Origin of the sequence: Flavobacterium sp. PL11, assembly GCF_035985025.1 — a bacterium.
Taxonomy (GTDB): Bacteria; Bacteroidota; Bacteroidia; order Flavobacteriales; family Flavobacteriaceae; genus Flavobacterium.
Genome location: NZ_JAXCIA010000013.1, coordinates 1 through 104,108, shown reverse-complemented (window position 1 = coordinate 104,108; position 104,108 = coordinate 1). Strand labels below are relative to the sequence as shown.

Here is a 104,108-nt window from a genome sequence, read left to right as displayed (position 1 = left end):
GGAGATTTAACTCCTAGCAAAACTCCTAATCCATCTAATTCCATACCCCAAAATTAGCTAAGTTTTTAATAATCCACTAATTTAAGCGAAGAACCGAAATTAAGCTAAATAATGGGATTCAATTGGAGTTTGAAATTAATGGTAATTTTATTAGAATAGATAACGATTAATGTACTATCACCTATAGCAAATGAATAGCGTGTAGGTTCGGTAATTGAGAAACTTAGAAAAGGGAATTCTTTTTCGAAAGATTTAATTGAAGACTAAAATGAGATACGTATTCGTGGATGAGTCATTGGAAGATTACCTAAAATATGTTGTACATAACAAAACAATCGGTAAAAAAGTGGTTTCCTCAATTAAAAACAATCTGCACAAGTGGAATTTAGTCAATAATTACAAGCCAAATAGAGACGAGAGTTATTGAGCTTACGTTTATAACATTCTCTTTTAATTAAAAACTCATTTTAATCAATGAGTTTTTTTTATTTTAGTTTACAATATTATATTTGCTATACTTGCAATTAAAATAAAAGCAAAAAGTAAATGCTAAACTGATAAAACCTAAATTCTACTATTTAAGCAAAGCTATTTGTCCTATACTTTTGCAATTTAATAAATAGAAATTCTATAAAATTAAAATAATAGATTTTAATTTTATTTAGTGAAAAAGCAGATAGTAAAATTATATAATATAAAAATAACACATTCGTAATCCATTAATTATAAATGTGTTGATAAATAAAGTAATTAATAACATGATTAAAAAAAAGCAGCCATTTTATAAGTCTGCAAATTTACTTCGCGTTTTAAGAAAGCTCCATCGACAAATCGCCATTTTTTTATTTTTATTTTTTTTAATTATTTCAATTACAGGCTTACTTCTAGGATGGAAAAAGAATTCATTTGGAATTATTCTTCCCCCAACGTCAAAAGGTATTTCGACTGATTTGAGAAATTGGCTTCCTTTTGATACACTTCAAACAATAGCAGTGAGCGCGCTGCACGACTCTGTTTCCAAGACTTTATCAACTGAAATAGAGCGAATCGATGCCAGACCTTCAAAAGGCATTGTGAAGTTTTTATTTATAGATGATTATTGGGAAGTTCAATTAGATGGTACAACGGGAAAAGTGCTACAGATAAATAGAAGAAATTCAGATATCTTAGAAAATATTCACGACGGAACTATTTTAGATGTATTGTTCAACACTAAAAATGATCAATATAAATTGTCATACACAACAATAATGGGATTTGCGTTACTCGCTTTAACAGGAACAGGTTTCTGGCTTTGGTATGGTCCTAAAAGACTACGAAAACAAAAGCAAAATCGTAGCAATTAATAAATAGAGTAACTATAATTTGTAAGTTCTTGGACTTTTGTCTTTAAATAAATATTAAATCCGCTATAGTAAAACTACAGTTGTATGAGCGGAAAATTCAATTGTTAAAATAAGTGAAGTTAAAATACAAATTTAAATAGTAGGATTTGAAAAGTTGCTCTAGCTTAATATTTTAGTACTGAATTTCGTTTTGTAAATATTAATTGTAGAAATATCGATGGAACTATAACCTTGTTAGACTTAAAAAAATAGAATTAATAATGTTAGTATGAATACTGATAGACTTATAAAAAATTAGTTTAAAGCGTTTTATTGCTAATATTTTTAAAAATAAGTTTTGTTGGGAAATTTGATGATAACCACGCAAAATTGTAATATTGTACTTGTATTTCTACAAATAATTTTTATTTTGGTAGGAACAACTATTTAAGATTTCAGAAAAGATATTAAATCTTATTTTGATAAAGTATCAAAAAACTTTGAAACTTTAATAATCAATCGTGGTAAATATTCAGGTATTGTTGTTATGTCTCTTCAAGAATACAACTCATTGATGGCAACAAATTATGAATTATCAACTAGAGCAAATGAATAACGTTTAGATTCAGCAATTGAAAAACTTAGAAAAGGGAATTCTTTTTAGAAAGAATTAATTGAAGACTAAAATGAAATATGTATTTGTTGCTGAATCATGGGAAGATTACTTGTACTGGCAGAAAATTGATAAGAAAAAAGTAAAAAAATCAATGATTTCCTAAAAGATATTTCACGAACACCTTTTGAAGGAATTGGAAAGCCTGAGCCATTAAAACACAATTACGCTGGATATTGGTCTCCAAGAATTGACGATGAGCATGATTAATTTACAAAATCCTTGATAAAGAAATTCATATTGTAAAATTTAGGCATCATTACGATTGATTTAATTATAACCCATCACCCATTTATCAAAAGAATAAACTTCAATATCTCATCAGTTGTCAAAATATAATCAGGCGTCATATTTTGTATCGCGTTACTGGGCATAAAAGGCATATCGGCGGAAGTTGGATTATGAACAACAGTGGTTCCACCTGCTTTTTGGATCGCTTGTAGCCCAGCAGTTCCATCAGTATTTGAGCCCGAAAGCAAAATGCCGATGACATTACTGCGATAAATTTCTGCAGCAGCTTCAAAAGAAACATCTATACTCGGCCTGCTATAATTTACTTTTTCAGAACTGTCTAGTGCTATTGTACCGTTTTTCTCAAATAGCAAATGATAATTGGATGGAACAACATATAAAAATCCAGCTTCAATAGACATTTTATCTTCTATTATTTTTAATGATGTTTTGGACTTTACTTTTAACAATTCTTCTAAAGTAACATTATCAGAATTTTTTCTATGCAAGACAATAACAATTGCAAAAGAGTGAATTGCGGGTAAATGGGGTAATATTTCCATAAGTGCACTCAGGCTTCCTGCAGAACCTCCAATGATAAGCACTTTGCAATATGCAGTTACCTTGTTTTTCTCCATAATTTTTCTTTATGAACTTGTGTGTAATACTCTTGAGCAATAGAATATTTGATGGTTTCTTTTGTTCCCAATGCTAAAAAACCGAGAGTAGAAAGACTTTGATCAAATAAATTAATCGCTCTAGTTTGTAAATCATTATCAAAATAGATCAATACATTTCGACAAAATATCATATCAAACTCATTAAATGATGTATCAGAAACGAGATTGTGTTGAGAGAATACCATTCGCTTACTTAGTTCATCACTAAATTTTGCATTACCATAATTTGCAATATAATAATTAGAAAAATCTTCTTGCCCACCAGAAATTCGATAGTTTCCAGAATATTCTTTCATCATTCTTAATGGAAAAATTCCTTTTTTTGCAGTTTCTAAAACCTTGGAATTGATGTCTGTTGCATACAGTATGGACTTATTTAATAATCCTGCTTCTTTTAATAAAATGGCCATCGAATACACTTCTTCACCGCTAGAACAGCCTGCATGCCAAATTCGGATAAAAGGTTTGGTTGCTAATAATGGTAAAACGTGTGTTCGAACAACCTTATAAAAAGAGGGATCTCTAAACATCTCGGTGACATTGACAGTAATTTCGTCAATTGCTCTTTTATAATAATCATTATCGTATTTAATTTTTGACAGAAAATCATAAAAATTAGAAAAACCGTCTAAATTCATTATTCTATTAACCCTACGTTTCAACGAAGCTTTAGAATAGCCTCCTAAATCAAATCCATAATATTCATAAACATCATTAATAAACGTATCTAATTCAATATCTTCTATCATAGTACACTTAAATTTTCAACAAAGCTAGCAGCAATTTATCTACATTAATAGGTTTAGAAATATAGTCATCAGCACCAGCTAAAATGCATTTTTCCTTATCCCCTGTCATTGCTTGAGCTGTCACCGCAATAATTGCCATAATTTCTCGAGAAGGAATATTTTTTATGATTGGAATAGCATCATAGCCATCCATATCTGGCATCATCATATCTATTAAAACAGCATCAACAATTTCATCAGTCTTTAGTAATTTTATAGCTTCTTCAGCACTCAAGCAAGAGAGACAATCAAAAGATTTTGCACGTAGTGTGTGTACAAGTGCAAAAATATTTCTAGGATCATCATCAACAATTAAGAGTCTTTTATTATTCATAATTAGACATTAATTATACATTAAACTTTATCATACAACCAAACTCTTAATAAAGACAGCAGCTGATCAATATCCACTGGTTTAGTAATATAATCAGAGGCGCCTGCTTTAATACACTTTTCTCTATCGCCTGTCATTGCTTTAGCCGTAACTGCAATTACAGGTAATGCTATGAACTTTCGATTATCTCTAATTTTTTCAGCTGTTTCATATCCATTCATATTTGGCATCATCATATCTAATAATACAATATCAGTTTCAGGATGCTCATCTAACATTTTTATGGCTTCATTGCCATCAAATGCGGTGATTACATTCATTTTAAATGCTTCTAAAGCTTTTGTCAGCGAATAAATATTTCTAACATCGTCATCAACAATAAGTACTTTTTTATTTAGTAAAATATTATTTAGTTGATTTAACTTTTTATAATTTTCTCTCTTATCGTCGATTCCTTTTCTTTCTTCCATTAAATGCAGAAAAAGAGAGACCTCATCTAACATTCTTTGATAAGAATGGGCTGTTTTGACAATAATTGAGTCTGCATATTTTTTAATTTTTACTTCTTCTTTGAGTGATAAACTTTTTCCTGTAAATACAATTACAGGAAGATTTTCCAATCCAGGACTTTTCTTTACGCCTTCCAGAATTTCATAAGATTGTTTGTCTGGAATTCCCATATCAAGAATGACGCAGTCAATATCCTTTTTATTTAAGGCTTTTAAACCATCTGAAACGTCGCTTTTGATTTCTGAATTGATATTATGGCTCTCTAAAAAGAAAGAAAGTGCCTTCGCATGTTTAGGATTGTCTTCTATAATTAGCACTTTTTGAAATTCTTTGTTGATAATATGCTCAATGCGAACAAAAACATCAGGGATTTTCTCAAAGGCAACTGGTTTATCAAGGAAATCAACTGCTCCTTTTAACAAACTTTCTTGTTTAAACTTATGCGATGACATAATATGCACTGGTATGTGCTTAGTTTGCGGATGATTTTTTATTTCTTCTAAAACTTCCCATCCGCTTTTAACGGGTAATTCAATATCTAATAAAATCCCAACAGGCTTATATAATATTGCAAATTTTAAAGCATAATCTCCCCGGACAGCTACAATAGTTTTATAGCCATTTTGACGGCTGAAAGCTAAAAGTGATTTTGCAAAATTCATATCATCTTCGACAATCAAAATCACTTTGTCCCCTAGCAAAATACTGTCTCTATCATCCTCAATTTCATCGGGAATTATTGTAGAAATATACTTTTTATTCGACTCGTTTTCAGTTGGGAAATCTGTATTTGCAGTTTCTTTGATTGGTAAATCAGTAATAGATTCATCATTGCTTTTAGATAAAACTTTTGGGAGACATAGCATAAAAGTACTTCCTCGACCTTCTACACTTGTTAATCGTATTTCACCCTGCAATAATTTTGCTAACTCTCTACTTATCGAAAGTCCTAATCCTGTACCACCATATTTTCGTTTAGTAGAACCATCTGCTTGTTGAAAAGCTTCAAAAACAAGTGGCTGTTTCTCAAATGGTATTCCAATTCCTGTATCTTTTACAATAAAGCAAATAATTTTATTATCAATATCACTTGTTTTTATTTCTAAAGTAACTGTACCTTGGTTCGTGAATTTAAGAGCATTGGACAGCAAATTTTTTAAAATCTGCTCTAGTCTCATTTTATCCGTTTTAATAACAATGGGCGCTTTGTCATCAATAATTTCGAATCTAATATTTTTCTCTTTTGCAATGTGATTAAACAAACCAGATAGACCCTCTGTTATTTCTTTAGTAGTAATATCTAAATATTCTAGTTCCATCTTACCTGCTTCAATTTTAGATAAATCCAAAATTTCATCAATAAGAGCTAATAAACTATTGCCTGAACTTTGAATTACCTGAGCAAATTCAATTTCTTCTTTGTTCATGTTTTTATTAGTATTCTCTGATAACAATCTACTTAAAAGCAAAATCGAATTTAATGGCGTTCGTAACTCATGTGACATATTCGCCAGAAATTCTGATTTATATCTAGTTGATAATTCTAAAGCCTCCGATTTTTTTAAAATTTCAGTATTTTTTTCTTCTAACAATATACTGCGTTCGGATAACTCTTCATTTGTTTGCTCTAATTCCTCTTGTTGTACTCGTAATTCCTCTTCTGAAGCTTGTAATTTTTCAGTTTGTATTTCTAGCTCTGCATTTATTGACTCCAGCTCACTATGCTGAATTCTTAATTCCTCTGACTGTGTTTCTGTTTCTTCTAATAATTCAAATACTCTTTCTCGATTATTAGTAGATTTAATTGCAATACCAATATTATTACTGACAAGCCTTAAAAATTCTAAATGAAGTTCTGAAAAACCATGAATACTAACTAATTCAATAGCTCCTTGTGCGGAATTATCTAGTAATGGAACAGCCACAATATGAGTTGGTTTTACTTCTCCTAACGCATAATTAACCTGAATATATTCAGAAGGTACGGCTTTGAGTTCTAAAATTTTTCCAGAAACAACAGCTTGACCTAATAGTCCATCCCCTTTCTCAATGCGTTCTCTATTTTTAGTTGGAATATAACTATAACCCGCTTTTATACACAGCATATCACCATCCAAAACATAAAATGCCGCAGCACTACTATTCGTATATATACTTAAATACTCAATAATATCTTTTGATAGATGCTGCATTGATTTATCACCTAACATAACATTATTTAAACCTGCAATACCTGATTGCAACCAATCCTTTTCAGATAATAATATAAATGAGCTCTTGAGTGCTGAGCTCATATTGTTTAAAGAATCTCCCACACTACCCAAGGCATCTGCTATACTATCATCTACTTTACTATCATAATTGCCTTTTGCAATATTTCCTGCAATACTACTTATTACTTCAATTCTAGTAGCTGTTTCCAAGTCTTTGCGCTGTAATTCACTTTGTAATTTGGCACGAACCATAAAATCTCTTAAAATTCTATTTAAAAAAATTACAGAAATTAAAAATGAAATAATAAAAGCAATAACAATCAGTATCAAGCTGTATGTTCCAAAGTTTTCTGAAGTTTGATTTCGCTTTTTTAATAGTACCTGCTCATGATCTTCTATAAGTTTGAAATAAGTTCGAAGCTCATCCATCAACATTTTCCCTTCATTTAAATCAAAGCTAACCGTTTGTTGACCAAGTCTTTTTTTAGCTATTTGCTTATTTAAATATTTAAAAAAATTAATTCGGATAATTTTTAATTCTTGAAGTATCCTTTGTTGCGAAGGAGTATCTGTGGTTAACTCTTCTAACTTATTAAAATAATCATTTGACTCTATTTCGGCCGCTTTATATGAAGATAAAAATTGCTCATTTCCAGTAATTAGATAACCGCGTACATTAGTTTGTCCATCAGTAAGAGTAGCAGCTCCTTGATTTAAATTATAGATAACTTCTTGTGTGTGATTCACCCAAAACACACTATCTAATAATTTTTTTATACTGATATAGGAAGCACTTGAGCTTAAAACTAATATTAATATGGAAATTGTAGAACTTACTAATAAGTTTCTTCTAAAATTACTTTTCATAGAATGGGTTCTAATTATTTTGAGGATTGTGTTGTAATGGCAATATCAATATGAAACTAGCTCCTTTGCCTAATTCACTTTTAGCGGTTATCAAGCCATTATGCTTTTCCATAATTTTTTTTGAAATTGCTAAGCCAATTCCAGTGCCTTCATAAATTTTACGATCATTTAAACTTTGGAAAATAACAAAAATACGATCTAGATAAATTTCGTCAAAACCAATTCCATTATCAGAAATAATGATTCTACAGAAGTTTCCATTACTCGAAGCCTCGCTATCAAATTCCTTAGTGGCCACCAATTCTGAGCTAATTTCAATTTGCGGTATCGGGACATTTCCACAAAACTTAAGAGCATTTCCTATCAAATTTTGAAAAACCTGTCGCAATTGACTTGGAATACTATCTATAATTGGTAACTCTGAGATCTTTATAATAGCATTTTTACTTTCTATTTGATAATCAAAATCGGAAAGAACATCTTGCAATACAATATTTAAATCTGTTTTTTCTAATAAAACTTCAGACGACAATCGAGAATAAGCCAGCAAATCCTTAATTAATGTCTGCATTCGCTCTGCTGATTTGGTAATTCGATTCACATAATCAAAAGCTTTTGGATTATCCTTTAAATATAAATCTTTGATGATCCCAGTAAAAATTTGGATCTTTCTTATCGGTTCATTTAAGTCATGAGAAACTACCCAAGAAAACTGCTGTAATTCGTGATTTTTAAATTCTAGTTCTTCATTTTTAGTCACTAATTCTTTCGTTCTTTCAGCAATCTTGATTTCTAAATTATCTTGTGCTTCCTTTCGAATTTTTATTTCATTAGATAACAAATCTTTTGTAAATTTTAATTCGTTTTGCTGATCATAAATTTTGATAAAAGTTTTTACTTTTAAAATCAGTAAATCCGTGTCTACAGGTTTTGTAATATAGTCAACTGCACCAGTCTGATAACCTTTAAAAATATATTTCTTCTCAATATTAATAGCTGATAAAAAAATGACTGGAATATCTTTAGCTTTATTATTACCAGATAAAATATTAACCACCTCAAAACCGTCCATTTTTGGCATCTGAACGTCCATTATAATTAAACTATAATTAATTTTGAGAATTTTTTTAAGCGCTTCCTCACCAGATTCTGCAGTATCTACTGAGATATCATGCAATTCTAATGTCTTTTTTAAAGCAATTATATTTGCCTTAATATCATCTACTATTAACACCATTTATTGAAGAGGTAAATTAGAAGAATAAAAATTGTTCAAATTTAAATCCATCCATTTCATTATTAATTAAAAAAAATTAGGCTCACAAAATCACAAATATTTCAAATATATTAAAAATTACTTAGACCTATTTTTATTCCATTGCTTGATATTTACATAATTCCCATGTATGGACAACATTGTTATGTAATAATTAATGTGTTCAATAGTTAAAATTTTAAAGTGATTTCCAAATATAGCAAAAAGTCTATCTAAGGAAATTTTAATAATAAATCATTAACCTGTTTGTAATCAGATAACTACCCATATCGCAATTAGGAAAATAATTATTTTGATCTTTTGTCTCTTTAATATATTAGAGGTTAGCGTTGAATTAAATTTATTTTTATACTACAACTTAATAATATTTAGCAATATTTGATTAGTCTATTCACGGTCAGATAACGGCTAGTACATAGCTAATAGTTTTTAAAATTACTGAGAAAAGTAGTATTTGGATAATTATAGTCTGAAATTAGCCTATTCGTCTTTTAATTTTAAAATTATGAAAATTATTTTTTAGTGGTGGTAATTCTTTAAATCAACATAACAAGTAACTTAAATCAATTGGTCAATATTTTTTTTTAAATCAATTATCAATTTAAAAAATTCTTTTAGATGTGATAAATAAATAATAGGGCAGTGACATATTACTAATAAAACAGGTACTTTTCATTATTTAAAAAGCGTTTATAAAAATAACTAATCAAAATTATAATGCTTAATCAGATGGATTTTTTTAAAGTGAACTAAATTTATTTTTATATTCAGTTAAGTTATAAACGAACGTATATTAAATCGTATACTGTTTGAAATGCTACTATTTTATTTAATTTTAAAAAAGTAAACGTTATTCTTAATTTTTAATTAATTTGCAACAAAATTTAATATTTATATTATGATTGCAGTTACTAGACTTTTTGATTTTCCATATTATCAGCAGGAGAAATACTCCAACATTCCTGATTCACTGGTAACTAAGCAAAACGGTATTTGGGAAAAAACTTCTACTGAGGAATATTTAGCTAAAGCCAATACTATTTCGCGTGCATTAATACGTTTAGGAATCAATAAAAATGATAAAATTGCTATAATTTCTACTAATAATAGGACGGAATGGCATATTATGGACATTGGAATATTGCAAACCGCTGCTCAAACCGTGCCTATCTATCCTACAATTTCTGAAGATGATTACGAGTATATTCTAAATCATTCTGAATCTATGTATTGTTTTGTTTCTGATACGGAAGTGCTTCGTAAAATAAATTTAATAAAACACAAAGTTACTCACCTTAAAGAAGTTTATTCATTCAACGAAATTGAAGGTTGTAAAAACTGGAAGGAATTGCTGACTCTTGGTGAAGATTCAAGTAATCAAAAGGAAGTTGAAGACCGAAAAAACAATGTAAGTACTTATGATTTAGCCACTATCATTTATACTTCTGGCACAACAGGAAAACCAAAGGGAGTTATGCTTTCGCACAACAATATTGTTTCAAATGTCATTAATAGCGCTCCAAGAATTCCGTTTGCAGCAGGTGCAAGTCGGGCTTTAAGCTTCCTACCTATATGTCACATATTTGAAAGAATGATTTTGTATTTATACCAATATTATGGTGTATCTGTTTATTTTGGTGAGGCAATAGATAAAATTAGTGATAATTTAAAAGAAGTCAAACCTACGGTTATGACAGCAGTTCCAAGATTATTAGAAAAAGTTTATGATAAAATTTATGCAAAAGGTACAGAACTAACTGGTCTTAAGAAAAATCTGTTTTTTTGGGCAATTGATTTAGGATTAAAATATAGACCTTATGGAGCTAACGGTTCTTGGTACGAATTACAACTCAAAATTGCTCGTAAATTAATTTTTAGTAAATGGAAAGAAGGTTTGGGTGGTAATCTTGATTTGATGGTATCAGGGAGCGCTGCTTTGCAACCACGATTAGCTAGAATATTTGCTGCAGCCGAAATCCCTGTAATGGAAGGATATGGTCTAACTGAAACTTCACCTGTAATATCAGTAAATGATATGAGAAATAAAGGGTTTAGAGTAGGAACTGTGGGTAAAGTAATTGATAGTGTAGAAGTAAAAATTGCTAGTGATGGTGAAATTCTTTGCAAAGGACCGAATGTAATGATGGGTTATTATAAAGATGAAAAATTAACTAATGAAGCTATCGTTGATGGTTTTTTCCATACAGGTGACATAGGCGAATTTGACAATGACGGTTTTTTAAAAATCACTGATCGTAAAAAAGAAATGTTTAAAACCTCAGGAGGAAAATATATTGCGCCACAAATTATTGAAAATACAATGAAACAATCTCGTTTTATTGATCAAATAATGGTTATTGGTGATGGACAGAAAATGCCTGCTGCATTTGTACAAATCAATTTTGACTTCATTAAAGAATGGGCTCAAATACATAAACTGGATATTGGAAAAAGTAATGAAGACATTATTACCAATGAAAAAGTAAATGAAAGAATTCAAGAAGAAATTAATTTGTACAACGAAAAATTTGGTCATTGGGAACAAATTAAGCGCTTTGAATTAACTGCTCAGATTTGGTCAATTGAAGGCGGAGAGATGACACCAACTCTTAAATTAAGGAGAAAACCTATTATGGATAAGTATAAAAATTTATTTGATAAAATTTATAGTTAACTTTTTACATTTGAATCAAAAATTTATAAATAATTTTTCGAAAGCTTAACTGCTTCTACTTTTTAACAAGACTCCTCAAATTTAGAGGAGTTTTTTTATACTTATTATTTATTAAAAAAAATAATTCAATTTATTATGCGTGCATAGTATTTTTTATTATATTTGAAATCGTTATAGTTCCTTATGAAAGATAAAACAATAGATTATATTTTACGTGCAACTTGGCAAGCGGTTTCCCGAATGTATAACGAGGAAGCATCAAAGTATGGTGCTACAATGGCAACTGGATTTGCACTTTTAAGTATTGATAAAGAGAAAGGTACTCCTTCAACTTCATTAGGTCCAAAAATGGGAATGGAGGCAACAAGTTTGACTCGAACTTTAAAATCTATGGAAGAAAAGGGTTTAATTATTCGTAAAAAAAATCCTGTAGATGGGCGAGGTGTTTTAATTTATCTTACTGAATTTGGAAAAGAAAAAAGAGAATTATCAAAAAATACTGTACTGCGATTTAACGAAAGTATAAAGCAAAATATCTCTGAGGAAAAATTGCAACATTTTATTGAAGTAGCTGAGATTATCAACGAATTAATAGTAGATAAAAACATCTTTAGTCCAGCTCATAATGATAAGATTTTGGATCAAAGAAAACCTGGAAATGAAATCAATAGCTATTAAATGATATTTAATTAGCGAATTCAAATAAAAATAAATAGGAATTAGATATGAAACGAACTATTAAGAAAGTTGCAGTAATTGGATCCGGAATTATGGGTTCAGGAATTGCTTGTCATTTTGCAAATATTGGTGTAGAGGTGCTGCTTCTAGATATAGTTCCAAGAGAACTGATCGAGATTGAAGTTAAAAAAGGGCTAACTTTAGAAAGTAAAATTGTAAGAAATCGTTTAGTGAATGAACACTTATCCAATTCTCTAAAATCAAAGCCCTCTCCTATTTACAGTCAACAGTTTGCTTCTAGAATTACTACTGGAAATACAACTGACGATATGGTAAAAATCGCTGATGTAGATTGGATTATTGAAGTTGTTGTAGAGCGTTTAGACATCAAAAAAACGGTGTTTGAGCAAATCGAAAAATATAGAAAGCAAGGAACTTTAGTAACTTCTAATACTTCGGGAATTCCTATTCACTTTATGAGCGAAGGACGAAGTGAAGATTTTCAAAAACATTTTTGTGGAACGCACTTTTTTAATCCGGCACGTTATTTAAAATTATTTGAAATTATACCTGGTCCACAGACTTCAACTGAAGTATTGGACTTCCTTACTATATATGGAGAGAAATTCTTAGGAAAAACTTCGGTAGTGGCTAAAGACACTCCAGCCTTTATTGGCAATAGAATTGGAATTTACGGAATTCAAAGCTTGTTTCATTTAGTGCAACAAATGGGATTAACCATTGAAGAGGTTGATAAATTAACGGGTCCAGTTATTGGTCGTCCAAAATCAGCTACGTTCCGCACCGTTGACGTAGTTGGTTTAGATACATTGGTACATGTTGCTAATGGTATTTATGAAAACTGTCCAAATGATGAACAACACGAATTGTTCAAACTTCCTGCTTTTGTAAATAAAATGATGGAGAATAAATGGTTAGGAAGTAAAACGGGACAAGGTTTTTACAAAAAAGAAGGAAAAGAAATCTTGACTTTAGATTTGAATACTCTAGAATATCGCTCCGCTAAAAAAGCTTCGTTTGCAACTTTAGAGTTAACAAAAACTATTGATAAGCCAATCAATCGTTTTAAAGTTTTAGTAAAAGGAAAAGACAAAGCAGGAGAATTCTACAGAAAAAGTTTTTCTGGAATGTTTGCTTATGTTTCAAACAGAATTCCTGAAATCTCTGATGAATTATACAAAATCGACGATGCGATGAAAGCTGGTTTCGGTTGGGAAAACGGACCATTTGAAATTTGGGACGCGATTGGTGTTGAAAAAGGAATTGAGATCATGAAGTTGGAAGGTCTAGAACCTGCTGCTTGGGTAACTGAGATGTTAGCCTCTGGAACCAAAAGTTTTTATACTATTAAAGAAGGGGCAACTTATTTCTATAATATTCCAACAAAAGCGCAGACGAAAGTGCCAGGACAAGATTCATTTATTATCCTAAACAACATTCGCGAAAGCAAAAAAGTGTGGAGTAATAGCGGTGCAATCATACAAGACTTAGGAGATGGAATTTTGAATTTAGAATTTCAATCTAAAATGAATACAATAGGTGGCGATGTTTTAGCAGCTATCAATAAAGCGATTGATTTATCTGAAAAAGAATATCAAGGATTAGTTATTGGAAATCAAGCAGCGAATTTCTCTGTGGGTGCTAATATTGGAATGATATTCATGATGGCAGTAGAGCAAGAATACGATGAATTGAACATGGCCATCAAAATGTTCCAAGACACAATGATGCGCGTACGGTATTCCGGAATTCCAGTGGTTGTTGCGCCACACGGGATGACTTTTGGTGGAGGATGCGAAATGAGTTTGCATGCTGACAAAGTGGTTGCTGCGGCTGAAACCTACATGGGATTAGTAGAGTTTGGTGTTGGAGTAATTCCTGGTGGTGGTGGATCTAAAGAATTAGCTTTAAGAGCTTCTGATTTATTCCATAAAAATGATGTTGAGCTAAATGTATTACAAGAATATTTTTTAACCATAGCTATGGCTAAAGTTTCAACTTCTGGGTACGAAGCTTTTGACACTGGACTTTTACAACATGGAAAAGATATTATTGTTGTAAACAAAGACCGCCAGATTGCTGAAGCTAAAAAACACGCTTTGATTATGGCAGAAGCAGGATACACTCAACCCATTAGAAGAAGTGATGTGAAAGTTCTTGGAAAACAGGCTTTAGGAATGTTCCTAGTAGGAACAGACCAAATGGAAGCTGGAAATTACATTTCTGAACACGATAAAAAAATAGCTAACAAACTTGCTTATGTTATGGCTGGTGGAGATTTATCTGAACCAACATTAGTAACGGAGCAATATTTATTAGATCTAGAAAGAGAAGCATTTTTGAGTTTGTGTACTGAAAGAAAAACTTTGGAAAGAATTCAGTTTATGTTGACAAAAGGAAAACCGTTGAGAAATTAAGAACCAAGAAAAAAGAAGCAAGAAGCAAGATTTTTATCCATAAAATCTTTTCTCTTTCTTCTTTCATCTATTATCTAAAAAAAAATGAAAACAGCCTATATAGTAAAAGCATACAGAACCGCCGTTGGTAAAGCACCAAAAGGAGTTTTTAGATTTAAAAGACCTGATGAATTGGCGGCAGAAACTATTCAGTATATGATGAATGAGTTACCGGACTTTGATAAAACCAGAATTGATGACGTTATGGTAGGAAACGCCATGCCAGAAGCAGAACAAGGACTAAACGTAGCAAGATTAATTTCCTTAATGGGATTAAAAGTTGAGGATGTTCCTGGTGTAACTGTTAATAGATATTGTGCCTCTGGATTAGAAACTATTGGGATGGCTACAGCCAAAATCCAATCGGGAATGGCACATTGCATCATTGCTGGTGGTGCTGAAAGCATGAGTTTTATTCCAATGGGCGGTTACAAACCAACTCCTGATTATGCTGTTGCAAAAGCAGGAAACGAAGATTATTACTGGGGAATGGGACTAACAGCAGAAGCAGTTGCAAAACAGTTCAACGTATCTAGAGAAGATCAAGATGAGTTTGCGTTTCACTCGCACATGAAAGCATTGAAAGCACAAGCGGAAGGAAAATTTGATAAACAAATTATACCAATTACGATTGAGCAAACTTTTATAAATGAAAATGGTAAGAAGGAAACTAAATCTTATGTGGTCAGTAAAGATGAAGGTCCAAGAGCGGGAACTTCTAAAGAAGCATTAGCAAATTTAAAACCTGTTTTTGCAGCTGATGGAAGCGTAACCGCTGGTAACTCTTCACAAATGAGCGATGGAGCAGCTTTCGTTTTAGTGATGAGTGAAGAAATGGTAAAAGAATTAAATTTAGAACCAATTGCGCGATTAGTAAACTTTGCTTCAGCTGGAGTAGAACCAAGAATTATGGGAATGGGACCTGTAAAAGCAATTCCTAAGGTTTTAAAACAAGCTGGAATGAATTTAAAAGACATCGATTTAATAGAACTTAATGAAGCATTTGCTTCTCAAGCTATAGCAGTGTCTCGTGAACTAGAACTAAATCCCGAAATTGTAAATGTAAATGGTGGTGCCATTGCTTTAGGACATCCTTTAGGTTGTACAGGCGCAAAATTATCTGTACAATTATTTGACGAAATGAAACGTAGAGGAAGTAAATACGGAATTGTATCCATGTGTGTGGGAACAGGACAAGGTAGCGCAGGGATATATGAGTTGATGTAAATTAGAGCAAAGAGCAAAGAGCAAAGAGCAAAGAGCAAAGAGCAAAGAGCAAAGAGCAAAGAGCAAAGAGCAAAGAGCAAAAAGCAAAGAGCAAAAAGCAAAGAGCAAAGAGCAAAGAGCAAAGAGCAAAGAGTAAAGAGTAAAGAGTAAAGAGTAAAGAGTAAAGAGTAAAGAGTAAAGAGTAAAGAGTAAAGAGCAAAGAATAAAGAGCAAAGAGCAAAGAGTAGACAATCAAGAATCAAGGAAGTAGAGATAAAAAAATGAAACATAATTTTAAGAATTTGAAAATTTGGATTATAGCAATGGATATAGCCAATGATATTTATGGGTTAACTTCTACTTTTCCAAAATCAGAAATCTATAGCTTAAGTAGCCAAATGAATCGATGTTCTGTTTCTATGCCTTCGAATATTGCCGAAGGATCAAATAGAGAAAACAAGCATTTTCAACATTATTTAAATATTAGTTTAGGATCTTCGTTCGAGTTACAAACACAAGTATTGATAGCCAATCAGAACAATTACCTATCAACAGAACAAACAGAAAAAATAGAGAATAAAATAATTGAATTTCAAAAGATGACATCAGGTTTCATTAACAAGTTAGATACTAATCTTTCTTCTTGATTCTTTCATCTTTATTCATCTTAAAAATCAAAATTATGAGCGACAAAACAAGAGGAGGACAATTCCTGGTAAAAGAAACAAAGTGTGAAGACGTTTTCACACCCGAGGATTTCAATGAAGAGCAATTAATGATGCGCGACTCTGTCAAAGAGTTTGTAGATAAAGAATTATGGCCATTTAAAGATCGTTTCGAGAAAAAAGATTACGCTTACACGGAGGAAACGATGAAAAAAGCGGGCGACTTAGGTTTTTTAAGTGTTGCTGTTCCAGAAGCTTATGGTGGAATGGGAATGGGATTTGTAAATACCGTTTTAGTTTGTGATTATATTTCGGGAGCGACAGGATCTTTTTCTACTGCTTTTGGAGCGCATACTGGAATTGGCACAATGCCCATCACTTTATATGGAACAGAAGAGCAAAAACAAAAATATGTACCTAAATTAGCTACAGGCGAATGGTTTGGTGCGTATTGTTTAACTGAGCCAGGTGCAGGATCCGATGCTAATTCAGGAAAAACAAAAGCCGTTTTATCTGACGATGGAAAAAGCTACTCGATCACTGGACAGAAAATGTGGATTTCAAACGCAGGTTTCTGCTCCCTATTTATCGTTTTCGCACGTATAGGTGATGACAAAAATATTACTGGATTTATCGTTGAAAACACAGATGATAATGGTATTTCAATGGGTGAAGAGGAACATAAATTAGGTATTCGCGCCTCCTCTACGCGTCAAGTGTTTTTTAATGAGACAAAAATCCCTGTTGAAAACATGCTTTCTGAAAGAGGGAATGGTTTTAAAATTGCCATGAACTCCTTGAATGTGGGACGTATAAAACTTGCTGCCGCTTGTTTAGATGCACAAAGAAGAGTCATCTCTAGTTCAGTAAAATACGCGAACGAAAGAGTACAATTCAATACACCAATCGCACAATTTGGTGCTATTCGCGCCAAGTTAGCTGAAATGGCAACTAGTTGTTATGCTGGTGAAAGTGCGACTTATCGCGCAGCAAAAGATATTGAAGACCGTATTGCTATTCGTGAGCAAGAAGGCGCAACTCATCAAGATGCTGAATTAAAAGGAGTTGAAGAATATGCAATTGAATGTTCTATTTTGAAAGTAGCTGTTTCTGAAGATATTCAAAACTGCGCTGATGAAGGGATCCAAATCTTTGGTGGAATGGGATTCTCTGAGGACACGCCGATGGAAAGCGCATGGAGAGATGCTCGTATCGCACGTATTTATGAAGGTACAAATGAAATTAACAGAATGCTATCAGTTGGTATGTTAATTAAAAAAGCAATGAAAGGACATATCGATTTGCTGGGACCGGCTTCAAAAGTGCAAGAAGAATTAATGGGAATACCATCATTTGAAACTCCTGATTATTCTGAATTGTTTGCTGAGGAAAAGGAAATGGTTGGCAAATTGAAGCAAGCTTTCTTAATGGTTGCTGGTGGAGCAGTACAAAAATACGGTCCAGATTTAGATTCGCACCAACAGTTACTTATGGCTGCTGCTGATATCCTAATTGAAATCTATATGGCAGAAAGCACTATTCTAAGAACAGAAAAATTAGCTAAAAAAGAAGGTGAAGATAAAGTGCAGGAGCAAGTTGCAATGGCAAAACTTTATTTATACAAAGCTGTAGATATTGTGACTCAAAAAGGCAAGGAAAGTGTTATCTCATTTGCCGAAGGTGATGAACAGCGTATGATGTTAATGGGATTAAGACGATTTACAAAATATACTAATATGCCAAATATAGTTGCACTTAAAGAAACGATAACTACAAAAATAGTTGCTGAGAATGATTATTGTTTTTAATGATAAGAAGTATTAAGTGTTATATCTTAAAAACCGTCTAGTTATAAAAATAAGACGGTTTTTTTTATTTTGAATTAGTTAATAATCTTTTTTGTTTTCAATTTTAGAAATCGTACCAAAATATGAGATTGAGCTTCTATTATTTGAATATATGGTTAATGTCGCGCTTCCGTTTAACAAAATTGATAGATAAATCTTGAAAACATCCCGGTCACCACGCACATTCGCATTAAGTTCGTTTTTTTTATTCCCTTTTTTAATAATATAAGTAATTGGTTTTCCTTTAAAACTTAATCCTTGATCGCCACCATAAGCAATACCGCTATACCCTCTACCAAAAAATGGCATTTCACTTTTAATTAAGTTTGGTGAAAATTCTATAAAATTATAATTTGTAGTTAAATCAATTGCATTATATCCTTGCGGAAAAGCCTTTTGCGCTACAAATTTAAATTCTTGTGACTCAACTAGAAGGGCAATTTCTTTAGATTTTTCTAAATTTATTTTAGATTGTAATTTATTGCTTGTTGTACATTGAATAAAACCTGCTGTAATAAATAATAAAATAAGTTGCAATTTAAAAGTTCTCATGAGATTCATTTTTGAATTTTTTATTAGTTATTGAATTAGTCAAGTAAAAAATTTGGAATTATAGCAGACTTTACTTATTTTTTTAAAAAACTCATTAACACTGCGCCATCTAACAGAAAATTTAAAGTTTTACCATCAGGCGATATTAAATACGAATTGGTTTTCTGAAGAGCTGACAAATAAGTTTTTTCGCCATCACCAGGGCAGTATCTTTTAGTTAATGCAATATCCTTTTTAAAATTGATTTTATTTTCCTTTCTATCTAATTCTCCAGAATAGCGATTACAACTAGTTCCTCCCGATAACATATTTTTCTTTAAATCAAAAATTATCGTTGGTTTTTCATCACGAAATAAATCGTTAAAAGCAATTTCAGAATTTGTTATGTGATTTAATTCCCAAGAACCTTCGATATCTTTAGACTGCTTATCAGAAATTTTCATTGTTGTACATGAACAATAAGTTAGGATAATACTGAACATTATAAATAAGTTGATCTTTTTCATTTTAATTAATTTTAAATATTGTGATACTCTAAAAATTTAAGCCTTGAGATAAATAATAAATCTCATTATAATATAAAACTTCAAGCATTGTTTCAATACGCCTAAATTGCTTTAACCTCTTTTACTTCAGTTTTAATTTCCACTGCATACGAATTTGGTATGATTTTATTACCTTTTTCAGACGTATAAACTTTAGTAAATTCAGCTCCAAAATATAATATAATTGCTGAGTAATACACCCAAATCATTATAATAATAACGGATCCAGCAGCCCCATAAACAGATGCCACAGTAGAACTACCTAAATAAAAACCAATAGCAAATTTCCCGAACATAAAGAAAAAGGAAGTAAAACTAGACCCTATTAAGGCATCTTTCCATCCAATTTCGCCATCCGGAAGCGTTTTGAAAATTGTAGCAAATAACATAGTTGTCGTTAAAAATAAAATAACAATGTTAAGTACGTAAAAAATGTAAACAGTAATATCAGGAAAATAAACCATTAGCCTTTCGTTTATTACATCCATTACAGTATTGACCATCAAACTGACCAATAATAAAAAACCAACAGATGCAATCATTGAAAAGGACATTAATCTGTTTTTCACAAATTTTATAATTCCTTTATTAGGCTTTGCTTTAAGACCCCAAATGCTATTTATCGAACTCTGTATCTCAGCAAATACACCCGAAGCACCTATTAATAACATTATACCACCAAAAATGGCTGCAATAGTATTGCTATCCGACAACTCGATATTTTTAATAGTCTCCTGAATCTGAACTGCAGCTTTATCGCCTACCATCCCGTTAATTTGGGAAAAAAACCGACCAGTAACAGCATCTTGACCAAAGAAAAAACTGAAGATTGACAAAATTATAATTAGTAATGGCGGTAAAGAAAATATAGTATAATAAGATAAAGAAGCACTTAATTTAATTGCATTATCTTTATCAAATTCAGTATAAGTTTGCTTTAGTAATTTCCAACTAGTGCTTGCTAATTTTTTAATTTGCATGGTTTGAATATTTGTGCTTAATACTTCAAAATTACAAAAATAGAAGAACTGAAAAAAAATTAAGTTTTATATAATTACTTACAAAATTATGTTAAAGACCTATTAAAAATATAAAATGAACTGAAATTTTTACCTAAATTTATGGCTCAAAAAAACTTTTTACTCTAACATAAATAATATGGAAAATCAAAATACACGTCGGAATTTTTTAAAACACTCAGCAATCTTATCTACAGGGACTTTAATCGGCAGTAGCTTATTTAGCACTGCTTTTGCAAATGAGACGTTATTAAAAGATGCAAGAAACACTTTAGAAATTAATACCGTAACAGAAGATGGTATTTACACCTTACCTAAATTAGGATACGCTTACGATGCATTGGAACCTCATATCGATAAAATGACGATGGAAATCCATCATAGTAAACATCATCAAGGTTATGTCACAAATTTGAACAAAGCAATTGAAACACTGGACGCAAATTTAGTCAGTCATTCAAAATCATTGGTAAACATTTTTGAAAAAATGTCCAAATTCCCAGAAGCTATTAGAAATAATGCTGGTGGACATTACAACCATAGTCTGTTTTGGACATTAATGAAACCAAATGGAGGTGGTAATCCAAAAGGAAAATTAGCGGATGCAATAATGAGTTCTTTTGGATCCTTTGAAGAATTCAAAAAACAATTTGCTGATGCTTCAATGAAAAGATTTGGATCAGGTTGGTCTTGGTTAGTTGAACATGATGGTAAATTAGTTATTGGTTCAACTCCTAATCAAGATAATCCGTTAATGCGACTTCGAGGAAAAGGTTTAAAAGGAAAACCAATTCTTGCATTAGATGTTTGGGAACACGCTTATTATCTTAAAAATCAAAATAGAAGAGCTGATTATGTGGCTTCTTTTTGGAATGTTATAAATTGGGACAAAGCAGAGGAATTGTTTAATTCATAAAAGTGCACTATTATATTAGCCCTGATTTGCTTTTGCGATTTTAGGGCTTTTTTTTATAAGCTACTCAATACTTATATAAAATTGACGTTTTTAAAATAAATTTAAAAGAATTATCTAGTCATCATACCTTACTATTATCAATTTGGTAGATTAAAAAATATCATACAATTTAGCTTAAAAAAGTATAGCTTTGCAGCATTAAAATAATACAATGATTAACCCTTCGGCATCTGGTTGGATTGATAAATTTTTTTCAGTACAAAAATTTACTAAAGATTCTGTCTTCACAGATTCTGCCGCATTTTACCATAAAACGAGAAGTACGGGTTTTATTTACGGTCATATTATATCATTTGGCACAGCAAACATAATTGATACTAAAGGCTGGTTTGAAGATGAGATATCAAAAGTGGCTTTGCTTAATACGCTATATGGAGTTTATTGTTTAAATAATGAAGATTTATCCGAGGCTAATTTTATTAAAGAAGCCGTTCTATTTTATGATAAGATGAATCCTCAAGGTTTTAATTTATTTAAAAAAATACTTCCAAAAAACTCCTATTCTTTAACTCTGGAAAAGATTATTGATGAGCGAGTTCAAACTAATAATAGTATTATTTCAAAAAACTTTTCTCATTTAGTTACAAATGCCTTATTGTTTATAGATGTTTTAGCTTTTCATCAATTCTTAGTTCATGGAGAAATTCCAGAAAAATATTTAAAAAAAATTGAAGAAACTATTGTAAACGTTGTCACTCTTGCGCTAAAAGTAAAAGCAGAAAAATCGCAATATGATAATTTACTTATAAAACTATTTGAAGCATCAATACGATATAGTAAATTTTCTAAAGTTTCAGTACAAAATTTGGAAACCATACAATTAGATTATTTTACTAATGAATTAGAAAAGAATTATCTACTAGACATGGCGGGAATGGCTTTATGGAGCGATGCAAAAGTTGAAAATGAAGAGTTGTATTTTTTACATTCTTTAGCTTCTACCTTATCAATTTCAGATGATTTTGTAAATGAAACTATAAAAAACATTAATGATTTTATATTCAAGTATAAAAAAGACATACCTTATTTTAACTATTCCAATCCCGTAAAACATTTTTATGATCAGACAACACAAAATGTGATTACGATAATTAGTAGAAATAAAAATAGACTTGTTAAGGAATTAATGCAAAGTAAGGAGCTGATGGTTCTTCTATCCTATTCTACGATTAGAGATTTGAATGAAAAAGAAAAGAAAAAAGTAAAAAAACAGTTATTAGAAATATGTAAAACAGTGCCATCATTAGCAATATTTTTACTTCCTGGCGGTAGCTTACTATTACCTATATTGATCAAGTTTATACCTCAATTACTTCCATCGGCTTTTAATGAAAATAAAGACGACTAATAATTTTTTATCCAAGCGAAGTGACTTTGTTTTATTTCGATTTTGTTATTTTTTATATACTCTAAAAAAGCGCTGGCAACAGGACTCATTTTTTTTCCTTTTAACCAAATTAAGCGCCATGAAGTCACAATTGGCAAACCAATTGCTGGCAATAAAAATAAACTACCGTTGTCTAATTCATTCTTGAGACCAATAATAGGCATTATAGAAACACCAATTCCCGCTATAACTGCTTGCTTGACTGCTTCATTAGACGTAAGCGTTATTCTTGTTTTTGGTTGAATGTTTTGTTGCGAAATATACTCTTCCATTGCCGTACGCGTTGCTGATCCTAATTCTCTAGAAATTAGCGGGGACAAAGATAAAAGCGTAAGAAAGTTGTTTTCTATCTTATTATAAACAGAAGGATCTCCTACTAAATACAAACTGTTTTCTATTAAAATCTCTGATTCAATATCTAATTCTTGTGGCAATACCGAAACAAATGCAAAATCTACCTCATTATTTTTTAAAGCATTTACAACATTTTTTTTATTATTTACATCCATATCTAATTCTATTTCATCGTACTTTTTTAAAAAATTACTCAAATAGTATGGAATAACATACTTGCCTGTTGATACAACTGAAAGTTTCAATCTACCCGATAATTTACCCTTAAATGCTAATGTTTTATAATTTATAGCATATACTTCATTCAGAATATTTTCGGCGGCAACAGCAATTTCTTTACCGAAATCTGTTACATACAAGCGTTTTTTAATCACTTCTGTTAACGGAATTTCGAACTGATTTTGAAAGTTTTTTAACTGTATGGAAACAGCGGGCTGAGTTAAAAAAAGCTCTTCGGCAGCACGAGTAATACTAAGGGTCTTAGTCACTATTAAGAACACTTGAAGTTGGTGCAAAGTATAGTTCATAAAAATTGTTTATGTATTTCATTACAAATATAAATAAAAATATATGAAATAAAAATTAGACTTTTGTCCTATCAAATAATAAAACACAAATAACATGACACGAATTACAGTAGCAAAAGGAGACGGAATTGGTCCAGAAATCATGAATGCCACTTTAGAAATTATCAAAGCAGCAGGAGCAGAAATTGAGATTGACGAAATTGAGGTAGGTGAAAAAGTATATTTGTCAGGTAACAGCTCAGGAATTGCAGCTGAATCATGGGATATTATTCGTAGAAATAAAATATTTCTAAAAGCCCCTATCACGACTCCTCAAGGGGGTGGTTATAAAAGCTTAAACGTAACAACGAGAAAATTTTTAGGACTTTATTCTAATGTTCGACCTTGTGTGAGTTTGCATCCTTTTGTAGAGACCAAACATCCTAAAATGGATATTGTCATTATACGTGAAAATGAAGAGGATTTATATGCTGGAATTGAGCATCAACAAACGGATGAAGTGATCCAATGTTTAAAATTGATCAGTCGTCCTGGATGTGAAAAAATTGTACGTTATGCATTTGAATACGCTAAAGTATACGGTAGAAAAAAAGTGACTTGTTTTACTAAAGACAATATCATGAAGCAAACAGACGGATTGTTTCACCAAGTTTTTGATGAAATAGCTGCAGAATATCCGGAAATTGAAAATGAACACTGGATTATTGATATAGGAGCTGCAAAAATGGCTGACACTCCAGAAATTTTTGATGTGATTGTTACGCTAAATCTTTACGGCGATGTTTTATCTGATATTGCTGCACAAATTGCAGGTTCAGTAGGACTTGCCGGATCAGCTAATATTGGTGAGGAATGTGCTATGTTTGAAGCAATTCATGGTTCAGCACCTAGACGTGCGGGACAAAATTTAGCCAATCCATCTGGTTTATTAGAAGGAGCAGTAATGATGCTTAATCATATTGGACAAACTGAAGTTGCAGAAAAAGTTCAAAACGCATGGTTAAAAACTATTGAGGACGGAATTCATACTTATGACATTTACAAAGAAGGTGTTAGTAAAGAAAAAGTAGGGACTAAAGAATTTGCTGAAGCAGTGATAAAAAATTTAGGAAATAAGCCTGCCATTTTAAAAGAGGTTTCATTTGCAAAAGATGCAGTTTTAAATCTTCCGAAATATGTTAAAAAACCTGCTGCTAAAAAAGAATTAGTAGGTGTAGACTTATTTGTGCACTGGAATGGAACCGATCCAAATGAAATAGCTGAAAAATTAAAAGCAGTGACTTTGCAGAACACTGATTTGACAATGATTACCAATAGAGGTATCAAAGTATGGCCAGAAGGTTTTGAAGAGACTTTTTGTACGGATCACTGGCGTTGTCGATTTAAACCCAATGATGGCAAAACAATTACTAAAAATCAAATTATAGCACTGTTATCAAATGCGGTTGATGCTAATGTAGATGTTATTAAAACAGAAAACTTATACGAATTTGATGGAAAATTAGGATTTTCTTTAGGACAAGGACAATAATTTAAAATCTCAAAACATGGACATACAACTTCTTGAAGGCGAATTTAATTCTAATGAAGCTTTAGAATTAATTGTAAAAATGATTGATATCAAAATAAAATTTCATGAGAGTAAAATATGCAACTCCCATCAAGAAGAAGATATCAAAAGTCGCGAGAATAAAATAAAAAAACTTCAAAAATCGCTTTATGAAATAAGAGTGTTTTTGAATACTAAAACTAATAACGTGACGCTGGAATCCTCCATTCACATCCAATAAAGATTAATCTTTATATTTTAAATTGTAGTGAATCTTTTTTATTTCTTTTGCCACAAAGTCAAAAAGACTTCGTGGCAAATTGAAATAAATCTGGAGTTTTATAATAAGACTTTCTAAAAACAAAGATATCGTTACAACAGATTTTTTTAATCAAATTTTAAATGGAAAATATGGAATTAGAGAAGGAATATAAATTAATTGATGGCATATTTTCTAATGAAGAAGCGGGAAATATTTTGACTGCATTATTCAATTATAAAATTGATTATCACAATAGAGAAGATTTTAGCAACCATATTCGATTTAATAAAGACATTTCGAATTCAAAACAACGAATTCAAGAGCTCATAGATGCAAAAAATGCCATTAAAGTAATGCTAGAAAAATCAAAAATGGATCCTTCAAACTTGGTCATAAAAAGCACAATTACCATAAGTTTTGAAAAATAATATCTTTTTAAATAGAACAATTTTAATCGCCACTAAACATCAGAAAGAAACAGTGATTGCCCCAATTTTAGAAAATGGAATTGGAGTGCATTGTTTTACTTCTGATTTTTTTGATACAGATAGTTTGGGTACTTTTTCAGGAGAAATTCTGCGAAAGGATAACGCTTTGCTTACTTTACGAAAAAAATGTGAATTAGGCTTTAAAACAACTAATTGCGATTTGGTTATAGCCAGCGAAGGATCTTTTGGTGCACATCCTACTCTATTTTTCGCTTCTGCAAATGAAGAATTAGTGATGCTAAAAGACTTTAAAAATGACTTAGAAATTGTAGCTAGAGAAATTAGTTTGGATACGAATTTTAATGGAAAGATTATTTTTTCAGAAGATGAGCTTTTAGAATTTGCAACTTTAGTGCACTTTCCTGCGCATGGAATTATTTTAAAATCAACAGAAATAAATCCGCTAATTATTGAAAAAGGAATTGTTTCTAAGAAAATTTTATTAGAAAAATATAGAGAATTGCGTGAAAATTTTTCATCTGTGTTTGTAGAAACTGATATGCGTGCTCAATTCAATCCAACTCGTATGAAGGTAATCGAAAAAGCAACACTGGCTCTTTTAAAAAAAATAAAAAACTGTTGTCCTCGTTGTGAAACACCAGGCTTTGATATAATAAATACAATTTCTGGCTTACCTTGCAGGAGTTGTGGCTCGCCCACGAGATCAACTTTAAGTCATATTTATCAATGTAAAAAATGTGAATTCAAAGAAGAAAAAATGTTTCCACGAGGTCTTCAATATGAAGAACCTACCTATTGTGACTATTGTAATCCCTAATAAAAATGATGATTGAAATTTCTACTGATATCAATAAAGCAAAAAAAATTCTTGAAAACAATGAATTAGTTGCCATTCCTACCGAAACCGTTTATGGATTAGCTGGCAATATTTATAATGAACAAGCGATAAAAAAGATATTTGAGACTAAAAATAGGCCTTTTTTTAATCCTTTGATTGTACATATATATTCCAAAGATTTATTACATACCATAGCTGCTGAAATCCCTGAAAAAGCTCAAAAACTCGCCACAGCTTTCTGGCCAGGATCGCTAACGTTAGTTTTAAAAAAGAAAAACAACATTCCTGATTTGATCACTGCCGGAAAAGATTCAGTTGCAGTTCGGGTGCCAAACCACCCTATGACTTTAGCATTATTACAATCAATAGATTTTCCATTAGCAGCGCCAAGTGCAAATCCTTTTGGATCAATTAGTCCAACCACTGCGCAACACGTAGCTGATTATTTTCCTAATGATGTATCACTAGTTTTAGATGGTGGAAGTTGTAAAAACGGAATTGAATCTACAATCGTTGGCTTTAAAGGTGAAAACACTATTTTATACCGTCTGGGTTCAATTTCTATTGAGGAAATAGAGAGTGTCATTGGCAAAATAAAAATCAAAAATAACGAAGAAAAGTCACCTAATGCTCCTGGAATGTTATCGAGACATTACGCGCCAAAAACGAAAACCATACTAGTTGAAAATGTTGAAAAAGAATTAGATTTGCATCCCGATAAAAAAATAGGTATTTTAATTTTCCAAAATTCGGTAAATAATTCAACTGTTATTTCACAAGAGATTTTATCACAAAAAGGTGATTTAAAAGAAGCAATGTCAAATCTATATGCTGCAATGCATCGCTTAGACAAACAAAATTTAGATATTATAATTGCCGAAAAATTTCCAGAAAACAATTTAGGAAAATCAATAAATGATCGTTTAAAACGCGCGACAAAAAATTAATAAAATATGAACTTAGATTTACTATTTGAAAACCTCACCAATCCTGCATTACTATTTTTTATACTAGGCGTTGTAGCAGTAAAATTAAAAAGTGATTTAGAAATTCCTGAAGGCTCTTCAAAATTCATCTCGCTTTATTTACTATTTTCTATTGGTTTTAAAGGTGGTCAAGAATTAGCGCATAGCGATTTTACTATGGAAATTGTGTGGTCAGTATTATTTGGAGTTTTTATTGCACTAATCATTCCTGTTTATTGCTATTTTATTCTACGAAGAAAATTTAATATTTATGATTCTGGAGCAATTGCTGCAGCTTATGGCTCTGTTAGTGCAGTAACTTTTGTCACGGCAGCCAGTTTTCTTGAATTACAAAATATGACTTTTAGTGGTCACATGGTAGCGGTAATGGCATTGATGGAAGCACCAGCAATTATAGTAGGGGTTATTTTAATAAGAATGTTCGATAATAAAAATGAATCCAGTACATCCATATTATCCTTAGTAAAACATTCCTTTACCAATGGAAGTGTTCTACTAATTTTAGGAAGTTTGGTAATTGGCATGCTAGCTAGTGAAGAGCAAGCACTAGGCATTAAACCATTTACCACTGATTTGTTTAAAGGGTTTTTAGCAATATTTCTATTGGATATGGGAATTGTAAGCGGGAGAAAATTAAATGATTTTATAAAAAGTGGTTGGTTTGCAGTGATTTTTGCAATAGCAATTCCATTAGTAAATGGCTGTATTGTTGCAGTTACAAGTCAATTTGTTACCCAGGACATTGGTAACCGATTTATATTAGCCGTTCTTGCAGCGAGTGCTTCTTATATTGCAGTTCCAGCGGCGATGAAAATTGCAGTGCCAAAAGCAAATCCCGGATTATTTTTACCAATGGCACTTGCGGTAACATTTCCTTTTAATATTACGTTTGGAATGCCAATTTATCTATCCATTATAATGGCTTATTAAATGCTAAACTTCAGTTTATAAGTATCATCTAGATCATCATTGCTGCTCATATTAACATCTAAATCTGTAACATAACCTGAATTTAAACCGTAAACCCAGCCATGTAGAGTAAGAACTTGACCGTTACGCCAAGCGTTTTGAACAATTGATGTTTTAGCAAGATCAATTACTTGCTCTTGAACATTGATCTCAACAAACTTATTAAATCGGCTAGTTTCGTCATGGATCGAATCCAAATATTTACTGTGTAACCTATAAACATTTTTTATATGCCGAATCCAGTTGTCAATAATTCCGATAGACTCATTGCCCATTGCAGCTTTTATGCCTCCACATCCATAATGCCCGCAAACGAGTACATGTTTCACTTTTAAAACATTCACCGCATAATCTAGAACGCTCAACATATTCATATCGGTATGTACAACCATATTAGCAATATTTCTATGTACAAAAACTTCGCCTGGTTTAGCTCCTATAATTTCATTTGCAGGAACACGACTATCGGAACAACCTATCCATAATAAAGGTGGTGTTTGTCCTTTAGCTAAATCCTGAAAATAATTTGGATCACTTTCCAAAGTGGTTTCAACCCATTTTTTATTATTTTCCAAGATTTGATTATAAAAATCTGTCATAAATTAAATAATTATAGCTGTATAACGTATTCAATATTCGATAAACTAGTTATTGAATAGCATTTAAATTTTTGCTAAAGTAATTATTTTTATCTTGAATAAATTTATGTTTTACTAAATCATCGAGCTTGACAAGTAAATAAATTGCACAACTGGTATTATTATATTTCTCTCAATTGAATATTTTTATTAAAAGAAGATTTTTTGCTTATTTCTATCTTTTGTTTAAGCAATAATTGACTAATCAAAACGACAAAAAAAAGCAAAATAAAACAGTTATATCTTATTTTGCTTTTATAAAAATGTTCAGAAACTTACAAACTTTCTTCTAACCAAGCTTGCATCATCCAGATTGTTTTTTCTTGTTCAGCAATAAAATCACTCATCAGTGCATTAGTACCCTCATCATTGATTTCTGCCGATTTATTTAAAATCTCCCGTTCTAACTTTAATAAATGGGATAATGATGTAACAATTAATTGTACTGCTTTTTCATCTATAGAAATGTTTTTACCCACCACAAGTTGGTTGTGTTTTACATAATCTTCAAATGTATGTAGCGGCGTACCGCCAACTGTTAATACTCTTTCTGCAATTAAATCAATTTTTATTTGCGAGTCGGTATACAATTCTTCAAACTTCACATGAAGATCAAAAAATCTTTTACCTCTGATATTCCAATGTATTCCTCTTAAATTTTGGTAATACACTTGAAAATTTGATAATAAGATATTTAACTCATTTACTATTGCTTCTGATTCTTTCACAGGTAATCCTAGGATATTTGTTTTCATTTTATAGTATTTTTATTATTTATTTATGTAAATTTAGTCAAATAATAAGAGAAACAGCATAACAAAAAGTTATTGTTTCACTAAATTTGCATTAGAAAAGATTATAATATGACAATTACTCAATTAAAATATGTTTTGGCGGTAGCAGAACATAAAAATTTCACTCTAGCAGCTGAAAAGTGCTTTGTTACTCAGCCTACTTTAAGTATGCAAATACAAAAAATAGAGGAAGAATTAAGTATTCAAATTTTTGACCGTACAAAAAAACCAATTCAGCTGACTGATATAGGACAGAAAATTGTTAATCAAGCTAAAAATATTGTTAATGAAGCAGATCGAATTCAAGATATTGTAGAACAGCAAAAAGGATTTATAGGTGGCGAATTTAGATTAGGAATTATTCCCACGATAATGCCCACGCTACTTCCTATGTTTTTGAATAATTTTATTAAAAAATATCCAAAAGTTAAGCTGATTATTGAAGAACTTAATACAGATGAAATAATAGTAAAGCTTAACAATGGTCATCTAGATGCTGCAATTGCTGCTACCCCTTTAATGGAGGAAAAAATAAAAGAAATTGTCCTATATTTTGAGCCATTTGTGGCTTATATTCCAGAAAGTCATCATCACTATCAAAAAGAAGAAATTGAAATTTCAGATTTAAATTTAGACGAAATATTATTATTGCAAGACGGACACTGCTTTAGAGATGGGATTTTAAATCTTTGTAAACATAGCTCTAAAAGTGATACTGGACATTTTCAGATAGAAAGTGGAAGTTTTGAAACATTAATCAAACTTGCTGATGAAGGTCTTGGCACAACTTTACTTCCATATTTGCATACTTTAGATCTAAAGGAAAATGACAAACTGAAGTTACGACATTTTAAAGAGCCTAAGCCAGCACGAGAAGTAAGTTTGATCTATCCTAAAAATGAGTTGAAAATTCAAATAATTGAGGCATTACGAAGTACAATTGCAGGGGTAATAAAAGGAGCAATTGTTTTTCAAAATGTGCAAATCATTAGTTCAGTGTATAAGAAATAAAAAAAAGGAACCGAAAAACGGTTCCTTTTTTTTATGAATTAACTAGTATTAAACATTGCCTTAATTCTGGCTTTTCCATGGTGAAACTAATCAACCATTCTCTTAATTGTTCCATTTCATAAGGCAACAACATTTTTATCGCTTTTTCTAATTCTTTACAAAAAAGCATCGGATCAAAACTTACTCTTTCTAAAACTGATTTTGTATAATCATACATAATTTTTGTCATAATAAAAGATATAATTGGTTATTCTTAAACTCTAATTAATTGTAAAAATAGGCTCTTTACAAACTACTTGATAGACATTTAACGTAGTTTTTAGTTTTATATTTTATAGTTTATAACATATTGATTTTTAGCTAAATAATAAATTATTTAAATATACTAATTTATATTTTTTTGGCTCTAAACATTTCTCTTTTTCCAGGAGGTCCAGCTAATTTTTCAACTGTAAATCCCACTTCAATCATACTTCGTTTCACAACGCCTCTTGCGGCATAAGTTACTAGTGTCCCATTAATTTTTAAGGCATTGTACATTTTTTGAAATATTTCAGTACTCCACAATTCTGGTTGCACTCTATACCCAAAAGCATCAAAATATATTAGGTCAAATTTATTTTCATCCACTATTTCATTAAAAAATTGTTTTCTTTTTATTAAGCTAAAATTGTTTTCTAAAACAATTTCCTCCTCCCAATTGCTTTTATGCATTTTTTCAAAAAGATCACTGTCAGGATTAGCATTTAATTCAGCGACATAATTCATGTTTAATACCTCAACAGCAGAAACTGGATAAGCCTCGACTCCCACATATTCAATAATTTGATTTAATTTTCTAGCCTCTAACAGTGTTATAAAAGCATTTAATCCTGTTCCAAAACCGACTTCTAAAATCGATACTTTTTGATTTTCAAATAAGGCAAGTCCATTTTTAATAAAAACATGTTGTGCTTCTTGAATTGCTCCATGTTTAGAATGATAACATTCGTCCCATTCTGGTAAATGAATTGTTGTAGATCCATCTGCTGTTTGTATTACTTCTCTTTTCAAAATATAATTCTATGTTTAAATGGTTTGAAAAATTTTTCAAACATCGTAAAATTAATGAAAAGTAACTATTTTACGTTGCACATCAGACTATTTATTATAAATCATCAAAAATATCTCCTGAATAATTAAAATTCTTTAAAACTGTAATGATTATCAACAATATCACTTTAATAATGTTTATTTGACAAACAAATTGTCGATTTTTATTTAATTTTGCAAGCAGTTATTTTTTATAACTAGAAAGACTATTACTTTACCATTATATTGAAATTTAAAAAAACATAAACTGTTATGAGTGTAACTCAAAATAATCAATTAGAAATAATAAAATCTCCCTCCACCAAAATTAATGAAGTAGATTTTGAAAACTTAAGTTTTGGTGCCGTTTTCACTGATCATTTATTTGAATGTGATTATACAAATGGAGAGTGGCAAAAACCAATAATTAAGCCCTATGCTCCTTTTTTATTAGATCCATCTAGTAGAGTTTTTCATTATGGACAAGCTATTTTTGAGGGTATGAAAGCATATAAAGATAGTGAAGATGCTATTTGGCTTTTTAGACCTGACGAAAATTTTAAGCGTTTCAATAAATCAGCTGTTCGAATGGCAATGCCTGAAGTTCCTGAAGAAATATTTATGAGTGGTTTAAATCAACTCTTACAATTAGATGAGGCTTGGATCAAAAAAGGTGGTGGAAATTCAATGTATATAAGACCTTTTATGATCGCTACAGGTCATGGTGTTATTGCAAATCCATCTAATAATTATAAATTTATGATCATCTTATCTCCTGTAACTTCGTATTACTCTGGTGAAGTAAAAGTACTCATCGCCGAGCATTTTAGTCGCGCTGCTAATGGAGGAATTGGAGCTGCTAAAGCTGCAGGAAATTATGCTGCGCAATTTTATCCTACTAATTTAGCTAATGCAGCTGGTTTCCAACAAGTGATATGGACTGACGATGCAACGCACACCAAACTTGAAGAGGCAGGAACGATGAATGTTTTCTTTAGAATTAACAATATTTTATTGACTGCCCCTGTAAGCGAAAGAATTTTGGACGGTGTTACTAGAAAAACTTTACTTGAATTAGCAACAAGTGAAAATATAACTGTTGAAGTTAGACCAGTTTTAGTTTCTGAACTCGTTGAAGCTGCTAAAAATGGAACTTTACAAGAAATTTTTGGTGCTGGAACAGCAGCTGTGGTAAGCCAAATTTCTGGATTTTCATATCAAGATGTTTATTATGATTTACCAAAAATTGAGAATTCAATTGCTATACATCTAAAAAACAAACTAACAAATATCCAAAATAAATTGGAAGAGGATAAATTTGGATGGACTGTAAAAGTTTAATACCATAATAGAGAGGCGATTTTTACTATTAAATCGCCTTTTTTTTAAAAAGATCATTCTTTGCAAACAAATACATTACTGGAGAAATCCAGTTATAAAATTTTTGATAAATTAGGTTTAGAATAAGCAGACCCTTTTAAAACTTTACCATCTTCACGATAAATGGGCTTTCCATCTTGATCTAATTTGCTCATGTTGCTCCGGTGTATTTCATCAAAAACAGCTTCGATCTTATCTTGTAATCCATGCTCTATAATTGTTCCACATAATATATAAAGCATATCTCCAAGAGCATCGGCTATTTCAATTATATCTTTGTTATTTACAGCTTCTAAATATTCATTATTTTCCTCCTTCATTAGTTCGTAACGAAGCTCATATTTATCTTTTGTTAATTCTGCAATAGGTTTTTTATGATATTCAATTCCGAAGACAGTGTGAAATTCTTTAACAGCATTAAGTTGGTTTTGCATTTTGAAAAGTTTTATTAAATGAAATACAAATTAGCAAAGTATTATTAAACAAATAGCTAAATTTGCTGGAAAAATATAAAATTATGTTTAGTCAGGGACAATTAGTATTTGCAGGTCTATTTTTTGTTGCGTTTGTCATTGCTGTTTACTACGCCTATCGTAAAGATTTAGCGTTACATAAAATATTTTACAAGGACAATTATAAAATATTATTAACTTTTATTGGATTTATAGCTATACTGTTTTTAATTAAAATATTTTTTAAACGCTAAACCAGCAATAAGAAATAAATTGAATTTTTAAATTTAACGCATTTAAGAATCACAATTTTGTATAGTTTAGCTTTGAAGAAAATATCAGTCTTAAATTAAATTGATATTTATGAAACTTTTAGAAGTAAAGTATTTGAACTTTACTTTTTTTGAAGGCAATTTTTCTTAGATAGTTTTACTAAAAATGCGCATAAAATGAATATAAAATTTTATTTCCTATTTAATTTCTCTATTGTCATTTAAATTTCACGCAAAACTTTACAAATTAATTAATTGAAAAATTATGAGGATTTTAAAATATTTATTTCTTTTAGTACTGCTTAGTTTTGTTGCAGCAACTATTTTTATTGCTACTCAAAAAGGTGAATATACAGTTGAAAAAAGTAAAATTATAAATTCTCCAAAAAGCAATGTTTATAATTTTGTAAATGATTATCGAAATTGGGGCGACTTCAGTGCTTGGATTACTGATGATCCCACTACACAAATCAATTATTCAAATAAAACAAGTGGTTCAGGAGCTTCATTTTCATGGGATGGTAATAAGGGATCTGGTACAATAAAAACCCTTTTTGTCAAAGAAAATGATAGCATTGCCCAACAAATGAATTTTGACAACTTATTATCATCCGTTTATTGGACTTTTAAAGATACAGTTGGTGGCACAAAAATTACTTGGAAAACAACAGGCAGAATGAATTTTTCTATGAAAGTTTACAATGCATTCAACGGTGGAATAAGTAGTATTATAGGATCTGTGTACGAAAAGAGTCTAGCTAATCTTGATAAAACATTAGATTTTGAAATAAACACCTTTAATATAAAAATTGATGGAATAGTAAAAAAAGACAGCACCTTTTATCTCCGACAATCATTTACAAGTAAAATTGCTAATGTTACTAAAAATTCACGAATTGTATTTAAAAAGATTATAAATTTTTGTGACCAAAATAATATTGAAAGAAATGGAAAACCGTTCTTACTTTATCACACTTATGACATAACCAATGGATTAACACGATTATCGTTTTGTGTCCCTATCAAAAACCGAATGCTAACTAGTTCAGGAAGCGATATTTTAGTTGGAGAACTACCAACATTTGATGCGGTTAAAACAACTTTGACTGGCGATTATTCACATCGTAAAAAAGCAATCGATAAATCAATAGCTTTTGTCAACGCTAATAGAATTGATTTAGATGTTTCTTTTGCGTTTATGGAAATATATACGGTAAGTAAATTAGAAAATAAAAGTCCCTCTAAATGGATTACCGAAATATATTTCCCTATAAAACCTAAAGTAATTCCATTAAGAACTTATACGCCCATGAAGAAACTAGAAGAAATACAAGTACCCGACCCCAAAGTTATTAAACAGGAAGAGTCTTCAGAGTTTTAGAATATATTTTCATGAATTAAACCTTTCTTCTAAATGTTACTCTAAACAATAAAACAACTTTGCAAGACGAGCAGGAATTTATACAGGAACTATTAAACTCAAAAACGCAGAATCAAGCGTTCAAAAGGTTAATAAAAGAGTATCAAAAACCGCTATATAATCAAATTAGAAATATTGTTTTAAATCATGATGATGCTGATGATGTTTTGCAAAATACATTTATTAAAATTTATCAAAATTTAAAAAATTTTAAGGGTGAAAGCAAATTATTTTCATGGATGTACAGAATAGCTACTAATGAAGCTTTGACTTTTTTGAAGCATAAAGCTAAAAAAAGCGGAATCTCCTCAGAAGCACTTCAAAATAAAATAATAGACAATTTAGAAGCTGATGTCTTTTTTGACGGTGACGAAATCCAAATAAAATTGCAAAAAGCAATTATTCTACTTCCCCAAAAACAACAGCTTATTTTCAAAATGAAATATTTTGAAGAACTTAAATACGAGGCGATATCTGAAATATTAGGAACCTCTGTAGGAGCGTTGAAAGCTTCCTATCATATAGCAGTGAAAAAAATTGAAGTCTTTCTTAAAACAAATTAAACCTTTTTGAATTATAACTGTCTTAAGTACATGAAAACATTTAAGTTAAAAGATGAGTCTAAAATTGAATCGGGGTTTGTAACACCAGATCATTATTTTGAAAATTTTTCAGAAAAAATGATGGAACAATGGGATTTAAATGATTCAAAAGTTATTCCTATTGCTCATTCAAGGAAGAAATATTTCCTTATCGTCGCCGCAATTTTAGTTTTTGCATTAATGATCCCATTAGTAAATAATGATTCAACAAATTCCACAGAAATAGATGCTGTTGCATTAGAAAATTATATCACCTATCAATCTAATGTAAATCAATATGATTTAATAAATGCACTTGAAGAGGCAGAAATTGATAAAATGAATATAAGTTTAGCGATTGAGGATAAAACAATAGAAGATGTTTTAATATACAATCCTCACGTTGAAAATTTAATTATTGAATAAAGAGTTACGACTCCAAAATCAAAAAAAATGAATAATAGAAAATTAATTACACTTTTATTACTTCTCATCTCTTGTACGTTTTACGCTCAAGGCGAAAGCATGAAGGAAAAAAAAGAGCAAATAAGAAGTTTGAAAGTAGCGTTTTTCACAACAGAATTAAACTTTACTAGTAACGAAGCTGAAAAGTTTTGGCCACTATACAATACATTTGATGATAATCAATTTGAATTGAGGCATAATAAAATGAGAGCTTTTAGTAAAAGAATGAATGATGGCTCACTGGATAAAATTACAGAAAAAGAGGCAACTTCTTTTCTTTCTCAAATTGAAGACACAGAGGAGGAGTTATTTTTGCTTCGGAAAAAATTTATGCAGAATGTCAAAACAATTTTACCTGCAGTAAAAATAGTTAAATTGAAAAAAGCAGAAGAAGACTTTAATAGAAAACTATTGCAACAATATCGCAGTAAAGGGTCAAAAAAATAAGTTATTATTAATTCTAAAATGCCTAAACACAAATGAAAATGTATGTTTAGGCTTTTTTATTCCTTAAAATTAAATCGAACCACCTTATCTTTTCCTGCTGCTATTGCTGTATTTTTATTTACAAAACGCACGGTGTAAAATTTAGGATCTGTTGACAATTGCTTCCATGTTGTTCCAGCATCTGCTGAATAATGCACACCCGAAGTTCCAACAACTACAAGTCCTTTCCCCTTACTTTCTGGCACGTATTGAACACAGGAAGCATAACCAAAACCTTTGTTTTCAGCTATTAGTTTCCATGTTTTTCCTCCATTCTTAGAAATTGCTTTATTTGCAAAATTCTGCGATTGGGCTTCATAATTTCCTCCAGCGATAAATCCATTTCTTTTATCGTAAAAATCAGCAGTAAAAATACCAGTCATGGCATTACCCTGCACTATTGGTGTTTCATATACTTTCCAGCTTTCTCCTCGATTAGAAGAATGAAATACTCTTGATCTTTTTCCACCAGAAACAATCCATGCTTTATTCCCTTTTACAGTTATATTGGTATTGCTTGCCGCAAACGCTGCTTCGCCCTGCTCTATTTCTGGTAATTTTTCGCATGGAATTTTATTCCATGTCTCGCCACCATCCTTTGTAAGAATTATATTTAAACAATTAGAAACTGGATCTCCCATCGCAATTCCATCATTTTCATCCCAGAACTGCATACTGTCAAAAAAAACTTTTTCATTACTTTCTTGGTAAACTAATTTCAACTGTAAATCCTTTTTTGCAATTTTATAAAGTAGAGCAGGATTTCCAACATTGAGTATAAAAACATTAGCGGTTGTATGTGCAATACTTCTAAATTCCAGATTGAGGGAATCCTGAGCTATTTCAATTTCCTTCTTTAGGTTTGTATCGGTATTAAAATAACCAAATCTTCCTTTATCAGCAGCATACCAAATTTTGTTTTTATCTATTTGGATAGCTCTAATACTTATTTTATCCTGAAATAAGGTATCGATTGTTATCGCTTTAAAAACCACATTTTCGAATTCTTTAATTTTATACACTAATATATTACAAGATGTAATAAAAAATACGAGTAGTGGAAGTAATAAAATCTTTTTCATAGAAATTTGATTAAGTTGCTAATGTACACTATTTAACAAAACTAGATTAATTTGCAATCATGGAATTGGCATAGTAATTGAAAGTTCAAAAAAATAACCTGTAAAGTCACAAATTATGAAAACGAAACTACTACTATTAAGTTTATTTATTATTGTTTTCGCAACGCAAATACAAGCGCAAAATAGAGCTTCAGTAAATGCGATGAATGCTGAAATTAGCGACAATCTTGATTTGCGCGCTGTTGCTTCAATTTTTGGCGATTCCAGAGATTTACAAGATTTTGAAAGAAGATTAAATGATCCTAAATTACAAATTTCTAATTTAGACTTAAATGATGATGATCAGGTTGATTATTTAAGAGTTATTGAAACTGTTGAAAAAAGAACGCACGTAATCATTATCCAGTCCGTTCTTGATCGTGATGTATATCAAGATGTTGCAACAATTGATGTAGAAAAAGATAGAAACAATAAAATTAGTGTACAGGTTGTGGGTAATGTATTTATGTATGGACAGAATTATATTTATGAGCCTGTTTATTATACTACACCAGTAATTTATAGATCGTTTTGGACTAATAATTATCGCCCGTATTATTCAACTTGGAGCTGGAATTACTACCCGTCTTATTATACCACTTGGAATCCCTTTCCAGTATTTAGATATAGAAATAACATTACTGTATGTTTAACTAATAATAATTATTATAATTATGTAAATTATAGAAGAAGCAATCGGGCAGTAGTTCTTTATAACACCCGAAGTTCAAATGGTTATGAAAAATTATATCCTAATTATTCGTTTTCAAGTAGAAATGCTCAAGTGGCTAACCGTTATGAATTAGTACAAAGGAGAAATTTATCAAATGAAAGCAATTACGTTAATCGCAGAGGATCATCTATTAGAGATAATTCTCAAAATCGATCTCTTTCTTCACGAGAAGCTATTGCTCAAAGAAGCAGTTCAGATAGAAATTATACTCAAAATAGATCAGGACGTTCAATAGAATCTTCTCGACAAAAAATAGAAGCATCACCAAATTATTCGCAAAATAGAGCTAATCGTTCGGTAGAATCTACTCCGCAAAGAACTGAATCTAGCAGAAATGATTCGCAAGCAAGAATAAATCGTCCTGTAGAATCTGCTACGCAAAGAACTGAATCTAGCAGAAATGATTCGCAAGCAAGAATAAATCGTCCTGTAGAATCTGCTACGCAAAGAACTGAAACTTCACGAGATTATTCGCAAAATAGAGCAAGTCGTTCTGTTGAATCTACTCCACAAAGAGCTGAATCTTCACGAGACTATTCGCAAAATAGAGCAAGTCGTTCTGTCGAATCTGTTCCACAAAGAGCTGAATCTTCACGAGATTATTCGCAAAATAGAGCAAGTCGTTCTGTTGAATCTGCTCCACAAAGAGCTGAATCTTCACGAGATTATTCGCAAAATAGAGCAAGTCGTCCTGTAGAATCTACTTGGCAAAGAGCTGAATCTTCACGTGATTATTCGCAAAATAGAGCAAGTCATCCTGTAGAATCTACTGCACAAGGACCTGAATCTACAAGAGATTATTCGCAAAATAGAGCAAATCGTTCAATAGAATCTGCGCCACAAAGAACACAAACACAAAATAGAGGAAATTCTGAGCGAGCAGCAGCTCCGCCAAGGGTAGAGTCACAAAGAGAATCATCATCTGGACGAACTGAGAATAGACGATTTTAAGTCTGTAGCAATCAAGATATAAACACTGTTCTTTGGGCCGTGTTTTTTTATTCTATAAAAAGCGTCAATTTATATTAAAAGTGTACTTTTGAAAAGTTTTTTAAAATAATTACATGAGCGCTGCGCACAAAGACTTACACAGTAAATTGACATTAGGAGGTTTATTAATTTCTTTAGGAATAATATACGGTGACATTGGAACTTCACCTTTGTATGTAATGAAAGCCATTCTAGGCACGCATATTATTGATGCAGATGTAGTTTTAGGAGGGGTATCTGCTGTTTTTTGGACACTTACTTTACAAACTACTATTAAATATGTTTTAATTACATTAAGTGCGGATAATCATGGAGAAGGTGGGATATTTGCCTTGTACGCATTAGTCAAAAAAACAAAGATAAAATGGTTAATTGTTCCAGCGATTATTGGTGGAAGCGCTCTACTTGCTGACGGAATCATTACACCTCCCATTTCGGTCTCCTCGGCAGTGGAAGGGATTAGAACTTTTTATCCTGAAATTAATACGATACCTATAGTAATAGGAATTTTATTTGTGCTTTTTGCAATACAGCAATTTGGGTCAAAATTAGTTGGTAAATTTTTTGCTCCAATGATGATGATCTGGTTTGGGATGTTAGCTGTTCTTGGCTTAAGTCAAATTGTTCAAAATGTAGAAGTTTTAAAGGCAGTGAATCCCTACTATGCGTACCACTTATTAAGTGTTCACCCTGAAGGCTTTTTTGTTTTAGGATTTGTATTTCTTTGTACAACAGGTGCCGAGGCGTTATACTCGGATATGGGACACTGTGGTCGAAAAAACATAAGAATCAGCTGGATTTTTGTGAAGACAGCATTAGTTCTTAATTATTTTGGTCAAGCCGCTTATTTAATTCATAAGGAAGGACAAACGCTGCAAAGTCTAGGTGGAAAAAATGGTAATCCATTCTACTTAATTATGCCAGATTGGTTTCAACCTGTAGGAATTGTAATTGCTACATTGGCTGCTGTGATTGCATCACAAGCTTTAATAAGCGGTTCATTTACACTTATTAATGAAGCTATGAGATTAAACTTTTGGCCAAAAGTCAAAATAAAATACCCTACAGAATTAAAAGGACAACTTTATATTCCTTCTATCAATTGGTTATTGTTTCTTGGGTGTGTAGGAATCGTTTTGCACTTTGAAGAATCCAGTAATATGGAACACGCTTATGGACTAGCTATTATTTTATGTATGATCATGACCACTATTTTACTTAATTTTTATTTAATTATGAAAAGAGTAAAACTGTATTTTATCATACCCTTGATAACTATATATTTAATGATTGAATTTAGTTTTTTAGCAGCTAATGTCACTAAGTTTACTGAGGGCGGTTATGTTACTTTATTTATTGCAATTGCTTTAATTAGCATAATGACAACTTGGTATCTTGCAAAACAAATAAACAAAAGCTATACAAAAATTGTTAAAATTGAAGATTATAAAAAAGTATTAATAGAGTTAAGTGCTGATCTTTCTATTCCAAAATATGCCACACATTTAGTTTATATGACTAATGCCGGAAGAGCTGATGAAATAGAAGAAAAGGTAATGTATTCTATTTTACAAAAGAGGCCTAAAAGAGCAGATATTTACTGGTTTGTTCACGTTAATATTTTGACAGAACCTTATAAAGCAGAATATAAAGTTAGTGAAATCGTAAAGGACGACTTGTATCGCGTGGATTTTAATCTTGGTTTTAGAGAACCCACTAAAATAAACTTAATGTTTAGAGAGGTTATTAAAGACATGGTTAAAAAAGGAGAAGTTGATATTACCAGTAGATATGAATCGCTTAATAAAAATAATATTATTGGTGATTTTAAATTTGTACTATCTGAAAAATTCCTTTCAAATGACAGCCGTTTATTATGGCACGAAAAAATAATAATGAATTCTTATTTTTTATTAAAAAAGTTAAGTTTGTCGGAAGAAAGAGCATTTGGTTTAGACAGTAGTTCCGTTAAAATTGAGAAATTTCCTTTGGTACTTCATGCTCCTGAAAAAGTAGATTTGAAGAGAATTAAATAAATAGAACTCATTCCAAGAATATTAAAAGCACTGTCATCTCAACAGTGTTTTTTTTATATTGCATTTAGAATTAACATTCATTAGTAATGACAAAACATTTAACCAATTAATAGTACCTTTGCACCTCAATAATTTAAAATGAGATTACACAGAAATTTAGTTTACACAACAATAGATGCCTTAAATGCCATCTTTAATGAAGGCGAATATGCTGATAAAGTGGTAGCAAGATCCTTAAAAAAAGACAAACGCTGGGGAAGTTCAGATAGAAAGTTTGTTGCAGAAACCATTTACGAAATTGTACGTTGGAAACGATTATATGCCGAAATTGGTGAAGTAAAAGAGCCTTTTGATCGCGATAATCTTTGGAGAATGTTTTCGGTTTGGGCAGTATTAAGGGGCTATCCTATTCCAGATTGGCGTCAACTTGAGGGAACACCTGAACGTAAAATTAAAGGCCGTTTTGACGAACTTTCTAAAGTGAGAGCCTTAAAAGAATCTATTCCAGACTGGATGGATGATTTAGGCGTAAAAGAATTAGGAGAAAAAATTTGGGCTACGGAAATTACAGCTCAAAACCAACCAGCGAAAGTTATTCTTCGCGTAAACACACTTAAAACTACAAGAGAAGCGCTTCGGGCAATTCTAATGGATTTAAATATCGAAACAGAAACGTTGAAAAATCAACCTGACGCTTTAGTGTTGAAGGAACGAGCAAATGTATTTTTGACTGATGCGTTTAAACAAGGTTTCTTTGAAGTTCAGGATGCTAATTCACAGTTAGTCGCAGCTTTTCTTGATGTTAAACCAGGAATGAGAGTCGTTGATACTTGTGCTGGTGCTGGTGGAAAAACATTGCACCTTGCTGCCTTAATGGAAAATAAAGGTCAATTAATTGCAATGGATCTATATGAAAGCAAGTTGAAGCAATTAAAAATACGTGCTAAAAGAGATGGTGCTTTCAATATTGAATATAAGATAATAGACTCTACCAAAATTATAAAAAAACTTCATGAAAAGGCAGATCGTGTCCTTATTGATGCACCCTGCAGTGGTTTAGGAGTTCTAAAAAGAAATCCAGATGCAAAATGGAAATTACAACCCGAATTTATAGATAACATTCGTAAAGTACAATCAGAAGTTTTAGAGAGTTATTCTAAAATTGTAAAACCAGGTGGAAAATTAGTTTATGCAACTTGTTCAATATTACCATCTGAAAATCAAGATCAAGTAGCTCGTTTCTTAACAACTGATATTGGAAAACAATTTAATTTTATAAAAGACCAAAAAATATTAGCTTCAGAATCTGGTTTTGATGGATTTTATATGGCTTTATTAGAAAGAAAAGAACAAAAAGATTAAATTCTATATTCCAAAAAGAGGAAATCCCAATACCTAAATTATAAATTCCAATAGTGGGATTTTAAATTTTAAATTCCAATACTTAAATTATAAATTCCAATAGTGGAATCTAAAAAAAACTCCGATTTTCAAATTGAAAATCGGAGTTTTTTATTTTTAACATTTTTGGAATTTGGAGTTTCTCTTAAAATTAGGAGTTTCTCTTGGAATTTTAATTTCTAATCATTCATAGAAATCAAAAACTCTTCATTATTTCTCGTTTTCTTAAAACGATCGTTGATAAAATCCATCGCTTCCACAGGATTCATGTCAGAAAGATATTTTCTCATAATCCACATGCGTTGCAAAGTTTTTGGATCTAAAAGCATATCATCGCGTCTTGTGCTTGAAGATGTCAAATCAATTGCTGGGAATATACGTTTATTAGCAATTTTTCTATCTAATTGTAATTCCATATTACCAGTACCTTTAAATTCTTCAAAGATAACTTCATCCATTTTAGAACCGGTTTCTGTCAACGCAGTTGCAATGATACTCAATGAGCCACCATTTTCTACATTACGTGCCGCACCAAAAAATCGTTTTGGTTTTTGTAATGCATTAGCATCCACACCACCACTTAAAACCTTACCTGATGCAGGTTGTACTGTATTATATGCTCTTGCTAAACGAGTTATTGAATCTAATAAAATCACTACATCGTGACCACATTCAACTAAACGCTTTGCTTTTTCTAATACAATATTTGCAATTTTAACGTGCTCTTGTGGCTCTCGATCAAATGTGGAAGCAATTACTTCACCACGCACAGAGCGTTGCATATCTGTTACTTCCTCAGGTCGTTCATCAATCAACAAAACAATCAAATATACTTCGGGATGATTTGCTGCAATGGCATTTGCAATATCTTTAAGTAACATTGTTTTACCCGTTTTTGGTTGTGCTACTATCATACCACGTTGACCCTTCCCTATTGGTGAAAACAAATCGATAATACGAGTAGAAATAGTACTTTGTTTTTCGGCTAATTTGAATTTTTCTGAGGGAAAGACAGGAGTTAAATGTTCAAATGAAACTCTATCTCGAACTACTTGAGGATCGTGCCCATTTATTTTTAAAACTCGTACTAAAGGAAAAAATTTTTCCCCTTCTTTTGGAGGTCGAACCACTCCTTTTACAGTGTCTCCCGTTTTAAGACCAAATAGCCTAATTTGAGAGGTTGATAAATAAATATCATCCGGTGAAGCTAAATAATTATAATCCGATGAACGTAAGAAACCATATCCATCAGGCATCATTTCTAAAACTCCTTCACTTTCAATGATTCCATCAAATTCAAAATCAGAAGCAGCAAAATTGCTTTTCTTATTTTTAAAATTGGGGTTTTGATTTGTGTTTTGATTTCCATTTGCATTTTGTTTATGCAATTGGTTAGGATTTATTTTTTTTATCGGTGCAACAACTTCTGCTTTTTCTTCAATTACAGGTTCTGCTATAGTATGCTCCTCTTTAGGAATATCTTTTACTTCTTCTTTTGTTTTTTTTAAAGCTATTTTTTTTTCGTATGCTGATTTATTAAACTTAATGGCTTTATTAACTTTTTTATCTTCAGTATTGTCGTCAATTTTTAAGGCTTCAGTTACTTCTACTGGCTCAGCGGTAGTAGGTTCACTCGCAACTTCATTTATAATAACAACATTATCTATTTTGTTTTCTTGATCTTCAAAAATAGATTTTGTTTTATTTTTTTGAATAGCTACCTTTTTAACAGCTGCAATTCGATCGCGTTTTGGTTTAAGATCTTCGCCCTTACTTTCTGCGGAAGTATCAGATTTCGTGTCTGCATTATTAGCTTGGTGTTCTAAAATATGACCTACTAAAGTCTCTTTTTTTACACCATTAAATTTTATTTTTTTTGTCGCCTTAGCAATTTCTTGAAGCTCAGAAAGCTTCATTTCTTTTAATGCAGAAATATCAAACATGAATGTTCTATGAATTTAATTAAATTTTTGGAAAATGTAAAAAATAGGTGGTAACTTTAAGTTGAACGAACCGCAGTATGAAGTGCTTACGGTATTATGGTGCAATAATACGAATAAATTTTAACCAGACAATAGTATTTTTAAAAAAGAAAATATATTTTTGTATCACATATTTATCAAATGATACAAAGAATTCAGACCGTTTATTTATTTTTAGCTTTTATAGTTACAGGTGTTTTATTATTTTTTATTCCACTTTGGACAATGGCGAATAATAAAGATTTTTATTTTATGCAAAGCGAGGTTTATACTATATTGCTGGGTTTGAGCACTACTTTATCTGTCATAAGTATTGTATCCTATAAAAAAAGACAAAACCAGTTTGTGATTGGCAGACTGAATATAGTATTAAATTTGATTTTATTAGGATTGTTTGTATATCGTTCACTAAATTTATCTGGAGAAACACCTGCTGTTTCTGAGAAAGGTATTGGGATGTTTCTACCTGTATTGGTAATTGTTTTGTTAGTATTAGCTAATAAGGCCATCAAAAAGGATGAAGATCTTGTAAAATCTGTGGATAGATTGAGATAAACCTATAAACTTTAGTTTATTAGTGCGAAGAAAACCCGAATGTAACAGTTCGGGTTTTTTTGTGTCAAAAATTGATAATTTTTAATAAATTTTAGCAAAATGCTACATATATAGTAAATTTTTATAAATTTGACTACATAAATTACAGTATGAAAAATAAAACGCGAATCCATCTAGCTGACGATCATCAAATTCTTATTGACGGCATAAAAACTTTGCTACATACTAATACTTCTTTTGAAGTGGTGGGCTCTTCCATCAACGGAAATCAATTATATGAAGAGGTCACTTCTAATAAAGTCGACATTTTAATACTTGATATTAATATGCCTGGTAAAGATGGAATTGAAATCCTAAAAGAATTTGCTCACAAGGGATTTCCATGTAAAATAATAGTGCTTTCTAGTCATGACGACCTTCGAATTATAAAAGAAGTGATGAAATTAGGTAGCAGTGCCTATTTAACAAAAAAATGCGCTGGTGAAAATATTATAAATGCAATATTAGCGGTTAATAATGGTGAAGAATATTTCTGTAAAGATGTTAGACAAAAAATTTTTACCACAATAACTAAAGGAAATCCAAAACTCAATAGACCAATACTTGCAGCAAACTTTATACTCACTGAAAGAGAAGTAGAAATTATCATTTTGATTTCTCTCGAATACAGCACTAAAGAAATTAGCGATCAGCTATTTATTAGTTCCAATACAGTAGAAACGCATCGTAAAAATATAATGAAAAAATTAGCCGCAAAAAATTCCATCAGCTTGGTAAAGTATGCTATCAAACATAAATTAGTAAAACCTTAAATCTATATATAGTTTATTTTTTTTAATTCTTTAATCCAACCGTATCCAATTGATTTTCTATTAATTAAAGATTTTCTGCCAATTTAAGTTTTCAAAAACCCTACTTATGTTTAAGAATAAAATTCTATTAAGATTATTTCTAATAATTAATTTGATTTCTTTCTGTGCTTATGCAAATTTTGAAGTAGAATCTAAAACTGAAACTACTGCTATGAGTAAAGAAGCAGTAAGTTTAATGAAAAATGGCAATTATGAAAAATCACTAATTTTATCAAGACGTGCTCTTAGCTTAGCTATTTACTATAAAGACAACAAACTAATTGCCAGCTGTTACAATACCATTGCCGCAAATTTTGATCAATTATCGGAGATTGACAAAGCGTATTATTATTATCATAAAGGTTTGTCTTATGCAAATCAAACAGATGATGATGTTATGAAAAACTGGTTAAATAATAATTTAGGAAATATTTACTGCTTTGATAAAAAGCAATACGAAAAAGGAATTTATTATTACAAAAAATCATTAAAGTACAGCGCTAAAATTAAAGACTCGGCACAAATTGTGTTTACAAAAATCAATTTAACTTGGGCATATTTTGACATTGGTCAATATGACAAAGGATTACCGTACTTAAATTATATTAATAAGCATCATGATCAACACGGTACTTCATCGACAATAGTGGTTTTAAATATGCTTAACGGAATGTATCACAGCCATATAAATGATGCAAAAAAAAGTCAATTATATTTTGAAAAAGCAATACAACTAGGAAATGAAGGAAATGAAAAATCTGATTTATCATACTCCCATCTTGAATTTTCGAAATTTTTATTTAAAAATGGCAATTTCAAAAATGCTTATAAAAACTTAACCCTTTACAATGTAATTACAGAGGAGCTTAATAATGAAGAAAGAAAAAGTAAAACAAATGTTGCAGGAATAAATTTGCAAATAGACGAATATAAAAGAGAAATTGACAAAATTGAAAGCGAGTTTAAAACTAAAGAAGAATTACATTTACAACAACAGTCCACTAATAAAAAAATTGTTATAACCTTATCGACTATACTTATATTACTGTTTTTTTTATTTTATTTTTATATCCAAAATGCCAAATTAAAACATAACAACAAATTAAAGGATGTTCTAAGTAAAATGCAGGAGAATTTAATTAACGCAACTATTAATGGTCAAGAATTAGAACGAAAAAAAATCGCTTCTTTTTTACATGATAATATTAGCGCATTACTTTCCTCAGCAGGGATGCACCTCTTTGCTCACATCTCTCAAAGCAAATCTTCTTCACAAGAAATCATAAAAACTAAAGCTATTTTAGAACAAGCTCATGACCAGATTCGGGATTTATCGCATGAATTGATGCCTTCACTTTTAGCGTGCTTTGGATTATTTGATGCTATAGAAGACTTATGTGAAAAAAATTCAAATTCTATGTTGCGCTTTAAGTATCAAAGTTTAGTAGAAAGAAACACTCGTTATAATGAAGATTTTGAAATAAAAATTTACTTTATTATCATGGAGCTTCTCAATAATACCATTAAACACAGTCATGCAAAAGAAGCTAAAATTATTCTTAAAGAGAATAAAAACACGTTACAAATTCATATTATCGATAATGGAAAAGGATTTGACTCAACTAAATTTCATGTCCTTGAAGGTTTTGGTTTAAACCAAATCAAAGCTCGATTAAATAATTTAAGAGGTAGTATTGAAATAAATTCTAAAACAAATACAGGCACAGCAATAAAAATAATTGTTCCTCTTGTGTATCCTAAAAGGAATATTATCACTTCTTTTCGATCTCAATAATTTCTAAATCTTTAATTTTATCAGCATCAATAACAAATCGTAACATGGTTCGCACCTGATGAAAACCACTTTTCCCAGCAGCTCCAGGATTCATGTGTAGGAAATTATTTTTCCTGTCAAAAATTACTTTTAAAATATGCGAGTGTCCGCAAATAAATAAATTTGGTGGATCTGAACTTATTTCAGCTTTAATATTAGGATTGTATTTTCCGGGATAACCACCTATATGCGTAATCCAAACAGCAACACCTTCGCACATAAAACGATTGTGTAAAGGAAATTCAAGCCGAGCCTGAGCATCATCGATATTACCATAAACACAACGCAACGGCTTTAATTTTTTGATGGTATCAGTCACTTTTAAGTCGCCAATATCACCTGCGTGCCATACCTCATCAGCTTGATTAACATATTTTAAAATCGTGTCATCAATATGACTGTGTGTATCTGAAAGAAGAAGAATTTTTTTCATAGTAGTAGTGTCATTGTGAGGGACGAAGCGATTAGGAGCTATTTCCAGCTTTCCGTTTCAATCTTTTTATTCGCTGTGGCGAATAAAGAGGATTTCTCCCGAAATATCGGGACAATCTGGGCTAGGAATTTCGGTAAAAATAAACATTCAATTTCAAATAAAAAATCTTATAAAAACTTATCATTTTTTACTTCTTGCCCACTTCCTAGCCAAAAAATTAATAAGTATCTTTGTGGCTTCAAAAAATTTGACTTGAGGTATTTTATAAAATTAGCATACAGCGGCACTCATTATCATGGATGGCAATACCAACCTAATGCAACTTCGGTTCAAGAAACTATGAACAAAGCGGTTTCTACGTTATTAAACACTGAAATTAATTTAATGGGAGCAGGTCGAACGGATACAGGAGTTCACGCTACACAAATGTATGCGCATTTTGATTTTGAAAGGACAATTGATGTTCCTACTATCATGCATAAACTAAATTCTTATTTACCCAAGGATATCGCAGTACAAGATATAATTCTGGTTAATGACGAGGCACACGCTCGTTTTGATGCGATAAAAAGAACATATGAATACCATATTAATACGAGTAAAAACCCCTTTTTACAGGAGCAAAGTTGGCATTTTCATCAACCTTTAGATATTGCTCTCATGAATGAAGCAGCAAATTTGTTATTGAATCATATTAATTTTCAGTGCTTTTCAAAAGTTAATACAGATGTAAACACGTTTGATTGTACCATTTATCAAGCACAATGGAATCAAGATAATGAAAAATTAATTTTTATCATTTCAGCAAATCGCTTTTTGAGAAACATGGTTCGCGCGATTGTTGGCACGCTAGTCAATATTGGTCTACATAAAATTACTTTGAATGATTTTGAAAGTATCATAGAAAGTAAAAACAGAGATAGAGCTGGTTTTTCGGTTCCAGCACATGGTTTATATTTAACCGAAATAGAGTACGATTATTTGTAAAAAGAATTAATTAAATGAGTCTATTAGCAATATAAAATTAGATTGCTTCGTACCTCGCAATGACAAAAAATGAAAGCAAAAGCATTTGATACTAGATTATTCAAGCGAATATTAAAATTTACAAAGCCTTACCAATGGCGATTTAATGGTGTAATTATATTCGCTATTTCGCTGTCTATATTTGCAGCATTACGACCATACTTATTGAAACAAACTGTAGATGGTTATATCTCTACTCAAGATCAGCAAGGTTTATTAATGTATGTTGTACTGATGGGAGTAGTACTTTTATTTGAAGTATTTTCACAATTTTATTTTGTCTATTGGGCAAACTGGCTCGGCCAAGATATTGTAAAAGACATTCGGATTAAATTATTCCAACATATTTTAAGCTTCCGAATGAAATATTTTGATCTCGTTCCCGTGGGACAACTAGTTACCCGTTCCGTTTCGGATATTGAATCGATTGCTCGTATATTCAGTCAAGGTTTATTTATGATTATCAGTGACTTGATGAAAATGCTTGTCGTTTTGATTTTTATGTTTTATATGAATTGGAAACTAACTTGGATTGTAATTGTCGCAATGCCAATTTTAGTTTTTATCACAAGAATTTTCCAACGCAAGATGCAAGTGGCCTTTGAGGAAGTTCGGAATCAAATCGCTAATATGAACTCTTTTGTTCAAGAAAGAGTGACAGGAATGAAGATAGTACAACTCTTTAATCGCGAAAAAATTGAATACGATAAATTCAAGGATATCAACAATAAACATAAAAAAGCGTGGATAAAAACAATTCTTTATAACTCGATCTTCTTCCCTATTGCTGATATTATTTCGTCGCTTACTTTAGGTTTTATTGTGCTTTACGGAGGAATAAAAATTCTTAATGGCGATAATTTTACCACATTTGGAGATTTATTTTCTTACACCATGTTTATTGCCATGTTATTTAATCCTTTACGTCAAATAGCGGATAAGTTTAACGAGATGCAACTGGGAATGATTGCTGCAAATCGAGTATTTGAAATCCTAGATACTGAAGATCAAATTCAAGACACTGGAATTATTGAAGCACCTGTATTTAAAGGCGCTATTGAATTTAAAAAAGTTCGTTTTGGATATATTGCCGATGAAGTGGTTATAAAAGGAATTGATTTAGAAGTAAATGCTGGACAAACTATTGCTATTGTCGGTTCCACAGGTGCTGGAAAGTCAACCATTATTAACTTACTGAATCGTTTTTACGAGATTAACAGCGGTTCTATTTATATAGACAAAAATAATATTGAGAATTACACCTTAGATTCTTTAAGAAAACAAATTGCAGTGGTTCTACAAGATGTTTTTCTTTTCGCTGATACGATTTTTAACAACATAACTTTAAATAATCCTGCTATTTCTCGTGAACAAGTTTTGGCTGCAGCCAAAAATATAGGTGTTCATGATTTTATTATGAGTTTGCCTGATAATTATGATTTTGATGTCAAAGAACGCGGTGTTATGCTTTCCTCTGGTCAACGACAATTAATTGCTTTTCTAAGAGCGTATGTTAGTAATCCAAGTATATTAATTTTAGACGAAGCAACCTCCTCAATTGACACCTATTCTGAAGAATTAATCCAGCGGGCAACCGAAACAATTACCAAAGGACGAACATCAATAGTTATAGCGCATCGATTAGCCACTATTGTAAATGCTGACAAAATTGTAGTGATGGATAAAGGTCTTATCGTTGAGCAAGGAACGCACCAAGAATTAATAAATAGAGAAAGCGGTTATTATAAGGATTTATATGAGTCTCAATTTTCAGTGGCAAACTAAAATAGTAATATTGTAACTAATTATTGAAGTATTAATTTATTGAACTATAAAATATCAGAACTGGCTAGTTGCTTCAATTATTGCGTTATCAGATAATTTAGTAGTTTTAAACTTTATTAAGTTTTGAAATTTTCTAAAAACATATTAAATGATTAAATTCGCGCAGAAAATTTATAGAATTAAAAATATGCTTATTAAATGAGATTTATATAAACTCATTTCACCAAATTATAAAAAAAAATAAAAATATGAAATACGATATTATAGTTTTAGGAAGTGGTCCTGGAGGATATGTAACGGCTATCAGAGCATCGCAATTAGGATTTAAAGTTGCCGTTATTGAAAAAGAAAGTCTTGGTGGCGTGTGTTTAAATTGGGGATGTATTCCAACAAAAGCACTTTTAAAATCGGCACAGGTCTTTGATTATCTGAAACACGCTTCTGATTATGGATTGACAGTAAAGGAATTTGATAAAGATTTCAGTGCAGTGGTCACGCGATCTAGAAATGTAGCTGGAGACATGAGTAAAGGGGTTCAGTTCCTAATGAAAAAGAACAAAATCGATGTTATAATGGGTTTTGGTAAACTAAAACCAGGTAAAAAAATTGACGTTACTGACGCTGACAATAAAGTTACTGAATATACAGCTGATCATATCATTATTGCTACCGGTGCTCGATCACGTGAGTTACCAAACTTGCCTCAAGATGGTATTAAAGTAATTGGGTATAGACAAGCAATGACTTTACCTACGCAACCTAAATCAATGATTATTGTTGGTTCTGGAGCTATAGGTGTAGAATTTGCTCATTTTTATAATGCAATGGGAACTGATGTTACTATTGTTGAATTTATGCCGTTAATTGTTCCTGTTGAGGACGAAGACATTTCGAAACAAATGGAACGTTCAATGAAAAAAGCAGGTGTAAAAATCATGACTAATTCATCAGTAGAACGAATTGATACCTCTGGAGCAGGTGTAAAAGCATTTGTTAAAACAGCAAAAGGAGAAGTAGAACTAGAAGCAGATATCTTGCTTTCGGCTGTAGGTATAAAAACTAACATAGAAAACATAGGATTAGAAGAAGTAGGCATCGCTGTTGACAGAGATAAAATACTTGTAAACAATTACAATCAAACTAATATTCCAGGATATTACGCTATTGGTGATGTTACGCCAGGTCAAGCATTAGCACACGTTGCTTCTGCTGAAGGAATCAATTGTGTAGAAAAAATTGCTGGACTTCATGTAGAACCTATCGATTATGGAAATGTTCCAGGTTGTACGTATGCAACTCCTGAAATTGCTTCGGTGGGTATGACTGAAAAACAAGCAAAAGAAAAAGGATATGAATTGAAAATTGGTAAATTTCCATTTTCCGCTTCAGGAAAAGCAAAAGCTTCAGGTACGCCAGATGGTTTTGTCAAAGTGATATTTGATGCAAAATACGGAGAATGGTTAGGATGTCACATGATTGGTGCTGGAGTTACAGATATGATTGCTGAAGCAATTGTTGCGCGAAAACTAGAAACAACAGGTCACGAAATCCTAAAAACAATTCACCCGCACCCTACAATGAGTGAAGCCGTTATGGAAGCGGTTGCTGATGCTTATGGCGAAGTAATTCATTTGTAAGTACGAGGTTAGAGGCTAGAAGTACGGGGTGCGAAGTTCGAGGTACGATTTTAGAGGTCTGAGGTTAGAAGTACGAGGTGCTAAGTTTAATATTATAGTAAAGATCCGATTAGATATTCTAATCGGATCTTTTTTTATGTCTTTTAAACAAAGTAGATTATAGTGTTGTAGTTCTTTTATAATTATAAAAATTGTAATTTCAGTTGTAGTTATGTTTAGAAAATGGTCTTTGCTTTTAATACATTAACATTTATTTACAAATCGTACTAAAAAATCTATTCAATTGTAGTCTATATTTGTAATCCGAGGTTTTTTACTCAATAAATATCAATTTACCATTTTATAAATGAACACTAAGAACTACGAATTTTCCAAAACATTGCATAATAATCAAAACCAGAATTGGGTTAGAGCTATTGATTCTTCAAAAATAATTAATTGGATTGATGATCTATTTAGGATTTTATTTCCTGAAAAAACATTGGAAAGTATCCAAATTGAATTGCTTTTAGATCAAAACAAAATAAATTTCATTACCATTCTGACAGAAATAAATAAAGGAAAAGTGGTTGATAAGAGTCGGGAACTTGCTGATGCATTGTATGAAGCGCTGCCTGAATTATACGCTTTTATGCAACAGGATGCACAAGCGATCCTTGACACGGATCCTGCTGCTGATTGCATTGAAGAAATTATAAATTCGTACCCCGGTTTTTTTGCGATTGAAGTTTATCGTATTGCAAATGCCATTGCTTCTCGTACAGAGTGCTTATTACCACGAATTTTAACCGAGTATGCACATAGTAGAACCGGAATTGACATTCATCCTAATGCCACCATAGGCGTTCCTTTTATTATCGATCACGGTACCGGAATTGTTATTGGTGAGACGACAACTATAGGTAAACATGTGAGTATTTATCAAGGGGTAACTTTAGGAGCGCTTCAAGTTGAAAAAAGCATGCAGGAAAAAAAACGTCATCCTACTGTTGAAGATAACGTAATTATCTATGCTAATGCGACAATTTTAGGGGGAAGCACTATCATAGGAAATCACAGTATAATAGGCGGAAATACGTTTATAACTAAAAGTGTCAATCCATACTCTTTTGTAATGCAATCCAATAAGAATACAGTTTTAAACCAACAAGAAATAAAAGATATTAATTTTTTCTCAATATAAATATTATGAAATACAATAACATACTCGAAACGATAGGCAACACGCCACACGTAAAAATCAATCGTCTTTATGGTCCAAACCAAAATGTTTATATCAAACTAGAACGCGCAAATCCTGGTGCTAGCATCAAAGATAGAATCGCTCTTGCTATGATTGAAGATGCCGAAGAAAAAGGATTACTCAAAGAAGGAAGTACTATTATTGAAGCCACTTCTGGCAACACGGGAATAGGATTAGCAATGGTAGCGGCAGTAAAAGGCTATAAATTAATTTTAGTAATGCCTGAATCAATGTCAATTGAAAGACGTCGATTAATGAGTTTGTACGGTGCTGAATTTGTTTTAACACCTCGTGAACTTGGAATGAAAGGCGCCATTGAAAAAGCAGGCGAACTTGTAAATGAAACGGCTAGTGCATGGTCACCACTACAATTTGACAATCCAGCAAATATAGAAATTCATAAAACAACAACCGCTCAGGAAATTATCAAAGCATTTCCTGACGGATTGGATTATATGATTACTGGCGTAGGTACTGGAGGACATATAACGGGTTGTGCTGAAATTCTAAAACAACATTATCCAAACCTAAAAGTTTACGCTGTAGAACCAGAAGCTTCGCCAGTAATTAGCGGTGGTGCCGCTGGTCCACATCCTATTCAAGGAATTGGCGCTGGATTTATTCCTGCAAATTTACACACTGACTTACTTGACGGAAGCATTCAAGTAAGTAAAGATGAAGCTTTTGAATATACTCAAAGAGCCGCCAAAGAAGAAGGAATGTTTATAGGAATATCCTCGGGAGCATCACTTGCAGCCGTAGCTAAAAAACTAGCTGAAATTCCTGAAAATGCAACCGTACTGACTTTTTGTTATGATACTGGCGAGCATTATTTGAGTGTTGAAGGATTGTTTGTGTAACTAAATAAAATAAGCCTTCATAAGTCCTTCTTACGATTGAAAATTTATGGAGGTTTTTTATTTATTTTTGATAAAATATTAATTTTAAAAAACTAAAATCTTATCAATACAATTTGTGAATTGGATTAAAAAATATAAAAATGGAAATTCACTCTCGAAAAATAGAATTTATACAAGCTTTTCTTAAACTTTAAAGTTAAGAAGTAATCTTTCAGTTTGAAAATTTATTGATAAGGAAATCAGCTATTGAAATTGATGAACACCAATCTGTGGAAAGGATGTCAATCGCAGAATTTAATGACAGAATAGATAAATCAGAAACTGATTTTAAAAACGGAAATTATAAAAATACCTCTGAGCTTTTAAAAAAATTATAATTAATGAGCTTTGAAGTTATTTGGTTTGATTTTGCAGAAAGTCAACTTGATGATATTTATCAATATTATACTGCAAACGTAAGCTTAAAAGTTGGCAAAAACATTCTTTAAGGCATATCTTGAAAGTCCCAGAAAGACTTTTAGCCAATACTGATCTGTATCAAATTGAAGATTTGTTCTTGGTAGAGAAGAGCTATACTTATACATAATCTACAATAACTACAAAATAATATATACTATTAATCAAAAACTAAAATTGATTAAAATAGCTGATTTATTTGACACGCGTCAAAATCCAAATAAAATGAAGCGAAATAAATAAAACCCTTTCTTTCGAAAGCTTGTCAGACTAAATAATCAATTTCGCCTTATAACTTTAATGGCTATTAAATTTTAGTTTTCACTTTAAAACGTTTCAAAGTGAAAATTAAAATTTAATAGAGTATAAAAAACCACATAAAAAAAGCTCCCTACGGAGCTTTTAAATTATGTTACTCTTCTTCATCAGTCTCATGAGACTTTGAATATCCTCTCCATTTCTCAATGCAATCTTGTAAATCTTGCGGTAATTCTGTATCAAAACGCATCATTTCACCTGTTGTAGGATGAATAAACCCAAGCGTTTTAGCATGCAAGGCTTGTCTTGGTATAATTTTAAAACAGTTATCAATAAACTGTTTGTATTTAGTAAACGTAGTTCCTTTCAGAATTAAATGACCGCCGTATCGCTCGTCATTAAAAAGAGGATGACCTATGTGTTTTAAATGCGCCCTGATTTGGTGTGTTCTTCCCGTTTCTAGTTGGCACGAAATCAAAGTCACATACCCAAAACGTTCTAAAACTTTATAATGTGTAATGGCTGGCTTTCCTATTTCTGGATCAGCAAATACGGCCATTTGCATCCGGTCTTTCAAGTGACGCGCTAAGTTGCCTTCAATCGTTCCTTTATTCTGCGCTACATTTCCCCAAACTAAAGCGACATATTCCCTTTCAGAAGTTTTTGCTTCAAACTGTTTTGCGAGATGTGACATAGCGGCTTCTGTTTTGGCAATAACCAATAAACCAGAAGTATCTTTATCAATACGATGTACTAATCCAGGACGCTCGCTACTGTTCATAGGCAAGTTATCAAAATGATAAGCCAAAGCATGCACTAGAGTTCCCGTATAATTCCCGTGACCTGGATGAACCACCATTCCAGGCAGTTTGTTGATCAGCAATAAAGTGTCGTCTTCGTAAACAATATTTAGCGGAATATTCTCTGGAATAATATGATTTTCGTAAGGAGGATGTGTCAGCATAACCCTAACCACATCATGGGCTTTCACCTTGTAATTTGATTTTACTGTCGCATCATTCACGAAAATATTTCCTTCGGTTGCAGCAGTTTGAATTTTATTACGAGTCGCATTTTGGATCAATCCCATCAAATATTTATCAATCCGTAAAGCCGCTTGGCCTTTAGGAACTTCAAACCTAAAATGTTCGTATAACTCGTCTTCTAAATCTACAGTATCTATATTATTGTTCATTAACTGGTATTTCTTCAATTGGCACTGACAGGGTATCCGCAGCGTTTTCTTCTTCTTGATAACTCATTTTTCCGTCGCCTAAAACCAAATCGATTTTAGATGATTTCAACACTCTATCACCTACTTTTAAGTTTCTTCCTTTAAAACGCATTTCCAGTACCATATCTTTACCTAGATTTGGCACATAAGTTACTGTTCCTTCCTCTAATCCTAACGCTCGCAGTGTTGGAACCGCTTCACGATAGGTTTTTTCAATCAAATTAGGAATTCGAACAGATGAAAAACCTGAAGTATTTACTTTTATATAAATCTTTCTTCCCACTTTCACCTTAGTTCCCGGCGAAGGATCTTGTTCCACAACGCTAAATTGTAGGAAATCACTTCTATAATCCACACTATCTAAAAGTTCATAATCTAAGTCCAGTTCATCTAATTTAGTTTGCACTTGCTCTTCCGTCAGTTTTCGCAAATCAGGCACTGAAATTTCGTGTCCGTGATCGGTGGTAAAAGTCAACCAATGCATAAATAAATAAGCCAAAGCTGCTACAATAGCAACTGCAATTAAAACTTGCACTCCAAATACGCGACTGGTAAGATACTTACGTAAACTCATAAATTTATTTTTAGATGCGGCAAAGATAAAGCTATTTCGTTTCAAAAAAAATGATAATTTTGTTTAATGCAGCTGCTCAACATGAGGCTACTGTCTTGAGGAGCTGTTTCCCGCTATTCGTTGCAATCTTTTTATCATCCAAAAGGCTGATAAAAAGGATTTTCACTGCTATCGGGGCTAAAAACGACTTATTTTCATAACATTTATCATTTTAATAATGAAGAACATTGCCATCATCATGGGCGGATATTCCAGCGAATACAAAATCTCATTGATCAGCGGAAACGTGGTTTACCAATTTTTAGATAAAACAAAATACAACAGTTTCCAGATTCATATTTTCAAAGAGAAATGGGTTTATGTCGATGACAATAACAATGAATTTCCAATCGATAAAAATGATTTTTCAGTAACCGTTTCTGGAAATAAAATTACTTTCGATTGTGTTTTTAACGCCATTCATGGCACACCAGGCGAAGATGGACTGATGCAAGCTTATTTTGAACTTCTAAATATCGCACAAACTTCTTGCGACTATTACCAAGCCGCACTAACATTCAACAAACGGGATTTACTTTCGGTTTTAAAACCTTATGGAATAAAAACAGCGACTTCCTACTACTTAAACAAAGGGGATAAAATCAAAACTGATGAAATTGTAGCCAAAGTAGGTTTACCTTGTTTTGTAAAACCAAATAAAGCAGGATCAAGTTTTGGAATCTCTAAGGTAAAAACCGCTGCTGAATTGCCCACCGCTATCGAAATCGCGTATAAAGAAGACAATGAAATAATTATAGAGAGTTTCCTTGACGGCACCGAAGTTTCTGTTGGAGTCATCAATTACAAAGGAATAATAACAGTATTACCTATAACAGAAATCGTTTCTGATAACGATTTCTTTGATTATGAGGCTAAATACCTCGGCAAATCACAAGAGATCACGCCAGCAAGAATTTCGGGAGATATGACTCAGAAAGTAAGCGAAATAGCCAAACGAGCTTACGAAGTTTTAAAAATGAAGGGGTTTTCACGTAGCGAATTTATAATCGTCGATGGCGAGCCATTCATGCTGGAAATGAACACCATTCCTGGACTAACGACTGAGAGTTTGATTCCACAACAAGCAAAAGCTGCCGGTATTTCGCTAGAAGATTTGTTCACGAATGCTATTGAATTGGCTTTAAACAAATAAGAGATAATTTAGCTAACTTTGAAATTAACAAACTTCTTATGATCGATTATCAAAATTATATCACAATTAATCCACAGCTTCGTTTCGGCAAACCAACGATTATTGGCACGAGGATTACTGTTTTTGATGTGTTATATTGGTTTTCAAATGGAATGCCCATAGAATTAATTATTGAAGACTTTCCAGAACTTAATGAAAATCAAATCAAAGCTTGTCTTTCTTACGCGGCTGACCGAGAATATAAAATTCAAGTCGCATCATGAAGTTACTATTTGATCAAAATATTTTATTCAGAATCTTATCTAAAATTAAAGTTCATTTTCCAGAAGCCAAACAAGTGAGACAACTGGGCATTGAAAATTATTCAGATTTGGAAATTTGGAAATTTGCTAAAGAAAATCAGTTTACTATTGTAACTTTCGATTCAGATTTCTTTGATTTATTAAGTTTACAAGGACACCCTGTAAATATTATTTGGTTGCGTTTTGGTTATACATTTATCTATGTTCTTTCTACTCTTTTAATCACAAAGGCTTCAATAACTAAAGATTTTACAACTTTAGAAGCCTATTATAAAATAGCATGTCTTGAAATAAACAACTAAATTCCTGTTATGAAAGAAATATTTGAGTGGAATAGATTATTATTTAATGGCTTACCAGAATCATTTCTACTAGAAGTCATTTTCCGATCTACGGTTATGTTTATTGTTTTACTTTTAACCTTAAAAGTAGCAGGCAAACGCGGAGTTAAACAGCTGTCTGTATTTGAAACCGTAATTATTATCGCTTTAGGATCAGCCGCTGGAGATCCTATGTTTTATGAAGATGTTGGAATGATACCAGCAATCACTGTATTTCTTGTTATTATTATTCTTTATCGATTAGTGACTTGGTTGACGGGGAAAAGTAAAAAATTCGAAGAGTTTATCGAGGGTAAAACAGAATGTTTAATTAATGAAGGAAAGTTTTCAATTACCACTTTTAAAAAAGAAAGTCTTGCGCAAGATGAATTTTTCTCAGAACTTCGCATAAAATCTATAGAACATTTAGGACAAGTTAAAAATGCATTTATCGAAACTAGTGGCGAAATCAGTATTTTTTATTATGAAGATGAGAACGTAAAACCAGGTTTACCAATCCTCCCTTCTCTGTTTAAAGAAAAAAGTAAAGTCATTGCTGAAAAAGGATTATACTCATGTACATTCTGCGGAAATACAGAAAATCAAAATGCAGGATTGGCCACATGTAAAGTCTGTCACAAATCGGAATGGGTAAAAGCGTTGAAAACCATTCGAAAAGCATAATTAATTATTTAGCACTTAATAAACCACAATATGAGAAAAGCCATATTTCCAGGATCTTTTGATCCAATAACTTTAGGTCATGAGGATATTATAAAAAGAGCCATTTCATTATTTGATGAGATTGTAATTGCTATAGGCATTAATGCCGAGAAAAAATATATGTTTTCCTTGGAAGACCGCAAGCGTTTTATTGAAGAAACATTCAAAGACGAACCTAAAATTTCTGTACTTACTTATGAAGGATTAACGATCGATTTGTGTCATAAAATAAAAGCTGACTTTATTCTCCGTGGTCTTCGCAATCCCGCTGATTTTGAATTTGAAAAAGCGATCGCCCACACTAATAGGCGTTTATCTAAAATTGAAACTGTGTTTTTATTAACCGCTGCAAAAACATCTTACATCAGTTCAAGCATTGTGAGAGACGTTTTAAGAAATGGAGGACAATATGAAATGTTGGTTCCTGATGCCGTGCGAGTAAAATGATTTCGAATCGCGCATTAAAATTGTAAATCAGTTGAAAGACTTGCATTATTTCAAATTTAGTTACACTTTTTTATGTCACGCAGGCGGCGTTTCGATTAAATTGCTCAGTACAATGCGCTTAAACCTAGCAAATAGGTAATAGCGGATTTTAGTTTCACTTAAATTTGTATTCACTTTTTCTTTTAATTCTATGCGATGGAAGCCAAAGTTAATAAGTTAAGAATACTAATTAAATAATGTTGTTGTTGTTGCTATCATTCCGACGAAGGAGGCCTCGAGGGTTTACCTGAACAGGCGAAGCAATCTCAACAGAGGAGAGCAACAAACAAAGATGCTTCCTTCGTCAGAATGACAAAGTTGGCGAGCTAAAAGCTTAACTTAATGAAATTGGGATAGAAGCATAACAAGCACTATACTTTTACTTATATATCTATTTTACTAAAATTCAAAATCAACTACTTTTAATAGTCAAATGAACGCTCAACAATGGCAATGAAAGCATTTGATTATACAATCCTCCTACATATAAATTGTCAATGCAATCATAAAACTGTACTTTCGCCTAAAATAAAAGCCAATAAATTATGAGTTTAGAAAGAGAATTAAGTAAACGCAGTGGAGCAAAATGTGAACTTTGTGGTGTCACAGAAAACTTAAAAGTATACGAAGTACTGCCAACAAAAAAAGGCGGAATTGATGAAAGCATAATGGCTTGTAACACTTGCATAAGCCAAATCGAAAATCCTGATACTGTAGATTTAAACCACTGGAGATGTTTAAACGATAGTATGTGGAGCGAGCAAATTGCAGTGCAAGTTGTAGCTTGGAGAATGTTAAGCCGTTTGCGTTCTGCTGGATGGCCTCAAGAATTATTGGACCAAATGTATTTAGATGAAGATACTTTAGCTTGGGCACAGGCAACTGGCGAAGGCGAAGAGGACGAAAATAAAATAATACACAGAGATAGTAACGGCGTAATTTTAGAACATGGCGATTCAGTTGTATTAATAAAAGACTTAAAAGTAAAAGGATCAAGTATGGTCGCTAAACAAGGAACTGCAGTTCGAAACATACGTTTAGACCACGAAAATGCCGAATATATTGAGGGAAAAGTAGATGGTCAAATGATTGTAATTATCACACAATACGTTAAGAAAACTTAGTGATCAGTAATCACTAGTAGGTGATTCTCAGTTATAAGTTCTTAAATTTGAAATTATAATAAACTAAAAACAAAAAAACGGTAGCAGAATTAGTTTTCTTGCTAACGTTTTTTTGCTTTATATCTATTCCCGCTTTCAATCTAAACACTAATCACTAAACACATTCTAATTTTGAACACTAATCACTACTCCTCCTTCTTAATAACTTTCCTAGCTACTTCAATCTTAAACTTCTTCCCTTTCATTTTTTCATCTTTAATTGCGTGCAATAAATCTTTTACTTTATTGAATTTAACCGCTGCAAAAGATATAAAATCTTTTACTTCAATCAATCCTATATCGCCTTTTTCTAGTTTCCCTTTTTGAGAAAAGAAACCTACAATATCAATTTTATTTAATTTATTTTTCTTTCCACCACTGATATAAATCGTTTGAAATTGAGGTGGTTTAGGTAACGTATTATTATTTTCCACATTAAATGCTTCCATTCCGTAATCTAAATAATCTGCTTTTTTTTCACTTTCATGCGCAATAATATAAGCAGTTCCAAATGCTAGCATTCGAGCGGTACGACCATTTCTGTGCGTAAACTCATCCTCTTTTGAAGGTAAATGATAGTGGATAACGTGATTCATCTCGGGAATATCTAGACCACGAGCGGCTAAATCAGTGGTGATTAAATAGCTCACACTTCCATTACGAAATTGTATTAACGAGCGCTCTCGCTCGTCTTGATCCATTCCGCCATGATAGTAAGTAGCATAAATTCCCTTTTCGTTCAAGTTGTCACTAATGCGTTCTGCAGCATCACGGTGATTACAAAAAACAATAGCCGATTCTGATTTTAAAGAGCAAATCAAGTTGAACAAACTACCTATTTTGTCTTTTTCCTTAGACACCACCATTTTCATCGCCAGATTAGATTCTTGCTCATTTTCTGGGATAAAGTCTAAAATTGTTGGATTTACCACTCTAGTATATTTTGGAATCTCAATATCAGAAGTAGCTGAAACCAAAATACGCTTATTCAATTTGGTTAATTTACCAATGATAAATGACATTTGTTCGTGGAAACCTAATTGCAGTGATTTATCAAATTCATCCAAAATTAATGTTTGAATCTTATCAACACGAAAAGTAGCTCTGTCAATATGATCTGCAATTCGACCCGGGGTTCCTATTAAAACTGCTGGTGGATTACTCAAATTCTTTATTTCAGTATCGATAGAATGTCCGCCATAACAAACATTTACTTTATATTCCGTTCCCATTTTTTTCCAAACTTGCTCAATCTGCAATCCTAATTCACGTGAGGGAACTAAAATCAAACATTGAACAGAAAGGATTTCAGGTTGTAACATTTCTAAAATAGGCAACAAAAAAGCAAGCGTTTTACCAGAACCCGTTGGCGAAAGCAATAAAACATTGCTGTCATTTAAAATTGCGTCTTGCGCAACTTCTTGCATTTCGTTTAGGCTTTCAATGCCTAAATTCAAAAGTATAGTATTGGAATGATGTTTCTTATTCATTTTTGTTTATTTGTGCAAAGGTAATTTTAAATTTTTAAGTTTTATTCTTTTAAATAGCAGCTTTGTTAATCCTAGGATCGCTGAGATAATATTTTAAAAATTGCTACATTTGAATTTGAACTAAAAATTAAATTATGAGATACTTTACACTTTTATTTTTGCTTATTTCGACTACTTTATTGGCACAAAAAACAAATAAATACGCTACTTTTTTCGAAAAAGGAAATGGAAATCAATCTGCTGATTATAACGAAACAATAAATTATTACCGCCTTTTAGCTAAAAATTTCCCCACTATTAAAATTCAAGAAATGGGAAAAACCGATAGCGGAATACCTTTACACATAGTTATTTTTAGTGTTGATAAGCAATTCGAATTTGAAAAAATTCAAAAAAATAAAGCGGTTATTTTACTCAATAACGGAATTCATGCAGGTGAACCAGATGGAATTGACGCAAGCATGCAATTGTTTAGGGATTTAGCTTTAAACCAAATAAAAGTTCCAAAAAACACGATTGTCGTAAGCATTCCTGTCTACAATATAGGAGGATATTTGAATCGAAATTCAACCACGAGAGCCAATCAAGATGGTCCTGAAATTTATGGATTTAGAGGAAATGCTAGAAATTACGATTTGAATCGCGACTTTATAAAATCAGATACGAGAAACACAAAAAGCTTTGTGGAGATATTCCATAAAATAAATCCAGATGTTTTTATTGACAATCATGTAAGCAATGGCGCTGATTACCAATATAAATTGACCTACATCATGACCCAACACAACAAGTTAGGAACTATTTTAGGTGATTTTTTAAACACGGAAATGATGCCAGAATTAGTCAAAGATCTCCAAAAAAAGAATATTGATACCACTCCTTACGTAAATGCGTTTTCAGACACACCAGACAAAGGTTTTGCACAGTTTTTCGAGAGTCCGCGATATGCAACGGGTTACACTTCTTTATTTAATACTATTGGGTTTGTTGTTGAAACACACATGCTAAAGAAATATGCAGAACGCGTTAAAGTCACCTATGAATACATGCGTTCCACCATTGATTTTACCGACAATAATTTTAAAAAAATCAAACAATTGCGATTGCAAAACGAAGAACAATATAAGCCTCAGAAACCGTACACCATAAAATGGGAAATTGATACTACGAAATCAATTCCGTTCTCCTTTTTAGGCTATGAAGCTAGTTATAAAAAAAGTGATGTAACAACAGGAAATCGACTGTTTTACGACCGCATAAAACCCTACAAAAAAAACGTCCCATTTAGTAAAGAATACAAATCCGTTAAAGAAATTACTATACCTGCAGCGTATATCATACCGCAAGGATTTTGGGATGTTATCGATTTATTAAAGCACAACGGAATTCAAATGCAGGAGTTACAAAAAGACACCATAATTGAAGTAGAAAGCTATAGAATCGCCGATTATAATACTACAAATTCTGCTTATGAGGGGCATTATTTGCATAGAAATACAAAGGTAACCACTCAAATAAAAAAGCTGGCTTTCGCCAAAGGGGATTATCTTATTTCGACAGCACAAAAAGGAATTAAATATTTACTAGAAACACTGGAGCCTGAGGCGGTTGATTCGTTTTTTAATTGGAATTTATTTGACACCATATTGCAACAAAAAGAAGGTTATTCTGAATATGTTTTTGAAGATACGGCTGCACAAATAATGAAAGACAATCCAAAATTAAAAACCGAATTCGAGCAAAAAAAACAAAGTGACCAGAATTTCTTAAAAAGTCCTGAAGCGCAGTTGGACTGGATTTACAAACATTCCGCTTATTATGAAAAGGCTCATTTACAATATCCAGTATATCGAATTTTAAAATAAATCGACGTACATTGCCTTCCAATAAAAAAATAGAAATTAATATTGAAAGTAAAAAAATCTAAGACAGATTTCACAGATTTCCACTGATTAATTTGTGTAAACTCATGAAATCTGTGTTTGAATTTGGCTATTTGTAGCAACGTAAAAAGAAACAATTCAAGACTTCTTTTTCTCTTCAAATAACAATTTTATGTTTTCGTACGAGTTTTTTAATGCTTCTTTAATTTGCTCTGGATTGAGCCAAGCCACTTTTTCAATACCTTCTTCAAGTTGACCTTGTGGTGTACCTGTAAAATCAGAGTGCATTTCGAACCAATGTGTAATTTTTAATTTATACTTGCCATTTCTTCTAAATACATGATACGTTTTTTGAAGTTTGTGTGCAATTCTCAAACCATTAACACCAGTCTCCTCCTCTACTTCACGCATTGCAGTGTCTTCAATTTCTTCTCCTTTTTCAATACCACCTTTGGGCAAATCCCATTTTCCATTTCGAAAAATAAATAAGACCTCTCTCTTTTTATTATAAACAAGTCCGCCGCCAGCTTTACAAACTGAAATTTTAGACTTTAAAGTCTTCATAATCAGGCTTTCATCAGGATGATATAAGTATGCTTTATTTATTTTATTTTGAAAAATTTTTACAATAAGTTGCTCTATGTCAATACTTTCTAATAAAAATAACTGAAAATCAGTCTCCTTAGAGATGTGATTTGTTAAAAAAAGTGGCTTGTCGTTAACAAAAACTTTATACATTTGTACTATGATTTTTAATAAAGATACAGCCGAAAAAACAGCCGAATTCCTTTTGCAAATAAATGCAATTAAATTGAATCCAAGAAATCCTTTTACATGGGCTTCAGGATGGAAATCGCCAATTTATTGTGATAATCGATTAATTCTCTCATTTCCAGCCGTACGGAATTACATCAGAGATCAGTTTTCGAAAAATATTGAAAAGCAATTTGGAAAACCAGATGTTATTGCTGGTGTTGCCACAGGAGCAATTGGTATTGGTATTCTTGTAGCAGAAAGTTTGGGATTACCCTTTGTATATGTGCGACCAGAAGCTAAAAAACATGGACGACAAAATCAGGTTGAAGGTTTTTTACAAAAAGGACAAAATGTTGTTGTTGTAGAAGATTTGATAAGCACTGGAAATAGTAGTTTACTAGCTGTTGCCGCTTTGCGTGAAGCTGGAGCAAATGTTAAAGGTATGGCCTCAATATTTACTTATGGCTTTAATGTGGCCGAAGAAAATTTTAAAGCAGTTAATATTGATTTATACACTTTAAGTAATTATCAAAACTTATTGAATTTGGCTGTAGCCAAAAGATATATTACGGAAGAGGAAGAGCAAACATTAAGAGAATGGAATGTGAGTCCATCAACATGGAGCATTGAAGTTTAAAAAGTAAAATATAAAATAATGAACTTAGAAAGTCCTAAAGTTACCGTTCAAAAATCAGCTCAAGAATTATTTGATTCGCTTAGCGATGTTAAAAATTTTGAAAAATTAATGCCTGAAAACATTGCTAAATTTGAAGTTATTGGTGACGATGCTTTCATTTTTGGATTGAAAGGGATGCCAGAAATAAAGCTCAAAATGAAGGAAAAAGTTGCACCAACTAAAATTGTTTTAGGTGCAGCAAGTGATAAACTTCCTTTTACATTAGTGGCTAATATTGAATCTCTTTCTGAAAATTCAAGCGCTGTTAAACTTGATTTTGAAGGCGAATTTAATGCTATGATGGCAATGATGATTAAAGGACCTATTGGGAAGTTTATCGAAACCTTAGCTAGTAACATGCATAAGTTGTAGATTGTAAGAACTTTATTAATACATGAGAAAAGGCGAAAAATATATCATTTTATATTCTTCGCCTTTTCTTTAATGGGATAATTACATTATTTCAATTGCTTTTATATTTTTTTAGTGGTACAATTTTACTATTTTTTGATCGTTTGAGATTTATTTTATTTTTTAATATAACATTTGAATTTCTTTGATATCAAATTCAACAATGCTATCATCTTCTAGCATCACTTGTAACTTGCCTGTAGAAGAGACTCCTTGAATGATGCCCATAAATTTATTATTTTTTTGATCTGAAAAAGGTGTTGGAACTCCCTTTTTAAATAAATTATCAGAATACTTTTTCCAAAGCGCACTAGATTGTAAATCGCACATCTTAATAATCTCCTCTAATTTATCAACTAGAGGTATAATTAATTCCTCTTTATCAAATTGATTATTACAAATAACCGCCAAGGAAGAGGCTTTTGGTAAATTTTCAAAATTAGTTTGATTCACGTTAAGCCCTAACCCAACTATCGAAACTATCGTTCCGTCACTTTTAATACTGTTTTCTATTAAAATGCCACCTATTTTTTTATTATATGACATAATGTCGTTTGGCCATTTTATACTAAGATTAGGAATGTTTAATAAATCTAAAATATCAATTACAGCAAGTGAAAATGCTATATTTAGGTTGAAAATTTGGTTAATATTTTTAAAAAAATTCTTAACCAAAACACTCATTATTAGGTTTTTACTAGCCTCAGAAGTCCAAATGGAACCCATTTGACCTTTACCTTTTGTCTGACTTTCAGCCGTAACAACCGTGAAATTTTCTAATTCTTGTTTATTAGATAAGCCTTTTAAGAAGTCATTAGTTGAATCTATGGCATCGAGTTTGATTAATTTCATTATACGTTTTTTGTAAACATAATTTAATATTGTGTTAAGGTTCAAAAATAATCACAAAAAATGGTAACTTTACAAACTTATATAAAATTAATTCATGGCCAAAAAGACGATAAATAATGACATCCTATTAGCGAATATCATTAACGGAATAGAAGAAGTAAAAGGAAATGATATTACAGTAATGGATTTAAGAGAAATAGACACGGCAGTTTGCGACTATTTTGTCATTTGCAATGGTAATTCAAACACACAAGTTAACGCCATAGTAGGTTCCATCCAAAAAATTGTTTCCAAAGAATTAAAAGACAAGCCATGGCATGTAGAGGGAACTGATAATGCAGAGTGGGTATTAATGGACTATGTAAATATTGTAGTTCATGTGTTTCAAAAACATATTAGAGAATACTATAACATCGAAAATTTATGGGGCGATGCTAAAATAACAACCATTGAAAACAAATACTAAAGACACATAAAGCGTACTAATGGCGAAAGAAAATAATCCTAATCCGAATAAGTTTAAAGTAAGTCCGTGGTTAATTTACACGGCGATTCTATTAATTTTCTTATTTATAAGTTTTATAACTGGCGGTTCTAGTTTGAATGAACCAGGTCAGTTGACTTCATCTAAGTTTAATGAATATTTAAATAAAGGTCAAATTGAGAAAGTTACTGTTTACAATAAAACAGAAGCTGAGGTATTCCTTAATACCGCTGCTCTGAAAGATGCTTCACACAAGAAAGTATCAAAAGATGTTTTTGACAGACCTAATAAAGGGCCTCATTACACATTTGATATTGGTAATGACCAAATATTTCAGAACAAATTAGAAACCGCAGTAAAGGAAGGAAAATTAAAAGATTTTAATTTCTTACCAAAAAATAATTGGTCTGACATTCTTATAAGTCTTTTACCAATTATCATCATTATTGCAGTTTGGATTTTCATTATGAGAAAAATGTCTGGGGGCGGTGCTGGTGGCGGTGGTCAGATATTTAATATTGGAAAATCAAAAGCCAAATTATTTGATGAAAAAACTGATATTAAAACTACTTTTAAAGATGTAGCTGGACTAGAAGGAGCTAAAGAAGAAATACAGGAAATTGTAGAATTCTTGAAAAATCCAGAAAAATATACCAATTTAGGTGGAAAAATTCCAAAAGGAGCGCTATTAGTCGGTCCTCCAGGAACAGGGAAAACATTACTAGCTAAAGCTGTAGCTGGTGAAGCACAAGTACCATTTTTCTCATTATCAGGATCTGATTTTGTCGAAATGTTTGTAGGTGTTGGGGCTTCTCGTGTTAGAGATTTGTTTAAACAAGCAAAAGAAAAATCACCTGCAATTATATTTATTGATGAGATAGATGCTGTAGGAAGGGCTAGAGGAAAAAGCAACATGTCTGGTGGAAATGATGAACGTGAAAATACGTTAAATCAATTGCTGACTGAGATGGACGGTTTTGGAACTAATTCTAATGTAATTGTTTTAGCTGCAACTAACAGAGCCGATGTACTTGATAAAGCCTTAATGCGTGCTGGTCGATTTGACAGACAAATTTTTGTTGATTTACCAGATATTAGAGAAAGAGCTGAAATTTTCCAAGTGCACTTAGCGCCTATTAAAAAAGTAGAGGGTTTAGACTTAGATTTCTTAGCGAAACAAACTCCAGGTTTCTCCGGAGCTGATATAGCAAATGTTTGTAATGAAGCGGCATTAATAGCTGCACGTCATAATAAAACCGCTGTAGATAGACAAGATTTCCTTGATGCTGTTGATAGAATTATTGGCGGTCTTGAAAAGAAAAACAAAATTATTACACCAGACGAGAAAAGAGCTATAGCTATACATGAAGCCGGTCATGCAACTGTAAGTTGGATGTTAGAGCACGCAGCTCCACTTATAAAAGTAACAATTGTGCCTCGTGGACAAAGTTTAGGAGCCGCTTGGTACTTACCAGAAGAAAGACAGATAGTAAGAACAGACCAAATGTTAGACGAAATGTGTGCTACTATGGGAGGTCGAGCAGCTGAAAAAGTAACTTTTGATAGAATTTCCACAGGAGCATTAAGCGATTTAGAAAAAGTTACTAAACAAGCTCGTGCTATGGTAACAATCTATGGTTTGAATGATAAAATAGGAAATGTTACCTATTATGACTCCTCTGGGCAAGGCGAATATAATTTTTCAAAACCGTATTCTGATGAAACTGCTAAAGTAATTGATGCTGAAATTTCTACATTAATTGAAGGTCAGTACGAAAGAGCCATATTAATTTTGGAACAAAATAAAGATAAATTAAACCAACTTGCCGACATATTGATCGAGAAAGAAGTCATCTTTAAAGACGATTTAGAGGCAATCTTTGGAAAACGAACATGGGACAAAAATCTTGAACCAGTGTTGACATAAAGCATATCATTGCTCAATTATTTAAAAATCTTAATTCAAAAACCTCTTTTGAATTAAGATTTTTTTATCTTTGGACGTTTTCAAATATTAATGAAGAAGTTTAAAAAATATATGAGTCTTTTTAGAAAATTTTTTGGGTCTAGTAATTTAGCCTCCGATGAAAAAAAAGAAACTGAAATCAGTAAAGCCCTTATTGAAAAATCAATGGCTATTGATGAACTTTTTATTCAGAATTTTAAAAAAAATGGAGGTAAATTTTTGTACTGCGAAAATAGTGAAGAAGTCAAAGAACAATTTGAAAATATTTTAGAAGAGAATGATTGGTTTGAGAGTCAAGTTTTATGCTATGATCTCACTTTGTATAGCATGCTAGACGACAATAAATTAATTTACAATAAAACCTCAACGCCAAAATTTTTACTTGCTAGTTGCGAAAATTTAATAGCTGATCAAGGATCTATTTTATTTTCATCTAAACAAATTAAACAGCATAGACCTAATGAATTACCTGAAAACATTATCGTGGTGGGTAAAACAAGTCAAATTATTGGTGAAAAGACGGATGGTCTCAGTGCCATTAAAAGAAAATATATAACTGATTATCCCACAAATATCACCACAATAAAGTATTTTCAAAAAGTCAAAGAGGAGGACTTTACGCAATATGGTACTTCTGCAAAAAATCTTTATTTACTGCTTTTAGAAGATCTTTAAAATGAATGAAACTCTAAAACGAGGTATATCAGGAGCTGTTTATATCCTATTATTGCTTGTATGTATATTATATTCTACCGAGACGTTTTTTGGCTTATTTGGAATTTTTCTACTAATTGCTATTTATGAATTTTGCAATTTAGTTCACTTAAAAAAAATATTGCCCTTATTGATTGGCTTTATTGTATACACTACAATAACCTTAATCAGCAATTATAATAAAATAACTTCTGATACGATTAATAATATATTTAATTTAAACTTAAATATCTCGATTAATGTTCAACAATTAAATATTGTATTGCTAGTCATTTCTCTTGTTGTATTATTAAAATGTATTTTATTTTTATTCTATGATAATATTGAAACGATCAGTAATTCCTCAAAGTATTTATATCTAATCGGTTATATTATATTACCTTTTGTTTTTATTACAAAGATTTCTTTTGGTATAAATGATTATAATCCAAAAATTATTATTGGACTTTTTATTTTAGTTTGGACCAATGATACCTTTGCATATATAGTTGGTAAATCGATAGGACGCACCAAACTTTTTGAAAAAATATCACCAAAAAAAACCGTAGAAGGATTTTTTGGCGGAATTATATTCGCGGTAATAGCTGGATATTTAATTTCTAAGTATTATATCAAAGCAAATCCAGAATTTAGCGATAGATCTATTTTAATTTGGACTTCTATTGCTATAATTGTGGGGATAGCAGGAACTATCGGCGACTTAACGGAATCTAAATTCAAGCGAATTGCTGGAGTAAAAGATAGCGGAAGTATAATGCCAGGTCACGGAGGTATACTAGATCGTTTAGATAGTGTTATATTTGTAGCACCAATTATTTTTTTATTTTATCAAATTTTAAACTATGTTTCATAAAGAAGGAACCCAATCCATTTTATTAGGAAGTATTTTTACTGCAGTAATGCTTTTACTTTCTGATTATTTCATCGATATTGTATGGCTAAAAATGGCGATACAAATTGTTACTTTGCTACTCTTAGTTATCATTTTACAATTTTTTAGAAATCCTAAGAGAGATGCAGTTCTTAATATAAATCAAATTCTTGCGCCTGTAGACGGTAAAGTGGTGGTAATTGAAGAAGTGTTTGAAGCAGAATATTTTAAAGATAAACGTATTCAAATTTCTATTTTTATGTCACCTATTAATGTTCATGTAACTCGTTATGGGTTAAGTGGTCTTGTGAAATTCAGTAAATACCATCCAGGAAAATTCTTAGTAGCTTGGCACCCAAAGGCCAGTGAAGAGAATGAGCGCACTACAATTGTTATTGAAAATAAAACTTTTGGAGAAGTATTATATCGTCAAATCGCTGGCGCACTAGCAAGACGTATAGTAAATTATGCAAAAGAGGGAATGCAAGTGGTTCAGGGTACAGATGCGGGATTTATTAAATTTGGATCTCGAGTTGACATTTTTTTACCACTAGGAACTCCTATTAACGTGATTCTAAACCAAAAAGCAGTAGGAGGAAAGACTGTTATTGCTACTAAAATTTAATGGTTGAAAAAGATTTAAATACTCGATTTGACGAAGCGGTGGAAATAGCAATTGCCATGACGCAAGCTTCATTGCCCCAAGATGTGCAATTACGACTCTATGCTCTATATAAGCAAGCTACTATGGGAACTTTAGATCTAAAGCAAAACTCCTCATACCATTTAAGAGATGCGTTTAAAACTAATGCTTGGATGCAAATTAGCCATTTAACTATTGATGAAGCCAAAGAAAATTATATCGTAATGATTCATTCTTTATAAAATTTATTTTCGTAAATAAATTTTTATAGAGTCTATAAAAGATTAAATAGTGAAATTATAATTTGACTTAAACAAGATAAAAATCAATAAAATCTATATTATGAAAATATCAAAGTCTTTATTACTTATTTTTTGTTTTAGTATCTTTTTACAATCTTGTAATGACAAAAAATTGATAGAAGTAGTTGAAGTACCTTTACCAGAGGTTGTTGAAAAAAAAGTAGTAATGGGATCTCCTGATGATGTTAAAGCTAATGAAGGTTCTTTTCAACTTGAAAAATTGGGCTATGCATACGACTCTTTGGCGCCAAGCATATCAGCTACTACTTTAGAAATACACTATTCAAAACACTATTTATCTTACACTAATAATTTAAATAAAGCAATAAAAGGTACACCTCTTGAAAATTTGACGATAGAAGAAGTATTAGCGAAATTAGATCCAAGTAATGCCGAGATGAGAAATAACGCTGGTGGATTTTATAACCATTCGTTGTATTGGAAATCTATGGCTCCTAAAGCCGGTGGAGAACCACAAAATAAATTAGCTGAAGCTTTAGTTCGGGATTTTGGCTCGATAGGAAATTTTATATCGCTTTTTAAAAATGACGCTGCCAAACAATTTGGTTCTGGTTGGACATGGTTAATTGTTAATACATCAGGCAAACTGCAAGTGACTAGTACTCCAAATCAGGATAATCCATTGATGCGAAATGCAATTATGCCTGGAACTCCTATATTAGCATTAGATGTTTGGGAACATGCTTATTATATCGATTATCAAAATAAGAGAGGTAGTTATATTGATGCTTTTTTTAACGTTATCAATTGGAAAAAAGTAGAAGAAAATTATGAAAATGCTGTAAAGAAATAACTTTACAAATAATTAAAAAAGTGCTGTTTCCATTATGGAACAGCACTTTTTGTTTATAACAATATCTATATTAAGAATGTTTCTTATTTCATTTCTATTTCATAAATAAAAGATTCTGATGGTGCAATTTTAATAGCTGCTCTTCCTTCTCCATTCAATACTTGAAGTTGCACCGAATTTTTTTTATAAATTTGATCCGTTAATATGTAGTTTCCATCTTTTAAATTCCATTTCTGGATAATATCTGATGGAATTTTTAGTTCAAAAGCACTATTTGTTAACCAAGAAAAATTTGTAATAATTACTAATTTTTGATCTTCAGACCAGCGAGTATAAGTATAAATTCCTTGATCATAATTATTAGTTGTACTCTCATTATAAGTTTGAATCTCATGATATTTCCCCACTAGTGCTGAACTGCCTATTGAAAAATTCAATACTCTTTTATAAAAATCACGAAGTTCTTTCTCCTCTTTTGTCAATTGTCCTCCGTCGAACTTGCCACCATTCATCCATCGTTGATGATTAGGCACGCCAATATAATCAAAAATAGAGGTTCTTGACTGTGTACCAAAACCAGCATTTTCATTACCTGCCTCGCCTACTTCTTGACCAAAGTATATCATAGTGGGTGATGTGCTTATTGTTGTAGAGTAAACCATTAGTGGTTTTCCTTTTTGTGGCGTTCCTGCAAATTGGGCACTTGCTAAACGCTGCTCATCGTGGTTATCTAAAAAATGCAACATATTATGCTCAATATCTGCAAGTCCATCTTGAATAATTGTTAACTCACTTGGAACCGATTTACCTTGGATAATATCTTTAAGTTTATCATAAGTTTCTACCTTATCATATAAATAATCCATTTTTCCCAAATGAATATAATTTCGATATTCTTTTGGGTTGTAAACCTCCGCCAGTAAAAATGCGTCTGGATTATTTACCTTTATCGCAGAATTCATATAACTCCAAAACTCAACTGGAACCATTTCTGCCATATCAAAACGGAAACCATCTACTCCTTTTGCTGTCCAGTACAAGGCAATATTTTTAAATTTGATCCATGAATTAGGAACATCTTTATTTTTCCAAAAATCGAAATGCTCTTGATATGTTTTTGTTTCAAAACCTGGGGGAAGTTCTGGAAAATCATTGGATCCATCCGGACGAATTCCGTAATTCACTTTAATCGTTTCATACCAATCATTCTTATCTGGTTTAGATAATCGAGATCCATTTCCTGTCCATTTTGCAGGATTCTCTTCAAACTTTCCGTCAATTAAAGGATTATTCTCACCGTTAAGTGGTATAATACCATCTGGAATTTCAAATTGCGTTTTCGGAATATAATAAAAATTGTTGTCTCTTTTATATTCGGCTGTTGTGTCATCATCAACACCAAAATCTTTTATCCCCGCAGAATTGGTCTTACCTTCATATTTTCGAGCAATATGATTGGGAACAATATCAATAAGTACTTTCATTCCCGCCTTATGCGTTCTCGCAATCAACGCTTCAAATTCCTCTAACCTATTTACTGGATCAACAGCTAAATCTGGATTTACATTATAGTAATCCTTAACGGCATAAGGTGAACCAGCACGCCCCTTTATAACTTCAGGATCATCATTAGAAATTCCAATCGTAGTGTAATCTCGAACTAAAGCATGATGTGGCACTCCAGTATACCAAACATAAGTAACCCCCAAATCTTTAATTTCGTGTAAGGCTACATCTGTAAAATCATTGAATTTTCCAACACCATTTTCTTCTATTGTTCCCCATGGTTTGTTGGTGGTATTTGTATTTCCAAATAATCGAGTAAATACTTGATAAACCACATCTTTAGTTGTGGTTGACGTTTCCTTTTGTTTTAAATTCATTTTTGTTTGACTGGTTTTACATGCTGAAAATAACATTGTTATAATCAGACTTATTACCATTACTGTTTTTTTAATCATTATAAAGTTTTTAAGATGATTTATTAGAAATACATTATCCATATAATCTTATTGCAATCACTACTAACCTTTAAAATTAATATAATTTTCCGCAAATTGTGATATTGGTTTCTTAATTACAACGAATCTATTTTAATACGTACAACTACAACGAAAGAGTAATTCTATTTGTTGATAACTTCAAATTTTCTTTCCACGAGGATTTATAGTAGGCAATGACTAATTTATAATTTGAAACTTTAAAATGAAATAACATCGTACAATAAATTAAATTTTAGTTAAGAGTACTAAATATTTACTCATTTGACTTTATTACTTTATGTCTTTTAAACTTTCGACTTCCTTATTTCGCTCTGTTATAAATAAACCTTAATATAGATTAGGATTGTATGCTTTTTCATAAATTTGTCAAAAATTAAATCCATTGAAGAAACCGCTGTTTTTCGTTTGTTGTTTTTTGCAAATACTACTTTCAAATATAGTTTTGGCACAAGCCCCAAAAAAAATTATTGTAGAAAACTCTGATTTTGCTGATGTCAATCAAGTAGAAATTCCTGACGCATTATTGCTGATAGGAAATGTTCGTGTTAATCATGATGGAATTATCATGACATGTAACAAGGCGTATTATTTCCAAAATGAAAATTATATCAAGGCCTTTGGCAATGTACAAATGGTACAAGGTGATACTTTGTTTTTGAATAGTAAATATGCAGAATATAACGGTAATCTGAAGAAAGCATTTGCTTCAGGAGATGCAGTTATGAGTTCTCCAGATGCAACATTAGAAACAGAAGTCATCAATTTTGACCGAAATATTCAGGAAGTTTTCTATGATACTCCAGGAACAATCGTCAATAAAGACAATGTTTTAAAAAGTAATGCTGGAAGATATTTTGTTACTGAAAAGAAATTTAAATTCTTAACAGCGGTTACAATTACTAATCCCACTTATGTAATTAAATCAAATCATCTTGATTATTACAGTAATTCTGGGCATTCGTATCTTTTTGGACCTTCAACAATCACCAGCAAAGCGAATTATATCTATACAGAAAAAGGATTTTATGATACTAAAAAAAATTTAGCTCACTTTCTTAATAAATCCTACATTAAATATGATGATCGGGTTATTCGTGGTGACAGTTTGTATTATGACCGCAATAGGGAATTTGCATCGGCTACTCGAAACGTAAAAATTACGGATTCTGTTAATCGAGGAATCATCAAGGGTCATTATGCTGAATTATACAAAAAATTAGATTCAGTATTTGTAACTAAAAGAGCCTTGGCTGTAAACTTTGTAGAAAATGATTCGGTTTACATTCATGGAAAAAAATTAATGGTAACTGGAAAAGAAGGAGATAGGATAATTAGGGCTTTTAATAATGTTCGCTTTTTTAAAACTGATATGAGCGGAAAATGTGATTCTATTCATTCCAGTTCAAAGACTGCGCTAACAAAAATGATAGGAAATCCAATACTTTGGAACGGAAAAAGTCAGATAACTGGTGATATCATGCATCTTATTGGTAACAATACCACTAAGAAGTTGGATTCTTTAAAAGTTTTAAGCAATACGTTTATCGTTTCAAGAGACACTATTGGTACTGGTTTTAACCAAGTAAAAGGTCAAAATTTATACGGGAAATTTGAAGAAGGTAAATTGCGAGATGTTGACATTATAAAAAATGCCGAAGTTATTTATTATATGCGAAATGATGCCCAAGAACTTATTGGTATAAATAAAAATGTAAGTAGTAAAATCAATCTACTCTTGGATAAAAATGAAATTGAAACCATCACTTTCTTTCAGCAAGTAGATGGAGATATTTTCCCCGAAAGTGAGCTGCCTGAAAACGCTCGTAAATTAAGAGGATTAGTTTGGCGCGGGGAAGAGCAAATTAAATCAAAAGACGATATTTTTCCTGCTGAAGAGGATGAAGAAAATGCTAAAATAGTCAAAGAAACTAAGTCGGCTGAGGTAAAAATACCAGTACCTCTAAAAATTAGAAAGGAAACTTTGAACTACGACAAAAAACCAAAATCAGCTAAAGCTGAAAAAGTAAAATAAAAAATAAATATAGTTTTGAAAACTGATTTTTTAAAATATCAAGCACAAACTTCTCCATATCCTTTAGGTATGGAAGTTTCTCATGCAATAGGTTCCTACATTTACAACACTGATAATAAAAAATATTTAGATTTTGTTGCAGGAGTTTCAGCATGCTCACTAGGACATCAACATCCACGGGTCAATCAAGCTATAAAAGATCAACTTGACAAATATTCACATGTAATGGTTTACGGTGAATATTCACAAAGTCCAGCAGTTGAATATTGTAAATTATTAGCCTCACTCCTGCCACCTTCGTTAGACAAAACTTATTTAGTTAATTCAGGGACTGAGGGAATTGAAGGTGCGCTAAAACTCGCAAGACGAACTACAGGTCGCAGCCAGTTGATATCGTGTCACAATGCGTACCACGGAAACACTATGGGATCGATGAGCGTGATGGGATTTGAGGAACGCAAACAAGTTTTTCGACCACTGATACCTGATGTTGATTTTATAACTTTCAATAATGAAGAGGATTTACAAAAAATAACAACAAAAACAGCGGGAATTATTTTAGAAACCATTCAAGGTGGAGCAGGTTTTATTCAACCTCATAATGATTTTCTTAAAAAAGTACGTCAGCGTTGTGATGAAGTTGGAGCCATGATGATCCTCGATGAAATTCAACCAGGTTTTGGAAGAACTGGAAAACTTTTTGGATTTCAAAACTATGATGTCGTGCCAGATATTGTTGTAATGGGTAAAGGAATGGGAGGGGGAATGCCCGTAGGAGCTTTCACAGCTTCATCAGCACGAATGGATATGTTGAGTGATAATCCTAAATTAGGGCACATAACAACCTTTGGAGGTCATCCTGTCATTGCGTCAGCCTGCTTGGCAACTTTGAAGGAAATTACCGAGACGAATTTAATGGCCGAAGCTTTAGAGAAGGAAAAACTATTTCGATCCCTTCTGGTACATCCTTTGATAGCGGAGATACGAGGTAAAGGATTAATGCTCGCAGCAATGACAAAAAGCGCGGATATTACAAATGAAGTGATCCTAACATGTCAAGACAGAGGACTTATTTTATTCTGGTTACTTTTTGAAGGAACGGCAATACGAATTACTCCGCCGCTTACTATTTCAGAAGATGAAATACGAGAAGGCTGTAAAATAATTCTTGAAGTAATGGATGAAATTTTGAATCGTTAATTTTTTTTGGAGCTAATCCGGCTATGCGTTGCAATCTTTTATGTGCGCTTTCGCGAACATAAAAGGATTTCCACTTCTATCCGGGCTAATATATTACGTTAAGATCCTATTTTTGGGTTCATTTGAAAATCATGTTCAATATCAAAATTTAATTTGTTAATTAAATTGTTCACAAGAATAAACATCTTATCTGAAAGAAAACACAGAGATGTCTAACTTTAGTTAGGCCAAACTAAAAAATACAGTATGCAATTAAGCAACGAAGAAGAAGACTATAACTTATCCCTATCTAAATTTGAGTCTATGTTGAAAACCAACAAAGTACTCTTTTTTGATTCAGAAGAATTTGAAGAAATTATACTTCATTATCTCGACATGGGTAAATCCGCTTTGGCAAAAAAAGCACTTAAACTAGCACTAGATCAACATCCTAAATCAACTGGACTAAAATTAGTTCAAGTGGAAATGTTAGTCTATGATGACAAGTTAGAGCTTGCTGAAAAATTATTGAATGAATTATATGCAATAGAACCTACAAACGAGGAAATATACATTCAAAAAGCTAATATTTATTCTAAGAGAGACCAACACGAAAAAGCCGTTGAACTTTTAAAAATAGCATTACAATATACTGATGATTATGCTGATGTCTATAATTTAATAGGCATGGAGCATTTGTTTATGGACAATTTTGAATTGGCGAAGCAAAATTTCATCAAATGCTTAGAGGAAGATTTGGAGGATCAATCTGCTTTGTATAATGTAGTGTATTGTTTCGAATTTTTAGATCAAAACCAAGATGCTATCGTTTTCTTGAATCAATATATAGACAAGAATCCATATAGTGAAATTGCTTGGCATCAAGTGGGACGTTTACATTATAGTGAAAAAGAATATGATAGTGCTATCAGAGCATTTGATTATGCTACACTAATTGATGATGAATTCCTAGGTGCTTTTATGGAAAAAGCGAAAGCATTTGAACGTTTAAAGATGCATAAAGAAGCAATTGAAAGTTACGAAAGAACCATAGAATTAGATGATGCAACTTCTTATGCATTATTACGTATTGGAAAATGCTACGAAAAATTAGGTGATAAAGTGTCAGCTTTAAAATATTTCAATCAAACCGTACATGAAGATCCTCTTTTAGATAAAGGTTGGATTGCAATCACTGATTTTTATGTTCGCCAAAAAAATTACCAGAAAGCGCTTTTTTATGTCAATAAAGCATTAGCCATTGACAATCAAAACAAGATGTACTGGAAAAGATATGCTTCGATAAATAAACACATGAACTTTTTTGAAGAAGCGGAGTTTGGTTATCGAAAAGCAGTTGAATTTGGTGATCATTCCCTAGAAACATGGTTATTTTGGGTTGATATTTTACAATATCTGGGAGAATTTGAAAGTGCTATACAAACATTATTACAAGCATCAGAATATTTCCCAGAAGAAAATGAAATTGAATATCGATTAGCAGGACTTTATTTTATGTTAACTGATGGCACAAAAGCAAAGTTTCATTTAAGCAATGGAATGCGATTGAATATTGAAAACATTATACTTTTAGAAGAATTATTTCCTGTAGTTTGGGCAAAAAAAATGGTTCAGAATTATATAGCAAAATATAAAAATTTATAATGAGTGAGGTTATTTTAAAACGTTTTGGTTTGCTAGGCAAAAATATAAGTTATTCTTTTTCAAAAGGATATTTTACAGATAAATTCAAAGGTGAAAATTTTGAAAATTGCACTTATGAGAATTTTGATATCGCTGAAATAGACTCTTTCCCTGAAATCATCAAAAACAATTTAGAGCTTACAGGACTAAATGTCACCATTCCATACAAGGAGACTGTGCTGCCATTCTTAGATAAATTATCGAAAAAAGCTAAATTAATTGGAGCCGTAAACACTATAAAATTCACCAAAGAAGGTAAACTAAAAGGATACAATACTGATTACTATGGTTTTAAAAAATCATTAGAGCCCTTATTAGAAAAACATCACAAAAAAGCACTTATTTTAGGAACTGGAGGTGCTTCAAAAGGGGTTGCTTTTGCACTGAAAGAACTTAAAATTCCGTACACATTTGTATCTAGAGAGAAAAAAGAAAATGCTATAGATTATAATAGCATCAATGCGACAATATTTGATAATTACCAAATCATAATCAACTCAACTCCAGTGGGAACTAGCCCTAATGTTGATTTATATCCTTTGATCCCTTATGAATATTTCACAGAAAAACATATTGCTTTTGATCTCATTTATAATCCCGCTGAAACTCAATTTTTAAAAAAGGCCAAGAAAAACGGTGCCCAAATTAAAAACGGTTTGGACATGTTAATTTTTCAGGCAGAGAAAGCATGGAAAATTTGGAATAAATAGAAAGTAATTTTCCTGATATATGCTATTTTAAAACTACAGCTTTGAAGGTTGTAGTTTTTTTTATTTCAGTTTTTGTGGATATTTTATAAAATTTGTGGAACCATCTCTACTTCACAAATGTTATTAAATACAATACAAGTGATTTGGAAGCTATTTATTTTGTAGTTACAAACTGCTTTAGTATCTTTCGCAATGGATACAATTACAAACCTTATACATTGAAAAAATGTTAGAAGAAAAGAACGATAACCTGACTCATCACGAAAATGAAGCAGATGGACATGTAGAAAACAATAAAAATACTATTGAGGAAATTGCTACTACAGCGGACGAAATTTTACCAGTACAGGAAAGTGATGTCCCTGCTGAAGATTATTTTGAAATACCAACTGAAGAAGCAATTGCAAAGTCAGTAGATTCGACTGAGAGTGAGAATCAAACTGCCATGGATTCTATTTCAGATTCAAATGCGGAAGAAAGTGAAGATGAAACAAGAAAAGATCGTCATGAAATCCCAATGCAAGATTATGATACATTATCACTTGAGGAATTAGTTGAAGAACTAAAGAATTTAGTTTCGGCAGAAAAAGTATTAGCTGCCAAAGATCATATTGAAGAAATAAAAAAATCATTTCTAGCAAAATACAACCATCTTGTAGAAGAGAAAAAAGAAGAATTTATAGCTGAAAATCAAGATTCAAACGAAGATTTTCAATATCATTCACCTTTAAAATCAAATTTTGATAAATATTATACTGTTTATAAAGATGCCAAAAACGCACATTTTAAAAGCTTGCAAACCAATCTAAAAACCAATTTAGAAAACCGTTTATCTATCGTTGAAGAATTAAAAGAGTTGATCAATCCGCAAGAAAACATAAAAGATACCTTAAAACATTTTAATGATTTAAGAGAAAGATGGAAAAATGCTGGTTCCATTCCTAAGGATAAATACAACCACGTTTGGAACAATTATCATTTTCATGTAGAGAATTTCTATGATTATTTGCATTTAGATAGAGAAGCGCGAGACTTAGATTTTAAATACAATTTAGAGCAAAAGCAAAAAATTGTAGCACGCGTTGAAGAATTAGTGAACGAAGCTGATGTTAATAAAGCTTTCAGAGAATTACAAGATTTACATAAAATTTGGAAAGAAGACATTGGTCCTGTTTCTAGAGAACATCGTGACGAAATTTGGAATAAGTTTAGTGATTTGACAAAGCAAATGCACGATAAGCGCGAAGTTTTATTTGAAAATCAAAGAGGAACAGAACTTGAAAATTTAGCAAAGAAAAAAGAAATTATTGCGCAAATCGAAGTATTCGCCACTGAAAAAGTCAATGCACATTCGCAATGGTTGGCTCAAATAGAAAAAGTCGAAGCCTTAAGAACTGCTTTTTTCTCGGCTGGAAAAGTCCCTTCAGAAGTTAATGAAGAAACATGGTCCGCTTTTAAAACTGCTGTCAGAAATTTTAACTCTTTCAAAAATTCATTTTACAAAGACATCAAGAAAGATCAAAATGACAACCTAAGTAAAAAAACAGCGCTTGTTGCAAAAGCTAAGGAACTTCAGGAAAGTATAGATTTTGTTACCACAACTCCTATCATGAAGAAAATTCAAGAGGAATGGAAACAGATAGGACATGTACCCAGAAAGTATTCCGATAAAATTTGGAAAGAATTTAAAGATGCTTGTAATCATTATTTTGAAAAATTAAAAGAGCAAAAGAATGAAGAAAACGGAGAAGAAGTTGCCGCTTTTGACGGTAAAAAAGCATATTTAGAAACGTTACGAGAATTCCAATTAGTTGGGGAACACAAAACCGATCTAGACGCAATAAAATTGCATATTGAAACTTGGAAAAGTTTTGGAAAAGTTCCATTTCCTAGACGACATATTGAAGGTAAATTCAACAAAATTCTTGATGCCCTTTTTGAGAAATTAAGTTTGAGTAAAAAGGATACTGATATGATGCGTTTTTCTAATAGAATGGATAATTTATCAGAAAGTAATGATACTCGAAAACTAGATAATGAAAAGATTTTTATAATGCGCAAAATTGATGAAGTGCAAAATGAAATTTTTCAGTTAGAAAATAACATTCAGTTTTTTACCAACACCAGAAATGCTAAAAAAGAAAATTCAATAGTTTTAGAAGTTCGAAAAAACATTGCAGTTCATAAAGAAAGTCTTGATGTTTGGAGAGAAAAATTAAAGCAATTACGAAATTTAAATATAGAATAACTAATGTTTAAAATTACAATTTAGAGACTCGAAAGAGTCTCTTTTTTTTGCTGATTTCTTACATGATAATTATCATTTTAAATATTGACTCTTAATAGTATTTTTGAAGATTAATAATAGATTTTATCATGAAAAACTCCTTAATTCAAAAGTATAATGTTGCAGGTCCAAGATACACTAGTTATCCAACGGTTCCATACTGGGATGAAGCTGATTTTTCTTATGAAATGTGGACTCAAACATTAAAAAAATCGTTTATTCAAAGCAATAAGGTAGAGGGAATTAGTCTATACATTCACTTGCCTTTTTGCGAAAGCTTATGTACTTTTTGTGGTTGTAATAAACGGATCACAAAAAATCATACTGTTGAAAATCCATATATAGAAGCCGTTTTAAAAGAGTGGTCTATTTACTGTAAAATTCTTGGCGAAAAGCCAATTATTAAGGAAATACACTTAGGTGGTGGAACTCCAACATTTTTCTCGCCAAAAAACTTAGAAGATTTGATAAATGGAATTTTTAAGGGAGCGGACAAAGCAGCGAATTATGAATTCAGCTTTGAAGGTCATCCCAACAATACTTCATACGAGCATTTACAAAAACTATATGATCTAGGATTTAGAAGAGTGAGTTATGGCGTACAAGATTATTCGGCAAAAGTGCAGAAAGCTATACACAGAGAACAGCCATTTCATAATGTTGCTAAAGTTACGTTTTGGGCAAGAGAAATTGGTTATACTTCCATTGGTCACGATATTATTTTTGGATTGCCTTTTCAAAAGACCAGTGATATAATTGACACAATTGAAAAAACAAAATCACTACAACCTGACCGATTGGCTTTTTATAGCTATGCACATGTACCATGGATAAAAGGCAACGGACAGCGAGGATTTAAAGAGGAAGACATTCCTAAAGATGATGAAAAAAGAATGTTATATGAAACAGGTAAAACACTACTCTCTGAAAATGGCTATCATGAAATAGGAATGGATCATTTTGCATTAGAAACTGACAGCCTATATAAAGCTTTTCAAGATGGAGAATTACACCGAAACTTTATGGGATATAGTTCGTCTAAAACACAGTTGATGATTGGACTAGGTGTTTCTTCAATAAGTGATAGTTGGTATAGCTTCGCACAAAATGTAAAAGATTTAGAAGATTATTATCAAATATTAGAATGGGATAAATTACCAGTTTATCGAGGACATTTATTAACGGCTGAGGATTTAATCATCCGAAAACACATTCTTAATTTGATGTGCCAATTTAAAACTTCATGGAGTGATAGCGAAAATTATTTTAAAGAAATTCCGGAAGTCTTAATTCACTTAAAGGAAATGGAAAATGATGGACTTTTAGAATTTGGTGATAAAACCATAAAGGTTACGGATGCTGGAAAACCTTATGTTCGCAATATTTGTATGGCATTTGACTTACGCTTGATTAGGAAAGCACCAGATACAGCATTGTTTTCAATGACCATTTAACTAATACGAAAGATAAAAAAATACGCTAAGGAGCGTATTTTTTTTTTTTTATAGTATAAATTTAGTGGCAGTTAGGATTTTCTTGAACAAATAAGCTCATGTTCGAAGGGGAAATATAAGGTATTCCTAGTCCTAATCCTCTTAAAATAAATAAGCAACCAATAAATACAGCTACATACGGAATAAATTTTTGGATTTTATTTCTAATTGGAACCGTTAGGTACGAATTTATATAAACAATACTACTCATCATAGGGACTGTTCCTAAACCAAAAAGAATCATATAAAGCACACCTAAACTTTCGCTTTGCATTGCAATGGCGCCAAATAAAGCGACATATACCATGCCACAAGGTAAAAACCCATTTAATAAACCTATTGTGAAAAATGATTTATAACTTTTATTCCTAAATTGACTTCCCAAAGCAGTTTTAATTTTAGAAATTAATTTAAAAGCTGGTTTTGAAAAATTGTATTTAGCAAAAATTTTTTCAGGAGTTAACACGATAAGAATCATTGCTGCTCCTATAAATATCGACAAATTTTGTTGTATTCCTGCTAAGAATAATCCTTTACCAAGCAGTCCAAAAACGAAACCTATGGATCCGTAAGCTGTTAATCTTCCTAAATGATAAGTAATAATTTGAGTTGTTTTTTTGGCCTGATTATTACGATCCACAGGCAACATCATAGCAATAGGACCGCACATTCCAATGCAGTGAAAACTACTTATCAAACCGAAAATGAATGCAGAGTAAAGCATTATCTTTTACATTTTAAAATAAATCTGTTCTAATCCCATATAAACTAATAAAATTATGATTGCCTATTAGTTTATATAAATGGTTTCTTTTGACAAATATAATTTCCCTTCATATTGCCATTCCATATTAATGTCCCATCGACCGCCTGCCAAACTTTTTTTAGGTATGAGCAAAGTAGTAGCATTAGATAATAAAATTGGCATTTCAAAATCTAATTTTTTGTTAGACGGTCTATATAGGGACACTTTTCCTTTAATTTTTTGCGGTACTAATGCTTTAGGAAAAACAATTGTCACTCCGTCTTCAACGGCTGTTATTACTGGTTTTTCCACTAAATCTTCAGCATTTTGAACGCGCTTCATCTCTTCGCCGAAATTAGCATCATACTTATAATACTCTTCTACAACTAAATCATTATCGTACTTTGAGTCTGATTGAACTTTAATTACAAAATATAATATAAAGCTGATAAATAAAGTAAATGCAATAACGATTGCTGTTCCCCAATTAATTTTCATAATTTCTTTGTGTAATGTTATTATATCTAAAATTTAGATTTATTCTACCTCAACAAGAAAGTATTGCAGCTTTTGAAATATAAATTAGTTTTGAAATTGTCAAACAATTTGATAGTAGCCATGAATACACTGTCTATTGAAACAATATAAAAAGTAGCAACCTACGTGTAAGCTGCCACTTTTTAAACTATACTCTAATCAAAACTTCGAGGACCTAAGAAACTGGTTGTACTAGTTTCAATTTTTATATCGCCATCATAAACTTCAATTTTCAATTTAGTTTTATCACTATCTAATAGATTTTTATTGATTTCAACAAACAACGTTCCGCCACTCATTCCTTGTTTTGGCACTTTTAAACTTTGTTTACCAACAATATTTAATGTTCCTTTAATTCCAACTAATTTAAAAGTGATATCGTTAAAATCATTATTTGTCTTATTTATAATTTTAAAGGTATAAATGTTGCTAATATTATCTCCTTTATGTTGGAAAAGTTGACCAGGCAATCGTAAAATTGTAGCTTCGACGTCCGTACGCAAAAATAACAAACCAACTAAAACACCAATTAAGATAAATAGAACGGCAGTGTACCCTTTCATTCTAGCGGTGAACTTAAACTTAACGTTTTTTTCAATTTCATCTTCAGATGCATAACGAATAAGACCTCTTGGTAAACCAACGTTATCCATAATTGTGTCACATTCGTCTATGCACGCGGTACAATTTACGCATTCCATTTGAGTTCCATTACGTATATCAATACCCGTAGGACATACATTTACGCATTGCTTACAGTCAATACAATCTCCTTTTCCTGTTAATGCTCTATCTTCTTGCTTATTGAATTTAGCTCTTCCTGTTTCTTTTTCACCTCTAACAAAATCATACGCCACATTTATTGATTTGTCATCTAATAAAACGCCTTGCAATCTTCCATACGGGCATGCAATAATACAAACTTGTTCTCTAAACCAAGCAAACACAAAATAAAATAATCCAGTAAAAATCAGTAATGAAATTAAAGTACTAAGGTGTTCTACTGGCCCTTCCTCAATCATTAAAAACAATTTATCACTACTTATAATATATGCTAAAAAGACGTTTGCAATGAAAAAAGAAATAATCAAAAATATAAACCACTTAATTGATTTTTTTCGAATTTTTTCACCGTCCCATTTTTGCTTGTCTAAACGAATTTGCGCTCCTCTATCCCCTTCAATCCAGTATTCTATTCTACGAAAAACCATTTCTAAAAATATGGTTTGTGGACATATCCAACCGCAAAATATACGTCCAAAAATAACTGTAAACAAAATGACAAAAACAACGCCAACAATAATAAAAAGAACGAAAATATAAAAATCTTGTGGCCAAAATGGAAAGCCAAATATATTGAATCTTCGTTCTAGTATGTTGAACATCATAAACTGATTGCCATTGATCTTTATAAAAGGATTAGCAACCAGAACAATGAGTAAAAAATAACTAACCCATTTTCTATAATCATAAAACTTTCCAAAAGGTTTTTTAGGAAAAATAAATTTTCTATTTCCTTCTTCGTCTATTGTTCCAATAGTATCTCTAAAAGCTTCATTTGGTAATTTTGACATTTCTTTTTTATTTAAAACACAATTTTAAAATAATTCTTAAAATCTGCTAGCTAAATAAAAACGCGTGTTTTTAATTGTTATTTAACTATAACAAACTTCATTTATTCTATGTAAATCTCTCCTTCAGGTCCCTTCGCATCAGGCGGATTAGTTCCTCTTAAAGAAATCACATAACTAGAAACTTTTTGCATTTCCTTAGGTTTAAGCGTTCCTTTCCAGGAAATCATACCTTTACCATCACGACCACCATTTACCAATGTGTGAAAAATATTTTTGATACCGCCACCAAGAATCCATTCATCATCAGTTAAGTTTGGACCTATCTGTCCACCACCATCAGTTCTATGACACGCAGCACAATTAGTGTTAAAGATTTCTTTTCCTACTGCTAAATCTCCAGCGTCAGTCAATAGCGTAACCGTTTTCTCATCCATCATATCAGGAGCAGTTTTCATATACTCTGCTACTTCAATTTTGGCCTGTGCTATTTCTTTTTTCAATTCCATTTCTTGGTCGTCGGCACCTAAGATTTCAAATCGCACCATATATACAACGCCGAACACTATCGACGCATAAAATAAATAGACCCACCATGGTGGCAAATTATTGTCTAATTCTTTTATACCATCGTAATCATGATCTAATAATAATTGATCTTCGCTAATTTCTTCTGAAGCTTCAGGTTTAATTAGTAATCCAACTAATTTCTTGTACCACTTATTCTCAGTAAGATTCCAGTTTTTGGACTCATTATGTTTCGCTTTCTCCTCAGCAGTTAAAAGTAGATAAGTAACATTATTTACTGCAGTAATGGTAGTTTCAATTGCAATGACTAAAAATAGAAATACAAGCAAGAATACGGAGACCATTGGATACTTTATAAAAGCTGGTCGATCTCCTGAGTCTACGAAATATTCTACTGCTCCAAAGGCAACAAAGAAAATAACAAGAACACTTAAGTAGGATGGAATTGATTTTTTCATTCTAAATATCTTTAAAAAATTATACGGTTTGATTATCTTTCAATGGCATTTGACTTAGCTCATCGATTTTTTCTTTTTTATATGAAAATACCCAAATGCCTAATCCCACGAAGAAAAAGAAAAATATTAATAGCGATAAGATTGGAAATATGGTCACACCATCGATGGTCTCCAAATTGTGTTTTACTTGTTCAAACATAACTTTATGATTTTAAAATTATTTTTTTACTTTAATATCTGTTCCAAGTCTTTGCATATAAGCAATTAGCGCTACAATTTCTCTTTCATTCATTGGAACAAATACTTCTCCCCTTGCTGCAGCTTTTTGTTTACTTTCTTCATAACTCTTTACAAAATCAGGATCGTTTTTCAAATTCTCTTCAATAGCGATAGCTTGCTTTCTTAGATCATTTAAGCCATTTGCTACTTCAGCATCTGTATAAGGAACACCAAGTGTTACCATCGCCTTCATTTTTTTCTGAGTTAGTGAAATATCCATTGGTTCATTATCAAACAACCATTTATATCCTGGCATAATAGAACCTGCCGATATACTTTGAGGATTCCAAAAGTGATTAAAGTGCCAGTTGTCATTGTATTTTCCACCAACTCTTAATAAATCAGGACCTGTACGTTTTGATCCCCATAAAAATGGATGATCATAAACAAATTCACCAGCTTTTGATTGTGGACCATAACGTTCTACCTCACTACGGAAAGGTCGAACTGATTGAGAGTGACACCCAACACAACCTTCACGAATATAAAGATCACGTCCTTCTAATTCAAGTGGTGAATACGGTTTTACACTTGCAATTGTTGGAATATTAGATTTGACCATAATTGTAGGTACAATTTGAATAACACCTCCAATTAATATAGCTATAGTTGCTAAAATTGTCAATTGAATTGGTTTTCGTTCTAACCAAGGGTGAAATTTTTCACCTTTTATTCTTCCTGAACTTATTTTGATAAGTGCTGGAGCTTCTGCTAATTCATCTTCAATAGTAGAACCAACTCTTAATGTTTGTATTATATTATATACTAATACCAGCATTCCTGTTAGATAAAGACATCCACCAATAGCTCTCATCCAATACATTGGCATGATTTGAGTTACAGTTTCTAAGAAGTTACCGTAAGTTAATGTACCATCTGGATTAAATTGTTTCCACATTGACGCTTGCAAGAAACCTGCAACATACATAGGAATTGTATATAAAATAATACCTAAAGTACCAATCCAGAAATGGAAATTAGCTAGTTTTAAAGAATATAAAGTAGTTTTAGACATTCGTGGAACTAACCAATAAATCATACCAAATGCTAAGAAACCATTCCATGCTAAAGCTCCTACGTGAACGTGAGCAATAATCCAGTCCGTGTAATGCGCTATTGCATTTACATTTTTAAGAGATAACATGGGTCCTTCAAAAGTGGCCATTCCGTATCCAGTAATTGCTACTACGAAGAATTTTAATACTGGATCTACACGAACCTTATCCCAAACACCTCTTAAAGTTAATAGACCGTTGATCATACCACCCCAAGATGGCGCAAGCAACATTATTGAGAAAGCAACACCTAAGTTTTGTGCCCAGTTTGGTAAAGCCGAATATAATAAGTGGTGCGGTCCAGCCCAGATATATATAAAAATCAATGACCAAAAGTGAACAATAGATAGTCTATAAGAATACACAGGACGATTAGCCGCCTTAGGAACAAAATAATACATCAATCCTAAGAATGGAGTAGTTAAGAAAAATGCTACAGCATTGTGACCATACCACCATTGAACAAGAGCATCTTGAACTCCTGCATAAACAGAATAACTCTTGAATGCCGAAACGGGCAACTCTAAATTGTTGAAAATATGTAAAACAGCCACTGTAACAAAAGTTGCTAGATAAAACCAAATGGCAACATATAAATGGCGCTCTCTACGTTTTATCATGGTTCCAATCATATTGATTCCCATCACAACCCAAATAATAGTAATCGCGATATCGATAGGCCATTCTAATTCAGCGTATTCTTTAGAACTACTAAAACCTAATGGTAAAGTAATGGCGGCTGCAACAATAATTAATTGCCAACCCCAAAAATGAATATTGCTTAACATGTCACTATACATTCTCGCTTTTAGCAAACGCTGCATAGAATAATACATTCCGGCAAAAAAAGCATTACCAACAAAGGCAAAAATTACAGCATTCGTATGTAATGGTCTCAATCGACCGTAACTCAACCAAGATATTCCATCGGTCATGTTAGGAAAAAGAAACATAAAGGCTAGTGTGAGCCCAACAATCATTCCTACTACTCCAAAAAGTATTGTAGCATAAATGAATTTTTTAACAATTTTGTTGTCATAATAAAACTGCTGCATTTCCATAATTAATTTGTTTATTATTTTATTTTAATTTTTAAGGTATTAATCTCGCAATTATTTTTCGAGATTGTTTTCCTCATTTTTTTCAACTGTGGCTTCATTTTTAGTTGTTTTTAAAAGCTCGTCATCAAAAAGCATTCTAACTGATGGCGTGTAATCATCATCGTACTGACCTGTCTTTACTGCGGTAATAAAAGCAATAAAAAAACCAATTGCAATAATAATACTAATGGTAATTAATAAATAAATGACACTCATAGCTAAAATATTTTAACAAAATTACTTTATAAGTTAAGTTCAAAACATGACAAATATCATAAACTAAAACAATTGTTAATTAAATGTAAAATTAGATTGTAAATAAAATTACTTTATAATTTCTTAGCATAATAATTACTCATAACTGTAACAAAACTTACAATGGTTATGGTGCTTAACGGCATAATAATGGCCGCAACAAGTGGTGCTAAATTTCCTGTTACTGCAAACGATAAACCAATAATATTATACAATATTGATAGTCCAAAACTCATTTTAATGGTTGTGATAGAATTTTTAGCCAAGTTCAAAAAATAGTTTAACTTTTTAAACTCCTTAGCATCTAAAATGGCATCACAAGCAGGTGAAAATACATTAACATTTTCAGAAATTGAAATTCCTACATTGCTTTGCGCCAAAGCTCCTGCATCATTCAATCCGTCCCCTACCATCATCACATTTTTTCCCTCTTGCTGTAATTTTTTAATAAATTCTAATTTTTGTTCAGGCTTCTGATTAAAAATAAATTCTGTGTTTTTAGGCAATAGTTGCTCGAGTGTTAATTTTTCCCCATCATTATCACCTGATAAAATCTTAATCTGATATTGATTTTTTAAAATATTGAATAACTCGGCTAGTCCGTCTCGATACTGATTATTAAATAGATATTTACCACAATACACATCGTCAATTTTTATATGTACTGATGTTTGCTGATTACTAGTATCCTCAATTTTATCTACAAAAGCCGCAGAACCTATTAATATTTTATGAGCATTTATCTCAGCACTAATACCCTTACCAGTAACCTCTTGAAAAGAATCAATTTTAATCTTCTGAATATCTGGTAAAAAATCGTAGAGCATTCTACTTAAAGGATGATTAGATCCTCGCAGCGTATTTTTAATTAAGGAAATAGTATCGTCAGAAATAGGTACTCCCTCGTATGCAATATTCGATTTTTTATTTGTGGTGATTGTTCCCGTTTTATCAAAAACAATTGTATCTACCTTAGAAAGTTGCTCTATAACTAATGCATTTTTAAGATAAAATTTTTGTTTGCCTAAAATCCTAAGCACATTCCCAAAAGTGAAAGGAGCAGTAAGAGCGAGCGCACAAGGACATGCTACAATAAGCACTGCTGTAAAAACATTAAAAGCGGTATTAGCATCAATAAATATCCAATACCCAAATGACGCAAAAGCAATTAGTAAAAGTATGGGAGTAAAATAACGAGATATTCGATCGGTAATAGTCTTATGTTTTTGCTCTACATTTTTTTGAAAAACATCATTACTCCATAACTGCGTCAAATAGCTTTGAGATACTGAATGTAAGACTTCCATTTCAATTACTTTTCCTATCTGTTTACCGCCTGCAAAGATTTTATCACCTGATTTTTTCTCAATCGCTACTGCTTCACCGGTAACGAAACTATAATCAATTTCTGCTTTTTCAGAAATTAAAATTCCGTCAACAGGAATCAATTCTTGATTTCTTATCACTAATCTATTTCCTTTCTCAACTTCATAAATAGGCACACTTTCTTCAGAAAGATCCGTATTTATTTTAGTAATAGCGATTGGAAAGTAGGATTTAAAATCTCTTTCAAAACTTAGAAAGCTATAGGTTTTAATTTGGAACATTTTCCCTAATAACATAAAGAAAATTAATCCCGTTAAACTGTCGAAAAAACCAGAACCGTAGTCCATAATAATATCAAAAGCACTTCTAATAAACATCACAATGATCCCTAAAGCGATAGGAATATCAATGTTTAACATTTTAGATTTAATACTCTTATAAGCAGAAACATAATAGCCACTTGCTGAATAGAAGAAACTTGGCATTGCCAAAGCAAAAATAAGCCATCTGAAAAAGCCTTTATATTGATCAAGCCAGTATTCTTCAACTTCAAAATATTCTGGAAAAGAAAGCAACATAATGTTTCCAAAACAAAAGAAAGCTACACCTAATTTATATGTAAGTGTTCGATCAACAGTATTAGTACCTGTTTCATAATTTTCTAAACTGATATAAGGTTCGTATCCTATAGAACTTAACAAATAAACAATTGTTTTTATAGAAACTACTTCAGGATTATAGGTAATTCGAACCTTTTTTTCTGGAAAATTAACCTGTGATGTACTTATGCCTTTTTGAAGACGCTGTAAATTTTCCAAAATCCAAATACACGAGCTACAATGAATATGTGGAATGTTAAGTGAAATAATAGCGGTTGAATTCTCTTGGAATTCCAGTAACTTAGAAACAATACTTTCATTATCTAAAAAATCATATTTTCCTTTAATATCTTGCGGGGTTGCTCCAGGGGATTTCTCAAAATCATAATAACACGTCATATCATTCAAACTAAAAATTTCATAAACCGTTTTACAACCGTTACAACAGAAATTTTTAAAATCAAAAATAATTTCGTCTTCTTTTACAATATCTAAACCACAATGGAAACAATTTTGTGTGTCCATAACTTTACTCATTTTACCTGGTGCAAAGGTCTAAAATTGATAAAGTTAAAAATATGATATATGTCATAAAAATTCGTAAATTTGCCAAGTTAAAAATCGTTCTAAATTATGAGTAAATGTGAGCAATGTATTGTGAGAGAAGTTAGCTCTTTAAAGGCGTTAACAAAAGACGAATTAATAACAATTTCTAAGTGTAAAACATCGCACACTATAAAGAAAGGTGAAGTTATATTTGAAGAAGGAGAAAATGTAAATGGAATATTTTGTATCAAAGATGGTATTTGTAAGTTAACTAAGCTTAGCGCAAATGGCAAAGATCACATTGTAAAGTTAGTCACAAAAGGAGAATTATTAGGTCAACGCTCTATGATAAGTGAAGAACCTGTAAATTTAAGTGCTGTAGCACTTGAAGATATGGAAGTCTGCTTTATTCCTAAAACTGAAGTAATGAGATTTTTTGAAAAAAATAATCAGTTTTCAATGAATGTTATGAAAAATATTTGTGGTGATTTGAAGGAAGCGGATGATCACATGGTCAATTTAGCTCAAAAAACCGTTAAAGAACGATTAGCAGAAACACTATTATATTTAAACGATACTTTTGGGAAAAATGAAGATAATTCATTGAAAGTTCAGCTTTCAAGAGATGAGTTAGCAAGCATGATTGGAACTGCCACTGAAAGTTGTATTCGATTATTATCTGATTTCAAAAAATTAGAACTGATAGAATTACATGGTAAAAAGATTATTTTAAAAGACCTTCCTAAACTTAAAAAAATCGCTGAATAAATAATTCACTTTATTCCTTTTTGTTCATCGTTAAATAATAGACTGGAATTCCAAGACAAACAATAAATAAACCTAAGCCAGTATTGAACGTATCATATATGAGTAGCGTAAGACAAATTGCTGTTGTTACGATTATATAAATCGCTGGAACAACTGGATATCCAAAAGCTTTATAAGGCCTATCGGCATTCGGCTCTTTTTTCCTAAGAATAAAAACTCCTAAAATTGTTAAAATATAGAATAGTAGTGAAGCAAATGTGGCATAAGTAAGTAAATCTCCGAATTTCCCAGAGATACATAATACACAAGCCCAAATGCATTGTACCCACAATGCTTTAGCTGGAACTTGATTTTTATTTAATTGAGTTGCTTGTTTGAAAAATAATCCATCTTTTGCCATAGCAAAAAATAATCGCCCTCCCGAAAGTATCAGTCCGCTATTGCAACCAAAAGTAGATACCATTATTAATGCAGCCATTACAAAAACTCCAATATTACCCATTATCATACTGGCTGCGGCAGCTCCTACTCTATCGTTGCTGGCAAACATAATTCCACTATTGCTAATATCAGTCGCGCTAATCGATCCTTGCATTGGTAGTAATGCCAAATAAGCAAGATTTGCTAAAACATAAATAACAGTCACAATCAAAGTTCCCAGGAATAAACTACGAGGGATATTCTTTCTAGGTTCTTTAATTTCACCCGCAATAAAAGTTACATTATTCCATGCATCGCTAGAAAAAAGCGAATTGATAATTGTAGCTCCTGCGGCTCCAAGAAGTGCCATTCCAGCAAGTTTAGTTACTGTAGTAGTGCCATCTGGATTTACAACTGTTTTGCTGGCTTGCCACATGTTTGCAAAATTATCAGATAAGATATTTGATTGTAAACCAACGTAAAGACCCAAAATTATTAATGCAAAAAGAGCAATCAACTTAGCTGAAGTAAAAATCAACTGAACTGTTTTTCCGCTTTCCACTCCCTTAGTGTTTATATAGGTTAGTAGAATTATACTTAATATGGCCAATACTTTTTGGTAAGAAAAAGTAAAATTTGAACCTAAGTTAAAAAGTGTTGTGTCTAAAACAGGAAAAAAAATAGCGGCATAATTAGCAAAGGTAACCGCAATAGCAGCAATAACTCCTGTTTGAATAACCGTAAAAACTGTCCAGCCATACAAGAAAGAAACTAATCGACCATACGCACGCTGAATATAAACAAATTGTCCACCAGCTGTAGGCATCATTCCAGCCAGTTCACCATAACTTAACGCTGCTGCCACAGTGATTAAACCCGTAACAATCCAAATCACCAACAACCATGCGGCAGAGCCAATGTCCCGAGCCATAGCTGATGTCACTATAAAAATTCCTGAACCTATCATCGATCCAGCAACTAAACTCGTAGCATCTATTAATCCTAAAGAACGTTTTAACTCGATTTTATTTTCTGCCATTGATAATTAATTACTAATTCTATTTACTATATTTCCTACTTGTCAATCAATTCGCCTATCTAAATACTAAAAAACTGACCACGGATCACCCATCACCCATCACCCATCACGAATCACGAATCACGAATCACGAATCACGAATCACGAATCACGAATCACGAATCACGAGTCACGAATCACGAATCACGCATCACGAGTCACGGATCACGAATCACGAATCACGAATCACGCATCACGAATCACGCATCACGCATCACGCATCACGAGTCACGAATCACGAATCACGAATCACGAATCACGCATCAAGACAACTTCTTCGCTTCTTCCCAAAAAACATCCATTTCAGCTAAGGTCATGTCCATTAATGGTTTTCCTAATTCTCCTGCTTTACTCTCTAAATATTGAAATCGCTTGATGAATTTTTTATTAGTTCGTTCTAAAGCATCTTCTGGATTTACCTTTAAAAATCTAGCATAATTGATCATCGAAAACAAAACATCTCCAAACTCAGCCTCAATTTTATCCTGATCTCCTGCCGCAACCTCAACTTGTAATTCGGCTAGTTCTTCTTGCACTTTATCCCAAACTTGGTGCGATTCCTCCCAGTCAAATCCCACTCCTTTTACTTTATCTTGTATTCTACTGGCTTTTACTAATGCGGGTAAGCTTTTAGGAACTCCTTCTAAAACAGACGTCTTACCTTCCTTTAACTTTAACTTTTCCCAGTTTTGCTTTACTTCTTCTTCGTCTTTTACAACAACATCACTATAAATATGAGGATGACGATGAATTAGTTTTTCACAGATTTCATTGCAAACATCAGCAATATCAAAATCATTGGTTTCACTACCTATTTTAGCATAAAAAATCAAATGTAAAAGTAAATCACCTATTTCTTTTTTTACTTCAACTAAATCATTATCTAAGATAGCGTCTCCCAATTCGTATGTTTCCTCAATGGTAAGATGACGCAAGCTTTGCATGGTTTGCTTTTTATCCCAAGGACATTTTTCGCGCAAATCATCCATAATATCTAATAATCTTTCAAATGCTTGTAACTGCGTTTTTCTTGAGTTCATAAGAAATCTTTTTTCTGCTAAAAATAGAAAAATCCCATTCAGATATTGAGCTGAACAGGATTTTTTCTTGATTTATTTATAATTATTCTTTAATAACTTCTTCTTTTTCTACTGGAGTCACTATCTCTAAAACAGGATTTTCAGCTGCTACGTCGTCAACGTTTTCTGTAGCAGTTTCCTCTATAATAGATTCCATAATTAATCCCTTTAATTGAAGCATGTTATACCAATTTAAAACCTTCTTAATATCTGATGGATAAACGCGTTCTTCATCATAATCAGGCAAAATCTCCTTAAAGTAAGCAATTAAAGTTGCATTGTCTTCTTTATGAGAAATAGTAGGACCATTATTTTCTTTATCAGCAATAGTCTGCATTATTTGAGATAGTGGTTTCTCTGCATCGTACGTATAAATAGAAATTTCAGACAATAAACTGACATTACTTTTTAAATTTACTGTGATTTTTTTTCCATCAACTAATGACTCTGCAACAAATCCTGTGCGTGTTTGTACTTGCAATACATATAAACCTGGTTTCCCAGAAATAGCTAATATTTTTTCTAAATTCATGTCTTTTTTATTATAATTAAGAATTTGATTTATTAAGTTATTGGTCTAAAACCAAAAATTATACCAACTATGAAAATTTTACCTTCCTTTCTTACCAAAAAATTTCATTCGATAATCTTGAAATGTTTTACCTTCTATAATATTTTTTAATTTCTTTTGAATCAAGCGTTTTTTTAGTGACGAAATTTTATCAGTAAATAAAATTCCTTCAATATGGTCGTATTCATGTTGGATTACTCTTGCGATTAAGCCATCAAAAACTTCTGTTTTCATTACAAAATCTTCCTCACAATACTCAATTGTTATGGTAGGATTTCTATAAACATCTTCTCGCACATCAGGAATACTTAAACAACCTTCGTTAAAAGTCCATTCAACACCTTCCTCTTTTATCATTTTGGCATTGATAAAAGTTTTTTTAAAACTTTGTAATTGCTTCTGCATAGCATCATCCAGCTCTTCATCATCACTAAAAGGGGTTGTGTCAATGATAAACAACCTTAAAGCTAGGCCTACTTGAGGTGCCGCAAGTCCAACACCGCAGGCATTGTACATTGTATCATACATATTAGCAATGGTCTCCTTTAAATTAGGATATTCTTGTGTAAGAACTTCTCCTGTTTTTCTTAAAACTGGATCGCCATATCCTATAATTGGTAAAATCATTAGTCTTGCATTAAAATATTAGCTGTAAAAATGGAAACTAACTTCCATTTATTTCAGTTTGCAAAAATAGTAAAAAATTAGACAATGAATAATTGATAGTTCATTATTAGTTAATATTAACAATAAAAATTAAAACAGTAGTATTTATTGTTTATATAATTCATACAAATCTTACCTTTGCAGCAATAGAACATTATGCTACAAAAGATCAATAAATTTATAGACTCCATTTATTTTACTAATGCTTTAAAAGTTACAGTAGCAGCGGTGATTCCTGTGGTACTATTTTCTCTTTTAGGAGAGTTTAGAATAGGATTTACAATAGCTTTGGGAGCTTTCTTTACCTATCCAAGTGACATTCCAAGTAGTTTAAAACATAAGATTAATGGAGTTCTTTTTACTGCTTTTTTAGTTTCATTTATAAACTTAGTCATTAATATTATCTATCCTTATAATTGGATATTCTATCCTTTTTTAGCTCTTTTAATTTTCATTCTATCAATGATTTCTGTTTATGGACATCGTGCAACAATGACTTCTTTTTCTGGTTTAATATCTATTTCATTAGCATTTTCAAACATTAATGAAGGATGGGCAATGATCGAGCATGCGGGATTGATTCTTGCTGGTGGTTTATTTTATCTGTTGATTTCTTTAATTTTCTATTATGTAAGACCTAATCGCTATATTGAAATGCAAATAGGAGATTGTATAAAACTTACAGCAAAATATCTTAAATTACGTGGAGATTTATGGACAGGAAACGCCGATCGAAATTCGATTGTTAAAAAACAATTACATCTTCAAGTAGAATTAAATACCATTCACGAAAACATACGAGAAGTGTTAATAAGAAGTTCAATTACTACTGGATCTTCCAATCAAAACCGTAAAATGTTACTCGTTTTTATTTCGCTAGTGGAAATTCTTGAACTAGCATTATCAACAGCATTTGATCATCGAAAATTGCACCAAAAACTTGATGATCATCCAAAGGTTTTACTAACCTATCAGAATTTAGCTTATAATCTTGCCGCTAATTTAAAGCAATTATCTAAAAGTGTAAAAAATAGAAAAATATATCATTCTAAATATAATTTACTCAATGATATAACTATTTTAAAACATGCCATCACTGAGTATGAATACGAAGTAGATAAAAATACTGCATCAGAAAGCGTTTTAATGTTGACTACAATGCTACAATATGCCGAAAAGCAGGTTGAGAAGATAAAAATTATTGGTCGCGCCGTTACACAAACTTCTTTATCTGAGGATTTGAAAGGTAAAGATAAAGATTTAGAGAAATTTTTAGCTCCTCATTACTATCCGTTGAGCACTTTGACTCAAAATTTTAGTTTTTCTTCCGCTATTTTTAGACACTCATTACGATTAACAATAACGCTATTATTTGGCTTAATTATTGGTGTTTTTTTACCGTTCCAAAATATCTATTGGATATTATTAACTATAATCGTTATTCTAAGACCTAGTTACGGATTAACAAAGGAGCGTTCTTTTCAACGAATGATAGGAACCGTAATTGGTGGATTAATCGCTTTTGGGATACTCTATTTTATGTACGATAATAGAGTTATAAGCGTTCTAGCAATATTATGCATGCTTCTTGGATTTTCTTTTACCCAAATAAATTATAAAATTAGTGCTACATTTATCACGATGTACGTGGTTTTTATTTATGGAATTTTGACGCCGAATATTACCGATTTAGTTCAGTATCGAATCTTAGATACACTTGTAGGTGCGATTTTGGCATTTCTAGCGAATCACTTTCTATTTCCAACTTGGGAATTTTTAAATGCTCCAAGTCATTTAAAAAAATCGATTACAGCAAACCAAGAATACTTAAAAGAAATTGCATTATTTTATAATAAAAAAGGAACTATTCCTACTTCCTATCGTTTAGCTCGAAAAAATGCATTCATTGAAATTGGAAATTTAATGGCTTCATTTCAAAGAATGTCCCAAGAACCAAAATCAAAACAGACACAGTTACCCCAAGTCTATAAACTAGTGGAACTCAATCATTCTTTATTATCGTCCTTAGCCTCACTTGGAACCTATATTCAATCCCATAAAACAACTACAGCGTCAAAAGCATTTAATATTGTGGTTGAAACCGTTAAAAATAATTTAGAAAATGCAATTGCAATTTTGGATAATATACCTACCGATAAAAATGTAGCGAAAAAAGATTTAGCAATTCATTTTACCGCATTAAATGACATTCGGGAAAGAGAATTGAAAGAAGGAGAAGATATAAATACAGAAGATTTTCAATTAAAAATGCAGGAAGCCCAATTAGTCCTTGAACAACTTGTTTGGTTAATTAGTCTCTCTGAAAATATAACGAAGGCAACAAAAGTGCTCCAAAGCACATAAAAAAGATGCTAAATTTGAATTTTATTTCAATTATAACACCTTTTCTATTTAAGAATTTAATTTTAAAATCGTTGCAGTCTCTTGTCTTATTTTAGTTAGTAATTCTGGATTTTCATTTAGTTTAATTCCATAGGATGGAATCATTGTTTTTAATTTTTCTTGCCATTCAGCTGTATTAAATTGTTCCACAAAACATCTTTCAAGTAGATCAATCATAATTGAAACAGCAGTCGAAGCACCTGGCGAAGCACCAAGTAATACCGATAGAGAACCGTCGTGTGTATTGATTATTTCAGTACCAAATTCTAAAATTCCACCTCTCTTTTCATCTTTTTTAATCACCTGCACTCGTTGTCCAGCACGTTCTAAAACCCAATCTTTAGCTTTAGCATTAGGAACATATTCTTTCAAAGCATTAATTCTATCCTCAGGTGATTGCCGCACTTGATCAATAAGATATTTTGTTAATGGAATGTTTTTTATACCAGCAGCAACCATTGGTATAATATTATCAGATTTTATCGATAAAGGCAAATCAGAATAGGAACCATTTTTTAAAAAACGAGTTGAAAATCCTGCAAAAGGACCAAAAAGCAATTGCTTTTCACCATTAATCATACGGGAATCAACGTGCGGAACTGACATTGGTGGAGCACCAACACTTGCTTTGCCATAAACTTTAGTTTGATGTTTTGCAATCACATCAGGATTTATGCATTTAAGCCATTGCCCGCTTACTGGGAATCCACCGTATCCTTTACCTTCTATAACGTCCGCTTTTTCTAATAATGGTAACGAGCCTCCACCAGCACCAATAAAGACAAATTTAGTATAGGCTTTTTTCTTTTGGCCAGTAGCCAAATCAGTAATTTTAATTCTCCAAGATTTATCTTCACGCTGTTTTAACTTTTTAACTTCATGATGAAAATGAATGGTTACACCATCTAACTTTGTTAAATAGGCAAAAATATTTCTAGTTAATTCACCAAAATTAACGTCGGTACCAATATCCATTGAAGTAGCTGCAAATGTATCAGATTCTTTTCTTCCTTCCATTACCAGTGGCATCCATTGTTTCAACACATTAAAATCAGTACTGAAAACCATTTCTTTAAAAAGCGGATTAGATTGCAAAGCTTCAAATCGTTTTTGTAAATAGGCAACATTTTTTTCGCCCCACACAAAACTGAGATGTGGAATACTTTTTATAAAATTTTCAGGAGAGGAAACTTTATTTTGTTGAACTAAATAAGCCCAAAACTGTCGTGAAACTTCAAAGGATTCTGCAATACTAATGGCTTTTTTTGGATCAATACTTCCATCTTGACTTTCAGGAGTATAATTGAGCTCACAAAAAGCAGAATGTCCCGTCCCGGCATTATTCCAAGCATCAGAACTCTCGGCTGCAGCAATGTCTAAGCGTTCGTAAATTTCAATGGTGATATCAGGTTGTAATTCTTTTAGGATTAAGCCTAAAGTGGCACTCATAATTCCAGCACCTATAAGAATTACATCGCTATTTGTACGTATGGTTGTATCTGGCATGACAAAAAATTTAAGGCACAAAGATACTTTATAAAACTAAAAAAATCATAACAATTAATTGTTAAACAGTATGAATTAAAGTTTTGAAATCAAAATTATAACTCAATTTAAAATCTTTTTTGTGACAGGTAATCTTGAAGCATAATTGTTGCTGAAATTTCATCGATAAGTGCTTTGTTTTGACGTTGTTTCTTTTTCATGCCGCTATCAATCATCGATTGAAAAGCCATTTTTGAGGTAAATCGTTCATCAACTCTTATCACTTTCATATCTGGAAAATGATTGGTAAAATGAGTTACAAAGCCTTTTATCATAGACGCACTTTCTGACGGCTGCCCGTTCATTTGTTTAGGTTCGCCAATAAGAACAGCTTCTACTTTTTCCTTGGTAAAATAATCTTTTAAAAAAGCAATTGCGGTAGCACTTGGAATTGTAGTCAATCCCGATGCTATGATTTGCATTTCGTCGGTAACCGCTATTCCGGTTCGTTTTTGACCGTAATCGATGGAGAGAATTCTTGGCATTTTATAATGAGTCTTTGTATTTTATGAACCCAAAAACAGAAACAATTTTCTGTTCTACATTAACCTCGTAAACAGCTACATAACCTTTAAAAACATAATCTTTTATTGAGGTCAGTAGTTACGAACATATAATTTTAGATTGATATATTTTTTCTGACTTGACCATTCTGACTATCAAATTATTAAATATTGTTTCTTTGCT

Annotated in this window: 94 protein-coding genes and 2 pseudogenes; 59 read left to right on the top strand and 37 right to left on the bottom strand. The window is 31.7% G+C overall.

The window, feature by feature from the left end; all coding sequences use genetic code 11:
* The first annotated feature begins 268 nt into the window (after window positions 1–268).
* From RCH18_RS08920 to RCH18_RS08905, 4 genes and pseudogenes are all read left to right on the top strand, one after another.
* A complete protein-coding gene (locus RCH18_RS08920) occupies window positions 269–427 on the top strand; it encodes a hypothetical protein (RefSeq protein ID WP_326936404.1) in 159 nt (52 codons plus the stop codon).
* Between the two features lie 331 nt (window positions 428–758).
* A complete protein-coding gene (locus RCH18_RS08915) occupies window positions 759–1,346 on the top strand; it encodes a PepSY domain-containing protein (protein WP_326936403.1) in 588 nt (195 codons plus the stop codon).
* 430 nt (window positions 1,347–1,776) lie between these two features.
* Window positions 1,777–1,989: pseudogene (locus RCH18_RS08910) on the top strand (type II toxin-antitoxin system Phd/YefM family antitoxin); the annotation flags it as partial.
* A 22-nt stretch (window positions 1,990–2,011) separates the two neighbouring features.
* Window positions 2,012–2,267, top strand: a pseudogene (locus RCH18_RS08905) (Txe/YoeB family addiction module toxin).
* Between the two features lie 15 nt (window positions 2,268–2,282).
* Here RCH18_RS08905 and RCH18_RS08900 read toward each other — a convergent pair.
* From RCH18_RS08900 to RCH18_RS08880, 5 genes are read right to left on the bottom strand one after another with little or no spacing between them, the layout of a single operon-like run.
* The gene (locus RCH18_RS08900) at window positions 2,283–2,867 is read right to left on the bottom strand and encodes a chemotaxis protein CheB (protein WP_326936402.1); all 585 of its coding nucleotides are present in this window, start codon (window positions 2,865–2,867) and stop codon (window positions 2,283–2,285) included.
* Complete coding sequence (locus RCH18_RS08895; RefSeq protein ID WP_326936401.1) at window positions 2,849–3,658, bottom strand: CheR family methyltransferase; 810 nt, start codon at window positions 3,656–3,658, stop codon at window positions 2,849–2,851. Before RCH18_RS08895 ends, RCH18_RS08900 begins: the two co-directional genes overlap by 19 nt.
* Window positions 3,659–3,665: 7 nt before the next feature.
* Window positions 3,666–4,031, bottom strand: coding sequence for a response regulator (locus RCH18_RS08890; RefSeq protein WP_326936400.1), 366 nt, complete (start codon window positions 4,029–4,031; stop codon window positions 3,666–3,668).
* Window positions 4,032–4,051: 20 nt separating this feature from the next.
* The gene (locus RCH18_RS08885; protein WP_326936399.1) at window positions 4,052–7,621 is read right to left on the bottom strand and encodes a response regulator; all 3,570 of its coding nucleotides are present in this window, start codon (window positions 7,619–7,621) and stop codon (window positions 4,052–4,054) included.
* A gap of 10 nt (window positions 7,622–7,631) precedes the next feature.
* Window positions 7,632–8,858 carry a hybrid sensor histidine kinase/response regulator gene (locus tag RCH18_RS08880; RefSeq protein ID WP_326936398.1) on the bottom strand — a complete coding sequence of 409 codons (1,227 nt, stop codon included), beginning with the start codon at window positions 8,856–8,858 and terminating at the stop codon, window positions 7,632–7,634.
* 937 nt (window positions 8,859–9,795) lie between these two features.
* On the opposite strand from RCH18_RS08880, the gene RCH18_RS08875 reads away from it, so the two are divergent.
* From RCH18_RS08875 to RCH18_RS08850, 6 genes are all read left to right on the top strand, one after another.
* A complete protein-coding gene (locus RCH18_RS08875) occupies window positions 9,796–11,571 on the top strand; it encodes an AMP-dependent synthetase/ligase (RefSeq protein WP_326936397.1) in 1,776 nt (591 codons plus the stop codon).
* A 183-nt stretch (window positions 11,572–11,754) separates the two neighbouring features.
* The gene (locus RCH18_RS08870; RefSeq protein ID WP_326936396.1) at window positions 11,755–12,249 is read left to right on the top strand and encodes a MarR family winged helix-turn-helix transcriptional regulator; all 495 of its coding nucleotides are present in this window, start codon (window positions 11,755–11,757) and stop codon (window positions 12,247–12,249) included.
* A gap of 47 nt (window positions 12,250–12,296) precedes the next feature.
* Window positions 12,297–14,687, top strand: coding sequence for a 3-hydroxyacyl-CoA dehydrogenase/enoyl-CoA hydratase family protein (locus RCH18_RS08865; RefSeq protein WP_326936395.1), 2,391 nt, complete (start codon window positions 12,297–12,299; stop codon window positions 14,685–14,687).
* A gap of 84 nt (window positions 14,688–14,771) precedes the next feature.
* The gene (locus RCH18_RS08860) at window positions 14,772–15,953 is read left to right on the top strand and encodes an acetyl-CoA C-acyltransferase (protein WP_326936394.1); all 1,182 of its coding nucleotides are present in this window, start codon (window positions 14,772–14,774) and stop codon (window positions 15,951–15,953) included.
* 260 nt (window positions 15,954–16,213) lie between these two features.
* On the top strand, window positions 16,214–16,579 hold the full coding sequence (locus RCH18_RS08855; RefSeq protein WP_326936393.1) for a four helix bundle protein: 366 nt from the start codon (window positions 16,214–16,216) through the stop codon (window positions 16,577–16,579).
* Between the two features lie 35 nt (window positions 16,580–16,614).
* A complete protein-coding gene (locus RCH18_RS08850) occupies window positions 16,615–18,405 on the top strand; it encodes an acyl-CoA dehydrogenase family protein (RefSeq protein ID WP_326936392.1) in 1,791 nt (596 codons plus the stop codon).
* A 78-nt stretch (window positions 18,406–18,483) separates the two neighbouring features.
* Here RCH18_RS08850 and RCH18_RS08845 read toward each other — a convergent pair whose 3' ends face one another.
* The 3 genes from RCH18_RS08845 to RCH18_RS08835 form a co-directional block, all read right to left on the bottom strand.
* Window positions 18,484–18,996, bottom strand: a complete 513-nt coding sequence (locus tag RCH18_RS08845) for a DUF4251 domain-containing protein (protein WP_326936391.1) — start codon at window positions 18,994–18,996, stop codon at window positions 18,484–18,486.
* Window positions 18,997–19,070: 74 nt separating this feature from the next.
* Window positions 19,071–19,502, bottom strand: a complete 432-nt coding sequence (locus RCH18_RS08840) for an META domain-containing protein (RefSeq protein ID WP_326936390.1) — start codon at window positions 19,500–19,502, stop codon at window positions 19,071–19,073.
* 101 nt (window positions 19,503–19,603) lie between these two features.
* On the bottom strand, window positions 19,604–20,521 hold the full coding sequence (locus RCH18_RS08835; RefSeq protein WP_326936389.1) for a YihY/virulence factor BrkB family protein: 918 nt from the start codon (window positions 20,519–20,521) through the stop codon (window positions 19,604–19,606).
* 340 nt (window positions 20,522–20,861) lie between these two features.
* Between RCH18_RS08835 and RCH18_RS08830 the strand changes: the two genes are divergently transcribed.
* Both RCH18_RS08830 and RCH18_RS08825 read left to right on the top strand, forming a co-directional pair.
* Window positions 20,862–21,476 (top strand): superoxide dismutase, encoded by a 615-nt coding sequence (locus RCH18_RS08830; RefSeq protein ID WP_326936407.1) that lies wholly within the window; start codon window positions 20,862–20,864, stop codon window positions 21,474–21,476.
* Between the two features lie 211 nt (window positions 21,477–21,687).
* Complete coding sequence (locus tag RCH18_RS08825; RefSeq protein ID WP_326936388.1) at window positions 21,688–22,884, top strand: LETM1-related biofilm-associated protein; 1,197 nt, start codon at window positions 21,688–21,690, stop codon at window positions 22,882–22,884.
* Here RCH18_RS08825 and RCH18_RS08820 read toward each other — a convergent pair.
* A complete protein-coding gene (locus RCH18_RS08820) occupies window positions 22,881–23,804 on the bottom strand; it encodes a LysR family transcriptional regulator (protein WP_326936387.1) in 924 nt (307 codons plus the stop codon). The two genes, RCH18_RS08825 and RCH18_RS08820, sit on opposite strands and share 4 nt — an antisense overlap.
* A 94-nt stretch (window positions 23,805–23,898) precedes the next feature.
* On the opposite strand from RCH18_RS08820, the gene RCH18_RS08815 reads away from it, so the two are divergent.
* From RCH18_RS08815 to RCH18_RS08790, 6 genes are all read left to right on the top strand, one after another.
* Complete coding sequence (locus tag RCH18_RS08815; protein WP_326936386.1) at window positions 23,899–25,335, top strand: NADP-dependent isocitrate dehydrogenase; 1,437 nt, start codon at window positions 23,899–23,901, stop codon at window positions 25,333–25,335.
* A 16-nt stretch (window positions 25,336–25,351) separates the two neighbouring features.
* Window positions 25,352–25,594: a hypothetical protein gene (locus RCH18_RS08810; protein ID WP_072986756.1), complete on the top strand. Its 243-nt coding sequence runs from the start codon at window positions 25,352–25,354 to the stop codon at window positions 25,592–25,594.
* A 170-nt stretch (window positions 25,595–25,764) separates the two neighbouring features.
* Complete coding sequence (locus RCH18_RS08805; protein ID WP_326936385.1) at window positions 25,765–26,043, top strand: hypothetical protein; 279 nt, start codon at window positions 25,765–25,767, stop codon at window positions 26,041–26,043.
* Window positions 26,033–26,881, top strand: coding sequence for a DUF6671 family protein (locus RCH18_RS08800; protein ID WP_326936384.1), 849 nt, complete (start codon window positions 26,033–26,035; stop codon window positions 26,879–26,881). Before RCH18_RS08805 ends, RCH18_RS08800 begins: the two co-directional genes overlap by 11 nt.
* Before the next feature lie 8 nt (window positions 26,882–26,889).
* Window positions 26,890–27,849 carry an L-threonylcarbamoyladenylate synthase gene (locus RCH18_RS08795; protein ID WP_326936406.1) on the top strand — a complete coding sequence of 320 codons (960 nt, stop codon included), beginning with the start codon at window positions 26,890–26,892 and terminating at the stop codon, window positions 27,847–27,849.
* Window positions 27,850–27,855: 6 nt separating this feature from the next.
* Window positions 27,856–28,818, top strand: a complete 963-nt coding sequence (locus RCH18_RS08790) for a sodium-dependent bicarbonate transport family permease (RefSeq protein WP_326936383.1) — start codon at window positions 27,856–27,858, stop codon at window positions 28,816–28,818.
* On the opposite strand, the gene can is transcribed toward RCH18_RS08790, so the two are convergent.
* Complete coding sequence (can, locus tag RCH18_RS08785) at window positions 28,815–29,456, bottom strand: carbonate dehydratase (protein ID WP_326936382.1); 642 nt, start codon at window positions 29,454–29,456, stop codon at window positions 28,815–28,817. The two genes, RCH18_RS08790 and can, sit on opposite strands and share 4 nt — an antisense overlap.
* A gap of 314 nt (window positions 29,457–29,770) precedes the next feature.
* Window positions 29,771–30,250 (bottom strand): Dps family protein, encoded by a 480-nt coding sequence (locus tag RCH18_RS08780; protein ID WP_326936381.1) that lies wholly within the window; start codon window positions 30,248–30,250, stop codon window positions 29,771–29,773.
* Window positions 30,251–30,358: 108 nt separating this feature from the next.
* On the opposite strand from RCH18_RS08780, the gene RCH18_RS08775 reads away from it, so the two are divergent.
* Window positions 30,359–31,300: a LysR substrate-binding domain-containing protein gene (locus RCH18_RS08775; protein WP_326936380.1), complete on the top strand. Its 942-nt coding sequence runs from the start codon at window positions 30,359–30,361 to the stop codon at window positions 31,298–31,300.
* Window positions 31,301–31,331: 31 nt separating this feature from the next.
* Here RCH18_RS08775 and RCH18_RS08770 read toward each other — a convergent pair whose 3' ends face one another.
* Both RCH18_RS08770 and mnmD read right to left on the bottom strand, forming a co-directional pair.
* Window positions 31,332–31,529 carry a hypothetical protein gene (locus tag RCH18_RS08770; protein ID WP_326936379.1) on the bottom strand — a complete coding sequence of 66 codons (198 nt, stop codon included), beginning with the start codon at window positions 31,527–31,529 and terminating at the stop codon, window positions 31,332–31,334.
* A 161-nt stretch (window positions 31,530–31,690) separates the two neighbouring features.
* Window positions 31,691–32,353: a tRNA (5-methylaminomethyl-2-thiouridine)(34)-methyltransferase MnmD gene (gene mnmD / locus RCH18_RS08765; RefSeq protein ID WP_326936378.1), complete on the bottom strand. Its 663-nt coding sequence runs from the start codon at window positions 32,351–32,353 to the stop codon at window positions 31,691–31,693.
* A gap of 291 nt (window positions 32,354–32,644) precedes the next feature.
* On the opposite strand from mnmD, the gene RCH18_RS08760 reads away from it, so the two are divergent.
* On the top strand, window positions 32,645–33,712 hold the full coding sequence (locus tag RCH18_RS08760; RefSeq protein ID WP_326936377.1) for a branched-chain amino acid aminotransferase: 1,068 nt from the start codon (window positions 32,645–32,647) through the stop codon (window positions 33,710–33,712).
* 92 nt (window positions 33,713–33,804) lie between these two features.
* On the opposite strand, the gene RCH18_RS08755 is transcribed toward RCH18_RS08760, so the two are convergent.
* On the bottom strand, window positions 33,805–34,185 hold the full coding sequence (locus tag RCH18_RS08755; RefSeq protein ID WP_326936376.1) for a nucleoside triphosphate pyrophosphohydrolase family protein: 381 nt from the start codon (window positions 34,183–34,185) through the stop codon (window positions 33,805–33,807).
* A 555-nt stretch (window positions 34,186–34,740) separates the two neighbouring features.
* On the opposite strand from RCH18_RS08755, the gene RCH18_RS08745 reads away from it, so the two are divergent.
* Genes RCH18_RS08745 through RCH18_RS08730 form a run of 4 tightly spaced genes read left to right on the top strand, consistent with a single transcriptional unit; the run spans window position 34,741 to window position 37,388 of the window.
* Window positions 34,741–35,856: an SRPBCC family protein gene (locus RCH18_RS08745; RefSeq protein ID WP_326936374.1), complete on the top strand. Its 1,116-nt coding sequence runs from the start codon at window positions 34,741–34,743 to the stop codon at window positions 35,854–35,856.
* A gap of 59 nt (window positions 35,857–35,915) precedes the next feature.
* On the top strand, window positions 35,916–36,458 hold the full coding sequence (locus RCH18_RS08740; protein ID WP_326936373.1) for an RNA polymerase sigma factor: 543 nt from the start codon (window positions 35,916–35,918) through the stop codon (window positions 36,456–36,458).
* Between the two features lie 30 nt (window positions 36,459–36,488).
* Window positions 36,489–36,902 carry a hypothetical protein gene (locus RCH18_RS08735; RefSeq protein WP_326936372.1) on the top strand — a complete coding sequence of 138 codons (414 nt, stop codon included), beginning with the start codon at window positions 36,489–36,491 and terminating at the stop codon, window positions 36,900–36,902.
* 27 nt (window positions 36,903–36,929) lie between these two features.
* Complete coding sequence (locus tag RCH18_RS08730) at window positions 36,930–37,388, top strand: sensor of ECF-type sigma factor (protein WP_326936371.1); 459 nt, start codon at window positions 36,930–36,932, stop codon at window positions 37,386–37,388.
* A 56-nt stretch (window positions 37,389–37,444) separates the two neighbouring features.
* On the opposite strand, the gene RCH18_RS08725 is transcribed toward RCH18_RS08730, so the two are convergent.
* Window positions 37,445–38,509 carry a WD40/YVTN/BNR-like repeat-containing protein gene (locus RCH18_RS08725; protein ID WP_326936370.1) on the bottom strand — a complete coding sequence of 355 codons (1,065 nt, stop codon included), beginning with the start codon at window positions 38,507–38,509 and terminating at the stop codon, window positions 37,445–37,447.
* 115 nt (window positions 38,510–38,624) lie between these two features.
* On the opposite strand from RCH18_RS08725, the gene RCH18_RS08720 reads away from it, so the two are divergent.
* From RCH18_RS08720 to RCH18_RS08710, 3 genes are all read left to right on the top strand, one after another.
* Window positions 38,625–40,232 (top strand): hypothetical protein, encoded by a 1,608-nt coding sequence (locus RCH18_RS08720; protein ID WP_326936369.1) that lies wholly within the window; start codon window positions 38,625–38,627, stop codon window positions 40,230–40,232.
* A 113-nt stretch (window positions 40,233–40,345) separates the two neighbouring features.
* The gene (locus RCH18_RS08715; protein WP_326936368.1) at window positions 40,346–42,307 is read left to right on the top strand and encodes a KUP/HAK/KT family potassium transporter; all 1,962 of its coding nucleotides are present in this window, start codon (window positions 40,346–40,348) and stop codon (window positions 42,305–42,307) included.
* 138 nt (window positions 42,308–42,445) lie between these two features.
* A complete protein-coding gene (locus RCH18_RS08710; RefSeq protein WP_326936367.1) occupies window positions 42,446–43,669 on the top strand; it encodes an RsmB/NOP family class I SAM-dependent RNA methyltransferase in 1,224 nt (407 codons plus the stop codon).
* A 218-nt stretch (window positions 43,670–43,887) separates the two neighbouring features.
* On the opposite strand, the gene rho is transcribed toward RCH18_RS08710, so the two are convergent.
* Window positions 43,888–45,651 carry a transcription termination factor Rho gene (rho, locus tag RCH18_RS08705; protein ID WP_326936366.1) on the bottom strand — a complete coding sequence of 588 codons (1,764 nt, stop codon included), beginning with the start codon at window positions 45,649–45,651 and terminating at the stop codon, window positions 43,888–43,890.
* A gap of 180 nt (window positions 45,652–45,831) precedes the next feature.
* Here rho and RCH18_RS08700 point away from each other — a divergent pair, with 180 nt between their 5' ends.
* The 3 genes from RCH18_RS08700 to RCH18_RS08690 all read left to right on the top strand — a co-directional run bounded on the left by RCH18_RS08700 (window position 45,832) and on the right by RCH18_RS08690 (window position 48,891).
* Window positions 45,832–46,245, top strand: a complete 414-nt coding sequence (locus tag RCH18_RS08700; protein WP_326936365.1) for a DUF4293 family protein — start codon at window positions 45,832–45,834, stop codon at window positions 46,243–46,245.
* 149 nt (window positions 46,246–46,394) lie between these two features.
* Window positions 46,395–47,057: a response regulator transcription factor gene (locus RCH18_RS08695; protein WP_326936364.1), complete on the top strand. Its 663-nt coding sequence runs from the start codon at window positions 46,395–46,397 to the stop codon at window positions 47,055–47,057.
* A 106-nt stretch (window positions 47,058–47,163) separates the two neighbouring features.
* Window positions 47,164–48,891 carry an ATP-binding protein gene (locus RCH18_RS08690; RefSeq protein ID WP_326936363.1) on the top strand — a complete coding sequence of 576 codons (1,728 nt, stop codon included), beginning with the start codon at window positions 47,164–47,166 and terminating at the stop codon, window positions 48,889–48,891.
* Here RCH18_RS08690 and RCH18_RS08685 read toward each other — a convergent pair.
* A complete protein-coding gene (locus RCH18_RS08685; protein WP_326936362.1) occupies window positions 48,869–49,363 on the bottom strand; it encodes a metallophosphoesterase family protein in 495 nt (164 codons plus the stop codon). The genes RCH18_RS08690 and RCH18_RS08685 overlap by 23 nt on opposite strands.
* Window positions 49,364–49,615: 252 nt before the next feature.
* On the opposite strand from RCH18_RS08685, the gene truA reads away from it, so the two are divergent.
* The 5 genes from truA to cysK all read left to right on the top strand — a co-directional run bounded on the left by truA (window position 49,616) and on the right by cysK (window position 55,914).
* The gene (gene truA / locus RCH18_RS08680) at window positions 49,616–50,350 is read left to right on the top strand and encodes a tRNA pseudouridine(38-40) synthase TruA (protein ID WP_326936361.1); all 735 of its coding nucleotides are present in this window, start codon (window positions 49,616–49,618) and stop codon (window positions 50,348–50,350) included.
* A 69-nt stretch (window positions 50,351–50,419) separates the two neighbouring features.
* On the top strand, window positions 50,420–52,174 hold the full coding sequence (locus RCH18_RS08675; protein ID WP_326936360.1) for an ABC transporter ATP-binding protein: 1,755 nt from the start codon (window positions 50,420–50,422) through the stop codon (window positions 52,172–52,174).
* A 248-nt stretch (window positions 52,175–52,422) separates the two neighbouring features.
* Window positions 52,423–53,811: a dihydrolipoyl dehydrogenase gene (lpdA, locus tag RCH18_RS08670; RefSeq protein ID WP_326936359.1), complete on the top strand. Its 1,389-nt coding sequence runs from the start codon at window positions 52,423–52,425 to the stop codon at window positions 53,809–53,811.
* 346 nt (window positions 53,812–54,157) lie between these two features.
* Complete coding sequence (locus RCH18_RS08665; protein ID WP_326936358.1) at window positions 54,158–54,994, top strand: serine O-acetyltransferase; 837 nt, start codon at window positions 54,158–54,160, stop codon at window positions 54,992–54,994.
* A gap of 5 nt (window positions 54,995–54,999) precedes the next feature.
* Window positions 55,000–55,914: a cysteine synthase A gene (cysK, locus tag RCH18_RS08660; RefSeq protein WP_326936357.1), complete on the top strand. Its 915-nt coding sequence runs from the start codon at window positions 55,000–55,002 to the stop codon at window positions 55,912–55,914.
* 868 nt (window positions 55,915–56,782) lie between these two features.
* Here the strand turns inward: cysK and RCH18_RS08655 are convergent.
* A complete protein-coding gene (locus tag RCH18_RS08655) occupies window positions 56,783–57,823 on the bottom strand; it encodes an RluA family pseudouridine synthase (RefSeq protein ID WP_326936356.1) in 1,041 nt (346 codons plus the stop codon).
* Entirely contained in the window at window positions 57,813–58,436 is a 624-nt protein-coding gene (locus RCH18_RS08650) for a PASTA domain-containing protein (protein ID WP_326936355.1), read from the bottom strand. Before RCH18_RS08650 ends, RCH18_RS08655 begins: the two co-directional genes overlap by 11 nt.
* A gap of 217 nt (window positions 58,437–58,653) precedes the next feature.
* Here RCH18_RS08650 and RCH18_RS08645 point away from each other — a divergent pair, with 217 nt between their 5' ends.
* The 6 genes from RCH18_RS08645 to RCH18_RS08620 all read left to right on the top strand — a co-directional run bounded on the left by RCH18_RS08645 (window position 58,654) and on the right by RCH18_RS08620 (window position 62,583).
* A complete protein-coding gene (locus tag RCH18_RS08645) occupies window positions 58,654–59,628 on the top strand; it encodes a D-alanine--D-alanine ligase (RefSeq protein WP_326936354.1) in 975 nt (324 codons plus the stop codon).
* Window positions 59,629–59,666: 38 nt separating this feature from the next.
* Window positions 59,667–59,891 (top strand): DUF433 domain-containing protein, encoded by a 225-nt coding sequence (locus tag RCH18_RS08640; protein ID WP_326936353.1) that lies wholly within the window; start codon window positions 59,667–59,669, stop codon window positions 59,889–59,891.
* Window positions 59,888–60,232 carry a DUF5615 family PIN-like protein gene (locus tag RCH18_RS08635; protein WP_326936352.1) on the top strand — a complete coding sequence of 115 codons (345 nt, stop codon included), beginning with the start codon at window positions 59,888–59,890 and terminating at the stop codon, window positions 60,230–60,232. Before RCH18_RS08640 ends, RCH18_RS08635 begins: the two co-directional genes overlap by 4 nt.
* 9 nt (window positions 60,233–60,241) lie before the next feature.
* Window positions 60,242–60,934: a DUF421 domain-containing protein gene (locus RCH18_RS08630; protein ID WP_326936351.1), complete on the top strand. Its 693-nt coding sequence runs from the start codon at window positions 60,242–60,244 to the stop codon at window positions 60,932–60,934.
* A gap of 30 nt (window positions 60,935–60,964) precedes the next feature.
* A complete protein-coding gene (coaD, locus tag RCH18_RS08625) occupies window positions 60,965–61,420 on the top strand; it encodes a pantetheine-phosphate adenylyltransferase (protein WP_326936350.1) in 456 nt (151 codons plus the stop codon).
* 584 nt (window positions 61,421–62,004) lie between these two features.
* A complete protein-coding gene (locus tag RCH18_RS08620; protein ID WP_326936349.1) occupies window positions 62,005–62,583 on the top strand; it encodes a PhnA domain-containing protein in 579 nt (192 codons plus the stop codon).
* Between the two features lie 185 nt (window positions 62,584–62,768).
* Here RCH18_RS08620 and RCH18_RS08615 read toward each other — a convergent pair whose 3' ends face one another.
* Complete coding sequence (locus RCH18_RS08615; protein ID WP_326936348.1) at window positions 62,769–64,112, bottom strand: DEAD/DEAH box helicase; 1,344 nt, start codon at window positions 64,110–64,112, stop codon at window positions 62,769–62,771.
* Window positions 64,113–64,246: 134 nt separating this feature from the next.
* Between RCH18_RS08615 and RCH18_RS08610 the strand changes: the two genes are divergently transcribed.
* Window positions 64,247–65,977, top strand: a complete 1,731-nt coding sequence (locus RCH18_RS08610) for a M14 family metallopeptidase (protein WP_326936347.1) — start codon at window positions 64,247–64,249, stop codon at window positions 65,975–65,977.
* 156 nt (window positions 65,978–66,133) lie between these two features.
* Here the strand turns inward: RCH18_RS08610 and RCH18_RS08605 are convergent, their stop codons facing one another.
* Window positions 66,134–66,733 carry an NUDIX hydrolase gene (locus RCH18_RS08605; protein ID WP_326936346.1) on the bottom strand — a complete coding sequence of 200 codons (600 nt, stop codon included), beginning with the start codon at window positions 66,731–66,733 and terminating at the stop codon, window positions 66,134–66,136.
* A gap of 7 nt (window positions 66,734–66,740) precedes the next feature.
* Between RCH18_RS08605 and pyrE the strand changes: the two genes are divergently transcribed.
* On the top strand, window positions 66,741–67,388 hold the full coding sequence (gene pyrE, locus RCH18_RS08600) for an orotate phosphoribosyltransferase (RefSeq protein ID WP_326936345.1): 648 nt from the start codon (window positions 66,741–66,743) through the stop codon (window positions 67,386–67,388).
* A gap of 18 nt (window positions 67,389–67,406) precedes the next feature.
* Window positions 67,407–67,799 (top strand): SRPBCC family protein, encoded by a 393-nt coding sequence (locus RCH18_RS08595; RefSeq protein ID WP_326936344.1) that lies wholly within the window; start codon window positions 67,407–67,409, stop codon window positions 67,797–67,799.
* A gap of 162 nt (window positions 67,800–67,961) precedes the next feature.
* Here RCH18_RS08595 and RCH18_RS08590 read toward each other — a convergent pair whose 3' ends face one another.
* On the bottom strand, window positions 67,962–68,690 hold the full coding sequence (locus tag RCH18_RS08590; protein WP_326936343.1) for a biotin--[acetyl-CoA-carboxylase] ligase: 729 nt from the start codon (window positions 68,688–68,690) through the stop codon (window positions 67,962–67,964).
* Between the two features lie 94 nt (window positions 68,691–68,784).
* Here RCH18_RS08590 and rsfS point away from each other — a divergent pair, with 94 nt between their 5' ends.
* The 7 genes from rsfS (at window position 68,785) to RCH18_RS08555 (ending at window position 74,484) form a co-directional block, all read left to right on the top strand.
* Window positions 68,785–69,156 carry a ribosome silencing factor gene (gene rsfS / locus RCH18_RS08585; protein ID WP_326936342.1) on the top strand — a complete coding sequence of 124 codons (372 nt, stop codon included), beginning with the start codon at window positions 68,785–68,787 and terminating at the stop codon, window positions 69,154–69,156.
* 19 nt (window positions 69,157–69,175) lie between these two features.
* Entirely contained in the window at window positions 69,176–71,101 is a 1,926-nt protein-coding gene (gene ftsH / locus RCH18_RS08580; RefSeq protein ID WP_326936341.1) for an ATP-dependent zinc metalloprotease FtsH, read from the top strand.
* A gap of 111 nt (window positions 71,102–71,212) precedes the next feature.
* On the top strand, window positions 71,213–71,815 hold the full coding sequence (locus RCH18_RS08575; protein WP_326936405.1) for a lactate utilization protein B/C: 603 nt from the start codon (window positions 71,213–71,215) through the stop codon (window positions 71,813–71,815).
* Window position 71,816: 1 nt separating this feature from the next.
* Entirely contained in the window at window positions 71,817–72,707 is an 891-nt protein-coding gene (locus tag RCH18_RS08570; protein WP_326936340.1) for a phosphatidate cytidylyltransferase, read from the top strand.
* Window positions 72,697–73,350, top strand: coding sequence for a phosphatidylserine decarboxylase family protein (locus RCH18_RS08565; protein WP_326936339.1), 654 nt, complete (start codon window positions 72,697–72,699; stop codon window positions 73,348–73,350). The genes RCH18_RS08570 and RCH18_RS08565 overlap by 11 nt, the downstream gene beginning before the upstream one ends.
* Complete coding sequence (locus RCH18_RS08560; RefSeq protein WP_326936338.1) at window positions 73,350–73,610, top strand: acyl-CoA-binding protein; 261 nt, start codon at window positions 73,350–73,352, stop codon at window positions 73,608–73,610. The genes RCH18_RS08565 and RCH18_RS08560 overlap by 1 nt, the downstream gene beginning before the upstream one ends.
* Before the next feature lie 100 nt (window positions 73,611–73,710).
* Window positions 73,711–74,484, top strand: coding sequence for a superoxide dismutase (locus tag RCH18_RS08555; protein WP_326936337.1), 774 nt, complete (start codon window positions 73,711–73,713; stop codon window positions 74,482–74,484).
* A gap of 83 nt (window positions 74,485–74,567) precedes the next feature.
* Here the strand turns inward: RCH18_RS08555 and RCH18_RS08550 are convergent, their stop codons facing one another.
* Window positions 74,568–76,445 carry an alpha-amylase family protein gene (locus RCH18_RS08550; RefSeq protein ID WP_326936336.1) on the bottom strand — a complete coding sequence of 626 codons (1,878 nt, stop codon included), beginning with the start codon at window positions 76,443–76,445 and terminating at the stop codon, window positions 74,568–74,570.
* Between the two features lie 484 nt (window positions 76,446–76,929).
* Between RCH18_RS08550 and RCH18_RS08545 the strand changes: the two genes are divergently transcribed.
* From RCH18_RS08545 to hemN, 6 genes are all read left to right on the top strand, one after another.
* Complete coding sequence (locus RCH18_RS08545) at window positions 76,930–78,519, top strand: OstA-like protein (protein WP_326936335.1); 1,590 nt, start codon at window positions 76,930–76,932, stop codon at window positions 78,517–78,519.
* Window positions 78,520–78,534: 15 nt separating this feature from the next.
* Window positions 78,535–79,719 (top strand): aspartate aminotransferase family protein, encoded by a 1,185-nt coding sequence (locus RCH18_RS08540; protein WP_326936334.1) that lies wholly within the window; start codon window positions 78,535–78,537, stop codon window positions 79,717–79,719.
* 246 nt (window positions 79,720–79,965) lie between these two features.
* Entirely contained in the window at window positions 79,966–81,363 is a 1,398-nt protein-coding gene (locus RCH18_RS08535; RefSeq protein WP_326936333.1) for a tetratricopeptide repeat protein, read from the top strand.
* Window positions 81,363–82,112, top strand: a complete 750-nt coding sequence (locus RCH18_RS08530) for a shikimate dehydrogenase family protein (protein ID WP_326936332.1) — start codon at window positions 81,363–81,365, stop codon at window positions 82,110–82,112. Before RCH18_RS08535 ends, RCH18_RS08530 begins: the two co-directional genes overlap by 1 nt.
* Window positions 82,113–82,338: 226 nt before the next feature.
* Window positions 82,339–84,360, top strand: coding sequence for a DUF349 domain-containing protein (locus tag RCH18_RS08525; protein ID WP_326936331.1), 2,022 nt, complete (start codon window positions 82,339–82,341; stop codon window positions 84,358–84,360).
* 128 nt (window positions 84,361–84,488) lie between these two features.
* Window positions 84,489–85,853 carry an oxygen-independent coproporphyrinogen III oxidase gene (gene hemN / locus RCH18_RS08520; RefSeq protein ID WP_326936330.1) on the top strand — a complete coding sequence of 455 codons (1,365 nt, stop codon included), beginning with the start codon at window positions 84,489–84,491 and terminating at the stop codon, window positions 85,851–85,853.
* Window positions 85,854–85,914: 61 nt separating this feature from the next.
* On the opposite strand, the gene RCH18_RS08515 is transcribed toward hemN, so the two are convergent.
* The 8 genes from RCH18_RS08515 to RCH18_RS08480 form a co-directional block, all read right to left on the bottom strand.
* Window positions 85,915–86,616, bottom strand: a complete 702-nt coding sequence (locus tag RCH18_RS08515; RefSeq protein ID WP_326936329.1) for a sulfite exporter TauE/SafE family protein — start codon at window positions 86,614–86,616, stop codon at window positions 85,915–85,917.
* Between the two features lie 66 nt (window positions 86,617–86,682).
* A complete protein-coding gene (locus RCH18_RS08510; protein WP_326936328.1) occupies window positions 86,683–87,135 on the bottom strand; it encodes a FixH family protein in 453 nt (150 codons plus the stop codon).
* A 194-nt stretch (window positions 87,136–87,329) separates the two neighbouring features.
* Window positions 87,330–88,748, bottom strand: a complete 1,419-nt coding sequence (gene ccoG, locus RCH18_RS08505; RefSeq protein ID WP_326936327.1) for a cytochrome c oxidase accessory protein CcoG — start codon at window positions 88,746–88,748, stop codon at window positions 87,330–87,332.
* A gap of 101 nt (window positions 88,749–88,849) precedes the next feature.
* On the bottom strand, window positions 88,850–89,731 hold the full coding sequence (locus tag RCH18_RS08500; protein WP_326936326.1) for a cbb3-type cytochrome c oxidase N-terminal domain-containing protein: 882 nt from the start codon (window positions 89,729–89,731) through the stop codon (window positions 88,850–88,852).
* 19 nt (window positions 89,732–89,750) lie between these two features.
* Window positions 89,751–89,930: a CcoQ/FixQ family Cbb3-type cytochrome c oxidase assembly chaperone gene (locus RCH18_RS08495; RefSeq protein ID WP_326936325.1), complete on the bottom strand. Its 180-nt coding sequence runs from the start codon at window positions 89,928–89,930 to the stop codon at window positions 89,751–89,753.
* 18 nt (window positions 89,931–89,948) lie between these two features.
* Window positions 89,949–92,126 carry a cytochrome-c oxidase, cbb3-type subunit I gene (gene ccoN / locus RCH18_RS08490; RefSeq protein ID WP_326936324.1) on the bottom strand — a complete coding sequence of 726 codons (2,178 nt, stop codon included), beginning with the start codon at window positions 92,124–92,126 and terminating at the stop codon, window positions 89,949–89,951.
* 51 nt (window positions 92,127–92,177) lie between these two features.
* Entirely contained in the window at window positions 92,178–92,381 is a 204-nt protein-coding gene (gene ccoS, locus RCH18_RS08485; RefSeq protein ID WP_326936323.1) for a cbb3-type cytochrome oxidase assembly protein CcoS, read from the bottom strand.
* Window positions 92,382–92,494: 113 nt separating this feature from the next.
* On the bottom strand, window positions 92,495–94,870 hold the full coding sequence (locus RCH18_RS08480; RefSeq protein ID WP_326936322.1) for a heavy metal translocating P-type ATPase metal-binding domain-containing protein: 2,376 nt from the start codon (window positions 94,868–94,870) through the stop codon (window positions 92,495–92,497).
* A gap of 108 nt (window positions 94,871–94,978) precedes the next feature.
* On the opposite strand from RCH18_RS08480, the gene RCH18_RS08475 reads away from it, so the two are divergent.
* Window positions 94,979–95,659 (top strand): Crp/Fnr family transcriptional regulator, encoded by a 681-nt coding sequence (locus tag RCH18_RS08475; protein ID WP_326936321.1) that lies wholly within the window; start codon window positions 94,979–94,981, stop codon window positions 95,657–95,659.
* A gap of 10 nt (window positions 95,660–95,669) precedes the next feature.
* On the opposite strand, the gene RCH18_RS08470 is transcribed toward RCH18_RS08475, so the two are convergent.
* From RCH18_RS08470 to def, 4 genes are all read right to left on the bottom strand, one after another.
* A complete protein-coding gene (locus RCH18_RS08470; RefSeq protein ID WP_326936320.1) occupies window positions 95,670–97,118 on the bottom strand; it encodes an APC family permease in 1,449 nt (482 codons plus the stop codon).
* A 302-nt stretch (window positions 97,119–97,420) separates the two neighbouring features.
* On the bottom strand, window positions 97,421–98,197 hold the full coding sequence (gene mazG, locus RCH18_RS08465; RefSeq protein WP_326936319.1) for a nucleoside triphosphate pyrophosphohydrolase: 777 nt from the start codon (window positions 98,195–98,197) through the stop codon (window positions 97,421–97,423).
* A gap of 82 nt (window positions 98,198–98,279) precedes the next feature.
* The gene (locus tag RCH18_RS08460; RefSeq protein ID WP_326936318.1) at window positions 98,280–98,768 is read right to left on the bottom strand and encodes a DUF5606 family protein; all 489 of its coding nucleotides are present in this window, start codon (window positions 98,766–98,768) and stop codon (window positions 98,280–98,282) included.
* 78 nt (window positions 98,769–98,846) lie between these two features.
* Complete coding sequence (gene def, locus RCH18_RS08455; RefSeq protein WP_326936317.1) at window positions 98,847–99,434, bottom strand: peptide deformylase; 588 nt, start codon at window positions 99,432–99,434, stop codon at window positions 98,847–98,849.
* A gap of 195 nt (window positions 99,435–99,629) precedes the next feature.
* On the opposite strand from def, the gene RCH18_RS08450 reads away from it, so the two are divergent.
* Window positions 99,630–101,837, top strand: a complete 2,208-nt coding sequence (locus RCH18_RS08450; protein ID WP_326936316.1) for an FUSC family protein — start codon at window positions 99,630–99,632, stop codon at window positions 101,835–101,837.
* Window positions 101,838–101,885: 48 nt separating this feature from the next.
* Here the strand turns inward: RCH18_RS08450 and RCH18_RS08445 are convergent, their stop codons facing one another.
* The gene (locus RCH18_RS08445; protein WP_326936315.1) at window positions 101,886–103,382 is read right to left on the bottom strand and encodes a malate:quinone oxidoreductase; all 1,497 of its coding nucleotides are present in this window, start codon (window positions 103,380–103,382) and stop codon (window positions 101,886–101,888) included.
* Between the two features lie 107 nt (window positions 103,383–103,489).
* Window positions 103,490–103,906, bottom strand: a complete 417-nt coding sequence (gene ruvX, locus RCH18_RS08440) for a Holliday junction resolvase RuvX (protein ID WP_326936314.1) — start codon at window positions 103,904–103,906, stop codon at window positions 103,490–103,492.
* Window positions 103,907–104,108: the final 202 nt, after the last annotated feature.

Excerpts from the sequence above, each read along its gene's own strand:
- RCH18_RS08920 (WP_326936404.1), top strand. The coding sequence starts at position 269 with ATGAGATACGTATTCGTGGATGAGTCATTGGAAGATTACCTAAAATAT.
- RCH18_RS08915 (WP_326936403.1), top strand. The coding sequence starts at position 759 with ATGATTAAAAAAAAGCAGCCATTTTATAAGTCTGCAAATTTACTTCGC.
- RCH18_RS08900 (WP_326936402.1), bottom strand. The coding sequence starts at position 2,867 with ATGGAGAAAAACAAGGTAACTGCATATTGCAAAGTGCTTATCATTGGA.
- RCH18_RS08895 (WP_326936401.1), bottom strand. The coding sequence starts at position 3,658 with ATGATAGAAGATATTGAATTAGATACGTTTATTAATGATGTTTATGAA.
- RCH18_RS08890 (WP_326936400.1), bottom strand. The coding sequence starts at position 4,031 with ATGAATAATAAAAGACTCTTAATTGTTGATGATGATCCTAGAAATATT.
- RCH18_RS08885 (WP_326936399.1), bottom strand. The coding sequence starts at position 7,621 with ATGAAAAGTAATTTTAGAAGAAACTTATTAGTAAGTTCTACAATTTCC.
- RCH18_RS08880 (WP_326936398.1), bottom strand. The coding sequence starts at position 8,858 with ATGGTGTTAATAGTAGATGATATTAAGGCAAATATAATTGCTTTAAAA.
- RCH18_RS08875 (WP_326936397.1), top strand. The coding sequence starts at position 9,796 with ATGATTGCAGTTACTAGACTTTTTGATTTTCCATATTATCAGCAGGAG.
- RCH18_RS08870 (WP_326936396.1), top strand. The coding sequence starts at position 11,755 with ATGAAAGATAAAACAATAGATTATATTTTACGTGCAACTTGGCAAGCG.
- RCH18_RS08865 (WP_326936395.1), top strand. The coding sequence starts at position 12,297 with ATGAAACGAACTATTAAGAAAGTTGCAGTAATTGGATCCGGAATTATG.
- RCH18_RS08860 (WP_326936394.1), top strand. The coding sequence starts at position 14,772 with ATGAAAACAGCCTATATAGTAAAAGCATACAGAACCGCCGTTGGTAAA.
- RCH18_RS08855 (WP_326936393.1), top strand. The coding sequence starts at position 16,214 with ATGAAACATAATTTTAAGAATTTGAAAATTTGGATTATAGCAATGGAT.
- RCH18_RS08850 (WP_326936392.1), top strand. The coding sequence starts at position 16,615 with ATGAGCGACAAAACAAGAGGAGGACAATTCCTGGTAAAAGAAACAAAG.
- RCH18_RS08845 (WP_326936391.1), bottom strand. The coding sequence starts at position 18,996 with ATGAGAACTTTTAAATTGCAACTTATTTTATTATTTATTACAGCAGGT.
- RCH18_RS08840 (WP_326936390.1), bottom strand. The coding sequence starts at position 19,502 with ATGAAAAAGATCAACTTATTTATAATGTTCAGTATTATCCTAACTTAT.
- RCH18_RS08835 (WP_326936389.1), bottom strand. The coding sequence starts at position 20,521 with ATGCAAATTAAAAAATTAGCAAGCACTAGTTGGAAATTACTAAAGCAA.
- RCH18_RS08825 (WP_326936388.1), top strand. The coding sequence starts at position 21,688 with ATGATTAACCCTTCGGCATCTGGTTGGATTGATAAATTTTTTTCAGTA.
- RCH18_RS08820 (WP_326936387.1), bottom strand. The coding sequence starts at position 23,804 with ATGAACTATACTTTGCACCAACTTCAAGTGTTCTTAATAGTGACTAAG.
- RCH18_RS08815 (WP_326936386.1), top strand. The coding sequence starts at position 23,899 with ATGACACGAATTACAGTAGCAAAAGGAGACGGAATTGGTCCAGAAATC.
- RCH18_RS08810 (WP_072986756.1), top strand. The coding sequence starts at position 25,352 with ATGGACATACAACTTCTTGAAGGCGAATTTAATTCTAATGAAGCTTTA.
- RCH18_RS08805 (WP_326936385.1), top strand. The coding sequence starts at position 25,765 with ATGGAATTAGAGAAGGAATATAAATTAATTGATGGCATATTTTCTAAT.
- RCH18_RS08795 (WP_326936406.1), top strand. The coding sequence starts at position 26,890 with ATGATTGAAATTTCTACTGATATCAATAAAGCAAAAAAAATTCTTGAA.
- RCH18_RS08790 (WP_326936383.1), top strand. The coding sequence starts at position 27,856 with ATGAACTTAGATTTACTATTTGAAAACCTCACCAATCCTGCATTACTA.
- can (WP_326936382.1), bottom strand. The coding sequence starts at position 29,456 with ATGACAGATTTTTATAATCAAATCTTGGAAAATAATAAAAAATGGGTT.
- RCH18_RS08780 (WP_326936381.1), bottom strand. The coding sequence starts at position 30,250 with ATGAAAACAAATATCCTAGGATTACCTGTGAAAGAATCAGAAGCAATA.
- RCH18_RS08775 (WP_326936380.1), top strand. The coding sequence starts at position 30,359 with ATGACAATTACTCAATTAAAATATGTTTTGGCGGTAGCAGAACATAAA.
- RCH18_RS08770 (WP_326936379.1), bottom strand. The coding sequence starts at position 31,529 with ATGACAAAAATTATGTATGATTATACAAAATCAGTTTTAGAAAGAGTA.
- RCH18_RS08760 (WP_326936377.1), top strand. The coding sequence starts at position 32,645 with ATGAGTGTAACTCAAAATAATCAATTAGAAATAATAAAATCTCCCTCC.
- RCH18_RS08755 (WP_326936376.1), bottom strand. The coding sequence starts at position 34,185 with ATGCAAAACCAACTTAATGCTGTTAAAGAATTTCACACTGTCTTCGGA.
- RCH18_RS08745 (WP_326936374.1), top strand. The coding sequence starts at position 34,741 with ATGAGGATTTTAAAATATTTATTTCTTTTAGTACTGCTTAGTTTTGTT.
- RCH18_RS08735 (WP_326936372.1), top strand. The coding sequence starts at position 36,489 with ATGAAAACATTTAAGTTAAAAGATGAGTCTAAAATTGAATCGGGGTTT.
- RCH18_RS08730 (WP_326936371.1), top strand. The coding sequence starts at position 36,930 with ATGAATAATAGAAAATTAATTACACTTTTATTACTTCTCATCTCTTGT.
- RCH18_RS08725 (WP_326936370.1), bottom strand. The coding sequence starts at position 38,509 with ATGAAAAAGATTTTATTACTTCCACTACTCGTATTTTTTATTACATCT.
- RCH18_RS08720 (WP_326936369.1), top strand. The coding sequence starts at position 38,625 with ATGAAAACGAAACTACTACTATTAAGTTTATTTATTATTGTTTTCGCA.
- RCH18_RS08715 (WP_326936368.1), top strand. The coding sequence starts at position 40,346 with ATGAGCGCTGCGCACAAAGACTTACACAGTAAATTGACATTAGGAGGT.
- RCH18_RS08710 (WP_326936367.1), top strand. The coding sequence starts at position 42,446 with ATGAGATTACACAGAAATTTAGTTTACACAACAATAGATGCCTTAAAT.
- rho (WP_326936366.1), bottom strand. The coding sequence starts at position 45,651 with ATGTTTGATATTTCTGCATTAAAAGAAATGAAGCTTTCTGAGCTTCAA.
- RCH18_RS08700 (WP_326936365.1), top strand. The coding sequence starts at position 45,832 with ATGATACAAAGAATTCAGACCGTTTATTTATTTTTAGCTTTTATAGTT.
- RCH18_RS08695 (WP_326936364.1), top strand. The coding sequence starts at position 46,395 with ATGAAAAATAAAACGCGAATCCATCTAGCTGACGATCATCAAATTCTT.
- RCH18_RS08690 (WP_326936363.1), top strand. The coding sequence starts at position 47,164 with ATGTTTAAGAATAAAATTCTATTAAGATTATTTCTAATAATTAATTTG.
- RCH18_RS08685 (WP_326936362.1), bottom strand. The coding sequence starts at position 49,363 with ATGAAAAAAATTCTTCTTCTTTCAGATACACACAGTCATATTGATGAC.
- RCH18_RS08675 (WP_326936360.1), top strand. The coding sequence starts at position 50,420 with ATGAAAGCAAAAGCATTTGATACTAGATTATTCAAGCGAATATTAAAA.
- lpdA (WP_326936359.1), top strand. The coding sequence starts at position 52,423 with ATGAAATACGATATTATAGTTTTAGGAAGTGGTCCTGGAGGATATGTA.
- RCH18_RS08665 (WP_326936358.1), top strand. The coding sequence starts at position 54,158 with ATGAACACTAAGAACTACGAATTTTCCAAAACATTGCATAATAATCAA.
- cysK (WP_326936357.1), top strand. The coding sequence starts at position 55,000 with ATGAAATACAATAACATACTCGAAACGATAGGCAACACGCCACACGTA.
- RCH18_RS08655 (WP_326936356.1), bottom strand. The coding sequence starts at position 57,823 with ATGAACAATAATATAGATACTGTAGATTTAGAAGACGAGTTATACGAA.
- RCH18_RS08650 (WP_326936355.1), bottom strand. The coding sequence starts at position 58,436 with ATGAGTTTACGTAAGTATCTTACCAGTCGCGTATTTGGAGTGCAAGTT.
- RCH18_RS08645 (WP_326936354.1), top strand. The coding sequence starts at position 58,654 with ATGAAGAACATTGCCATCATCATGGGCGGATATTCCAGCGAATACAAA.
- RCH18_RS08640 (WP_326936353.1), top strand. The coding sequence starts at position 59,667 with ATGATCGATTATCAAAATTATATCACAATTAATCCACAGCTTCGTTTC.
- RCH18_RS08635 (WP_326936352.1), top strand. The coding sequence starts at position 59,888 with ATGAAGTTACTATTTGATCAAAATATTTTATTCAGAATCTTATCTAAA.
- RCH18_RS08630 (WP_326936351.1), top strand. The coding sequence starts at position 60,242 with ATGAAAGAAATATTTGAGTGGAATAGATTATTATTTAATGGCTTACCA.
- coaD (WP_326936350.1), top strand. The coding sequence starts at position 60,965 with ATGAGAAAAGCCATATTTCCAGGATCTTTTGATCCAATAACTTTAGGT.
- RCH18_RS08620 (WP_326936349.1), top strand. The coding sequence starts at position 62,005 with ATGAGTTTAGAAAGAGAATTAAGTAAACGCAGTGGAGCAAAATGTGAA.
- RCH18_RS08615 (WP_326936348.1), bottom strand. The coding sequence starts at position 64,112 with ATGAATAAGAAACATCATTCCAATACTATACTTTTGAATTTAGGCATT.
- RCH18_RS08610 (WP_326936347.1), top strand. The coding sequence starts at position 64,247 with ATGAGATACTTTACACTTTTATTTTTGCTTATTTCGACTACTTTATTG.
- RCH18_RS08605 (WP_326936346.1), bottom strand. The coding sequence starts at position 66,733 with ATGTATAAAGTTTTTGTTAACGACAAGCCACTTTTTTTAACAAATCAC.
- pyrE (WP_326936345.1), top strand. The coding sequence starts at position 66,741 with ATGATTTTTAATAAAGATACAGCCGAAAAAACAGCCGAATTCCTTTTG.
- RCH18_RS08595 (WP_326936344.1), top strand. The coding sequence starts at position 67,407 with ATGAACTTAGAAAGTCCTAAAGTTACCGTTCAAAAATCAGCTCAAGAA.
- RCH18_RS08590 (WP_326936343.1), bottom strand. The coding sequence starts at position 68,690 with ATGAAATTAATCAAACTCGATGCCATAGATTCAACTAATGACTTCTTA.
- rsfS (WP_326936342.1), top strand. The coding sequence starts at position 68,785 with ATGGCCAAAAAGACGATAAATAATGACATCCTATTAGCGAATATCATT.
- ftsH (WP_326936341.1), top strand. The coding sequence starts at position 69,176 with ATGGCGAAAGAAAATAATCCTAATCCGAATAAGTTTAAAGTAAGTCCG.
- RCH18_RS08575 (WP_326936405.1), top strand. The coding sequence starts at position 71,213 with ATGAGTCTTTTTAGAAAATTTTTTGGGTCTAGTAATTTAGCCTCCGAT.
- RCH18_RS08570 (WP_326936340.1), top strand. The coding sequence starts at position 71,817 with ATGAATGAAACTCTAAAACGAGGTATATCAGGAGCTGTTTATATCCTA.
- RCH18_RS08565 (WP_326936339.1), top strand. The coding sequence starts at position 72,697 with ATGTTTCATAAAGAAGGAACCCAATCCATTTTATTAGGAAGTATTTTT.
- RCH18_RS08560 (WP_326936338.1), top strand. The coding sequence starts at position 73,350 with ATGGTTGAAAAAGATTTAAATACTCGATTTGACGAAGCGGTGGAAATA.
- RCH18_RS08555 (WP_326936337.1), top strand. The coding sequence starts at position 73,711 with ATGAAAATATCAAAGTCTTTATTACTTATTTTTTGTTTTAGTATCTTT.
- RCH18_RS08550 (WP_326936336.1), bottom strand. The coding sequence starts at position 76,445 with ATGATTAAAAAAACAGTAATGGTAATAAGTCTGATTATAACAATGTTA.
- RCH18_RS08535 (WP_326936333.1), top strand. The coding sequence starts at position 79,966 with ATGCAATTAAGCAACGAAGAAGAAGACTATAACTTATCCCTATCTAAA.
- RCH18_RS08530 (WP_326936332.1), top strand. The coding sequence starts at position 81,363 with ATGAGTGAGGTTATTTTAAAACGTTTTGGTTTGCTAGGCAAAAATATA.
- RCH18_RS08525 (WP_326936331.1), top strand. The coding sequence starts at position 82,339 with ATGTTAGAAGAAAAGAACGATAACCTGACTCATCACGAAAATGAAGCA.
- hemN (WP_326936330.1), top strand. The coding sequence starts at position 84,489 with ATGAAAAACTCCTTAATTCAAAAGTATAATGTTGCAGGTCCAAGATAC.
- RCH18_RS08515 (WP_326936329.1), bottom strand. The coding sequence starts at position 86,616 with ATGCTTTACTCTGCATTCATTTTCGGTTTGATAAGTAGTTTTCACTGC.
- RCH18_RS08510 (WP_326936328.1), bottom strand. The coding sequence starts at position 87,135 with ATGAAAATTAATTGGGGAACAGCAATCGTTATTGCATTTACTTTATTT.
- ccoG (WP_326936327.1), bottom strand. The coding sequence starts at position 88,748 with ATGTCAAAATTACCAAATGAAGCTTTTAGAGATACTATTGGAACAATA.
- RCH18_RS08500 (WP_326936326.1), bottom strand. The coding sequence starts at position 89,731 with ATGAAAAAATCAATTCCATCCTACTTAAGTGTTCTTGTTATTTTCTTT.
- RCH18_RS08495 (WP_326936325.1), bottom strand. The coding sequence starts at position 89,930 with ATGTTTGAACAAGTAAAACACAATTTGGAGACCATCGATGGTGTGACC.
- ccoN (WP_326936324.1), bottom strand. The coding sequence starts at position 92,126 with ATGGAAATGCAGCAGTTTTATTATGACAACAAAATTGTTAAAAAATTC.
- ccoS (WP_326936323.1), bottom strand. The coding sequence starts at position 92,381 with ATGAGTGTCATTTATTTATTAATTACCATTAGTATTATTATTGCAATT.
- RCH18_RS08480 (WP_326936322.1), bottom strand. The coding sequence starts at position 94,870 with ATGGACACACAAAATTGTTTCCATTGTGGTTTAGATATTGTAAAAGAA.
- RCH18_RS08475 (WP_326936321.1), top strand. The coding sequence starts at position 94,979 with ATGAGTAAATGTGAGCAATGTATTGTGAGAGAAGTTAGCTCTTTAAAG.
- RCH18_RS08470 (WP_326936320.1), bottom strand. The coding sequence starts at position 97,118 with ATGGCAGAAAATAAAATCGAGTTAAAACGTTCTTTAGGATTAATAGAT.
- mazG (WP_326936319.1), bottom strand. The coding sequence starts at position 98,197 with ATGAACTCAAGAAAAACGCAGTTACAAGCATTTGAAAGATTATTAGAT.
- RCH18_RS08460 (WP_326936318.1), bottom strand. The coding sequence starts at position 98,768 with ATGAATTTAGAAAAAATATTAGCTATTTCTGGGAAACCAGGTTTATAT.
- def (WP_326936317.1), bottom strand. The coding sequence starts at position 99,434 with ATGATTTTACCAATTATAGGATATGGCGATCCAGTTTTAAGAAAAACA.
- RCH18_RS08450 (WP_326936316.1), top strand. The coding sequence starts at position 99,630 with ATGCTACAAAAGATCAATAAATTTATAGACTCCATTTATTTTACTAAT.
- RCH18_RS08445 (WP_326936315.1), bottom strand. The coding sequence starts at position 103,382 with ATGCCAGATACAACCATACGTACAAATAGCGATGTAATTCTTATAGGT.
- ruvX (WP_326936314.1), bottom strand. The coding sequence starts at position 103,906 with ATGCCAAGAATTCTCTCCATCGATTACGGTCAAAAACGAACCGGAATA.